The sequence below is a fragment of the Rhizobium sp. BK181 genome (assembly GCF_014193305.1).
Taxonomy (GTDB): domain Bacteria; phylum Pseudomonadota; class Alphaproteobacteria; order Rhizobiales; family Rhizobiaceae; genus Rhizobium.
Map to the genome: position 1 here is coordinate 227,661 of NZ_JACHZA010000004.1, position 114,986 is coordinate 342,646.

The following is a 114,986-nucleotide window of genomic DNA, read 5'->3' on the forward strand; positions in this document are numbered from 1 at the left end:
GGAAGGGGAGGTCGCGGATCGCTGCGCGGAAATCCTCATCGACACTGGCCTGATCGACAAGGCCAATGCCACGGCTGGAAGCCTGACGCTGCTGCAGCGCAAGCGGCTGGAACTCGCCCGCGCCATGGCAACCGATCCGAAACTCCTGCTGCTCGACGAGATCGCTGGCGGACTGACGGAGGGCGAATGCCGGGCGCTGGTCGCCACCATCCGTGGCCTGCATAACAAAGGCATTGCGGTGATCTGGATCGAGCATGTCCTGCATGCGCTGAACGCCGTGGTCGGACGCCTGCTCGTGTTGCATTTCGGCCGGGTGATCGGCATCGGAAAACCAGACGAGATCATGAATTCGAAGGAAGTGCGCGAAATCTACCTGGGGATCGAGGTCTGATGGCTCTGCTTGAAACCCACGCTTTGACGGCTTCCTACGGCGATTTCCAGGCGCTGTTCGGCGTCGAAATCGGCCTTGGTGAGGGCGAAACGCTGGCAATCATCGGCGCAAACGGGGCCGGCAAGACCACGCTCATGCGCTCGCTTTCCGGCGTCCTGAAGAACGAGCCGGACTCCATCCGTTATCGCGGAGAGGCGATCGGCGCCCTCGGAGCTCCCGACGTTATGGCACGCGGGATCGCCATGGTGCCCGAAGGCCGGCGTTTGTTTCCGTCCTTGACCGTTGAGGAGAACCTGCTGGTCGGGACCTACGGCCGCAAGACCTCAGGTCCCTGGACGCTCGACAGCATCTATGCACTGTTCCCGATCCTCAAGGAGCGACGGCGCAGCCCCGCAACCGCGCTTTCCGGCGGTCAGCAGCAGATGGTGGCGATCGGCAGGGCATTGATGTCCAATCCGGATGTACTGCTTTGCGATGAGATCAGCCTCGGATTGGCGCCGGTCGTGGTGCGCGACATCTACGCCGCCTTTCCACGGATCCGCGAAACCGGCGCGGCCATCATCATCGTCGAGCAGGATATCGCCCAGGCGCTCAAGGTGTCCAATCGGGTCTATTGCATGATGGAGGGCCGCATCACGCTCTCCGGCAAGCCATGCGACCTCGATCGCGAGGCTATTCACAAGGCTTACTTCGGAGCGGATGGTCATGAACTGGCTTGATACGATAACACAGGGCATCCTGCTCGGTGGGCTCTATGCGCTTTTTGCGGCGGGGCTCAGCCTCGTCTTCGGCATCATGCGGCTGGTCAATCTGGCGCATGGCGACCTGATTGTCTTCGCGGCCTTTCTGATCCTGCTGCTCGTTTCCCTGCTGGGGCTTCATCCTTTCGTTGCCGCGCTGGTTGCGGCTCCGCTCATGTTCGCTGCCGGTTGGGTGCTTCAGTATCACTTGCTGAACCGCACGCTCGGAAAGGATATTCTACCGCCACTGCTAGTGACCTTCGGTCTTTCCATCGTGATCCAGAACGGCTTGTTGGAAGGATTTACGGCTGACAGCCGGCGGATTTCGGCCGGCACGCTCGAGACTGCCTCCGTTTCACTAGGGCCGATCAATGTCGGTGTCATGCCGCTGCTCACCTTTGGCTCGGCGGTCCTCGCCATCGTTGCGCTGAACCAACTGATCTACCGGACCTCCGTCGGCCGGGCCTTTCGTGCCACATCCGACGACGTCACCACGGCGGGCCTGATGGGCATCCGGCCGCAACGGATTTTCGCCATGGCGACCGGTCTTGCCATGGTGGTGGTGACGATCGCCGCACTCTTCCTGGGAACGCGCGCCAATTTTGATCCAACGTCCGGACCGGCGCGCCTGATCTACGCCTTCGAGGCCGTGATCATCGGTGGCTTGGGTTCGCTCTGGGGGACGCTCGCCGGCGGTATCATCCTTGGTGTCGCGCAGACGATCGGTGCTGCCGTCAATCCGGAATGGCAGATTCTCGCCGGGCATCTCGCCTTTCTTCTCGTCCTCCTCTTCAAGCCGCGCGGCCTCTTCCCGCGCGCAGTGGATTGAGCGTCATGGAACAGTTGCTCGCACCAACCTTCAAAGTCGAGACCCGCACCGGCGCCTCGGTGGCATTCGCGGTTATCGCCACAGTGGTCGTGATCCTCGCCTTTCTTGCGCCACTGCTGGTGTCGCGGGGCGGGGTCCAGGATCTGTTCTTCATCCTTACGATGCTCGTGTTGGCACAATGCTGGAATCTGCTTGCCGGATATGCTGGTCTGATTTCGGTCGGCCAGCAGCTCTTCGTCGGATGCGGCGCTTACGCGATGTTTGCGCTGGTCAGCCTGCTCGGGCTCGACCCGGTGGCGGCGGTCATCGTCGCCGGGTTCTTCGCGGCAATCGTTGCGGCACCGACGGCCTTCTTCACCTTTCGCCTCTACGGTCCCTATTTTGCCATTGGCACATGGGTCATCGCCGAGGTGGGGCGTCTGCTCTTTGCGCAATGGAAGGCGCTTGGCGGCGGCACCGGCACCTCGCTCCCCCGTGATGCGACGCGCGACATGATCGGCATCGATTTGTTGAAATCCTTGTTCCGCATGAAGTCGGCGGAGGCCGGCGATGCGCTGACCTACTGGCTTGCGCTGGTGCTCGCGTTGCTGACGATCGGAGCCATCTACAGGCTGCTGCGCTCACGACATGGGCTGGGCCTTGCCGCAGTTCGCGACAATGAGCAAGCGGCTCGTGCAGTTGGCGTCGATGCCCGTCGGATGAAGACGATGGTTTACCTGACCGCGGCATTTCTAACCGGCTGCTGTGGAGCACTGATCTATGTCCAGAAGCAGCGCATCTCCCCGGACGCCGCCTTCTCGGTGATCGACTGGACCGCCTACGTGATCTTTATCGTCGTCATCGGCGGCATCGGCACAGTCGAAGGCCCGATCGTCGGCGTCATCGTCTTTTTCCTGCTGCAAAACCTGCTTGCCGGCTATGGCTCCTGGTATCTCGTGATCCTCGGCCTGGTTGCGATCGTCACGATGCTGCTCGCCCCGCGCGGGTTGTGGGGGCTGTTCTCCGATCGCACCGGCATCCAGCTGTTTCCGGTTCGCCGCATCCTCAAAGGCGGACCTCTCGAACACAAGAAGATAGGAGGGCCAAATGGCTGATATCACAACGGACGTACTCATCATCGGAACGGGCCCGGCAGGCTCGGCAACCGCGGCGCTGCTGTCGACCTACGGCGTCGAGAACATGGTGATCAATCGCTATCGCTGGCTTGCGACCACGCCGCGCGCCCACATCACCAATCAGCGTACGATGGAGGTCCTGCGCGACCTCGGTCGGGACGTCGAGGATGAAGCCTACATGTTTGCCGCAGAGCAGGACCTGATGGGCGAGAACGTCTTCTGCACCTCGCTGACCGGTGAGGAAATCGGCCGCATGAAGAGCTGGGGTAAGCATCCGCTGTCTCGTGCCGAGCATCAGCTCTCTTCGCCGAGCCTGATGAACGACCTGCCGCAAACCTTCATGGAGCCGCTGCTCTTCAAGACTGCCTGCTCGCGCGGCACGCAGGCGCGCATGTCGTGCGAATATATCAGCCATGAACAGGATGCCGATGGTGTCACGACCACCTGTCTTGATCGGCTGACCGGTAAGGAATTTACCGTCCGATCCAAGTTCCTGGTTGGCGCCGATGGCGGCAATTCGAAGGTGGCGGAACATGCGGGCCTTGCCTTCGAAGGCAAGATGGGCGTCGGCGGCTCGATGAACATATTGTTCGAGGCTGATCTGTCGCGCCATGTCGCGCATCGGCCCTCCGTGCTCTATTGGGTGCTGCAGCCGGGCGCTGATGTCGGCGGCATCGGCATGGGGCTCGTGCGCATGGTGCGGCCGTGGAACGAATGGCTGATTGTCTGGGGTTACGACATCAACCAGCCGGCGCCTGAGGTGACCGAGGATTTCGCCATCAAGGTCGTGCGCGAACTCGTCGGCGATCAGGAGCTTCAGCCAAAGATCAAGTCGGTGTCGACCTGGACCGTCAACAACATGTACGCGACGACGATGTCGAACGGACGCGTTTTCTGCATGGGCGACGCGACGCATCGCCACCCCCCGTCGAACGGGCTGGGCTCCAATACGTCAATTCAGGATGCCTTCAACCTCGCATGGAAGCTGTCGATGGTCCTGAAGGGACAGGCCGGGTCGGGACTGCTTGATAGCTACAATGCCGAACGTGCGCCTGTCGCCAAGCAGATCGTTACACGGGCGAACAAGTCGATCGAAGAATTCGGCCCGATCTTCAAGGCACTTGGCCTGTTGGACTCGGTCGATCCCGTCAAGATGCAAGAGAATATGGATGCGCGCTGCCAGGACACGCCAGACGCGGAAAAGCAGCGTAAGGCGATCCGCGATGCGATTGCCTACAAGGTCTATGAATTCGATGCGCATGGCGTCGAGATGAACCAGCGCTACAAGTCAGATGGGATTGCAACCGACGGCCAGCCCGAGCCAGCCTTCTCCAAGGATCCGGAGCTGCACTATCAGCCGACAACATGGCCGGGTGCCCGGTTGCCGCACGCCTGGCTGTTCAATCAAAGCGGCGACAAAGTTTCGACTCTCGATCTGACCGGCCATGGCACCTTCACCATTCTGACCGGCATTGGCGGCGACGGCTGGGCTGCGGCCGCTAAGGCGCTCGCGAAGGAGTTCAACATTCGGATCACCACGCACGTCATCGGACCGCGCCAGCAATGGCAGGACCTTGTTGGCGATTGGGCCAACGCGCGAGAGGTGCGGGATTCCGGCGCCATTCTGGTACGTCCCGACCACCATGTCGCCTGGCGCGCGGACGAGATGGTTTCCAATCCGGAAGCCGAATTGCGCCGCGTCCTGAAATCCATCCTTGATAAGTGAGAGCATCATGGAAGCGCATGAAAAGGGCTTCTTCACGGAAGAAGATTCGGTCGCGGTTGTGACCGGCCGCAACAAGAACGCCAAGGACGAACGCCTGAAACAGGTGATGGAGGTCATCACCCGAAAACTCCACGAAGCAGTGAAGGAGATCGAGCCGACTCAGGATGAGTGGATGCAAGCCATTCTCTTCCTCACGCGCACGGGGCAGATGTGCAACGAGTGGCGGCAGGAGTTTATCCTGCTTTCCGACACGCTCGGGGTGTCGATGCTGGTCGATGCGATCAACAATCGCAAGCCTTCCGGAGCTTCGGAGAGCACAGTGCTCGGCCCGTTCCACGTTGCCGATGCACCCGAGCTGCCGATGGGCGCGAACATTTGCCTCGACCAGAAGGGCGAGGACATGGTGATCGAGGGACGGATTCTCGACACCGACGGGCGGCCGATCGCCGACGCAGTGCTCGATATCTGGCAGGCCAACGACGAAGGCTTCTATGATGTCCAGCAAAAGGGTATTCAGCCGGACTTCAATCTGCGCGGCGTGTTCCGGACCGGGCCGGACGGGCACTATTGGTTCCGGGCGGTGAAGCCAAAATACTATCCGATCCCCTACGATGGTCCGGTGGGGCAGATGCTGAAGGCGCTAGGGCGCCACCCCAATCGACCCGCGCATCTGCATTACATCATCAAGGCAGACGGCTTCGAAACACTGATCACGCACATCTTCGATCCCGACGATCCCTACATCGACTCGGATGCGGTGTTTGGCGTTAAGGAAAGCCTGCTCGCCGAATTTCGCCGAACAACCGATGCCGAACGCTCGAAACAGTATCAGTTTGCCGGCGACTTCTGGGAGGTGAAGCACGACTTCGTGCTTGCTCGGGCGAAGCGATGAGGTGATCAGCCAGACGACAGTGCGGCGACGTTAACCAATCATCAACGCTGCCGCACGAGTCCGGTACCTTTTGTCTGTAAATGGCGTGTGGGTCGCCCGGACGCGATTGCGCTGCGCCACAGTCCGTCTATCTTGGCGCGGAGCGTTCCAGTGTAGCGCAACCGGGTAGGGATCATGAAAGCCGCGTTCCGTGTAACCTTGTTGACTTTCGCAGCCTTGCTACCGGTTGTGGCAGGTGCCGCGGACGGCTGGAATCCCGATGGCAGGGGTACGAGCACTTGGCACGTGGACCCATCAGAGGGCACCTGTAACGTCAGTCAAGCGACCAACAGGGCCCGACGCGCCGGCATCTACCGCACGGATCTCGTCTATCGCGACGAGAATGTTCTGACGCTGCGAGGGCTGACAGGGTGGGGTGATCGCCGCGAGATCACTTTCGCCAATGTGCGCGGGTGCCCTGAGGTCGGATTTCAAGATCTTCAGCAGAGTCAGCCGGCGCGTTGACCAAGAGGGCCTACCGGCGCGGGCGACCGGTTGAAGGAGGAGGCCGAACGAACCCGCCGCCGGTATCCGACAGCGGGTCTCGCTTTTCAAGACTTTGCAGCTCGCTGTTTTCGATACTGCGCGGTCGGCAGTCCACCCCAGCCCCAATTGTCGAGATCGACTTCCTCGATGACGACATAGGTCGATTCAAGAGGCTTGTTGAGGACGTCGAGCAATACCTGGCTGACGCCCTTGATGATCGCGGCCTTTTCCTCGGCGGTGACCGAAGTGCGGTCGGGCGTCGTTCCTTCGCGGGTCACTTGTACGGTAACAATGGGCATTGCAGTCTCCTTTCTGGAGGTTGAACTTGAGGGTGGCTATGCTGCGAGCAGGGCGCCGATCTCCTGCACCAATGTGTCGACATGGGCATATCCGTTGCCAATCCGGTGCAGTTTGCCTTGGTCAGAAAGAAACAAAGTCGGAAAACTCGATACTCCCATAGATCGCGCCCTGACGAAATCGGAAGCAGTAGCATCGATAGTGCTCTTGGCTTGCCACACCGTGAGGAACTCGTCCTGTGTGATGGGATAACCGGCAGCGCTTAGAGCCTCGGCACCGACTTGTGCGAGGACCGCACCATCGGTCGTATCGAGGGCATCGACGTAGAATGCGTGCTGGATGGCGCGGAAGACCGGCAACAGATCGGCTTCCGGCTTGAGAATACGCGCCGCCACGACCGCCCGGCAAACGGGCTCGGTGTCATAGACGAAGCCCTGACGGGCCATCAATCCGTCCCGATTGAACGGCAGGCCGCTCGCCTGTTCCACCCTTCCCCAGTGTTCCAAGCGAAAACGCTTGCCGGCATCATCAAGCACGTCGGTCGCACCGGCGCGCAAGCCTCCGACGACGATCTCAAGCGACATGTCGGGATGACGCTCCTGCAGGGCCGTCATTTCCTTTCCGAAGCCGTAGCACCAGGAGCACATTGGATCGGCGACCAACACCAGTTTCATTTTTCACCTATTGAGCTTTGTCTCGACGGCGACTGCGGCCGTCCGGGCTCGCAGTCGCGGGATAAAATTGGTCCGGCCGAGCCGGGGCGCCCGGCCTACCAGCGACCGGCGTTCTGGCCGCCATCGACGTGGAGGATCTCGCCAGTGACGAAGCTCGCACCCTCGAGATAAAGGACGGCATCGACGATATCGCGAATCTCGCCCATCCGGCCTACCGGATGCAGTGTGGAGAGTGCTGCGTGCGTTTCCTGCGGATGCATCGGCGTCTTGATGATGCCCGGCGAGACTGCGTTAACGCGAACGCCGCTCTTTGCGTATTCGATAGCCAGCGACTGGGTAACGGCGTTCAATCCTCCCTTCGTCAGAGAGGCGAGGGCGGCCGGGACCCCTGCGATCGGCTGGTTCACCAAGCTCGTCGTGATGCTGACGATATGACCGGAGCCCTGCTTCAGCATTTCGGTCGCCGCGCGCTGGGTGATGTGGAAGAAACCGGCGACGTTGACGCCCATGTTGTGGTTGTAGTCTTCTTCGGTGAATTCAGTGAACGGCTTGGCAAGAAAGACACCGGCATTGTTCACCAATGTATCGATGCGACCGAAACGCTCGCGTGCTTCGCGGACGACGCGTTCGGCGGTTTCCGGTTTGCTAATATCCCCGGGTACGGCGATGATGCCGGTGTCGGAGCTAGGCTCGATCGAGCGTGAGGTGGCGACGACGCGGTAGTTGCGGTCGCGGTAGGCTCGAACCAATGCTGCGCCGATGCCTTGTGATGCGCCGGTGATAATGGCGACCTTCTGTTCCGTGCTCATGATGGGATCCTTTCAAGTGCAGCGGCCTTTCAGTGCTGGCCGCCCTACGCCCTCGGCGTTGGTGCATTTGATTTAGATCCATCCGATCAGTGAGAGAATTGACGTTGATTGATCAACAATCAACCGTATTTCGGCACAATCAGGCGAGCATGCCAGCCGCTGTTGCCATGCGCGCGAACTCGGAACGCAGCCGCGGCGTTGCGAAGTCCACAAAGGCGCGGACCTTGGGCACGGACATGCGGCCTTGTGGTGCGAGCAGATGCACAGGCAAGGGCGGGTGTTCCGCGTCCGCGAGCACGATCTTCAGCTGACCGTCGCGCACGTAGGATGCGACATGGTAGGAATAGAGTCTCGTCAGGCCGCCGCCTGCAGCCGCCGATGCCGCGGCAGCGCGAACGCTGTTGAAGATACAGCGCGGCGTAAAATGCACGACCCTGGGGATGGTGGTCCCCTTCGCCGGTATGAAACTCCAGGAATCCAGCCCGAAGTTGCTGAACGCGATGATCTGATGTTTTGCCACGTCGCCCGGCTCGTCGATGCGCGGATGAGCTGCCAGATAGCGGGGGGAGGCGACCACGACGCGTCGCACATCGCCACCGAGACGGGTGGAGACGTGCGAAGAGTCCGACAGGTGGCCGATACGCACCGCGAGGTCGACACCCTCATCGACCAGGTTGACGAAGCGATCCAGCATGAGAAAGCGGACAGAGACGGTCGGGTGAAGGTTGAGGAAGTCGTCCAGTATAGGGCGCAGTACCTCTTCGCCGAGGATCGGTGGTGCCGAGATGGTCAGAGTTCCGCGCGGAGCCGCGCGCTCGCCGCCCGCCAGCATGTCGGCTTCTTCAAGATCGACCAGTACGCGCCGGCAGGCTGCTGCATAGCGTTGGCCCGCCTCGCTCAGCTTCAGCGTTCGAGTGGTCCGATGCAGCAACTCGACACCAACATGCGCCTCCAAAAAGCTTAGCGCCCGGCTGACCGCCGTTGGCGATCGCTTCAGATTGCGGGCGGCGCCGGCGAGGCTGCCCTCGTCAATTGCCGTCACAAACACCTTCATTGCGTCGATGCGATCCATTGTGCCGCCTCGCGGAATAGTGATTGCCCGGCGGCGAGTATTCACCCGAAATTGGACGGAAGTAAATATCGGGGAATGAAACCAGGAAAGCCTGAGCCAGTGCGCTATCTGTGGATGGGCCCGGCGGTGGTTCGAAGGATCGGGTTTCAGGGGGCAAAGCCTTGCAGCGCGCCATGCTCGCGTGCGGGCGAAGGGACATGTCAGCCGCATCTTATGGTTGCTCAACAAAGGGAAACTGACGATGAAGATCCTGATGGTTTTGACTTCGCATGATAAGCTCGGAAACACCGGCGGGCCGACCGGCTTCTGGCTGGAGGAATTTGCCGCCCCCTACTACGTGTTCAAGGATGCCGGCGCCGAGATAACCCTTGCATCCCCGAAAGGCGGGCAGCCTCCCATCGATCCGAAGAGTGACGAACCAGCCAATCAGACAGAGGCGATGGCGCGCTTCAAGGGCGATCCAGCGGCGCAAAAGGAGCTTGCCAACACGGTGCGGCTCAGCGGGGTCAAGGCAGATGGTTTCGATACCGTCTTCTATCCCGGCGGACACGGCCCGATGTGGGATCTCGCCAATGACCAGGACTCGATTGCCCTTATCGAAAGCTTCTACAGTGCAGGCAAGCCGATCGCCTTGGTCTGCCACGCACCTGGGGTTCTGAAAAAGGTAACCCACCAGGGGCAGCCGTTGGTCAAGGGCAAGCGTGTCACCGGTTTTGCAAACAGCGAGGAAGAGGCTGTCCATCTTACCGAAGTCGTGCCCTTTCTCGTGGAAGACGAATTGAAGCGTCTGGGCGGGCATTTCGAGAAGGCCGCCGATTGGGTCGATTTTACGATTGTCGACGGTCGGCTGATCACGGGGCAGAACCCGGCTTCATCAGGCTCGGCCGCGAAGAAACTGCTGAAGCTCCTGAACTCCTGAACCGCTGGCCGCTTGCATTCTGATACAAATCGGGCGGAAAGCGACACAACGGAGATACTTCGGGCTGGTCCCTTGCAGCCACCAACAACGACCAATGCGTAAGCATCGGTCAACTGCAGGGGATGACTATGCTGCTGTTCCTTATTGCCTACCTTGCAGGGGCGCTGACGATCGTCAGCCCCTGCATCCTTCCGGTCCTACCCTTCGTTCTGTCGCGGGCAGGCCAGCCCTTTGCGAGAAGCATCCTGCCGATGCTGGTCGGCATGATCGTGACTTTCGCGGGCGTGGCAACGCTTGCTGCCGTCGGCGGCAGCTGGGCGGTGCATGCCAACGAAATCGGTCGATATGCCGCCATCGCGCTGATCGCCGGCTTCGGCGTGACGCTGCTCTCGCCGCGCATCGCGGCAGTCGTGACGCGGCCAGCCGTCGCCCTTGGCAGCCGCCTGTCGCAGCAGGCGAGCGGCAAGGGTGGCGTCAGCACCTCCTTCCTTCTCGGCGTTGCAACCGGCCTTCTCTGGGCGCCCTGCGCCGGCCCGATCCTTGGACTGGTCCTGACCGGTGCCGCCCTCCAGGGGGCGAACGTTCAGACAACGCTCTTGCTGACCGCTTACGCGGCAGGTGCCGCGACCTCGCTGGCGATGGCTGTCCTTGCAGGGGAGAAGGTGTTTGCCGCGATGAAGCGATCGCTCGGCGTTGGCGAGCGTCTACGCCAGGGTCTTGGCATAGCCGTGCTGGCCGGCGTTACCGCCATTGCCCTTGGGCTTGATACCGGACTGCTGTCGCGTCTCTCCTATGCCAGCAGTGCCGGCATCGAACAGTCGCTGCTGGACAAGCTGCATGATTCGAGCGGTGTTGCAAAGCCGGGCGGCAATGCCATGCAACTTGCCGCGAACGATGCGCGTAAGGGATACCAGAGCGACTTGCCGGTCCTTGGCCGCCTGCAGTCCCTCGACGGTGCTGTGGAGTGGCTGAATTCCAAGCCGCTCAGCGCGGAAGAATTGCGCGGCAAGGTCGTTCTCGTCGACTTCTGGACCTACTCCTGCATCAACTGCATTCGGACAATCCCTTACGTTCGGGCCTGGGCGGAGAAGTATCGGGACCAGGGATTGGTCGTGATCGGGGTCCATTCGCCCGAGTTCGCCTTCGAGAAGCGGATCGGCAATGTCCGTCAGGCAATCGACAAGTTCCAGATCGGCTATCCTGTCGCGATCGACAACAACTTCAAAATCTGGAGGTCGTTCGCCAACAACTACTGGCCGGCCCACTACTTCATCGACGCGAAGGGCCAGATCAGGCACACCCAGTTCGGTGAAGGAGACTACGAACGGTCCGAACGGGTCGTCCAGGATCTGCTGGCGGAAGCAGCAGGCAGCAAGAAGGCCGATGCAGCCACCGTTGAACCTGACGCCAAGGGTGCCGAGGCTGCGCCCGACCTTGCCCGCCTGCAGTCCGGAGAATCCTACATCGGCTACCTCCGAGCTGCCAACTTCATCTCGCCGGAAGGCGTCAAGGCTGACGCTGCTCGCGATTACACCGTGGGAAAGCCGAGCCTCAACGAATGGGGGCTTACCGGAAAGTGGACCGTCGGCGGAGAGCAGGCCTCACTCGATCAGGCTGGCGGCGGCATCACATATCGGTTCAGTGCCCGGGATCTGCATTTGGTCCTCGGACCCGGGGCGGACGGCAAGAAGGTCCGCTTTCAGGTGAAGGTCGATGGGGCCGCACCGGGAGCCGATCATGGCTCGGATATCGATGCAGACGGCAATGGCACGGTTTCCGAAACGCGGCTCTACCAGCTGGTGCGCCAGTCGGGAGAGGTGCGGGAGCGGACGTTCGAGATCCGTTTCCTCGATCCCGGTGTCGAAGCCTTCGTATTCACCTTCGGATGAAAGGATAAAATCATGAAACATCGAGAAAAAACTCGTTCGTCGTTGCTTGGCTCCATCGGAAAGCTAGGCATTGTGACCCTTGCCGTGATCGGAGGCGGCGGTCTTGTGCTCAAGCTAAGTGGCGGAGCGGCAGCGGAAGAGGCCAGGCGCGTTCCTCCGGTCCTCCACGATGTCGCCGCGACCCCAGCTACACAATCGCTGGTCCTTGCCGGCGGGTGCTTCTGGGGTGTCCAAGGCGCTTTCCAACATGTCGCCGGGGTTGTCAGCGCGACGGCAGGCTACGCAGGCGGGAGTGCCGCGACAGCCACCTACGAGATGACCGAGACCGGGCAGACCGGTCACGCGGAAGCAGTGGAGATCGTCTTCAATCCGCAGCAGGTCAGCTACGGTCAGTTGCTGCAGATCTTCTTCTCCGTGGTTCACGATCCGACACAAGTCGACCAGCAAGGTCCCGACGCTGGAAAGCAGTACCGCTCGGCAATCTTTCCGCTGAACGACGAACAGGAGAAAGTCGCCTCCGACTACATCGCTCAGCTCCGCGGTGAAGGTGCTTTTGCTCGCCCGATCGCGACCTCGATTGAGGTCGGGAAGATGTTCTATCGTGCCGAGGCCTATCATCAGGACTATGTCTACAACAATCCCAACCAACCCTATGTGTACGTCTATGAGCAGCCAAAGATTGAGGCGCTGAAGCGGCTTTTCCCGGAAGAGTATCGGGAGCACCCAGTTCTCGTCGCAGAAAAGGCGGGCTGATTTTTCCACGGCAATGTCGCGAGCATGGTTCGCCCGCGACATTCCGACCTGGGCCGGCCGCCAACATGGCTGCACCTACACAACGATACAGTTCTTCGGGGATTCAAACACATGCGGGATACGCGCGGCCGTCACGCTCGAGTTTCCCGGAAGATTTGAATTTCCTGGCAGTTGGCCCGGATGGGTCAAGCACTTGAGGAGATAAGCAATGCGCCTTCTAGTCACTTCCTTCGCCGTGCTCGCGCTGGCAGCTGTTCCATGCGCCTGGGATAGCGCTCCCGGCGAACCACCCCCGATTGCCGCACTCTTCTCGCTGCTATCGCCTTCAGCCGATGCGGGCGCAATGCAGTTCGCGCATACTGCCGATGCTGCCTCGGCCAAGGCGGCTCCCCAAAGCTCTCACAAGTGAGGAGATCGGCAATGAAATTGTTCGAGGACAAGATCTCGTCGGCGGCGTCGCGCGTCAGGATCGCGCTGGCGGTGAAGGGGCTCGACGTTGAGCGCGAGACAATCGGCATCCTTGGTGCCGATGCCGTCAATCGGAAGCCCGAATATCTGCAGGTCAATCCGCAGGGACTCGTTCCCGCCCTGCTGACCGACGAGGGCGTGCTGCTGACACAGTCCCTGGCAATCATCGAATATCTGGACGAACGCTACCCAGAGCCACCGCTACTTCCGGGCAGGCTTGAGGATCGCGCCTTTGCGCGGGCCGTCGCCTTGGCAATCGCGGCGGACATCCATCCGCTTCTCCCGCCTCGGGTGACCGCGCGTTTGAGCGCTATCGGTGTCGGGTCGGCGGATGTCGCGGACTGGAGCCGCCACTGGATCGGCGTCGGCTTGACGGCGGTCGAAGAACTTCTTCGGCGGAGACCCACCGGCAAATACGCGGTTGGCGATATTCCAACGGTGGCCGATATCTGCCTGTTCCCGCAAGCCGTAAACGCCGAGAGAAATAGCCTTGCCCTCGATCAATGGCCGCGCATAGCGACTATTGTCGCCAGCCTTCGCGAGATTCCGGCTTTTGTCGACAACGGTCCCGTGCCGCGAACATGAGCATTCGCCGAATTTAAACGTCCCTCGCAAGTCGCTCACTGATAGATTCAACAGGAGGAGCCTAAATGCTTGATAAAGCAAAACAGTATCCAAAACTCGGATCGCAGACGATTTTCGTCAACGAGTTGACCAACGGCATTCTGGACCCAGCGGCGCCGATGCTCGGGCCGGTCGCCGATGGCGGCACGATCATTGCCAACACCGCTCCCGGGTGCTGGGGTCCGATGATCACGCCGGAAATTCGCGGAGGACATGAGGTGACGCGCCCGGTCGCGGTGGCAGGTGCGGAGGTAGGTGACGCGATTGCCATCCGCATCCGCTCGATTGTCGTAACCTCGTCGGCCACGGCATCCGGCAACGACGAGCCAATGGCGGGCCGGTTCAACGGCGATCCTTTCTGTGCGGCCGTGTGCCCCGGTTGCGGAGTGGAGTGGCCGCGCACGCGTGTCGAAGGCATCGGGCCGACGGCGATCCGTTGCGAAGCATGTGGGGCGGATGCGTCACCGTTTACCTTTACCAACGGCTATACGATCGCGTTCGACGACGAGCGACAGGTCGGTCTGACGGTGGGCAACGCCGAGGCGGAAGCCTTCGCGGAAGATGCCGATCGCCTGATGGCGCTACCGGACGCGTCCATCCAGCATCCTATCCTGACTTTCGCACCGGCTGATCTCGTTGGTATCGCCACGCGGTTGCGGCCTTTTCTCGGGCAGTTGGGGACCACGCCGTCGAAGGCCATGCCGGACTCGCACAATGCCGGCGATTTCGGCGCGTTCCTGGATCATGCGCCCCACATCTACGCGCTGACGGCAGAGGAGATCGCCGAGCACAAGACGGACGGCCACCTCGACGTGAACACGGTCCGCGAAGGAGCCGTTCTGGTCTGCCCGGTCAAGGTTCCCGGTGGTGGCATCTATCTGGGCGATATGCACGCGCTGCAGGGAGACGGCGAGATTGCTGGTCATACCTGTGACGTGGCTGGAACGGTCACCCTTGAAGTGCATGTCATCAAGGGGCTCGACATCGATGGGCCCATCCTCTTTCCGGTTCTCGATGACGTGCCGTTTCTGGCGCGCCCGCTCGACGAAGCCGAGCGGACAAGGGTCCAGGCGCTTGCCCGCAAGCACGGGGTGCGAAAGGTCGAGGACGATGCGCCTGTCTGTTTCATCGGCACCGGTCCGAACCTGAACGATGCCACCACGAATGGCCTTGAACGGGCCGCCGAACTCCTGGGGATCACCGTCCCCGAAGTGATGAACCGTGCCACATTGGCCGGCGCCATCGAAATCGGCCGTCACCCCGGCGTGGCCAGGGTGACGTTCCGGGCACCGCTCAACTTGCTGGATGCCAAGGGTATCGGCGCGTTCGCGCGGGGTGTTTACAACATTCCGTCCGCCAGTGCCTGAAGTCATCCGCTGACAAAATGCGCCGGCAATGCCGGTCGCAGCGATCTTTGAGGTCGGGTCATGTCGTTGGCCCGGCCAATCTTGTTTCAGCAAGCCTGGGTTGTCGCGAACTGCTCACGAAAGTGCGCGAATGTATACCAATGTATCGCTAGACCGATACCTACATTGGCTTTCAATTCCAGGTATAGGACACACATTTGATACACACAGGTAGTGATTTATGCAGATGTCTTTAGCACAGATCGGAGAGCAGTGATGGCAGAGGAAATCAATCAACAAAGACGGCGGTTCGTGGGCGTGGCAGCACTGACCGTTGCCGCCGCGCAATTTGGCGCAATCGGCACGAGCGTTGCTCAGGCCGCGGCGCCGGCGGCGGCTCGAATCCCCACCATCGCGCCAGGCACCAATACCTCATTTGGCTCGATCAAGCAGATCGACGCAGGTCTGCTCAATGTCGGCTACGCCGAGCTGGGCGCGAGCGACGCGCCTCCTGTCATTCTCCTGCATGGTTGGCCCTACGATATCCATACCTATGTCGATGTTGCACCGCTGATTGCCGCCGCAGGCTATCGCGTCATCGTGCCTTATCTGCGCGGCTACGGCGCAACACGGTTCCTCTCTGACAAGACGATGCGCAACGGCCAGCAGTCGGCGATTGCCGCCGATATCGTTGCGCTCATGGATGCGCTGAAGATCGAAAAGGCGCTGATTGCCGGTTGCGATTGGGGAGCCCGCACGGCCTGCATTATCGCCGCCCTCTGGCCCGAGCGCTGCAAGGCCCTGGTTTCCGTCAGCGGCTATCTCATCGGCAGCCAGGAAGCAAACAAGGCACCCTTGCCGCCGAAGGCGGAGCTTGCCTGGTGGTATCAGTTCTACTTCGCCACGGATCGTGGCCGCGCGGGCTATGAGAAGTACCGCAGCGAATTCGCCAAGTTGATCTGGCAGCTTGCATCGCCGAAATGGAACTTCGATGATGCAACCTTCAATCGCAGCGCCGCCGCCTTCGAAAACCCCGATCACGTCGACATTACCATTCACAACTACCGTTGGCGCATCAGCGCGGCTGAGGGTGAGAAGAAGTACGATGAGCTCGAAGCGCGGCTCGCGAAGTTCCCTGTCATCGGCGTACCGACTATTACACTGGAGGGCGATGCCAACGGTGCCCCCCATCCCGAGCCGGCTGCCTATGCCAAGAAGTTCTCCGGCAAGTACGAGCATCGGCTGATTACCGGCGGCATTGGTCACAATCTGCCACAGGAAGCGCCGCAGGCCTTTGCACAGGCCGTGGTCGACGTCGACCGGCTCTAACCGGTCACCTTGGGGTGGTCGCGGCAGCAAGCAGCGGCTCCCCACATCCCTCCATTCCAGACATTGCACTCGGCGTTGGCGTTCCAATGCACTTTCGCCAGGTCTGGTTTCGAGCGCCCATTGCCTCGCCAAGAAGCGGCCGGGCCGTTCGTATCACATTGTATCGGGATCAGGTTTCCGCGGCAGTTGGCTACATTTTAGCACCGAGACGAAACATTCCAGACACGTGCGGGACGCCATCTGCGTCTCGGCAGCGAGCCGTTCATTCTATCGAAAGGAAGAATATCATGAGCGACAATCAGAAGGTACTCTACACCGGCAAGACGCATACGACCGGCGGCCGCGATGGCGCATCGCGTAGCTCCGACGGCCGCCTCGATGTCAAGCTTTCCTCACCAGGTAGCGCGGGACAAGGAACGAACCCCGAGCAACTGTTCGCCGCCGGTTGGTCCGCCTGCTTCATCGGCGCAATGGGCTTTGCTGCGAAGAGCCTTGCCGTTGCGATTCCGACCGATCTCGCGGTCGACACCGAAGTTGATCTCTGCAGCAATACAGGCGGTTACGCACTTCAGGCACGCCTAAACGTCAGTCTGCCTGGCGTCGATCACGAAACTGCTCGCGCGATTGTCGATGCGGCGCATCAAACCTGCCCGTATTCCAAGGCCACGCGCGGCAATATCAACGTCACCATAAACCTCGTCTGACGAGATAAGAAAAACGGTGCCCCCGTCAGGCGGGACGTGATGTTGAGAAGCGGCAGCCGCAAAGGGCTGCCGCTTTTTTCTGGTATCGAGCAGAATGTCACCGATGTGCGAGGCGGTTCAACCGCCGTTCAGCCGATGGCGATTTCGGCGACGAGGCCGCCGCCGTCGCGGTTACGCAACGTCAGCGATCCGCCGATCGCTGTGACCAGTTGGACGGCAATGGCGAGGCCGAGGCCAGTCCCGCCAGTGTCGCGGTTGCGCGATTGCTCGAGACGGAAGAAGGGCTTGAGGACAGCTTCCAATTGATCTTCGGGGATGCCGGGACCGCGATCGAGTACTCTAACGACCACGTCGCTATCGGTACGGCGCAGTACCTCGATCTCGGCGCTGCCACCAAACTTAAGGGCGTTGTCGATGAGATTGGTCAGAACTCGTCTCAAGGCGTGCGGTCGGGTCATGATCGCGCCGCCGCTCATCTCTGTGATTGTCACGTCCTTGCCGGTATCCTGGTAATCGTAGACGAGGCTCTCGATGAACGAAGAAAGGTCAATGCGCGAGGCTTTTTCGACATTTCCATGGGCGCTGCGAGCATAGGCGACGCCTTCCTTGACGAGACGTTCGATCTCGCTGAGATCCTGCATCAACTTGTCCCTGTCGCCGAAATCCTCGGCCATCTCCGCCCTCAGCTTCATGCGCGTGATCGGCGTTTGCAGATCGTGCGATATTGCCGCGAGGATCTGCACGCGTTCCTCCAGATATTGGGCAATGCGCTCGCGCATTGCGTTGAAGGCGGTTGCGGCATAGGCGACTTCCCTCGGTCCCGTTTCGCTGAGGCGAGGGGCTTTCACATTCGGATCGAGCGTATCGGCTGCTTTTGCGAGGTTGACGAGAGGACGAATTGCCTGATGGACAGCAAACCAGCTGCAAAGCACCAGCAAAGCCAACTGCGCGGCCAACACATAGGGGAGCCAATCGGCCAATGGCATGACGCCATGCGGGTTGATGTCTATCGTCAACGGCGCGCCATCGCTCAGGGTCAGATGTGCCTGGAGCCTCAGGGTGTTGCCGGGAACTGTCTCCACCTCGATGGGAAATTTTGCACCGATCGCCGCCCGAACCATGGAAGCGATCTCGGTGGTGCGTGCGTCGAGCGCCGGATTGCCGGGCAGGCCTGCTCCCAGCACGAAACTATAACTGCCTCGATCAAGACGATCGAGCCAATCGGCTCGTTCGTCGGCCGGCAGCCGATCGAGTATGGCGATCGACGTTGCAACGTCGTTTTCGAGCGTGTTGAACATGACGGACTTGGCGGCCGCGTATCGTTCATAAAACAGCACCGTGAACGACATCGTATGCGCGATCGCTACCCCGGCAAGCAGGATAAGAAATAGCCGCGCCCCCAGGGTGCGCGGCCATAGGCGAAATCCATTCAGAAAGGCGTGTGTCGCCATCAGCGGGCCTCGGTGATCTCGATCGGCATGGAGAAGACATAGCCTTCGCTGCGGACAGTCTTGATATAGGTCGGTTCCCGGGCATCGTCGCCAAGACGCTGGCGGACGCGGCTGACGAGAAGATCGATCGAACGGTCAAAGAGCTCGGCGTCGCGGCCCTGTGTCAGGTTAAGCAACTGATCGCGGTTGAGCACGCGCTGGGGGTGGTCGATGAAGACGCGAAGCAGCCGGTATTCGGCACCGCTGAGGGCGATCACCGTCCCGTCTGAATCGATGAGGTGGCGTGCCGTCGTGTCGAGCTTCCATTGGCCGAAACTCAGCAGTTGGCCGGCTTCCGACACCTGCAGGTTCGGCGGCAGCATGCGCGTGCGCCGAAGGACAGCCTTGACGCGGGCCAACAACTCCCGCGCCGAGAACGGCTTGGCGAGGTAGTCGTCCGCACCCATCTCCAGACCGATGATGCGGTCCATCTCGTCTGTGCGTGCTGTCAGCATGACGATGGGAACAGCCTTGTGTCGTCCGGCACGCAACTCGCGGCTAAGCACGAGGCCGTCGTCGCCCGGCATCATGACATCGAGGATGATCAGATCGACGGCGTTTGCTTCGAGAAAGGAGCGCATGTGCCGCCCGTCAGCGACCGCGGTTACGCGCAGGCCATTCTTCTTCAGGTAGCTCGATACGAGCTCCCTTATTTCGCGATCGTCATCGACGATCAGGATGTGGTCGATGTGCTCCATCGCGCGATCTCCGTCATTTTTCTGCTAGTGACGCCGTTGATGTGTCCGCCGTGTGTTTGTCGCCTCATGGCTTGCATGGCGCTGTATCCAGCCAACCTTGAGATACATTTTGATACGATGTCCGCACTTTCATTTCGCCTGGTAAGTAATGGAAATCGCTCACGTCGCCATTGCTGATATGCTTGGCTGGCAGCTACTTGGCAAACAGGCTGTCGATCAGTTCGGTGGTCGAGCCTTGCCAAAGCTCGCCTTCTCCGGTTCCTGCCCACAGCGACAGGAAATCTGCCGAGCCCCTTGCTGCTGACGCGCCACGCAGGTCGCGCGTAAACTTGTTCTGGGCGGGAAACGGCATGACAGCGTCCATCTTCGGCGTCATCTCCTCCATGAAACGGTTCTCGATGCCTCGAGCGAATCGACCGGAGAAGACACGCGTCGTTCGGGTCTGTCGCTTTGGCGCACTGAGTGCCGACCTGTAAGGGGCCGACGTTCCCGCCTCGTGCGCTGCCAGAAAAGCCGTTCCCATCTGAACCGCCTGAGCGCCTGCGACGAGGGCGGCGCGAACGTCCGCAGCGGTCATGATGCCGCCTGCTGCAATCAACGGCACGTGCACCTTTCCCCTACATTGAGCGAGAAGGTCGTGAAGTCGGACTTCCGGATCGGCGGCGTCGGGCTCGAAGATGCCGCGATGGCCGCCGGCCTCGAAGCCTTGCAACGTGATCGCGTCAACATTGCTGTCTTCGAGGGCCCGCGCTTCCTCGTGTGAGGTCGCGGTCCCGATCAGCAGAATGCCGGCTTCTCGTGCGGCTTTCGTATGTTCGGCTGCCAATACGCCGAAGACGAAGCTGAATACAGCTGGCCGGATCTTTAGGACGGCTTCGAACTGGGCGTCGAAATCCTCCTCGAACGGTGCGGAGAACTGCGGGGATGCTAGCCCGAGTTCTGAGCGATAGCCGGCAGTGGCGGCAATCGCTCGCTTCACCGCAGCCGGATCGACCGTTGGAGCGGGGTGGGGAATGAAGAGGTTGATCGCGAAGGGCTTGTTTGTGCGCTGTCGGACCTTGTCGGCAAATTCGACGATCGTGGCGGGATTGGAGTAGGCGGCGCCGACGGAGCCCAGCGCGCCGGCAGCCGATGCTGCTACCACCAGTTCCGGCGTTGAGGGGCCGCCAGCCATTGGCGCGACAATAAGGGGATATTTCAATCCGAGCTGGCGAAGGGGTTCGCTGTCGACTTCTGTTGGCACGTCCGATCTCCTTGTCCAGCACTGGGGAATTCGTCGGTTTGGCACGTTTATGCTGTCCGGACAGGCCTGAGGAATGCCGCAGGCTGCCGGTCCGGCGACTATTTGCGCCTATTGTCTTGCTTTCACAAGGAGGTTGACTTCAGCCCGAGGGCGGAGGAGCGATCGCGGACGGCACGACGCTGGCGCTAGTGGCTCATCAGCAGGGGAACTGTAGCGTGGGAGAGCAGCCGATAGGTGACGCGGCCGAGAAGCAGCTCGAGCAGATAGCCGTGCTTGAAGGCTCCGGTCAGAATGCAGGTGGCATTCACCGATGCACCAAAGTCGAGGATGGTGTTGCCGACCGAGCGGCCTGTTGAGGAGGTCACGACGATCTCCGCATCGAGCCCCATCTGGCGGCAGATTTCCCTGGCAGTGGTTTCGTAGTGCCTATTCGGCTTGTCGTCGACGCAAAGCACCGTAATGCGGTCGGCAGCGGCAAGCCAGCGCCTGGCGGCGACGATCGTGCGCCGTGCGTGGTCGTGCGGCTTCCAGCCGATCAGCACGTGGTCAAGCAGACGTCCGCGATAACCATTGGCCGGCGGGATGAGCACGAGCTTGCCCTCATGGAAGAGGACGTTATGGAAAACATCACGGGCATCGAGATTGCCCCGATAGGGAGTGACGACAAGTGATGCGTTCCGGCAGACGCTGCCCACGCAGCGGCGGAGGTCGCCCTGGTAGTCGCCAAGCACCAGGCTTTGCCGGTGCGGCGCGCTCAGTTTCCATTCGTCGAACAGCTGTTTGACGCGCTCGAACCGCTCGTGCGGCGAGCCTTCGTCCAGGTCCCGCAGCATCTGCAATTCGATTTCCTCGGCTGAGACCAGCATCGCCAGCGGATCGGCGCCGATATGGACAGCGGCGATGCTGTCCTGCACCGCATCAGCCGCATCGTCGGCCAAATCGAGGCAGGACTGTGCCGAGGCCGGATCGGGCAATAGCACAACGATATCGGCATGTTCGGTGAGATCACGAACGTTGCGCGGCACGGCGGCTGGATCAGGCGGGTTGACGCCTTTTGACCAGTTGCCGTCGGTCGTTGTCGTGATCACTGTGGCCCTCCTTCATGGATCGGCCTGAAAAATCTACCCTGGAACAATACGCCAATCTGATCGGTGTTGAAATCGTCTTGGCGCCCAAAGGCGATCTATTTTAAGCGCCAAAGCCAGTGCCGGGACCGGTCGTGACGCCGATTCCGGCGGTCTTGCGCCTTGATTGCGACCTGCTAGAATCTGTTGCGGCAAGCTTTTGTGTTGGCTGCATTTTTTGTTCCCTCTGGCCATGTAGGGCGCGCGATGGAAACGCCAGTTATCCCAAAACTGAGCTACGGCGCGGAACCCGGATTGCGTTTCGCCCTGCTTTTGAACGGCTGTGGCGGTTGCACGCAGTTGGACATTGCCGAGGCGCGGCGATGGAAACCGGAAGACGGGATCATCTGGCTGCATCTCGAGCGCGATCATGCGGCGGCTGCCGATTGGGTCAAGAAGGAAAGCGGCCTCGATAGCTTCGTGACGGAAGCCCTGCTCGAAGAGGAGACGCGACCGCGTGTCGAGCCTGTCGATGACGGCCTGTTGATCATCCTTCGGGGCGTATGTGCGACCGCCCCCGACGAGGAGCCGGAGGAGCGGACCGACATTGATCTCGTGCCGCTTCACCTGTGGGTCGACGTCAACAAGGTCATCTCACTTCGAGACAGCGGACATTATATCACGGCACTTCGCGACATCCGCCTCGCTCTCGAGAAGGGCAAGGGTCCGCAGCGCACCGGAGACCTGTTGGCGCTGATCGGCGACAAGCTTGTGCGTGACCTGGAGCCGGTGCTCGACTCGATGGACGAGGAGGTGGATGAGCTCGACGACATGATCTTTCATGGTGAGGCTGGCGAGGTGCGCGAGCGTCTCAAGCTCTTGCGCCGGCGTTCCGTGCAGCTGCGCCGCTATCTGGCACCGCAGCGCGACGCACTAAACCGCATCGAACACGACGACGCGCCGTGGCTGCTCGAGCGTGACAAGCTGCGGATGCGTGAGGTGATCGACAAGCTGATGCGGTTCATCGAGTACCTCGATGCCATCCGGGACCGCACGGGGATCCTCCACGACGACCTCTCGACAGTGATCAGCGAGCGCATCGCGCGAAATTCCAATCGGCTGGCGGCGCTGGCCGCCCTGCTGCTGCCGCCGAGCGTCGTCGCCGGCCTGTTCGGGATGAATGTCGGAGGTATTCCGGGGGTCAATGACACCTGGGCATTCGTCATCATCGTGGCGTTTGTGACGATCACCTCCATTGCAACGCTTTGGGTGCTTCGACGGATCGGTTGGCTTTAGGCGGAGGTCGCGTCAGGTGCGAATGGCATTGCGGGTTGTGAGCATGCGCCTCCCGCAATGCCGCGCCGATCAATTCGATGCAAAGCAGTAGAACAGGCCGTCGCCTCCGGTCCCGTTGAAGGCTTTCACCGTGCAGCCGCCGCGTGTCGGATGCGACGAGTTCCACGATTTGGCTTCCGCCGAGTCGTTCAGTCCCGTCCGGTCGCTATGGCCCACGATCGCGACACCGTCTTCGCCGCCCATCGTCCAATTTCCGCAGGTCTCAGGCGCCGCAGTACCATCGGCCTTTGAACCGGTCAGCATGTCGTGGCGGTTCGGCGTGTCCCCACGGCCGTTGATGACCGCACCTTTCTCGCTAAGCGCGGTCTGTTTGGTCAGGTTGTTCTTGTCGCTGTGCAGGGAGGCCACGTCGTCGGCGATTTTTTCGCCTTTAGCGTTATACCATGGCCCGGAACCGATGCGATCTTTGGCGTTTTCAGCGTCGGTAGACAGATAGGCCTTCCAGGTCTTGCCGGTCGAACCGGCGGCTGTGGCAAGCGTGTTGCAATATGCGTCAGCGCCGGCGAGGCCGCCGAGATCGCCGCCCTTGCCCGGATTTACACTGGTCACGAAGAAACTCATGGCGTTGTCCTGAGCGTAGACTGCGCCGGCCGAAAGGGCCAAAAGGGCCGCGATATAGGCAAACCTGCGTTTCATGGCGTCTCTCCCTGGTTGAATTTCTACCGGGACGAAGGGTATTGCAGGTAAACCTCGGCGTAAAATCGAAATCGCGTGATAGGGCGATCCCCCTCGGTAGGGTCAAGGGGAGGGGCAGGCGCGGTGGGCTGGTTTTTGGTACTGTCAGCGCAGTCTATTCCGCGGCCTCTTCCGGGTGGCTGATCGAGCCACGAACGACACCATACTGGCTACCCCAGCGATCGGTCATCGTGCAGCGGATATCCCATAGCTCGGGAAAGAACCGGTGCCGAGCGCCGCCTTCCAGCATTTCGACGGGGCGGCCCTTCAGCGATTTGGAGCCGAGGCCGATCGAGCGGTGGATCAGGTAAAGGTGGTTTGCGCGGAATTTCTGGAACAGCTCGTCGAATTCAACCAGGGCCTCCGCGACGACATAGCTGTCCCCGTGGTCGTATTTGCCATCATAGATATCGTCGATCGTCAGATTCCGGCCGTCGAGATAGTCGGCCTGGAAAGCTCGCCAGAGATCGGGTGGCATTCGCAACAGGAGCTTGAAGCCAGGCGACTCCTGACCGCTGCCGTTGCCGAGCTGAAGCCGGACTTGCTGGTATTCCTTGGGCGACATCGTTTCGAGAAGGTCGAGTTGCGCCGTCATCATCCGCATCAGGCGGTGGACGCGGCCCATCAGCGTCACGACGCGATGCGTGTTTTCCTTCTCCAGATAATCGATGACGTCGACCAGTGTATAGGCAATCAGCTTCATCCAAAGTTCTTCAACCTGGTGGACAATCTGGAATTGCAGCTCATCCGCATTCGCCATCTCCGCCAGGGGCTTCTGACAGCTGAGCAGCTTGTCGCACTGCAGGTAGACGCCGTAGTCGCGCATGTCGGGCGCTTCGATGCGGGCGTAGTAATCTTCCTTGTTCATGAATGCTGCTCCGGAGTGTCGTTGGCCTACAACTATCCAGTCTAGGCGCTTTGACTTGAACATTGTTCCTTTCTGTTATCAAAATGCAGAATTGTGCAGAACGACTGCCAGCATGGAAGGCGATTCATGGAACAAATGACACTCGATACGCTTGATCGAAAGATCATCGGTGCGCTGGAGGCCGATGCCAGGATTTCCTTTGCAGCACTGGCGGATCATGTCGGTCTCAGCAAAACGCCCTGCTGGAAACGTGTGAAAGCGTTGGAAGATGCGGGCATCATTCGCGGATATGCGGCCCGGCTTGATCCCGCAAAGCTTGGGTTCGGCATCGAAGCCTTCATTCAGGTCTCGATCGATTTCGAAGTGTCGGAGGAGTTTGAGGCCGCGGTCCGCCGGCACCCGCTCATTTGGCGTTGCCACGCAACGACCGGTGAAGCCGACTATCTCCTGCATATCGTCGCGGTCGACATGGCGGCCCTGGACAGGATGCTTCGCGAAGAATTGAGCCGCCTGCCGGGAGTGAGGCGCACGATCACGTCAATGGCAATGCGCGAGATCAAAGGCGAAATCTCGTTCGCCGCTGCGCAAAGCCGCACACAATCGACGAAACGCTGATCGAGCTAGCCTTTCGTTTCAGTCAAGTCGCCGTGATTTCAATTTCTCGTTCTTGACAATGGATTTGCCCGGCAAATATCTGTGGTGACCGGCTTCAGACGCAAGGCCTCAGCACAGCATGATCGACACCCGCTTTTCGACTGCTCTACAGATTGTCATCAGTGTGGCCGTCAACGAAGAGGCAAACCTCCGGACCACAAGCCAATCACTTGCGCAGGGGCTTGATACAAGCGCGAGCTTCGTCCGCAAGCTGTTGCAGCCGCTCAATGAAAGCGGCATTCTCGCCACCGCCCAAGGCGGCAAGGGCGGTATCAACCTAGCGCGACCGCGCGACCAGATATTGCTCAGCGAGATCTATGCTGCCGTGACCGGCGACAAGAAAATCTGGGCAACCCGCCACGATATTCCGCACGAGGGGCTCGTAGGGGAGAATATCGGCGACCTCTCGGAGTTTCTTTGCGATCGGGCAGAACAGGCCGTCGTCGACATGCTGGGTTCGGTGACCATCGATGATAGCGTCGCGGAGCTGCGTCGCCTCGAGGCGAAGAAATCTGTCGACCACGAGCAGCCGGCGGATGCGAGCCTTGCCCTCGATCGTCACGCCGCCGAATAGCTTCACAGAGTGAAAGGGGCGGCCGGGCAGGGAACCCGAGCCACCCCTCCTAACTGATCGGAGGTCAATCTGATCAGAAACTTTCAAGCGCGGCGCCGCGCTGCCACTCCCTGTGACCTTAACCACAGAGAGAGGCGGAAACGCGGCGCCGCTTTTGATTAGAATGCGCGCTGGAGGCGGAAGAAGCCCGTCGTCACGTCGTCGATGTTGTCGCCGTCGAGGTAGTTGACGGTTGCCTTGGCGTAAAAGTTGTCGACGATCTGATAGTCAACCGTCAGACCGACCTTCCAAGCGTCGTTGTCCGAAAAGTCAGCGTCGGTAGCGGCGTTAACTACGCCGTAGCTGCCGTAATACTGAGCGGCCGGGGTGATCTTCAGCTTGTCGGTAGCCTTGATAGCGTATTCTGCGGCAATCGCCCACTCGGAAGCAGAGTAGTACGCGCCCGGATCGGACGCCCAGACGGCTGCGAGACCGAGGGTGCCCGGACCAACGGCGACGGTGCCCATGGCGCGGACAGCGCCGGCTTCGTTGTCGGTGTCGTAACCAGCGGTTACCTGGTAGGAGAAGATGCCTGCCTTGCCGCCGATGCCGATTGCTACGCCGACGTTGTTCGGAACTTCGCCGTTGTAGAACGGGCTGTCTTCCAGCTCGTCGACGCTGATGCCGGCGTAGAAATCCGTGGCTTCATACTGATAACGGATCGAGTTGTGCAGCGTAACCTTGCTGCCGATGTCGTCCGTTTCGCCCGAGAGACCATCGTCCCACCAGCTGTAGAACAGACCGGCGCGGAAGCCGGCGATGTCGATGTAAGCGGAGTCGAGCAAAGCCGCCTGCGAGGAGGCATTGTCGGCATTCGTCTGCAGGACGATAACACCGGTGAGCGGGCCGTATTCGGTGTCGCTCTTGGCAGTGAACTGGACCTGACCACGGGTGTAGGCGTCCCAGTCAGAGTCGTTGGCGACGTTGGCGCCGCTGCCCTTGGTCGCGCTGGCGTTCGGGCCGGCGTTAACCTGGAAACGGATGTAACCGCTGATCTTCAGGCAGGTTTCGGTGCCTGGGATGTAGAAGTAACCGCTGCCGTAAGCGTCGCACACGCGAACGTATTCAACCGGCTCCGGCTCTGCAGCAACGATGGCGTCAGCGGCCTGGGCGCTCGAGATGGCAGCCAAAGCCGCCGCCGAGCTCATAAGGATCATCTTAATGTTCATTCTCAGTCCAATCTTCTGTCGATTGGGCACAGGTCATCACTGCCGAAAACCGGCTCTACCTACCCCAAATTGTTTCGTACAAGCCCTCGCGGGAAACGCGGTACGTCCGCGGCGCCAAATTACATTTCCGATTAAATGTATCAATAATAGATACAGTCAAAATTGAGTTTTGCTGCAAGGCGGAAATTGGGTGTTGCGCAAACGCAACGATCGGCTCTCGCGCAAAAGCATATTTACTACCGCAGGCTATAACTAGTTGTTACTAAACACGTTTTTGTAATGGATCTTATCTGAGTAATAATGTTGCGTCGCAGCATTTCGCCACGGGATTGCGTCCATCCTTTCTTCAATCCGCCCCGAATCACGACCAAGCGTGCCTCGCTGGACTCCTCTCATCGAGAAGGGCTGCCGTGACGGAATCGCCGCCGTCGAGCCTCAACGCGCCGTGCGCGTCGATCAAGTGTTCCAGCAGATTTCTCAGCCCGTCACTGAAGTGGCGGCTCGCCTCGGCAGCTTCCTGGCTCGCAAGCGTCGTGGAACCTACGATTCGAATGCCGAAGATGTCGGTCGTCTCGTCGGCTCTGGTCAGCGCGCAATTCCCGCCACTTTCGGCGGCGAGATCCACAATGACCGTTCCAGGGCTCAACTTTGAGAGCATCTCTTCGTTAAGCAGCACGGGGGCAGAGCGACCGGGACACATTATGTTGGTGGTGATCAGTTGCATCTTCGACAAGGCACCGGAGAGGTCTTGACGAAGCCGCGCAAGTTCTTGCTCTGAAGAGGTGCCGAGAAATTTAGCGCCAAGCCGCTCGATCTTTGCCTGCGAATCCTTCGCGAGGCCAAAGCCATAAGTTAGGGCGCCGAGGCGACGTGCAGTCGCCAGTGCCTGCAGGCTTGCTGGGTCGCTGCCCAAGGCGGCCATTTTAACGGGCCGCACGAAGCTTCCGTCCGCCAACAGCATCGGATGCGAAATGCCGAACTGCCTCGCCGCCTCCAGGACAGCCGCGTGGCCCGTGATGGCGGCCTGCCTCGAAGATATATCGGCACCCTTCTGGCCCGACATCCCGGAAAGCCGGGCGATGTCGAGATGGAGCGGCTGTCGGGCTGGCGGGATGGCGACTTGTGTCGTTTTCGAGCCACGAAACGAGCCAAGAAATAGGAGAACCGCTGCCGCTGGGAAAACTCGCGCGGCGATTGGCTGCCGCACGCTCACGAATAGATCCGAAGAGGACGCCATCTCGGCAAAATCGGCGGGCTCTGCGCCGGCAGCAATGTAGCCGTCGTCTGAATGGCCGGCGCCGACGCCGCAGCCGGGCTCGAAACGAAATGATATGCGCTCGGAAAGGCGCCCAACGTCATCCGGCGTCAACGCAACGCGGCGCTCACCGGGATGGGTTTCCCGAAGCAGCCCGGCACGGACTCGGATAAGTTTAGACATTCATCGCTCTGAAAGAAGGGTAAACAGGGACTGTGGGCGCGCGAGCGATATAGTCTGTCTATTCCATAGTTTTATGACAGTTTCGTAATTTTATTTTGGGCAGTTTCGGTCATTTTTCCCCGCGCGCAACTGCTGATAAGTCTTTCATTTTATTGCATACTGTGTGCAGCTTGCATGAGTGACTTCGAATAAGGTTGCTCGCGGTGCGAGCGCAGGTTTTGCCCGGCGGCATTTGGCTGTAATGGTCAGTCATTGGGCGCGTGGATGCTGGAGGCATTGGTGAATTTCTATTCGGTTTATGATCAGGGTTTTGTCCGCGTGGCCGCCTGCACGCCGAACTGCGAAGTCGGCGATCCAGACTTCAACGCGCAGGCAACATTGGAACTGGCCCGTCAGGGACATGCTGCGGGCGTTGGCCTCATGGTGTTTCCCGAACTTGGAATCTCCAGCTACTCGATCGATGACCTGCTGGGGCAGGATGCCCTGCTCAAGGGCGTGGACGCGGCAATAGCCGAGATCGCCCGGTCAAGCCGCGATCTTACACCTGTTCTTCTCGTTGGCGCTCCGCTGCAGACTGGCGGTCGGCTCTACAACTGCGCCGTCGCCATTCACGCCGGTCGTATTCTTGGCGTCGTCCCGAAAATGCACCTGCCGAACTATCGCGAGTTCTACGAAAAACGCTGGTTTGCGTCCGGGCGGGGCGTCCGCGGCGACAGCATTCGCGTCGCCGGCGAGACTGTACCTTTCGGAACCGATCTGATCTTTGCAGCCGAGGATATGGATGATTTCGTTCTCCATATCGAGATCTGCGAAGATCTTTGGGCACCGGCGCCTCCGAGCGATTTTGGCGCACTAGCAGGTGCGACGATTCTCGCCAACCTTTCGGCCAGCAACATCACCGTTGGAAAGGCCGATACACGTAAGCTCCTGTGCTCGGCGCAGTCGGCGCGCAGCCTGTCTGCCTATGTCTACTCGGCAGCGGGCCCCGGCGAATCGACGACGGACCTCGCATGGGACGGTCAGGCCTGCATCTACGAACTCGGTACTATGCTTGCTGAAACCGATCGTTTCCCGATGTCATCGCAGATGTGCGTGGCGGATATCGATGTCGAGAGATTGCGGCTGGAGCGGCTGCGGACCGGCACGTTCAATGATGCGGCGACACTCAATCTGACCGCCGAGCGAGAGTTCCGGCGTGTGGCTTTCCAGTTCAAGAAGCCGAAGGGCGATATCGGCCTGAAGCGCGACGTTGCCCGCTTCCCGTTCGTACCGGCGGATGAAAGCCGTCTTGACCAGGATTGCTATGAAACCTTCAACATCCAGGTGCAGGGGCTGATGAAGCGGCTGCGTTCTACCGGCATCAAGCGGCTTTGCATCGGCATTTCGGGCGGTCTCGATTCCACGCATGCGTTGCTCGTGGCGGCCCGTGCCTTCGATCAGCTTGGCTGGCCGCGCTCGGACATTCTCTGCTTCACCATGCCGGGATTTGCCACGGGTGACGCCACCAAGTCGAACGCCTGGGCGCTGATGCGCAGCATGGGTGTCACGGCGGAGGAAGTGGACATAAAGCCGTTGGCCCTTCAATTGCTCAAGGACCTGAAGCATCCGTTTGCAGGCGGCAAGCCGGTCTACGATACGACATTCGAAAACGTTCAGGCTGGTCTGCGGACGGACTTTCTGTTCCGTGCCGCGAACCAGCGCAGTGCACTGGTGCTCGGAACCGGGGACCTGTCGGAAATAGGGCTCGGCTGGTCCACCTATGGCGTTGGCGACCAGATGAGCCATTACAACGTCAACGCATCGGTGCCGAAGACATTGATCCAGCATCTGATCCGCTGGGTTATTCGCTCCGAAGATTTCGACGCCGAAGCAAACGCGACATTGGAAAGCATCCTTGGCACGCTGATTTCGCCGGAGCTGGTCCCTGCCGATGAGAATGGCGTCATGCAGAGCACGGAGGACAAAATCGGACCCTACGATCTGCATGACTTTGCACTTTACTACACGACGCGTTTCGGCTTGCGTCCTTCGAAGATCGCCTTCCTTGCCTACAATGCCTGGCGCGATGCCGAGGCCGGAATCTGGCCGCCGCACTTTCCCGCCGACAAGCGCCGCAGTTTTGATCTGCCTGTCATCAAGCACTGGATGGAGGTTTTCCTTTTCCGGTTCTTCACGATCAGCCAGTTCAAGCGGTCGGCATCGCCAAACGGCCCGAAAGTGACGTCGGGCGGTTCGCTGTCGCCGCGTGGCGATTGGCGCGCGCCGTCCGACGGCAACGCACGGATATGGCTGAAGGAATTGAAGGCCAACGTTCCTGAGATAAAAGGGTAGGACGAACGCGCCTTGCAAAAGCCATTCGTCGCGGCAGATATGATCGAGAAGAACACTGAGGCCGCGGTGAAACGTGACAGATGAAACTTGTGCCCCTGATAATCTGCCTCGCTACGAGATTCGCCAGGAACCACGTGGCGGATGGACGATTGTCGACACATTGACCTCCTTGCCGGCGGCAACGGACGGCAGGGACTTCGTTGGCCTCAGCAAGAGGGATGCGGAGGACATCGCCCGTGAACTGAACCTCAGCGCAGCCGAGGGCCGTGATCCCCTGATCTGATCTGACCTCGCAGGGAACTTGCCGAACACCGGCCGCGTTTCGGTGCCAGAGGTGCGACGATGACCGCCAATGACAACAGGCCGGACGACCATTCCACCGAACGGCACACCGCCTACGAAGCGCAGGAAAGGGCTCTGTCGAGAGAAGGGCGCAGTCTTTCTGCCTGGGCGTTGCTAATCGCGGTTGTCTTCGTGGTCGCGGTGATCGTCGTGGCATTCAGCGTTTGGACGGGCGGCGGCACCAGCCCGGCGCCGAGAGCGCCGGCAGGAGCCAGCAGCCCCAGCGCTGCTCCACCGCCGACGCAAAACACGAACTGAGCTAACCCTTCAGGTCATCCATTTCCGGTGCTCCGCAAAACGCTCAACGAGCAGGTCGAGGAAGAGTCGGACCTTCGTTGGCAGGTGATTGCGGTTCGGATAGATGGCATTGATGCTGAATTCGACGGCACGATAGTCGGTCATCATTCGAACGAAACTTCCCGAGGCAATGTCATCGAACACCACGAAGCTCGGAGCCAGGAAAATGCCCTGGCCGGTTGCCGTGAGGTGCCGAAGCGTCTCGGCGCTGTTCGATACGATGTTGCCGCCGATCCTCATGCTCACCTGCGCGCCATCGGTGTCTTCAAAGCGCCACTCGTCTCCATAGGGGTAGTAGGTATACTGAAGGCAGTTGTGGTTGGCCAAATCAGCCGGCACCTGCGGCATCGGGTGGTTTTCAAGATAGCTTGGCGAGCAAACGAGGATGTGCCTCCACGGTGTCAGCTTCCTGACAATGAGGCTCGAATCCGGCGGCGGCACGGTGCGGATCGCTAGATCGCAACCTTCCTCGACCATATCGATCATCCGTTCCCCGACACTCAGGTCGAGGGCGACCGAAGGGTAAAGCTCAAGAAACTCGCTTACAACGGGCAGCAGAAAGCGGACGATCGCGGCGCTGGTATAGACCTTGAGCGTGCCGCGCGGTGTCGAACTCATCGCACCGGCGGTGCCGTCGGCTTCCTCGAGATCGGCGAGGATCTGGGCCGAGCGTTCATAGTAATATTTGCCGGTTTCCGTGAGGCTGACCTTGCGCGTCGTGCGATTCAGCAACCTGACACCCAGCCTGTCTTCCAGCGACTGAACGTGATTGCCGACCATAGTGACGGACATATTGAGACGACGAGCCGCCGCGGAAAAGCCGCCGCATTCCACCACGCGACCAAACACTGCAAGGCTTGTCAGCCGGTCCATTGCATCTCCCCGATTATCCGCTCTGAGTTGATGATCCTTCCCGATTTAAGCAGATTATCAGAACGCACGCGATAGCGCATATCCGTCTCATCGAATTGAACCTCGCCCAGCGAGGCAAAGTACTGGAGAAGGACAATGGTCGAATTACCTCGCAAGCAAGCGTTCGAAGTTACCGGCGACGCTGACGTCGCAAAGGTCGCCGAAGCGCCACTCGCCCCGAAGGCGGAAGTCCCCGGCTCACCAGCAGGCAAGAAAAGGCGCCAGGCATTCAAGCGGACGATCATTGCCACTGCGCTCCTGGCCGGCGTCGCCCTGATGGTTGACTACGGCCATCACTATTGGACCGTCGGTCGTTTCATCGAATCCACCGACGATGCCTATGTGAAAGCCGACTATACGACCGTTGCGCCGAAGATCTCAGGGTATGTCGCCGAAGTCCTCGTCAACGACAACGATACGGTGAAGGCTGGCCAGGTTCTCGCCAAGATAGATGATCGCGATCAGCAGGCTGCGCTGTCGCAAGCCAGGGCGGATGTAAAGGCAGCCACAGCAGCCATTACCAATCTCGATGCGCAAATCGAACTGCAGCAGTCGATCATTGGCCAGGCGAAGGCCACAATCGATGCATCGCAGGCAACGCTGGATTTCGCCCGTTCTGACGCGGCTCGCTCGCAGCGGTTGATCACCAATGGCGCCGGCACGCAATCGCGGGCGGAACAGAGCCGGGCGGTTCATGACCAGGCGCAAGCGGCGGTCGAACGGGACCAGGCGGCATTGGTCGCGGCGGAGAGGAAAGTCCCCGTGCTGGAGACACAGCGCGACCAAGCCGCTGCGCAGCGCGATCGCGCTGCTGCCGCCCAGCACCAGGCTGAGCTCAACCTGTCCTACACTCAGATCATCGCTCCCGTTGACGGCACCGTCGGCGCGCGCACCATTCGGGTCGGGCAGTTCGTGACGTCGGGCACACAGCTTATGGCGGTTGTGCCGCTGCATTCCGTCTATGTGGTTGCGAACTTCAAGGAAACCCAACTAACCCATGTCCGCGCCGGCCAGCCTGTCGAGGTCAAAGTCGACGGCTTTCCCGACGAGGAAATCAAGGGCCATGTTGACAGCATCTCGCCGGCGAGCGGATTGGAATTTTCTCTCCTGCCTCCGGACAATGCGACCGGCAACTTTACCAAGATCGTTCAGCGCATCCCGGTCAAGATCGTGATCGATGACGAGGGCATGAGCGGGTTGCTGCGTGCGGGAATGTCCGTGGAGCCGGAAATCGACACCAAAGCCGCTGTCAAATAAGTCGCCTGCGTCAGGGACTATCCACGCTGACTGGATGTCCTGCCTCGGTTTCCGAATTATCAGTCGAATCTCGTTCACGAGATTCTCTTCCGAAGAGCCGGAAGGAGAAGCGTCATGTCTACTATTCAGGTCGCCAGCAACAGCACACCCTCCGCTGCTGTTTCGAATCCCGCGCCCGCAATGAGCACATTGAGAATGTGGAGCGCAGTCGTCGGCTCGACGCTCGGTGCGTTCATGGCCGTTCTCAATATCCAGATCGTCAACGCTTCGCTCGCGGATATTCAGGGCGCGATCGGCGCGGGCAAGGACGATGGAGGCTGGATTTCGACGTCCTACCTCATCGCGGAGATCGTGGTTATCCCGCTCAGCGGCTGGCTTGCCCAGGTCTTTTCCCTTCGGAAGTATCTTCTGACCAATGCCATTCTGTTTCTGCTGTTCTCGGTCGCCTGCGCGCTTGCAACAAACCTGCAACAGATGATCGTGCTGCGTGCTATCCAAGGTTTTGCCGGCGGCGTTCTGATCCCGATGGCGTTTACGATTATCATCACGTTGCTGCCCAAGCCCAAGCAGCCGATCGGTCTGGCGCTCTTTGCGCTCTCGGCAACTTTCGCTCCCGCGATCGGGCCGACCATCGGTGGATACCTGACTGAGAATTACGGCTGGGAGTTCATCTTCTACGTCAACCTGGTTCCCGGCGCGTTGATGGTGGGATTGCTTTGGGCCTCGCTCGATCGCGCTCCGATGAAACTCGGCCTGCTCGCCAAGGGCGATTGGCCCGGTATCATCACGATGGCCATCGGCCTCGCCGCACTTCAAACCGTTCTCGAGGAAGGTAACAAGGAGGATTGGTTCGGATCGGACTTCATCGTCCGGCTCTCGGTCGTTGCTGCTGTCTCGTTGGCGCTCTTCCTCATCATCGAATTCAGAACTGCGAATCCGCTATTGAACCTCCGGCTGCTAGCGCGACGCAACTTCGGCTTCGGCATTGTGGCGAATGTCCTGCTCGGCATCGCGCTCTATGGCTCGGCTTTCGTCTTGCCGATCTATCTGTCGCGCATCCAAGGATACAATTCCGAGCAGATTGGCATGGTGTTGGCATGGACAGGTATCCCGCAGTTGCTGTTGATTCCCCTGGTGCCCCGCCTGATGAAGCGCTTTGACGTGCGGTTGCTGATTGCCGTCGGTTTTGCTCTGTTTGCAGCGTCGAACTTGATGAACGTCCACATGACCGGGGACTATGCGAGCGATCAGCTCCTCTGGCCGAATGTTATTCGCGCCATCGGACAGTCGCTTGTCTTCGTGCCGCTCTCGGCCATCGCAACGGCGGGTATCGAGCAGGAAAATGCGGGTTCCGCGTCCGCACTGTTCAACATGATGCGCAATCTCGGCGGCGCTGTCGGCATTGCAAGCCTGCAGACCTTCCTGACGAAGCGGGAGCAGTTTCATTCGAACATCCTGACGAACTCGGTCTCGGTCTTCGAGGAAGCCACGCGGGATCGTGTCGCGAAACTGACAGCCTACTTCATGAACCATGGTGTCAGCGATCAGGCGGTTGCCACACACAAAGCCGTCGTTGCGATCGCGCTGAAGCTGCGCAAGCAGGCCAACATCATGGCCTTCAGCGACACCTTCTTTCTGCTTGGCGTCGCCCTGATCGTCGCATTGCTTGCGACGCTCCTGTTGAAGAAGCCCGGCCACCTTTCGGGAGGCGGTGCTCACTAGCGTCGCCTGCCGTTTCCAAGGAGAAATGCCATGAACCGCATTGCCCAAATCGACGAAGCCGAAAATCGGATGGCAAAAGCCGACCGCATGGCGGGCAGTACCAACTCGCTGCTGTCGCTGATCGAGTGGATCTCCGGCGATGAATGCCATGCCCTTGATGAGCCCGGTTTGATATCGGGTCTCGGTCGCCGCCTGCAGGCGCTCGGCCTGCCGATTGATCGCCTGACGCTTCACCTGATGACGCTCCATCCGGAACTCATCGGCCGGACGCTTGCGTGGGCACCCGGCGAGCCGGTGGAGATTCACGATCGCAACCACGGCATGCGCCAGACCTTTGCCAACAGCCCGTTGCGTAAAGTCATGGATAGTCGCGAGCCGCTTGTCGTCGGACCGGGCGATAGTGTTCACGGACGCTGGCAGGGCATCGATATCTTTGCCGGCCGCGGGCTTGTGCAACTGATGATCGCGCCGCTCTGCAATGCCGACGGGCCGGTGAGCGCTGTCGCCTTCGGCACGCGGCGACCAGGCGGCTTCACGGCTGCCGAAATCCAGGTTATCGAGCGAATTCTGCCGGCTTTGCGTAACACCTGCGAATTGCGGGTGATGCGTCAGGTCGAACTTAGCCTGCTCGATACCTATATTGGCCCGCTGACGGCACAACGCATCCTCGCCGGGCAGATCCGGCAGGGCGAGATCGAGTCCATGGAGGCCGCGCTGCTGCTTTGCGACCTGCGCGGTTTCACCGAAATCTCGAACCTGCTCCCCAGCAATAGCGTGCTTGAATTGCTGAACGCCTATTTCGACAAGGTCATCCCGCCGATTACGCGGGAAGGTGGCGAAGTGCTGAAGTTCATGGGCGATGCCGTTCTCGCCTTCTTTCCCGGTTACGATGCGGCCCGCAGCTGCGCGTCGGCATTAAGCGCCGCCCGGGATATTCTGCAGGAGATCGATCGCTTCGAGTTTGGCGAAATTGCTCCGAAAGTCGGCATCGCGCTACACCATGGCGAGGTCAGCTACGGCAACATCGGCTCCGGCCGCCGTCTCGATTTCACGTTGATCGGCCCCGATGTCAATCTTGTCAGCCGCATCCAGACGGCATGCGGAGATCTCCGTGTTCCGCTTCTGATGTCGGACCGATTCCGGAAGGAAGCGTGCGCGGCCGCTGTCTCGGCCGGCTGGCACACGCTCAAGGGGTTCGCTGAGAAGGTCGAGCTCTTTTGCTTGCCCGAGCGGTGAATGTGAGGTTGCCGCAAAACGTCGGCGCACCGGCTCTTCTGGAGGCCGCCGGTGCCCAGCCTTCGTCAATGCTTCAATGACCGATTGAGATCAGAGGACGTTGTTACGCCGCAAGAATTGCGACTGGGCACTTATGCTGTGACCGAGCAAGGCGAACACGGATATAAACTATATAAATAATGGCTATTCGTTGTGTGTTCACGTTTTTGGCGTTATTTGCTGAATAATGGGGATGGAGTAGGGGGCGCAAGGCAATAAAAAATGCTGACGAAAAAGGGAAAGTATGGGTTGAAGGCGCTGGTCGACTTGGCACGGCTTGCCCCGGGGGAAACGGCCTTCATTAACGACGTTGCCTCGCGCAACAATATTCCGAAGAAATTTCTGGATACGATCCTACTCGAATTGCGAAATGTCGGCATTCTGCGATCGAAGAAGGGGCCTGGCGGCGGCTACTCGCTATCGCGGCCGGCATCTGAGATCCGCATCGGTCACGTTATCCGCACCCTCGACGGCCCTTTGGCGCCCATTCGCTGCGCCAGCCGTACGGCCTTTGAGGCGTGTGACGACTGTTCCGATCCCGAGAACTGTCAGGTGCGGCGTTCCATGACCGAGGTCCGGGATGCGATCGCTGACATTTTGGACAACATGACGCTCGAGCAATTCGTCGCTTCGGGCAATAAGCTCGATGATGCCGAAGAGGAAGTCCGCATCTCGGCCGCCAACTAAGGCGTCAGTTATCGCCGAAATAGTATGCCGCCGCGGTCCGGTAGAGATCGTCGGTGGCCGTGGCGTTCGCGCGAATCCGAGCGTTTCTCCAGTGCCGGTCGAGGTTCCGGCCGATGCTGGTCGCATCGTTACCTGACCACTCGAACAGTGCGTTTGCAACGTCCAGCGCCGTCCTGCTCGCCATGACCTTGGCGGCCGACGCTGAGAAGAAGGCAGCCTCGGTCGCTGCTGTCGACGGGCTTACCTGGGCGAAATCCAACTTGGTGCCGGCGCTTTCCACGAGCGCTGCCGCTGCCTGCACGGAGAGCGCAAGCTTTCCAACAGCGGCGGAACGCGGCGCGTCCCGAAGATTGGCAAGGGCGGCGCGGGCGATGCCGAGGTCCGTGCCCGCATGGAGCAGGGCCGCCAGGACCGGACCGGTCGTGTGGCGCGCTGCTTCCCAGTTGCCGGTCACGCCATGGGCGACTGCGGTTCCGGCGCCGTTCGTCCTTTGCCCGAAACCATCCCAATCGTCGACAATCTGCAGCCCCGGGGTTTCGCAAGGCAGGTAGAAGCGAAGCGACTGTCCTTGGGCATCGACGGCGTCGGCGGCAATCCAATCGGCAAAAAGGATGCCGGGGACCCGGGAGCTCCGGCCGCTCAATGGATAGTGGCGCCCTACGGGAGTCGCCGCGCTCGTTTCAGCGAAGGTCGCGCCCACGAAATGGTCGCCGGCAAGGGCGCGTGCGAAGAGGAGGGCTTTGCGCTCGTCGTCGGGCTCATTCCGTAGCCCCTCCAGCGCGGTGAAGTGTTGCTCCAGGCATTCGCCGATCGAAGAATCGCCCTCAGCGATAATGGCGACAATTTCGCCGAGAAGCGCGTTGGCAACGTCAAGGCCCTCATGCTCCGGTGGGATTGTCACAGCGGCCAGGCCGGACTGAAAAAGCGCATCGAGCTCAGCGCGAGGGAAGACCCGGTTGATATCCCGCTCGCTTGCCTGGAATGCGAAATCTGCGGCGAGGCGCCGTGCAGTGGCTATCGCCTCTTCCTCGCTTTCGATACGGTGCGCGGGTGGTCTTGTCAGGTCCTGAAACCGCGATACGGTACCCATCGCTCCTCCGATCAGTTGAGCCTCTAGGATTGATGGATCACGGGCGCGATGATAAGGCCCGTTTTTCTACGAATGCGCGAGCGATTGAATTTTTATTGTCGCTTGATCGCACACATGCGAAGCGTGACGACGCTTCGACGCCCGCAATGAGAGGTTCAATATGCCTTCGACGGTCCGTGAGCGGCTGAAACTGGATCCCGGCGATATTCCGATCTACGCCATCGGCGATATTCATGGCAGGCTTGACCTGTTGCAGAAGGCAGAGCAGGCAATCACCGATGATGCTGCCACTATTCCAGGCCGCAAGCTGATCATCACGCTTGGCGACTACATCGACCGGGGCCCGTCATCGGCGCAGGTCATCTCTCACCTGATGGCGCCTCCGCCCGAGAGCTTCGACCGCATCTGCCTGACCGGCAACCATGAGACGACGATGCTCGATTACCTCGATGGCCTGATTTCGTTCTCGGATTGGATGCGAATGGGTTCTGACGCGCTGCTGCGGTCCTATGGGCTTGACCCGGATCAACTGCCGCGGATTTTCCCGACCGCGGCGAAGCTCGATGGGTTCATCAGGCAATCGATACCGAAGCCGCACGTGGACTTTCTGCGATCCTTGCCGATCCTCGTTGATACGCCGAATGTGCTCTTCGTGCACGCGGGCATTGATCCCATGCTGTCGATCGACGCTCAAAGCGACGACGACCTCGTTTTCATCCGTCATCGTTTCTTCGAGAGCCGCCTGCCGCTGCCCAAGGTGATTGTCCACGGCCATACGCCGAACGATGAGCCCGAGGTCCTGCCGAAGAGACTGAACCTCGATACCGCAGCCTACCACAGCGGCAAACTGACTGTTGCCAGACTGTGGAAGGGGCGTGTGCATCTGTTCCAGACTTGATCAGGCGCCAGCGTCCGCTGGCTCCCGCTTCTTTGACTTTTCGTCGGTATAGTAGCTCACGTATTTATGACGGTAGCGTTCCGTGCCGCCGAAATTGGTGAACTTGCCGAGTTCGGTCATATCTGTCTTGTTGAGGATCACACCGAGAATCTTGGACTTGATTTGCGGCTCTGCATTGAGGAGGTCACGCACGACTGATGTCGGCGTCGAGCCCCACTCGGTCACAAACAGGAAGCCGTCCACCTGTGGTGCAAATGCCTTGGCATCGATGACCGGGCCAAGCGGCGCAAGGTCGACGACGATGTAGTCGAACATCTTGCGGGCATTCTCCATGAGATTGAACATGCCCTGCGAAGCAAGCAGTTCGCTGGTGTGCATTAGATGATCGTTCGGCAGAACCGGCAGGATTGCCAGCTTCGTTCTCGGATCGATCTTGACGGCGCTTGCCCACGGAACCTCACCAAGAACGGCTTCGACAAGTCCCTGTTGCGGAGGATTCTTCAGCATCCGGGTCAGTCCCGGGTTGCGAAGGTCCGCGTCGATGAGCAGCGTGCGCTTGCCGCTGGAGGCGAGGAGTGCCGCGAAATTGGCGGCCGTCGTCGACTTGCCTTCTCCCGGCATTGCCGAGACAACGCCGATGACGCGGTCGGATTTGCCCTGGAACATGACGTCGCTCGCAAGCTTCGCATTGCGCAGGGTTTCGGCGAAGATCGAGCGTGGTGCTTCGAGGACGACGCGCATGATGCGTTCGAACGTCGCGTCGGAATCGGCGGCTTCGGCAGGCTCCACGGAAGGACTGGTACGCTGCCGGAAGATTGTGCCGTCTCGCGTCGGTTTGCCGATGCGGGGTAGATAACCGAGGAACTTGAGGCCAAGGATAGTCCTGACATCGCCCTCGACGCGGAAGAAGCGCTCCCGGAACTCCTGGAAGGCGGTCAGCGCGCCGCCGGCCATCAGGCCAAGAACGATCGCGAGGCCGAGCGTCATCGTCTTCTTCGGGCTCGACGGCGATACCGGTACGCCAGCTTCGGAGATCACGCGAGCCTTGGCAATGGGGAAGGACTGCTGCTGTGAAGCCTCCTCGTACTTGCCGAGGTAGGATTCATAGAGGGTCTTCAGCGCAGCTGCGCGTTGCTCGAGATCGCTGAGTTGGACGATCGACCTGTCGGCTTCCGAATTCTTGCCGGTCAGGTGTTCGATGTTCTGGCGAAGCGAGGCCTCGCGCGAGCGGGTGACTTCGAACTCGTTGCGGTAGCTGGCGGTCAGTTGCTGCAGTTCCTGATAGATCTGCCGGGTCAGATCCTGTTTTTCGGCACGCAAAGCGACGGCCTGCGGATGATCTTCCCCGAAATTGGTCGTGACCTCCTGCTCACGCTTGTTTACGGCCGCGTAGCGCGTGCGCAGGTCCTTGATCACCGTATTATCCGCTTGGCCCGACGAGATCGCGGCGTTGTTGACGGCGCTCTCAGGACCAAGATCGATGATGGACTTGAACTGGTTGTACCGGGCCGACGCACTGGCGCTGTCGGCCTGGGCGACGATCAACTGCTTGTTCAAGTCGGCAAGCTGTTGCTCCGACATCAGTTCGCCATTGGCGGACGTCAGGCCGTTCTCAGCCTTGAACTTTGCGACATCGAGGGCCGCCTGCTGCGACCGCTCGCGAAGATCGGAAAGGCGCTGCTGCAGCCAGACGGAGGCGCTCTCCGTTGCGTCGAAATTGGCGTTCAACTGATCGTTCAGATAGGCGTTCGCATAGGCTTTGGTGATCCGCGCGGCAAGAAGCTTGTCGGTCGAACGGAAGGATACCGCCAGAACGGAACTGCGGTTGACGCGCGATACGGTCACGGCGTCCTGAAGCAATGCGGCCGCCTTCTGGCGGCGGGCATTGCGCTCATCGGCTTCGGTAGCCGGTGGGCCACCCGGAGCCAATGCGCTCACGACCAGCTTTATCCCCGACTTGATCAGCGCGGCGGGGGACTTCGGAGGATCGAGGAGCGTATCATTGTCCTGTAGCTTCTCGGCATCAACCACGCGAAGCGCAAGCTGGTTCGATTTCAGGATTTCGACGGCGCTGGCGATCTCCATGTCGACCTGCTGCGAGCTTGCGACCGGGGTCGCATCTTGTGCGTATTTCGCCATGTTGTCATCAAGCAGGATCTGGGTCATCGACGTGTACTGCGCCGTCGCAAAGAGCAGATAGATGACGGCGAGCGTCACTGTTGCGGCGACGCAAAGCGCGATCGATCCGGCACGGCGGATCAGAATGGCAATCAGGCGATCGATGTCGATGAATGAATCGGAATCGTCGGCCCCTTTGGGCAAGGTGCTGTGCAAGGTCAGGTTCCGTTGGTTCATGGCTCTATCCTTTGCGGGAGCGGGTCACGCCATCGATGGCTGTTAGGTCGGTCCGCGGGCTTATCAGATGGCGAAGCGGCGCGAGTGCGCGATTGATCCGAATGGCGATCGGCATCTTGAGATGCGTCACCGCCGACGGATTGCTCCAGGCCGTTTTGATCGCTCCGGAGATCGACCGGTCTTTGATGTTCTGTACGAGGATGAGGAATGCGCGGCCCCGGCGGAGGCTTTGTTCGCGAAACTCCTGTGCGGCCGCCGCCTCCGCATCCAGCGTGTGATCTCGAAGGAAGGTCTTATCACCCTCGATCATGGCATCGATGTGATGAAGGGCAAGAACGCGCGAAATCGATCCCTCACGGATCTGATAGTCGTAGCCGGGGACCGGCTCGATCACGCAGCGCCCCCCAAGCGCCATGGCCGAGGCGAGGAAGAGATAGTCCTCGCCAACCTTCAGGGCCTCGTTGAAGCGAAGTTCATGCTGTTCGATGAAAGCGCGCTGAAAGATCGGCTTGAGATAACCAAAGTTATGGGTTGTCTGAAACAGGGCATTCGACCGTATAAATACGGGAAGTATCAGTTCCGGTGTTTCGGCCAGCGATTGCTCGGTAAACATCGTCTCCGGCGGCGTCCCGTCGGCGCGAATGACGCGAAGATTGTCGACGGCAATCTGGGCACCGGCATTCTCGGCGCGCTCGATCATGCGCTGCAGTCGCCGCGGCTCGACCGTGTCGTCGGAGTCGAGCACAGCTAGCCATCGGCCGGTCGCCGCCGACAACGCGGCGTTGCGCGCTGCCGCTGGCCCGCCATTGCGCTCAAGCGCTAGAAGCTTCACGCCCCTGTTCGCATAGCTTTCGGCAATGGCTCTCGTCTCATCCGTCGAGCAGTCATCGGCGACGATCACCTCCACCGACACGCCCTGTTGTGCAAGGGCGCTGTCGATCGCCTTGGCGAGCGTTTCTTCCGCATTGTAGGCGGCGACGATGAAGCTGACGTCGGGCTGGGTTTGCGTCATGCAGCCTCCGCCGTTCCGTACTGACGGATTTCCCTGACACCCAGCAAACCACTCACCACGCCGGTATGCATGAGGCCGCGAAGGGCGTAGCGATAGCGTGGAATCGGAGAAAAGATGCAGGCAAGCGCCGCGCCGTAGCAGAAGGCCGCCTTGGCAGCGGCAAGGCCGATCTGCTTTAGACGCTGCAGGCCGGTGTTCTTTTCCTGGAGCAACCGCCCATGCGTCTGGCCGAAGCGAAAGCGGCGTTTGGCGAGCCAGGACAGGCCAGCCCGGCTTTCGGTCACCGGTTCATAGACATAAGCTTCGGGTGCAAAGGCAATCCCGCCGCCATCGGTATGCATATGGCTGAAGAATTCGGTGTCCTCACCGCCGGTGCGACCGAGGGCCAGATTGAAGCGGCGGCCGGCCACGTGAGGCGAGTTGAGGCGAAGGAGGACGTTGCAGGTATAGCCGGTGCGGATTTCACCGCCGACCCATACGGGCAGGGTCGAGTGGAAGTCACCCTCGCGCATCCAGTTCGGCGCCGTGGACGAGTAGACGCTGCGAACGGGGCCAAGCACGGCGTCGGCCTTGGTCGTCTTGGCAGCGGCAAGCAATTCTACCAGCCATTCCTCGCTGGCATCCTCATCATCATCGATGAAAGCCAGGAAGTCGCCGGTTGCGTTGTCCAGGCATGCGTTGCGGGCAATCGAGATGTTCGATGCCGGGCAGTGCACATAGGCAATTTCGTGCGGAATGGTGGGACGAAGCGCATCGACCCGTTCCTTGGCGCTCGGAACCTTGTCGTTGTCGGCAACGATGATCCGCAGCTTCGCGCCTTCCGGAACGGCAAGAATCGCAAGCGAAAGCAGCGCTTCGTCGAGCGAAGCGCGGCGGTAGGTGCAGACGCCGATATCGATCTGCATGGACTTCACATTGTTCATGAAGAGACCTTCCTGCCGCGGAAGCTCAGAAGCTCCATCCAGAAGCCGGCCGACCAGGCAAAGTGCATCACCATTGCCGAAACGGCGGCGAGGGGCCCGTATGGATTCTTGTGGCCGATGGCCATCCAGAAGCCGTAGCCAACGCAGGCAACGGCCCAGAGGCTAAACGGGATGACGGCCGCCCAGTTCAGAACGGCGAGAAACGCACCGATGAACACCGGTACGACGAGAAGCGGAAGCATCTGCCGAAGATTGGGCATGCTGCCGTGCTTCAGGATGTTCTTGGCGCGGCCGCGACCGTAGCCCAGATATTGCCGGAACAGCGTCGAGATGGTCGAGCGCGGATAGTAGGTCATCCGCGTCTTGTCCGTCATCCAGATGCCGAAGCCCGCCTGCTTCAAGCGGTAGTCGAGTTCTGCATCCTCGTTGTGGCTGAAGGTTTCATCGTAGCCGCCGACAGTGTCGAAGGCTGCGATGCGCATCAATGCGTGATGGCCGTGATTGGTCCAATGGCCCTTGGCGCCTTCGCGATGCTTGGAGCCGCCGTTCCCGAGCTTCGAGTTTTGGGCGAAGGCCGTCGCCTTCTGAAAGACGCCGAAGCCGACGGTTTCCATGGCGACCACGACAGAGTCCGCCTGGGTCAGCACGGCCTCCTGGACGAGGCGGCGGCAATAGTCGGCGGGGTAGTCGCCGTGTGCGTCGATGCGGATCAGGTAGTCATAGTCGCGGCCAAAGGTCTGGACCGCGAGATTGATCGCCGCACTCTGGATCCGCCGGGGATTGTGGAGCAGCACAATCCTCGGATCAGCGGCGCTGATGCGGGCGACGATGTCGCGCGTCGCATCCGTGCTACCGCCGTCGGCGACGACGATCCGGGCATCCATGTGATCGATTTCGAGGCTCAGCTTAGCGAGCAAAGCCTCGATATGCCTCTCTTCGTTCAGGCAGGGAATGATGATGAGACTGGAGACGCTGGCACCGACATCAGGCTTCATGGTTGTCCACCCTTCTGGAGTCACTCTTGTTGGAATAATTGCACCGGCACCGCCCCTCTCTGCGGTTGCCGGGACAAGGCGGGAAAGGCTTGAAACGAGGGCCGCACAATCGCTGCGGTCGGCAAGCCATATCTTGCGATCCTTGGCGGCAACGGCCTCGCTCAATGCGCCGTAACGCTCGCCGGACATGTTTTCGAACAGCTCCTCGAGCTGCGAAAAGTTCGCTTCGGAGAGTCTAAGGCCAATGTCGCGCGCTTGAAGGAAACGTGCCGTCTCGGTTCCTTCCAGAGCGATAGGGACCGCGCCATACAGGCAGCCCTCGTACAGCCGGTTCGGCAGGAGCCAGCTCGAATTGAGGCCCTCTTCGAAGAAATCGATAGCCCAGGAAAAGTGAACGTCGTCGTAGATCGCCCGCAAATCCTCGGGATTGCGATAGGGGCCCTCGAAGCGAAGATAGGGCTCATCGCGCACGAAAGCGTCGAAATCCTCGAATTCGGAGTAGGCGGGGCGGCCACGCAAAACGATCTCGACCCTGCCTTCCATCCGGCGTGAGAATTCGGCAAGGAGACCGAGCGACTTGCGGCACCGAAGGGCACCGAACCAGCCGATCTTCCAAGGCTGTCCGGGCTGCTTCAACGGGCGGGCGAAGGCGGGCTCTATCGCCGCTTCATCCAGAGCGATGACCTTGTTTTCAATCAGGAGAGTCTCGGCTTTGATGCCCGAGCGCGGATTGAAATAGTTCTCGATGAAGGCGGGAGAACTCGTCAGGATCAGTTTTGCATCCTGGCCGAAGTGTGCTTCGGCGCGGCGGATCATCTTGCCGACCACATCATCGCGCAGCAACAGGCGGTGGATGTCCAGACATTCATAGACGACAGGAACGCTGCCGCCGAACAGTGCGTTGGCCCTGTGGGCGACGGCGAGTGCCTCGAGATTGCGGCCGATGATGAGATCGGGTTTCTCGACGTTCTTCAGCAGCGCCTTCAGGCCGACCATCGCCTTTGTAACCGCGCTCATTCGCTGCGCAAACTTGGCGTCGGCCGTGCGTCCGAGTTCGATCGGGGTTACACCGTGCACTTCGGCAAGGCGGTTTTCCCCGCGGCGAAAACCGGCCAGCACCACTTCGGCACCGCCCTCGCGCAGCATCAGCACCCGCCGTCGGACGGCAGGGTCTGCCAGGTCGTGCACGAGGTAGAGCACTTTGAGCATCGACGTTCCTTTTCCTGTGTGGGCTCTGCCGGCGCTGGTCAGTTGAGCGTGCATGCGATGGATTCAGGGAATTGGCACTTGTCGCCAAGCGCGGTGAAAGCAACCCGATCGACGCTGAGAACGGCTGGCTTCGTGTAGTCGAAGCGCCCCATCCAGTTCGCAAGCGTGTCGGAACCCCAGAGGCTGAAGAAGATCTTCTGCGGGTTGGACGGTATCTTCGACGGATCGGTAACGTCCTGAACGAGCTTGCCGTTCAGGTAGTAGCGCAATCGGTCTTTTTCCCAGATGAAGGCATAGTCATTGAAGCCATCATCGGCTTTGCTGCCAACCGGAACGAGTTTCTCGTTGCCGCCCTTGGCCTGGACATACTGGTTTACCTGCACTTCGCCGGTGTTCTTGCCCAACACTTCGAAGTCGATCTCATCGTGCTTCTGCTTGTCGGCAGGGCCGATGTAAGTGAAGAACGCCGAATTCAGACCCGAGCCGGTGCCGGCCTTGATACGGGCTTCATAGGTGCCATAGCTGTAACGCTTGGTCGTCTGGATCTCCCCGCAGAGATAGCTGCGGTCCTTGGACTTTCCGTCCGCGAAGGAGAGTTGAAGGACGCCGTTCTCGACGTTCACGTTGTTCTTCGACCAGGTGCAGTTCTGGTGGGCGCCGTTGTTCCAGCCGTCGGAAACATACCAGAAGCCGCTGTTGATCTTGTCAAAGTCATCCACGAAGGATTTTCCAGATGCCTGTTGTGCCGAGGCCGGCAGGACTGAAACGCCTATTGCCGCAATGGCAATTAGGCTCAGGCAAAGTTTTCGCGCATGGGCGATTTTGGTCGTCATGTGTCACCTTTGCTGTGAAACGAGTTCGGGAGAGACGTCGCGCTGCGACGCCGAGTGCACGGACCGTTTGGTTCTGCCGCCCGTCAGGACGGCGTAGACGCGCGGAAAATTCTTCCGGCACAGCCCGTTTGAGAGAGCGAGCAATGGAAACAGCAGGACGAAGGACAGAACGAAGAACAACGGATAGAAGCTAAGGTCTGCTTTGCCCCACAGAATCCAGAGGAAAATGAGGAGCGGGTAGTGGGCGCAAAAGATCCAGAAGCTGAGGCTCCCGGTCTTTGCGAGTCGTTGGCCAATCTGCGTCTTGATCAGCGGAGCCGAGAGCAGCCAGAAGCCCAATGCACCACCGATTGCGAGCGCGTTGCGGAAGAATTGCACCCAATCAGGTAGCGAAGGTCCGGTGAAAAAGATGGCGGTTGCCAGAAGGGCCGAGGAAGCGAGCAGCAGAAGGACGCCAAGCGACGCGAAGCGATCAAGAGCCTTGAGGTCGAACTGCTGCAAGGCAAGGAAGATGCCGAGACTAAAGGTGAAAAGGATGGAGCGCTTTAGAACGATGTAGATCGACAGTTCCGGAATGAGCGCGATTACCAGCAAGGCAGTCAACGTCAATATAGGAGCCCGGCTGATCAGCCAGGCAAGGATTGGCGAAAGCAGGATGCAGACGAAGAGATCGCGAAGGAAATACAAGGGTACGTTGGCGGGGAAATTCTCGACCGCCAGTACTTGTGACATCAGATCACGGCCGGACGCGTGCAGCGGGTCGGGCAGATAGCCGTCACCCACCCCGACACTGGTGGCGAGGACCATTGCTGCGATGAATCCACAGTTCCAAAGCAGGAATGGCACAAACACCGTCTGCACCTTCGTGCGCACGGTTTTCTTGTAGCTAAAGTTCTCCTGTCCGCTGCGAAACAACAGATAGCCCGAGATCGCGCTCAGGCATGGAACGCCGACGCGAAACAGCGCCTCCGTCAGAAAAACCCGTATCCAGTCAAATGCGCCGTAGGCCCCCTCGTAGGGACTGCTGGCGGCGTCGAACGGTATATGGACGAACACAATGCCCGATATGAGCACGATGCGCATCAGATTTATCCGCGACGATACATTCGCATCAACATTCACGCTATCAGTCACCCCTTTTGGGCCGCACCTCCCCTTGCGACCGTTTTCAATCAGAGCAGACTCGAGCCCGCACCCCGAAGTTAGGGCGGATTCACGGAAGAAAATATGGCGGTGCAGCAAAAAGTGATCGGCGGTCCCACTTCGTAACAGTCGTCCTGTCCTGGCTCAGTATGAGAAAAAGCCTATGTGTCGGTCCGCCGAATGGTCCTCAACGCCAACGTCAGCAGTGCATTTCATAACATGATGATATTCATCAATTTCTAGGCTTTTCCGTCGCGAGTGGCATAAAAGTTTTTGTTGACTGGTGAACGATTGTTACAACGAGAGGCTGACGAACGGCTCCGATCATGGCGGAATTGCGGCTTGAGAGCGAGCCGCCGTTTCGTTTCGATACGGGTTGATGCGATCCTATCAATGGACAGCTTTGACAAACTTCGGCCGAAATGAACGTCATCATTTTGCAGTGCAGCACACTTGCTGCGCCTGTCATTCACCCCTAGATGCGCTGGGGCGAAAACATAACTTCGCGTATCTCAAGGGAGAGACTATGGCGACCTTCACGATCATCATCCCCTTCTATCAGCGCGAGGACGGCATTCTCAGCCGCGCCTTGGAGTCGGTCTTCTCGCAAAGCTACACGGATGTTGATGTCATCGTCGTCGACGACCAGTCACCACGTTCCCCAGATGCGGACCTCGCTCTTTTGTCGGAGGAGAACAGGGCGCGCGTGACAGTGATCGCCCAACCGAACGCCGGGCCTGGCGGCGCCAGAAACACTGGCCTCGATCATGTGCCGAAGGCGACGCGATACGTTGCCTTTCTCGACTCCGATGATGTCTGGACTCCCGATCACCTGGAGAACGCAGCCAAGGCGATGGAGGCCTTCGGGGGCGACTGCTACTGGGCGTCGATCGAAGGCGGCGAGGAGTTTGACTATCACTTCGGTATCGCCGCTCTCGAGAAAGAGGAGGGAGCGCGGCGCCTGCTGGACAAGCCGCTGATCCTGGACGTGCCGGATCTTGCCGGCGTCATGCTGAAGAACTGGGCCTTCCTGCATATGTCCTGCATGGTCATCGGTCGGCCGCTGTTCGAGAAGGTCCGTTTCGACGCCGCCTTGCGATTGGCCGCCGAGGACGTCCTGTTCTTCTGCGATTGCATCATTGCGGCGAAACAGGTGTTGCTCTGCGCGGAGCCGGGTGCGCTGCGCGGCGAGGGCATCAACATCTTCCACGGCGTCGACAACGCCTCACCGGAATTTCTCAAGCAGCAATTCATCACCTGGATGGCGCTTGACCAGCTGGAAAGCCGGTTCTCCCGCCGGCCGCAGGAGGTCGAAACCATCAAGAAACACAAGAATACGGCGCGAAGGCAGGCCATCTGGAGCCAGATCGGCCTGCTGCGCCGGCGCAAGACGCCAGATTTCAGATTGCTTGCACGATGGGCGGCACGCGATCCCCGTTTGTTGGGAAGTGCGCTGCAGCTGGCTGCTGCGAAGCTCTCGAAGTAGTCGATTCCCGGTTATTTTGCCGGGGCGCTCAAAAGATATCGTAGGCCATTGCCCGGCGCCGTGACGGAGACGCCGCCGGGGTTGCGCAGCCGTTCCGTCTTGTCGGCAAGGATGCCCGTCGCAATCGCGGGGAAGGCCCCTGGGTTCCCAGCAACGTAGGAGATCGCTGCTAGCGGCCCTGCCTGGCCCTTGATATCGAGAAACCGCCGCAGCTCATATTTGCCGCGTACATGCCGCTCATGCCGGCGCACGGCTTCCGCCGCCTGTGGGGGCAACTTCACCGACTTCAGGAGCGTGCGATCGGCCTCATACAAGCGGCGCAAATCCTCGGTGCGATGGCGTCCGCTGAGCGAGTCGCCGCGCACGACGGCGCCGTAGCCGCAGCTGTGGATTACCTTGTAGCGCGCGCCGAGCGCCAGGGCCCGGATGTAGAGATCGTAGTCTTCGCCGAGCCGCATCTCTTCGCGGTAGCGCAGCCCATGCTTGTCCAGAAAGGCGCGTCGCATGATCGGCTTGAGGAAGCCGATCTCGCCGCGGCGGACACCGCGCTTTGAAATGTTGCCGTCGACGAAGGTAGGCAGGTCGAGGAAGAGTGGATTTTCGGCGAATTGCTGGAGCCGCCCCGGCGCCAGGCTTGCCGTATCGGCATCGACGAAGGCGATGTTGTCGGCAACGAATTCCCAGTCGTCTTCTGCAAGCATGCGGCGAAAGCGACCTGCGAAAAAGAAATCGTCCGCATCCAAGATTGCGATCAGTGGTGCCGAAGAGATAGCGATGGCGTGGTTGCGGGCGGCCGACGGCCCTTTGTTTTGGTCGAATCTGACAACATTCAACCTGCCGCTGGCATCGTCGGCCCGCCTTGCGGTTCCCGCCGTGTCATCGCTGGAGCCGTCATCGACAACGACGACTTCGGCCACTTCAGGCTCTTGAAGGGCCGATCTAACGGCAGTTTCGATGGTGTCTGCTGCGTTCTTGGCAGCGATGATGACGCAAATGCTTGCGGTTTTTGCCACGCGTGACCTCCGTTGTTTCGCCCAACAACTAAGACGTCAAAATGTGGCGGACAACGGTCCGCTCTTCAAATGATGTTACGAACGGGATGCTCTTCATGCCGGGAAGGCATGGCAATGCTTCGAATCGAAGAGGCTTAGCGGTTGAAAGGTTCAGAACCCTTGAATGGCGAGACAGGCAGCTTTTCCGTCTCTTCGCGCCTCACTGAGGGGCGAATCGTGCGGCTCCTGCTCTCCTTCCAGACGAGGTATAAGACGCCGCCGAAATAACCGATTTGAAGCAGGACGGCAGAGATTGCCGTCTTGACTGCGGTCCCGGTGAGAGAACCGCTCAACCAATACGTCGCGACAGCAAATACGGCCAATGCGCCGAGCATGCTGAAGATAACGCGAGGTGCATACATCTGTTGCCTCCTCCATCGGAGCTTCGTTCAACGTACAATCATTGAAGACGAAAGCGCCACCAGGATCCTTCCTAGGATAATGTTTTACAGGACTTCCTGTTTCAACTGAAGGTCTGGAGACGTTTTTTTGCGTCTGCGAGAGGCGTAGTACAGCCACGATCTTAAGGGTTTCTTCCGGCTATTGGTAAAAATGCCACGCACTGCCGCCGCCGCATTGCTTTCTCGAAAGATGATTAAAAAACATTGCGTCCATCGGTAGTTGCGCACAATTTGGCAATACACGCTCCTATTAGTGCCACAATGTATGCGGTGCGGGGTGCGTTCGGAGTGCTTTCCGTTCAACTTTTATTACAAAGTTTTAATTTCAAACGGTTAGCTGGTGCAGTGCAAAATGCATGGTGCGATGCAATAGGGGGCTCCTTTTTGCAAATAGAAACCGGGCCTTTCTCAGAAGCCGACAGTGGAAACCAGCAATTGCCGGCACCCCGCCCTGACGTCCTAGACTTCAGTATCTTTGGCTCGGATAGCAATGCCAGAGACTTTTATTGGTACACGCAGAGATTAGTTCGAAATCGCCAAAGAATTGTATGATTGTTTCAGCAGAGTCTTAAAAACAAAAAAGTTGAATGGCGGCTCCAAAAACATGCCGTAACGCCACGGTCTTAAAATTGTGGCTTAAAAAAACAAAATCACCTCATACACTTCGAATTCGTCAGCGCTAGCTAAGCGGCCTGAGCCTACCCGACCAAACGGCAAACATAAGTGGAGTTACCTCTATGAAGTCTGCGACGAGATCGGACAGTTCGCCATTTTATGGCGTAGTTCATCAGAGCGTGTTTCCGCCGACTGGCGGGATCGCGAAACGGGCATTCGACATGTCCGCCGCCTGCCTCGGGCTCATCTTTCTGAGCCCGCTTTTTTTGATGGTGATGTTGCTTGTGAAGCTCTCGGACAAAGGACCGATCTTCTATGGACATCGCCGCATCGGCCATAACGGCCAGGAGTTCCGTTGCCTGAAGTTTCGGACAATGGTCACCAATGGTGACAAGGTTCTGCAGGAGCACCTGCGCAACAATCCGAAGGCCATGGAAGAGTGGCGTGCAACGCGCAAACTGCAGGATGACCCCCGGGTCACTGCCGTGGGTGCCGTTCTACGCAAGTTGAGCCTTGATGAGCTTCCCCAGCTCTTCAATATCATCCGCGGCGAAATGAGCGTCGTCGGTCCGCGTCCTGTCGTTCGAGACGAACTCGAAATGTACGAGAATTCGGCCGTCTACTATCTGCAATCTCGCCCTGGCCTGACGGGCCTGTGGCAGATCAGCGGACGCAATGACGTTTCTTACGCAACTCGCGTCGCCTTCGACACACACTACGTCGAAAACTGGTCGCTGGTTCGGGATGTCGTGATCATCGCACGCACAATTCCGGCGGTATGCGCTCAACGCGGCAGCTACTAAGCCGCATCTCAAAACCCAGACAGTACTGCGCGGCAACGCCTTGCGGCTTGTCGTGCCGAGACACGGGGAAGGTAATGGAAAAACGCTTTTTTGACGGCAAGGCCGGACGATTTCGCACGCTAAGATCCGGTGTTGTTGTCGCAGCCGGACTTGGTGCTTTTCTGGCGTCTTCATCGCTTGCTGCTGCCGACGACTACCGTCTTGGTATCATGGACAAGCTGAAGATTCGGGTGGCCGAGTGGCAGACCGCGGATGGCAGCATCCGCGACTGGTCGGTCGTCAGTGGGGACTACACGGTCGGGCCTTCAGGAAGCATTTCCTTGCCTTTCGTCGGAGACATGCCTGCTTCGGGCAAAACGACTGACGCAATCGCCCAGGAGATCGGCACGGCTCTGCAGAAGCAATTTGCTCTGAAGGACCGTCCATCTGCCTCGGTCGAGCTCTCGGAATTCCGGCCGGTTTATCTGTCCGGTGACGTCGAAAAGCCCGGCGAATACCCGTTTGCGCCGAATCTGACGATCGTCAAAGCCGTGAGCCTTGCCGGCGGTCTGCGCCGTGCAGACGCCGGGCAACGGTTCGCCCGTGACTTCATCAATGCCAAGGGTGACGCGGTCGTCTACATGGCAGACCGTGCACGCCTATTGGTGAAGCAGGCCCGGCTGCGCGCCGAGATCGCCAACCAGGATACGATTGAAATGCCGAAGGAGCTGCAGGAGAAGCCGGAGGCGAAGCCTCTGCTTGATAGCGAAACGGCTCTCATGAACACGCGCAAGAAGCGCCTGACGCTGCAGCTACAAGCGCTCGCCGATCTCAAGCAACTGCTGCAAAGCGAGGTCGAGAGCCTCGCCAAGAAGACGGAAACGCAAACCCGGCAGCTACAGTTGGCGATGGAAGATCGCGACAAGGTCGAGGATCTTGCGGAAAGGGGCCTAGCGCTCAGCAACCGTAAGATGGCCGCTGAGCAGCGGGCAGCTGATACCGAGGCGACGCTCCTCGATATCGATACCAATTCGCTGAAGGCCAAGCAGGACATCAGCAAGGCCAACCAAGACGAGATCACGCTTCGGAACGACTGGGATGCACAGCTATCCCAGGAGCTCCAGAATGCCGACGCTCAGCTCGACGAACTCAATCTCAAGCTCGAAACCAGCAACTCGCTGATGGCGGAGGCGTTGACGCAATCGACCGATGCCGCCCGTTTTGACACCAGCACCGGGGCTGCGAGCATCGCGTATTCAATTGTCCGCGAAGTTGACGGCAAGGCGAAGGAGATTCCGGTTCAGGAAAATACGGCGCTCCTGCCCGGCGACCTGATCAAGGTCACTGCCGGACTGGCGATGAGATAACGAGGCCGCAATGCGGATCGCAAAATCGGCGCTCATTCAGCCAGGCGGGAACGCGGCTTATGCCATTCCCGCCGTGGCACTGTCACTTTTTTGCTTCGCCTACTCGATCAAGTTCGGGCAGGTGGCGATCCTGCTTTACTATGCGCTCTGGCTGCCGCTGATCGCCGTCGACTACAAGAAGGTGCTCGGCAGTCACGGTCGTTACCTCTGGATCTACGCCTTCGCCGCGCTCGCCTTCCTGTCGGTGTTCTGGTCTGCCGTTCCAAGCATCTCTGTGCGAGCCAGCATTCAGTACCTGACGCAGGTCATCTGTGCGCTGATTGCGGTGCGGGTGCTCGACGTCAGGACCCTGACGGTCGGCATGATCGCCGGCGTCGGGATCGTCCTCATCTATTCGTTGTTGTTCGGCTACTACGAGTACGATCCGCTGGACGGAACCTTCAGTTTCGTGGGGGCCTTCGCCTCAAAGAACCAGCTCGGCTTCTACGCGTCGCTGGGGTTGATCGTCTCGTTCGCAGCCGTCTTCATCTTCGGCGAGAGACGCCTCTGGATGGCTGCGTCCGGCATCGTTGGACTTTTGTCCGCCTATTGCCTCATCGCTTGCCAATCGGCGACATCCGTGCTGACCACGGCTGTCGTGCTGGCCTTGATGATGGGATTGCATGTCGTCCTCGCACTGACGCCTGATCACCGAAAACTGCTGGTCGTCGGCGGCGGCGTCGCCGTTATCGTTCTCGCCGTTGCCGGCGTTTATCTCGGAGCGGTCGACGCCGTTCTTGGCATTTTCGGCAAGGATTCGACGCTGACCGGGCGCACCTATCTCTGGCAACAGGGGATCGAGGCGGCAAAACAGAATCCGATCTTCGGCATCGGCTACCAGGCCTATTGGGTCCAGGGCTTCTCCGAGCCGGAGCGTCTGTGGGAAGAGTTCTTCATCGGGTCGCGGAGCGGCTTCCATTTCCACAACACCTATATCGAAACGGCCGTCGAACTGGGCCTCGCGGGCGTCTTTACCCTCGCGGCGATGCTGCTGCGGATCCTCTGGGGGCATTTGCGGCGCGTCATCGAGGATTTCAGGAATGTTGAATCCTATCTGCTTTTCTCGATTGCTGTCCTGCTGACGATCCGCTCCTTCGTCGAGATTGATATTCTGACGCCATACAACGTCGGAACGTTTCTTTTCTACTTCACCGCTGGAAAGCTGGCGACTGCGCGTCGACTGCCGGCGGTGAGCTCTTGGCGACACCACAAGTTGCCTGAGCCCATCGCTCAATAACGCCATAACATTTCGACCGGCCTGACCGGCTCCCCGAGGAAACCGATGAAGACACTTTACGGCATCCAATATCTGCGCGCCTTTGCGGCACTTGCCGTCGTGGTCTTCCACGCTGCCGAAAAGACCGGTGAGCATTTTGCAATCGGTGCCGCTGGCGTTGATGTTTTCTTCGTGATCAGCGGCTTCATCATGTGGGTCATCAGTGATCGCCGCCCGATGACACCCCAAGGGTTCCTGCTCGATCGCATTAGGCGTATCGCGCCCTCCTACTGGCTGGTGACTGGCGTGATGATCGCCGGCGCTGTGGTCGGCCTGTTCCCGAACCTGAAGCTGACCGGCGCCCACATCCTTGCCTCGCTGTTCTTCATTCCGGCCCTGTCGCCAAGCACCGGCGACATCTGGCCGGTCCTCGTCCAGGGTTGGACGCTGAGTTTCGAGATGTTCTTTTACGTGTTGTTTGCTGGGGCGCTGTTCCTGCCACGTCGCTGGCGGCTGCTGTATCTGACGGCGATCTTCGGTGGCTTTTTCCTGATCGGCCTTCTTTTCGAGCCGGCGTCGCCGGTGCTCAAAACCTATACCCGGCCGATCATTCTGGAATTCCTCGGAGGCGTCTTCATTGCGGAATTGTGGATCAAGCGGTGGATCGCAGGAACTAGCCTGGGGCTTGCTTGTGTCGGTGCCTCGCTCTCCGGCTTTGCGACGATTTTCCTGATCGGTGCCGATTTCGACGAAACGATCTGCGGGCCGCTCGCCATGGCGCTGGTCTACGGCATGGTGTCGCTCGAGACAGATGGCAGCATTGGCCGTGTGCCGCTTCTCACGTATCTCGGCGATGCCTCCTATTCGATCTACCTCTGGCACACACTGGCGATCTCGGTGATCGTTAAGGCTGCCGGCATGATCGGGTTGTCGACCACCTCGACGATCGCGGTCGCCGCTGTTGGCGGAACTGTTCTCGGAGCGGCAGCCTACGAGCTTGTCGAGAAGCCGCTCCGGAAGATCCTATCGTCAGACCTGCTCAAACAGAACGTGGTCGAGCGGCGCCCTTCATGAAGAAGTCCCGGTGGCAGCCTCCTCGGAGGGTGGCGCGGCTTCGGTCTGCGCAACAGCAGGCTTTTTCCGGCGCCCGCGCAGCACGACGTAGAAAACGGGCGTCAGGAACAGGCCGAAAATCGTTACGCCAAGCATCCCTGAGAAAACGGCCGTCCCGAGTGACTGACGCATTTCGGCTCCGGGGCCGGTGGCGATCGCGAGCGGCAATACGCCGAAAATAAAGGCGAACGCCGTCATCAGGATCGGACGCAAGCGAAGATGGCTGGCCTCCACTGCGGCCTCCACCGGCGATTTGCCTTCCTCTTCCGCCTGCCGGGCGAACTCGACGATCAGAATCGCGTTCTTGGCGGCAAGACCGATGAGGACGATCAGACCTATCTGCGTCAGGACGTTATTGTCCATTCCTCTCAACCAAACACCGATCAGAGCAGCGAGCACGGCAAGTGGAACGATGAGGATGATGGCGAGAGGCAACACCCAGCTTTCATATTGCGCCGCCAGAGCCAGGAAGACGAAGACCACGGACAGAATAAATATGTAAATCGCCGTGTTTCCGGTGTGGGTTTCCTGGTAGGCCAGTTCCGTCCATTCGAACGTGGTTCCCGGTGGCAGAATCTTTGCCGCCAGCGCTTCCATCTTCTTGATGGCATCGCCGGTCGATGTGCCCGGCGTCGGATTTCCCTGCAGCGGCACCGAAACGTACATGTTGTAACGCTGGACAAGCGCCGGGCCGCTTGCATCCTTGATCTCCATCAGGGTTCCGAGGGGCACGAGCGCACCGGTCGCCGACCGGACCTTCAGGGCAAGGATGTCGTCTCGGTCCATGCGGTATTGTCGGTCGGCCTGAGCCCTGACCTGGTAAACGCGGCCGAACGCATTGAAATCGTTCACATAGGAAACGCCGAGATTGATCGACAGGGCGTTGAAGATATTGGGGATCGGCACGTTCAGGAAGCGCGCCTTATCACGGTCGATCTCGAGGAAGTATTGCGGGCTGGCGTCCGAGAAGGTTGTGAAGACGCCGGTCAGCCCCTCAGTTGTGGCGGCGGCGCCCATCATCTGCCGCGCGAGTCCAAGCGCGCGGGTCATGTCGGCGTTTTCAAGATCGGAAACCTGCATCTTGAAGCCGCCAGAGTTGCCGACGCCTCGTACCGAGGGCGGTGGGATGGCGATGATAAAGGCTTCCTGGATGCTCTGCAGCTTGCCGAAGAGTTCTCCGATAATCTTGTTTGCGGTCTCGCCGCCTTCCTCGCGTTCGGCGAAAGACTTGAACGGAACGAAGACCACACCCGCATTCGAGGCATTCGTGAAGGTCGCACCGCTGAAGCCGGCAAACTGGACGGCGTTGCCGACGCCGGGAACTTGCCGGGCGATGTCGCCGACCTGCTTGACGACGGCATCGGTACGCGCGAGCGAGGCGCCATCGGGAAGCTGTATGACGATGATTGCGTAACCCTGGTCCATGGTCGGGATGAAGCCCGAAGGGACTTTAGTGCCCATGTACCAGGTTGCTCCCAAGAGCCCTGCGAAGACGAGAAGCGAGCAGGTCAGCCCCACCCAGCTGCTGACGAGATGCCGGATGATCCATGAGTAGCCGGCACTCATTCGATCGAAGCCGTGGTTGAAGCCGTTGGCCAGGCTGCGCACGAAACGCGTTGCTATGCTGACACGCTTGGTTTCGTGGTCATGGCTTTTCAGCAGGATCCCGGCCAGCGCTGGTGAAAGCGTCAGGGAGTTCAACGCCGAGATTGCCGTGGTGACCGAGATCGTAACCGCGAATTGCCTGTAGAACTGGCCCGATATGCCCGGAATAAAGGCCGTCGGTACGAACACGGCGATAAGGACCAACGAAATCGCAACGACCGCGGTGCCGACTTCATCCATGGTGACATGAGCCGCTTCCTTCGGAGACATCCCGCGCGCCAGATTGCGTTCGACGTTCTCCACCACGACGATCGCATCGTCGACGACGATACCGATGGCAAGCACGAGACCGAACAGGGTCAGCATGTTGAGGGAGAAGCCGAATGCCAGCAGCACCGCGAAGGTGCCGATCAGCGATACCGGTATTGCAACGATCGGAATGATCGCCGTGCGCCAGGATTGCAGGAAGACCAGCACGACAATGGCCACCAGAATCGCCGCTTCGGCAATGGTTCGATAGACCTCCGCAATCGAATCCGAGATGAATTCGGTCGTGTCGTAGACGATCCGATATTCCAATCCCGGCGGGAAATTCTGCGAGATGTCCTTCATGATCGCCTGGACCTGATGCGCGGTATCCAGTGCATTGGTTCCGGGCCGGGCGAAGACACCGAGGGCAACGGCCGGATCGTTGTTCAGATAGCTATTGGTGACGTAGTCTTGCGCGCCGAGCTCGATACGAGCCACATCCTGCAGCGCGACCAGCCGGCCGCTGGCGGTTGATTTAACAATGACATAGCGAAATTGGCGGACATCGGAAAAACGTCCCTCGGTGCGCACCGTATATTCGAACGCATTCTTGCCGGTAACGGGAGGCGCGCCGATCTTGCCGCCAGACACCTGGACGTTCTGGTCGCGGAGCGCTGCGACAACGTCATCCGATGTCATCTGATAGGCGGAGAGTTTTTCCGGATCGAGCCAGATTCGCATCGAATATTGGCGCTCGCCAAAGATCTGTACGTCACCAACGCCATCTAGACGAACGAGAACGTCGCGGATGCGGTTGCGCGCGTAGTTCGAGACGTAAAGCTGGTCGTAGCGGTGCGACGGTGACAGTAGATGCACGACCATCATCAGATCGGGAGAACTCTTGTCTGTGGTGACACCGAGCCGCTGCACCTCTTCGGGAAGGCGGGGCAAGGCGATCGAGACGCGGTTCTGGACAAGAACCTGCACCTTGTCCAGGTCGGTGCCCAGCTTGAAGGTAATCGTCAGCGACATGGCGCCGTCGGCGCTGGAATAGGAGGACATATAAAGCATGTCCTCGACGCCGTTGATCTGCTGCTCGAGTGGCGTTGACACGGTGTCGGCGATAGTCTGCGGATCGGCGCCGGGATAGGACGTGCGTACGACGATAGTCGGTGGTGCGATCTCGGGGTATTGAGATACCGGCAATTGCGTATAAGCAATGCTGCCGACGACGAGGAAGACGATCGAGATGACGGCCGCAAAGATCGGCCGGTCCACAAAGAAATGGGCAAATCTCATTGGCCGCTCTCCGGGACCGGGGAATCGGGCGGCGTATCGCGCCGTTCTTGCGGTAGTTCTATCATCTTCGGCGTGATCGTTGCGCCGGGCCGGACGCGCATCAGGCCATTGACGACGATCGTCTCGGTGCCGTCGAGGCCTTCGCGAATGACCCGATAGCCGTAGATTCGCGGACCCGGCCGTACCGGCATAGTCGAAACCTTGCCGTCGGTGCCGACGACAAACACGACGCGCTCATTCTGGTCGGAGCCGATCGCTTCGTCGGGGACGAGGACGGCTTTATAGGTATTGGAGGCCGCGACTTGGATGCGCCCAAACAGGCCAGGCTGAAGCACGAGATCCGGGTTGGCGAAGCGGGCGCGAAGCCGGATCGTGCCGCTCTGGTTGTCGATCCTGTTCTCCGCAAAGTCGAGCTTTCCCGTGAAGGGCTTGGCGTTCGGGTCGCTGATCGTCACCGTCACGTCGACGCCTCCGCCGCCCTGCTGAAGCACCTGGCCCTTCCTGCGAGCAGTGTCAGCGAAATTCAGGAGCCGGCGCTCGTCGACATCGAAATAGAAGTCGATCGGGTCGAGTGAAACGATTGTCGTCAGTACCGATTGGTCGGCTTGAACCAGGTTGCCGATCGAGATCAGGCGGCGATCGATACGGCCGCTCAAGGGTGCCGTGATTTTGGTATAGTCCATATCGAGAGCAGCACGGTCGGCAGTCGCCTGGGCACCGCGGACGTTCGCCTGCGACGAAAGCCATTCCCGGCGACGGTCGTCCAAAGTAGAGACCGACTGGCTGCCGCTGGTCGCCAGCGACTCCGCGCGCTTGAACTGCGCTTCAGCATAGGTCTGTGTGGACTTGGCCACCTCCAGCGCAGCGTTTGCCTCATTAAGCGCAGTGATGAAAGGCCGCTGATCGATGACGAAAAGCAGGTCACCTGCTTTGACAATGGCGCCGTCCGTGAAATGCACTTCCTGAAGGTAGCCACCGACGCGAGAACGGACAGATACCTCATCCACCGGTTCGAAGCGGCCGATGAATTCATCGTTGTCGACGACATCGCGCACGACAGGCTTGGCAACGGTGACGGGTGGGGGAGGCGGGGCACCCTGGGCGACTGCGCTTGCTGCAGGCAAGAGGATCATGCTGCTCAGCAAAAGCATGTTTCTAATTGAGAAAGGCATAACAGTCTCCCAATTTGGGCCGCTGCCAGCGAGCCCACTATGTCGATAAGATAATGCGTGTCACGTCTTGCTGCGTCCGAGCGAAAAAGCGTCGCCCGTATCGATATTCTGCACCTGAGCGCCATTCTGGGCGCGCGGACGATCTGCGATTGCTAGAAAAGAATAATGCGGAGACCCGCTAAGTACCTGTAGGACGTATATAAACTGCCTCCGGCAGAAATTGCAAATGCCGACCGGTTGCAATTTCACGGGCTGCTGGAAGCCATGCGTGTAAGTCCGACCAGAATGCGTGTGCGGCATTTTGCTCGCAACACACGATTTCGTGGCCGACAGACTTGTGCAGCGCATACGCTTAATATATCTGAGCGTATTATAAGTGTGCTTACAATTGGCGCGAATATCAATGAACGGCAATCCCACTCTCGGCTTTCTGCTGCACGACGTTGCACGGCTGCTTCGCAAGCGGTTCGAGCAGCGCGCGCGTTGCCTTGGGCTGACGCGGTCGCAGTGGCAGACGCTCGCCTATCTCCGCAGCAATGAGGGAATCCACCAGGGCGGACTTGCCGAGATCCTGGAAATCGAACCGATCACGCTGGTCCGCATTCTCGACAAGTTGGCCGATCGTGGTCTCATCGAGCGCCGCCAGCATCCGACTGACCGCCGCATCTGGCTTCTCTATGTGCGCGAGGAAGCGCATCCGCTTCTGGCCGAGATGCGTGAACTGGGCGACCTGACACGCGGCGAAGCTTTTGATGGCATCCCTTCCGAGCAGCGCGATCAGCTGTTCGGTATCCTAACCGCAATGAAGACGAACCTAGCGCAGGCTTGCCGAACCCCGGTAGCCGAAGATGAGACAAAACATGGCTGAGAAGTCCTCCCTGCGCGTCGTAGCAGACGCAAATGCCAAGAACCCAGTTGAAGAAAACGAGGCTTCCCCCCGCGGGGAGACGGTAGCCGAGGCGCCTTCATCCAATTCAGCGCCCGCTACTGCAGTGGCTGCGCCCGGCGGCACACAGGTCCGCCGCCGGCGCAGTCTCACGCGGCCCGTTCTCTTCGCCCTGCTGCCGGTCGCGCTCGTCGTCGGTGGATACTACTATGTCAACGGCGGTCAGATCATGTCGACCGACAATGCCTATATCCAGGCCGACATGGTGGGGCTGACGACCGACGTTTCCGGTATCGTCGACCAGATCAACGTGCATGAGAACGAAGCGGTGAAGAAGGGCCAGGAGCTCTTCAGCCTGCAGCAGGATGCCTTCAAGATCGCGCTTGAAGGCGCTGAGGCGCAGCTTGGCGCCGTACGCAACCAGATCCTGAACATGCAGGCCAGCTACCAGCAGTCGCTTGCCGAGATCACCCAGGCGGAAGCCGACATTCCCTACTATCAGACCGAGTTCGATCGGCAGCAGAGCCTGCTGAACAGCTCTGCCGCGACGCGGACCGCCTATGATCAGGCCAAGCACAATCTCGACGCCGGACGCCAGAAGGTCGCCGTTGCGAAGGCCGAGGCAGCAGCAACGCTGGCGCAGCTCGGGGGCAATGCCAATCAGCCAGTGGACCAGAACCCGCTTTACCTCGAGGCCAAGGCGAAGGTCGATGACGCTCAGCGCCAACTCGACCACAGCGTCGTCAAGGCGCCGTTCGACGGCGTCGCAACGAACGTCAACTCGCTGCAGCCGGGCTCCTATCTGCAGGCGTCGACACAAGCCTTCTCGCTGGTTTCGGACAACAATCTCTGGATTGCGGCGAGCCCCAAAGAAACCGAGCTGACCTATGTGAAGCCCGGCCAGCCGGTGACGATCTATGTCGATACCTATCCGGGCGTCGAGTGGAAGGGCAAGGTCGAGAGCATCAGCCCGGCCTCCGGTTCCAGCTTCTCGCTGCTGCCGGCGCAGAACACGACGGGCAACTGGGTGAAGGTCGTGCAGCGCATTCCGATGCGCGTCAGCATCGATGACGCTGCCGGCAAGCCGCCGCTTCGCGTCGGCATGAGCACGGTCGTCGACGTCGATACGGGTCGCGCCCGCGGTCTTCCGGATTTCGTTTCCAAGCTTTTGGGCCGCTCAGGCGGCAAGGACCATGAGTAACGCTGCATCATCTCCGTCCACCCCGGTTGCCAACCGCGGCGCGATCACGGCCTGTGTCATCCTGGCCGTCATCATGCAGGCGCTGGATACGACCATCGCCAACGTCGCGCTGCCCTACATCCAGGGCAGCGTCTCGGCGAGCGCCGACCAGATCAACTGGGTGTTGACTTCCTACATCGTGGCGGCTGCGATCATGACGCCGCCGTCGGGCTTTCTCGCCGCCAAGTTCGGGCGCAAGCGGGTGTTGCTGGCGGCGATCGCCGGCTTCGTCTTCGCCTCCGTCCTGTGCGGCCTTGCGCAATCGCTGAACCAGATCGTCGCCTTCCGCCTGTTGCAGGGCCTGTTCGGCGCGTCTCTGGTGCCCCTCTCTCAGGGCATCCTCCTCGACATTTATAGTGTCGAGGAGCGCGGCTCGGCCATGGCCTTATTTGGCGTCTCGGTCATGGTCGGGCCGGTCCTGGGACCTGTCATCGGCGGCTGGCTGACTGACAACATCAGCTGGCGCTGGGTGTTCTATATCAACGTCCCTATTGGTGCGCTGGCATTCGCTGGCATCGTGATCTACGTCACGGAAACGAAGCTGGACGCGTTGGCGAAGCTCGACTGGTTCGGGTTCGGGATGATGAGTCTCGGCATCGCGTCGCTGCAGCTGTTTCTCGATCGCGGCGAACAGCTCAACTGGTTTGCATCGGGCGAGATCATGATCGAGGCAATCGTCTGCGCCGCCGCCTTTTACCTGCTGATCGTGCATACGCTGACGGCGGAGAAGTCCTTCGTGAATCCGCGGCTGTTCCTTGACCGGAACTTCTCGGTGAGCATGCTCTTCATCTTCGTGATCGGCATAACCTATCTCGCCTCCCTGGCGCTGATGACGCCATACCTGCAGACGCTGATGGGCTACCCCGTCATCACCGCGGGCATCGTTATGGGGCCGCGCGGGCTTGGCACAATGCTTTGCATGTTCATCGTCGGCAAGCTCATCGGCAAGGTCGATACGCGCCTGCTGCTGGTGCTGGGCCTCGGGCTGACGGCCTGGGCGATGTACGACATGACCGGCTGGACGCCCGATGTCTCACAGTGGACGATCGTGTCCGTCGGCTTCATTCAGGGCGCCGGGCTTGGCTTCCTGTTCGTGCCTCTGACGACGATCGCCTTCTCGACGCTGCCCGCGCACATGCGCGGCGACGGTACCGGCCTCTACAACCTGTCGCGTAACATCGGCTCGAGCGTCGGCATCTCGATCGTTTCGGCGCTGCTGGTGGAGAACGCACAGGTCAACCATGAGAACATCGCGGCTTATGTGACGCCGTTCAACCGTGCCTTCGAGGCAACGGCGGCGCAAGGGATGAACCCGCTGACCGCAGCCGGTCGCGCGGCGCTCAACGAAGTGATCACCCTGCAGTCGACGATCATCGCCTATATCGACGATTTCAAGCTGCTGATGCTGATGTCGCTTGCGGTCATTCCGCTTGCGCTGCTGCTGCGCAAGCCGAAGGTGGCGCCGGTCATGGACCACAGCGCCGTCATGGAATGATGCTCAGCGAAACGGTTTGCTGAGATAGCGAGACCCGGAGATGCCGAAGCGCCAAGGTGCTTCGGCATTTTTCGTTATGCCTATGCGTTTGCCGGCGACAATCTCGACGGGGGCGGAAGGGGAGATCGAGAAGGGCGGCCGATCGAGCAGCCTGTCGTTGAGGGACAGGTCGATGCCGAGCGCCTGGCAGAGCTTGCCAGGGCCGCTGCAGAGTTGGGTCAACGCATCGTTGTTGCGCCGGTCGATCATGGTCGGGATGCCGGCTTCCGGCTCGAGTGCGCGGATCAGCACGGCGGAGCCCGTCGTGCACACGAAATTTACGCACCAATGCATGCCGTAGATACGGTAGATGTAGACGTTGCCCGGTTTGCCGAACATCGCGCCGTTGCGCGGTGTAGGGCCGCGGAAGGCATGCGAGGCTGCATCGTCGGGGAAATAGGCTTCGGTTTCGGTTATGCGACCGCCGACATCACCGACACGGAGATGGCAGCCAAGCAAATCACGGGCAACAGCAATCGCATCGCGTTCGAAAAAGCGCGTGAGATCAGGGCCGGTGAGGGGAGCGGCGCCGATCGCACCGGCGGCATGTGTCATCTGGTTCAGGCTTTCGATCGCTCGGACACTCTAGTGGCCGACCTTCGGGTCGTGCGCGGAAATCGATGATCCGGTGACCGATACGGGATCGCTGGCGGGGAAGGTGTCCTCGAGGCCTTCTTCCAGTTCCTCTTCCAGAAGTGCGGCATCCTTGCCGCGTGCTCCGTCGACCTGCGAACTCTGTAGCGTTGCGGCAAGCAGCGCCCTTGCGCGAGTAATCGCGTTGTCGCTCGTCAGTCCGGGAGAGGCTGCAGCATAGAGCGTGACCGATATGTTGTTGCCGGACTGATCCGTAAAGATGACAACGAAGCCGCCGTCCTTCGGATGTACGGTGACGTCTGTGATGGCCATGGAAATCTCCGGGTTCTGAGAGTTGCTCCAAGTGAAACGCTTTTCGCTAGGATTGTCGAGCAAAGACCTTCACCAGCCAGTCGATGAAAACGCGAACGCGCGGAGAGAGCTGCCTGTTTCGCGGATAGAGCAGGGAGACGGGTGTCTCCGTCGGCGGAAAATCCGGCAGCACATGAACCAGCGCCCCATCGAACAGATCCTTCTCGGCATGATACCGCGGCACCTGAATGAGACCGAGGCCGAGCCGGGCTGCCGACATGAAGCTTTCGGCGGCGTTGACGGTGACCGGCGCCGGCAGGGTGACGTTGTGGATATTGCCGCCGACGAGGAATTCCAGGGGCAGGACACCACCCGTCGCGGTCGAGCGAAAGCCCACCATGCGATGACCGTCGAGCCTGTCGGGATGCTGGGGCACACCATGCTTTTCAAGATAGCCGGGAGACGCCAGCGTGATCTCTTCCAGCATGGCGACGCGTCGCGCCACCATGTCGCTGTCCTGGGGAACGCCGACGCGCAGCACGCAATCGATGCCTTCGCGGACGACGTCAACCAGTCGGTCACCCTCGCTCATGTAGAACTCGATATCGGGATAGGTCTCGAGGAAGGACGGAAGACTTGGCAGCACGAAATGGCGGGCAAGCGTGCCATGCACGTCGACGCGCAGCATGCCTTTCGGCTTGGCGCCGGCGAAGGCGCCCTCTGCGTCCTCGATGTCGGCGAGTATGGAAAGACAGCGCTGGTAGTAAGCTTCGCCATCAAGCGTGGGGCTGACATGGCGCGTCGTTCTCTGCAGCAATCGTACGCCGAGGCGGGCTTCCAGCTGCTTGACCGCATCCGTGACCGTGGAGCGCGGAAGGCCGGTGTCCTCGGCGGCGAGCGTGAAGCTCCGCCTCTCCACGACGCGGGAAAACACCCGCATGGCATCGAATCTGTCCATCTTGTTTGTTCGCCATGTCCGGATAGTGATGCCGAATAATGGCTGATTATCCGCTATTCGAAAAGTGGCATCTTCTCCTCATCCAAAACGCGGCGAGCCGCACCCAGTGAAGGAGAAAGGTAATGAGCAACAACGAGAACAAGGTCGCACTGGTCACAGGCGCATCGAGGGGCATCGGCGCCGCAATCGCCGAACGGCTGGCCAGGGACGGTTTCACCGTCGTCGTCAACTATGCCGGTAACGCAGCACTCGCCGAGGCGCTGGTGGAAAAGATCGAGCAGAGCGGCGGCAGGGCGTTGACGGCGCAGGCCGATGTCAGCGATCCCGCAGCCGTCCGCCGCATGTTCGACGCTGCGGAAGCAGCCTTCGGCGGTGTTGATGTGCTGGTCAACAATGCCGGTATCATGCAGCTCTCGTCGATTGCCGATGCCGACGATGCAAATTTCGATCGCCAGGTCAGCGTCAACCTGAAGGGCACCTTCAACACTCTGCGCGAAGCCGCAAAGCGTCTGCGCAACGGCGGCCGCATCATCAACTTTTCGACGAGCGTCGTCGGTCTGAAGCTTGAAAACTACGGCGTTTACGCCGCGACCAAGGCGGCTGTCGAAACGCTGACGGCGATCACGTCGAAGGAAATGCGTGGTCGCGAAATCACCGTGAACGCAGTGGCTCCGGGGCCGACAGCGACCGACCTTTTCCTCGATGGCAAGTCGGAGGAACTGATCGCCCGCATGGCCAAGATGAACCCGCTGGAGCGCTTGGGGACGCCCGAGGATATCGCCGCTTCTGTTTCGTTCCTGGCAGGCCCCGATGGTTCCTGGATCAACGGTCAGGTGCTGCGCGCCAACGGCGGCATCATCTGACTCCAGCCTTGCAGCGGCGGGGTCGGCCCGGCGCCGATCTCCCGCATCAGACGTCATCAGTCACTTCTCGAAGGAATAGGACAATGGAAAAGCAGGTCATCGTCATTACTGGAGCATCCAGCGGCTTCGGCGCTCTCACCGCCCGTACACTCGCCAAGGAAGGGCACATCGTCTATGCCGGCATCCGCGATACGGCGGGCCGCAACGCAAAGGCCGTCGCCGATATCGCAACGTTCTCGGGGGACAACAAGGTCGATCTCCGCCCAGTCGAGCTCGATGTCGTTTCGGATGCTTCCATCGCAGCCGGAATTGCCAAGGTGCTCGACGAGGCGGGTAGGCTGGATGTCATCATCCACAATGCCGGTCATATGTCCTTCGGACCGGCCGAAGCATTCACGCCGGAGCAATATGCCGAACTGTTCGACATCAACGTGCTATCGACGCAACGGGTGAACCGCGCCGTGCTTCCCCATATGCGCAAGCGGGGCAAGGGGCTTGTCGTCTGGGTGTCTTCTTCCAGCACGCGCGGCGGCACGCCGCCCTATCTCGCACCCTATTTCGCGGCCAAGGCGGCGATGGACTCGGTTGCCGTTTCCTACGCGTCCGAGCTTACCCGCTGGGGCATCGAGACCGCGATCATCGTGCCCGGCGCCTTTACCAAGGGCACCAACCACTTCGCGCATTCCGGCTCGCCGGCTGATGCGGCGCGCGCGGCCGAATACAACGACGGACCTTACAAGGGTGTGCCGGAGCAGGCGCTGCAGGGGCTTGCTGCGCTCGAACCTATTGATGCCGATGCGGGTTCGGTTGCGACGGCAATTGCAGAGGTTGTCGCGATGCCTTTCGGCAAGCGTCCTTTCCGTACCCATGTCGATCCGTCCGAAGATGGCGCCGAGGTGGTCAATGGTGTTGCTGATCGTGTTCGCGCCGAAATGTTCCGGCGGATCGGGCTGGAAGATCTCCTCAAGGCAGCTGTTCACTAGTCGTGATATTTGCCATTGTTCCGTTTTTGCGAACCTGCTGTGCAGGAATCAGCACTTAACAAACGGCAAAAAGCAGGCTTATATTTATGATGTAAGGGCGACTGGAAGACCTCCAACTCCGGGCGCCAACCTCAGATACCGGCCGAGCCATTTCCCTGGTGGCGCGACGAGGTCTGAAAGGAATTTGAAGACAGACAGTTGCGGCCCGTCGAAGGAACTCCCTTCCGGGCCGCAACTGCGTCACGCATCGTTCAACTTCGCATCCGAGAGCAGTTTCACCAGCCAGTCGACGAAGACGCGGACCTTGTTGCTGAGGTGCCGATTCGGCGGATAGACGATGTAGAGAGGAAGGGGTTCGCGGCTCCATTCCGGCAGGATCTCCACGAGGTCGCCCTTGGTCAAGGCGTCGCGGATCATGAAGCGCGGCAGTTGAGCAATGCCGAGCCCCCTCAATGCCGCTGTCACGAAGGTCCGGCTGTCGTTGACCGATAGCAGGTAGCGCGGATTGATCTCCAGATCCTCATTGTCCTTGCGGAATTCGAAGGGAAGCGTCCTGTTCGTCTGGGCGCGGAAGTAACTTACTGAATAGTGGTCGTTTTCCAGCTCCTCCGGACGGGCGGGAATGCCGAATTTCTCGATGTAAAGTGGCGCTGCGCAGGTCACCAATTCAACCTCTGATACGCGTCTCGCGATCAGCGACTGGTCGGCCGGCGTGCCGCCGCGAAGGGCGCAGTCGACGTTCTCCGCGAGGTAGTCGACGGTGCGGTCGCCGACGCCGAGATCGACACGAATATCAGGATATTTCTGGTAGAAATCGCAAAGTGCCGGCACGACGATCCAGTCGGCGAAGGCGCCTGCCATTTCGACGCGCAAGCGGCCGGTCGGCAGGCCCTGGGAGTTCGAAAGGCTGCCGTCCAACTCTTCGAGTTCGGAGACGATCTGCGCCGCTCGCTCATAGTAGAGTGCGCCATCGGTCGTCACCATGACGCGACGCGTGGTGCGGTTGAGAAGCTTGGTGTGCAGGTGCGCTTCAAGCCCCTGAATGAGATTGGTCACCGTCGCCTTGGGCATGGCGAGCGTGTCGGCGGCCCGTGTGAAATTGCCCGTCTCTACGACGCGGATGAAAGCGCGCATTGCCGAGAGCTGGTCCATCGGAAATCACCTAAGCAGGTTGCACTGCGGTATTGTTCGAAATTCGGAACAGTGTAATTGCTCTATCGCTTCTTATTCCGACAATGGAATAACAATATGTTTTCTTCAGAAATTGCAAGCCGTCTTGGCTCGCAATACGTTATGTGGGTCAGACGCGAGCCGAAACGATGACGGTGCAGGTGAAAGACATAGTGATGGAAAAGGTGGCCACTGGCCCCGTTTCCGCACGCGTCTATCAGGGCGCCGAGTTCGGCAAGGGGTCGCCGATCGTGCTGTTTTTTCACGGCGGTGCTTTTCTGCAGTCGGGCGTTAGGGACAGCGTTGTTGCCGAAAGCCTGGCGAAAGCGGGCGCGATCGTCGCCGTGCCCGACTACAACGCCCCACTTGGCAACGTCTTTCCGAAGCCGCTCGAAGTCGGCTACTCTGTTTTTTCCTATCTCGCCAACAAGCGGGCGTCCGGCATTGGCGATCGCAATTCGTTGCTGATCGTTGCTGGCGAAGAGGCGGGCGGCAATATTGCTGCCGGTGTCGCTTTCAAGGCGCGAGACCACTATGCGGATGCGCTCGATGGCCAAATTCTGATTTCGCCACTGCTTGATCCTTTCATGGGTACGTCGTCGATCCGCAAGGCGGACGGCATCGGTATGCGTCAGCGCTGGGCCGAGGGCTGGAGTCATTATCTCAGCGGCGGCGGTTGTCATCCCTATGCGGCGCCGTGTCTCTGTTCGCGGATTTCAGGGGTCGCGCCCGCGCTCGTTCTGACCGCAGAAGATGATCCACTTCGCGACGAAACGCTCGGTTACGCAGACCGCCTGAAACAGGCTGGCGTTCCAGTTCGCCGGAATGTCCTCCCCGCCGGGGCAGGCTGGCCGTTGCTTTATGGCGGGAAGTGCGAACAGGCACCGAATTGGGAACGGACGATCACGGACCAATTCGAAAGCTTCGTTCGGGATATTAGCAGCCAACCTATTGCATTGAAGACGAACTGATTGAATTCGGCCACTGAGAGAGGGCCGTAAGGAGAGTACCAATGACGTCCAGTAAAAAGCGCTGGGCCCTTGTGGGCGCCGGCTTGGGACTTGCTGCGTCCGTTTCGGCCGCAGCCATCTTTTTCGAACTGCCGATGAGCACGACTGCAACGGCGGCTTCCACACCCGCGCAGGCTCCCGCTGTGCCGGTCACGGTTGCCGTCGTCGCCAGCCGTGACGTCACGACATGGCAGGAGTTTTCGGGACGGCTTGAGGCCGTCGACCGCGTGCAGGTCCGTTCACGTGTGGCCGGCGCCGTCCAGTCCGTGCACTTCCGCGAAGGCGCGCTGGTCAAGGCCGGCGATCTGCTCTTCACTATCGATCCGGAGCCCTACCAGGCGGCGGTTTCGCAGGCTGAAGGACAGACTGCCTCTGCCGAGGCCAAGGTCAATCTTGCTCAGATCGAGCTGGAGCGTGGCCGCAGGCTTTCCGACAACAAGACGATTTCGCAAAGCGATTTCGACCAGCGGCAGAATGCCTTCACCGAGGCGCAGGCCGGTCTTCGCACCGCCCAGGCGGCGCTTCGCTCGGCACAGCTTGAGCTCGGCTACACCGAGGTCCGCGCCCCGGTTGCCGGCCGTGTCGGCAAGATCGAGGTGACTGTCGGTAACCTCGTTGCCGAAGGCAGCGCATCTCCCGCGTTGACGACGCTCGTGTCCGTCGATCCGATCTACGCCAGCTTCAACGCCAGCGAAGAGATGGTGACGAATGCGCTTGCCCAGCTTCCTGCTGGCGATGGCGCCGTTCCCGCTGTCGAGCAGATCCCCGTCGAGGTCGGTACGCTCGCCGATCAGGGCACGCCGATCAAGGGCAAGCTGCAGCTGATCGACAACCAGGTTGATGCGGCCAGCGGCACGATCGGCGTTCGCGCCGTCTTCGACAATCCCGGCGGCAAGCTGATCCCCGGCCAGTTCGTCCGCGTCCGCATGGGCGAGCCGAAGGCCGAGAACAAGATCCTGATCAGCGACCGCGCGATCGGGACCGACCAGGACAAGAAGTTCGTGTTCGTTGTAGATGCCGAAAACAAGGTCAGCTACCGGCCGGTCCAGCTCGGCCCATCTGCAGATGGCCAGCGTATCGTCGAAAGCGGCCTGACTGTTGGTGACAAGATCGTCGTCAATGGCCTGCAGCGTATCCGTCCGGGTGCAGTGGTTGCCCCGCAGGCGGAAGAGAAAGTCGCGACGGCTCAGTAAGCCAAACTATCCGGAGCGTTTCGGCGCTCCGTGCAATTCCGAAATGACCCGACCCACCGGCGGCCTCCCACCGCCGGAGAGGGCCGTTGCATCCAAAATTTCATCCCGGAGAGGGCTTTGAAATGAATTTCTCCAGATTTTTTGTCGACCGTCCGGTGTTCGCCGGAGTTCTATCTGTCCTCATCGTGGTCGCCGGCCTGCTTGGCCTGCGTTCACTGCCGATTTCCGAATATCCCGAGGTCGTTCCGCCATCAATCGTCGTGCGCGCCACCTATCCGGGCGCAAACCCCGAGGTCATCGCGCAGACGGTCGCCACTCCGCTCGAAGAGCAGATCAACGGCGTCGAGGGCATGCTCTACATGTCCAGCCAGGCGACCTCGGACGGCGTCATGACGCTGACCGTCACCTTCAAGCTAGGCACCGATCCCGACAAGGCGCAGCAGCTGGTTCAGAACCGCGTGTCGCAGGCCGAACCGCGTCTGCCGGAAGAGGTGAAGACCATCGGCATCACGACGGTCAAGAGCTCTCCCGACCTGATGATGGTCGTGAACCTGATCTCGCCTGACAACCGCTACGACATCACCTATCTGCGCAACTACGGCGTCCTCAACATCAAGGACCGGCTGGCGCGCATCGATGGCGTCGGCCAGGTACAAGTGTTCGGTTCGGGCGACTATTCGATGCGCGTCTGGATCGATCCGCAGAAGGCGGCCGAGCATGGCCTTGCTGCGAGCGACGTCACCAACGCGATCCGCGGGCAGAACGTACAGGCCGCAGCCGGCACCATCGGCGCTTCGCCGAGCCTGTCGGGTGTCGACCTGCAGCTGAACGTCAATGCGCAGGGTCGTCTGCAGACGCCTGAGCAGTTCGGCAACATCATCGTCAAAACAGGATCGAATGGCGAAATCACGCGCCTGCGCGATGTCGCCCGTATCGAACTCGGTGCTGCCGATTACTCGCTGCGCTCGATTCTCGACGGCAAGCCGGCGGTTGCCATTCCGGTCTTCCAGTCCCCAGGTTCGAACGCCATCACCATCTCGGACGAAGTCCAGAAGACGATGGAAGAGCTGAAGACCGCCATGCCTGATGGCGTCAGCTACGAGATCGTCTATGACACGACGAAATTCGTTCGCTCGTCGATCGAGAAGGTCGTCGATACGCTGCTCGAAGCCATCGCGCTCGTCGTCATCGTCGTCATCCTGTTCCTGCAGACATGGCGCGCCTCGATCATCCCGCTGATAGCCGTTCCGGTTTCGATCATCGGCACGTTCGCGGTGATGTATGTCTTCGGCTTCTCGATCAACGCGCTCAGTCTCTTCGGCCTCGTATTGGCGATCGGTATCGTGGTGGACGACGCGATCGTCGTTGTCGAAAACGTCGAACGAAACATCGAAAACGGGCTCAGCCCGCGGGCTGCCACCTACAAGGCCATGAAGGAAGTGTCTGGTCCGATCATCGCGATCGCGCTGGTGCTCGTCGCGGTTTTCGTGCCGCTCGCCTTCATCTCCGGTCTGTCCGGACAGTTCTATCGCCAGTTCGCGCTGACGATTGCGATCTCGACGGTCATTTCGGCCTTCAACTCGCTGACGCTGTCTCCGGCTCTGGCTTCGCTGCTGCTGCAGGACCATCACGCCAAGCGTGACTGGCTGACCCGCGCCATGGACGCCGTCTTCGGCTGGTTCTTCCGTGGCTTCAACAAGGCCTTTGGCGCCGGTTCGCGAGGCTATGGCAAGGGCGTCGGCGGTCTGCTGTCGCGCAAGAGCATCGTCATGCTGGTGTATGTCGTGCTGGCAGGCGCGACCTACGGGCTCTTCAATGCGGTGCCGGGCGGTTTCGTGCCGGCGCAGGACAAGCAGTATCTGATCGGCTTTGCCCAGCTGCCGGATGCCGCCAGCCTTGACCGTACCGAAGACGTCATCAAGCGGATGAGCGACATCGCCATGGCCGAGCCAGGCGTCGCGCATGCGATTGCCTTCCCGGGCCTGTCGATCAACGGCTTCACCAACTCCTCGAACGCCGGCATCGTCTTTGTGACGCTGAAGGATTTCGAGGAGCGCAAGTCGCCGGCGCTTTCGGGCGGCGCGATCGCCATGGCCCTGAACCAGAAGTTCGGGGCGATCCAGGATGCCTTCATCGCGATGTTCCCGCCGCCGCCGGTGAACGGTCTCGGCACGACGGGCGGCTTCAAGATGCAGCTCGAAGACCGCGCCGGTCTCGGCTACCAGGTGCTCGACGAGGCCAACAAGGCGATGATCGCCAAGGCCTACCAGACGCCTGAACTGACGGGCATCTTCTCTGCCTACCAGATCAATGTTCCGCAGCTCTATGCCGATCTCGACCGTGAGAAGGCAGAACAGCTTGGCGTCCCGGTAACCGACGTTTTCGAGACGCTGCAGATCTACCTCGGTTCGCTCTATGTCAACGACTTCAACGCCTTCGGCCGTACCTACAGCGTGCGTGTCCAGGCGGATGCCAAGTTCCGGGCGCAGCCCGAGGATATCGGCAAGCTGAAAGTTCGTTCGGCATCGGGCCAGATGATCCCGCTGTCTGCGCTCCTGAAGGTGAACGCGACAACCGGGCCGGAGCGGACCAACCGTTATAACGGTTTCCTCTCCGCCGATATCAACGGCGGTCCTGCTCCGGGCTTTTCTTCCGGCCAGGCTCAGGCAGCGATCGAGAAGATCGCCGAAGAGACCTTGCCGAAGGGCATCAGCTTCGAATGGACGGATCTGACCTATCAGCAGATCCTGGCTGGCAATTCCGGCGTGATCGTCTTCCCGCTGGCCCTGCTGCTGGTGTTCCTGGTGCTCGCTGCGCAGTACGAGAGCCTTGCGCTGCCGATCGCGATCATCATGATCGTGCCGATGGGCGTGCTGGCTGCGTTGACAGGCGTCTGGCTGACCGGTGGAGACAACAACATCTTCACGCAGATCGGTCTGGTGGTTCTTGTCGGCCTCTCGGCGAAGAACGCGATCCTGATCGTGGAATTCGCCCGCGAGCTGGAATTCGAGGGACGGACTCCGGTTCAGGCCGCCATCGAAGCAAGCCGCCTGCGTCTGCGCCCGATCCTGATGACATCAATGGCGTTCATCATGGGTGTCGTGCCGCTGGTCACCTCCACCGGTGCGGGTGCCGAGATGCGTGCCGCCATGGGTGTGGCGGTGTTCTCGGGCATGATCGGGGTCACCTTCTTCGGCATCTTCATGACGCCCGTCTTCTACGTGCTGGTCCGCAAGCTGTCGGGCAATCGCCCGCTGATCCAGCACAAGGAGCACGAGCACGATGCGGAGGAAGCCGAAATCATACGACTCGCTGCCGAATAGCCCTTCCGAGCGGCGAGACGTGGAAAGGCGGAGCAATGCTCCGCCTTTCCTGTTTTCATGGGAGAGCCATACGGCTATGTCTCAAAAGGGATGCAGGGCGAGGGGAGTCGCACACTGCAACGATTGATGGAGGCAGCCAGTGCATATCGCGATTATCGGCGCAGCTGGAATGATCGGGCGCAAATTGACGGCGCGGCTTGTCTCGGATGGACGGCTAGCAGGCCAGTCGATCAATCGGCTTTCTCTTGTTGATGTCGTCATACCCGCCGCGCCTGAAGGGTTCAACGGGCGTGTCGAGACCAGCGCGATCGACGTTTCTGCTCCAGGGCAAGCCACGCGAATTATCGCCTCGCGGCCCGATGTGGTGTTTCATCTCGCCGCAATCGTGTCAGGCGAGGCTGAGCTGGATTTCGAAAAAGGTTACGGCATCAATCTAGAAGGCACGCGTGCGCTTCTTGAGGCGATCCGGGAGGCACATCTTCAGGACGGTTATCGGCCCTGCGTCGTTTTCACCTCGTCCATCGCGGTCTTCGGAGCACCATTCCCCGAGGTGATCCCTGACGATTTCAATCTCACACCGTTGACGAGCTATGGCACGCAGAAGGCGATGGGCGAATTGCTCCTGGCAGATTATACGCGCCGGGGCTTCATCGACGGCATCGGCATCCGGTTGCCGACGATCTGCGTCCGTCCCGGCAAACCGAATAACGCTGCCTCCGGTTTCTTCTCCGGCATCGTGCGCGAACCATTGGCCGGGCAGGAGGCAATCCTGCCGGTGCCGGAAACTGTCCGTCATTGGCATGCGTCGCCGCGTTCGGCCGTCGGCTTTCTCATCCATGCCGCCAGTATCGATCTCGAGCCGCTTGGCGCCCGCCGCAGCCTGACGATGCCGGGTGTCAGCGCTACGGTGGGGGAGCAGATTGAAGCGTTGCGCAAGATCGCGGGAGAAAAGGCCGTCACTCTGATCCGCCGCGAACCCGATGAGCTAGTCGTGAAGATCGTGTCCGGTTGGCCGCAGGCATTCGCGGCCGAGCGCGCGAGAAAGTTGGGTTTCGTCGCCGATGCTTCTTTCGACGACATTATTCGCGTGCATATCGAGGATGAACTGGGAGGACGGCTATGACGACCAGCAAATCGCGCAGCATTGCATTCCTGGGGACAGGGCTGATGGGCGCACCGATGGCTCGCCGCCTGCTCCACGCCGGCTTTGCCGTCACGGTCTGGAATCGCAATCATGCCAAGGCGCAGGAACTTGCCGGGGACGGCGCGGTGGTTGCCGATACGCCAGCTGCTGCGGTCGAGGGAGCATCGGTGGTTTTCACGATGCTCACTGACGGAACGGCAGTAGAGGACGTGTTGTTCAAGCAAGGCGCCGCAGAGGCGCTCGATACCGGCGCGGTCGTCATCGATTCCAGTTCCATTGCCCCGGATACGGCGCGAGAGCATTCCTCGAAACTCGCCGAGCGTGGCATTGCACATCTCGATGCGCCGGTGTCGGGCGGTGTGGTCGGCGCGGCTGCCGGTACGCTTGCGATCATGGCAGGCGGCGACGCCAAGCTGATTGAAGAGCTGGCGGACGTCTTTGCGCCGCTTGGCCGCGTTACGCATGTTGGACCGAGCGGTTGCGGGCAGCTCGCGAAGCTTGGGAACCAGCAGATCGTTGCCATAACGATCGGCGCCGTTGCCGAGGCTATGCTGCTCGTCGAGGCCGGGGGCGGTTCGCGTGAGGCATTTCGCCGCGCGATCCGGGGCGGTTTTGCCGAAAGCCGAATCCTGGATGTTCACGGTCAGCGAATGGTTGATCGCGATTTCGGAACCGCAGGTCCCTCCAAACTGCAACTCAAGGATCTGAACAACATCATCGCGACTGCCGACGGTCTCGCTCTAGCCCTGCCGTTGACGCAAGCGGTGCGTGCCGAATTTGCGGAGTTCGTCGAACATGGCGGTGGCGAAACCGATCATAGCGGCTTGCTGTTGCAACTCGAACAAAAGAATCTTCGTTCCTCGAAACGCTGAATTGCCTAGTCCACTGGATCTCTGCCAAGATCGAGTGCTGTGTTTCGCCTACAGTTGTTGATGGATTTTTAGTGCATCCTAATTAATCTCTCGCCAAAAGGTTGGTTCTGCCCGCATAATGAGATTCCTCGCACGAGGACCGATACCCTACTGTTACTGAAAGCTGTATGAGGCTTGAACGGCGTTGGCATCGAGCAGTCCCACACGGTCCGAACGAGAGTTCCAGGACATCCTGCGGCGCCTTGAGCTTGCGCTCGATGCGTCCCAGATTGGTGTGTGGGAGCACAATCTCGCTCAGAATGAGATTTCCTGGGACGTCCAGATGCATCGACTGTACCAGACCGGACGAGGCAACGGTCCGGTCCCGACGGCTGTCTGGTCTGATGCAATTCACCCCGACGATCGCGAGCGCGCCGAACTGGAATTCGAGGAAGCGACTGCGCGGCGTGGGCTATACAATTCAGAGTTCCGGATCGTTTGGCCGAACGGTGAGATACGGCATATCCGGTCACGGGCCCATTTCTATGTCAACGAGGAAGGATCCCCCTTCTTCATTGGTGCCGAATGGGACGTTACGGCGGACGTCCTGCTCGCGAACGAGGCTGCCCGTCAGCGCGCCGTTGCCGAGGCGCGTGCCTTGGCCTTGGAGGAGAGCAGTGCGCGCATCGAACATGCAGCGGAACACGACTACTTGACGGGACTTCCTAACCGCCGTCTTTTCGACAAGCGTCTGGCGGAACTGGCGGAGGATGCCTCGGTCTCTACGCTTGCGGTCCTACATCTCGACCTCGATGAGTTCAAGCAGATCAACGACAGCCATGGCCATGTCGCGGGCGACACCGTGTTGCGGGCTGCCGCCTTGCGGATCGAGACTGCTGTTCCGAAGGCGGCCATGGCGGCGCGTATCGGCGGAGATGAATTCGTCATCCTGCTGGTCAATTTCGGTGGTCTGACAGATCTAAACCGGATGGCGCGCGAAGTGCAGCGACGCTTGAAGAAGAAGATTCGCTTCGGCCACGAAATGTTGCAATCCGGAGCTTCAATCGGCATTTCCTGGTCATCGGATCGCTCGGGCTCCAACCTTCTCGCAGAGTCGGACATCGCGCTCTATCAGGCAAAAACATCAGGGCGCGACCGCATCGAGTTCTTCTCGCAGCAGCTCAAAGACGATCTGATGGGCAAGCGGCGTCTTGCCGAAGAGTTGAAGCTCGCGCTGGAACAGGGCGACATCATTCCATTCTACCAACCGCAGCTCGATGCCCACACCCGGGAGATCGTCGGAATCGAGGCTTTGGCGCGTTGGCATCATAGCGAGCGCGGCACGCTCTCACCCGGTATATTCCTGAAAATCGCCGACGAGTTCGGCTTGTCCTCCGAGATCGATGCTTCGATCCTGCGACGCGTGCTCGCGGATCGGCTGAGCTGGGGGCAGCACGGAACTGCCCTACCGCGAATTTCGGTCAATATCTCCGGACAGCGGCTCTACGATCCGCAATTGATCGAAGATTTGGAGACGCTGGAGATACCGGAAGGGGCTTTGGTTTTCGAACTCGTCGAGACGATCTTTCTGGATGATTGCGACGATGAACTTCTGCAGGCTGTCGATCGCATCAAGCAAATGGGTATCGAAATCGAGATCGATGATTTCGGCTCGGGCCACGCGTCGCTGATCGGCCTCGTGCGGCTGCGACCGGCCCGGCTGAAGATCGATCGGCAGCTGGTCAGCGAGGTGGATACTTCGTCCGAGCAACGCCGCGTCGTCAAGTCGATCGTCGAGATCGGCAAGGCGCTCGGCGTCGACGTGATTGCGGAAGGCGTCGAGACTGAAAATCATGCGGTGACGCTCGCGAAGCTCGGCTGTCACACGTTGCAAGGCTTCGCGCTCGGCCATCCGCTGCCGGCGTCCGAGATCGATGGGATTTTTGCATCGAAAAAGGAGGCGCTGGCCGCCAACCTCCGCCGATAGCCGGACGGTAGGTCTACGGCTCGAGCTCGCCGCGTGCTTCCAGATACCAGTCGACGAATGCCTTGATGCCGATATCCAGCGTTGTCTCCGGCTTGTAGCCGGTCAGCGCCATCAACAGGTCGGGGCTGGCAAAGGTGCGCGGCACGTCACCCTTCTGCATCGGCAGCATCTTGCGCTTGGCCGGCTGGCCGAGTGCCCTTTCGACGGTCTCGACAAAGGTCATCAGGTTTTCGGGCTGACCGCCGCCGATGTTGACGACGCGGAACGGCGCCTGATGTGAGAGGGTCTCCACCCGTTCGTCGGCCACGCGATTGGCTTCCGAGGGAACGACGGAAGAGAGCCGGAGGATCGCCTCCACGAGGTCATCGATATAGGTGAAGTCGCGGCTCATCTTGCCTTCGCCGTAGATCTCGATCGGCTGGTCTTCCAGCATGCTCTTGACGAACTTGAAGAGGGCCATATCGGGACGTCCCCAAGGGCCGTAGACAGTGAAGAAGCGGAAGGCTGTCGTCGGGATCTTGTGGAGATGGGCGTAGCTGTGCGCCATCAGTTCCATCGATTTCTTCGTCGCCGCGTAGAAGGTCAGCGGTTCGTCCGCACGGTCTGTCTCACGAAATGGAACGGTCGGATTGGCGCCATAGATGGACGACGTCGATGCCAGCATGAGATGGCTGACACCGACATCCTTGGCAATCTCCAGGATGTTCCAGGAGCCTTCCAGATTTGATGTCAGGTAAGCGCGCGGGTTTTCCAGGCTGTAGCGCACACCGGCCTGTGCTGCGAGGTGGACCAGCACATCCGGCCTTACGTCCGTGATGGCGCCTTCCAGGGCATTGCGGTCTTCCAGCATCGCCGTCACCGGGCGGAAGGCAGGAAACTGTGCCAGCGCCGCATTACGCATGTGCTTCAGCTTGATGTTGTAGTAGTGCGTCATGCCATCGAAGCCGGTGACTTCGTGGCCCTCCTGCAGCAGGCGGCGGGCGAGATGAAAACCGATGAAGCCTGCGGTGCCGGTGATGAAATAACGCATCTACTTCTTCTCGTTCTTCTTTCCGACTGCAAAGTAGCTGAAGCCGTGCTTTGTCACTTCGACGACCGGGTAGATGTTGCGCAGGTCGACGACAACAGGGGTTCTCACCATAGACTTCAGCCGCTTGAAATCGAGCGCGCGGAACTCGTCCCATTCCGTCACGATGACAATGGCGTCGGCACCGTCGGCAATGTCGTATGGGTCCTTGCCGTAGGTGATCGGGCCGATGACTTCCTTCGCCATCTCCATGCCTTCCGGGTCGAAGGCGTGAACCTTGGCGCCACCGTCCAGCAGCGCCTGGATGATGGTGATCGACGGCGCGTCACGCATGTCGTCGGTATTCGGCTTGAAGGTCAGGCCGAGGATAGCGATCTTCTTGCCCCGAACATTACCGTCGCAGGCTGCGATGACCTTGCGGCCCATGGCGCGCTTGCGGTTGTCATTGATCGCGACTGTCGTCTCGATCAGGCGAACCGGGCTGTCATGATCCTGTGCGGTCTTGACCAGTGCCAGCGTATCCTTGGGGAAGCATGAACCGCCGTAACCGGGGCCGGCATGCAGAAACTTGTCGCCGATGCGCTTGTCCATCCCGATGCCCTTGGCGACCTTCTGCACATCGGCGCCGAGCTGTTCGCAGAGGTCTGCGATCTCGTTGATGAAGGTGATCTTCATCGCCAGGAAGGCGTTGGCGGCGTACTTGATGAGCTCAGAGGTGCGGCGTTCGCAGAAATAAAGCGGCGCTTCGTTGAGGTAGAGCGGGCGATAGACTTCACGCATGACTTCCACGGCGCGCGGCTCTTCAGTGCCGATGACGATGCGATCCGGGCGTTTGAAGTCCGTGATCGCCGCGCCTTCGCGCAGGAATTCGGGGTTGGAGACGACCGCAATATCCTTCTCCGGGAACTCGTCGCGGAAAATGCGCTCGATTTCATCACCGGTGCCGACAGGAACAGTGGACTTGGTGACGATAACGGTAAACCCGGAAACGGCTGCCGCGATCTCGCGGGTCGCGGCATAGACGTAGCTCAAGTCGGCGTGGCCATCGCCGCGGCGCGAAGGTGTTCCGACCGCGATGAAGACGACATCCGCCTCGGCAACTGGAGACGCCAGATCCTTGGAAAAGTCGAGGCGGCCGGCAGTGCGGTTATGCTCGATGATGGCGTCGAGACCGGGTTCAAAAATCGGAACTTGGCCAGCTTCCAGCGCGTCGATCTTCGCGGCCGATTTGTCGACGCAGGTGACATGATGGCCGAAATCGGCGAGGCAGGCACCGGAGACAAGGCCGACATAGCCCGAGCCAATCATCACAATACGCATGGATTCATTCCCTGAGACGGCGATCGCGGCCCGGCCGGTTGGCGGAGCCGCGATGGTGTTACAGGGGGAAGTTTATAAGTTCAAGACAACAGTGATCAGCTGCGGCCGAACTCGTCCACGATACGGATGATATCGTCTTCGCCGAGATAGGATCCGGTCTGCACTTCGATCAGCTCGAGCATGATCTTGCCCGGGTTGGCCAGGCGATGGATTTCGCCGAGCGGGATGTAGACGGATTCGTTCTCTCTCAGCATCTGCACGTTCTCGCCGATGGTCACCTCGGCCGTGCCCTTGACGACGATCCAATGCTCGGAGCGGTGGTGGTGCTTCTGTAGTGACAGTTTCTTGCCCGGCGTGACGAAGATGCGTTTCACCTGGAAGCGGTCGCCGTTCAGCACCGAGGTATAGCCGCCCCAAGGCCGGTAGGAGGTGGGATGGGTCTCGGTCAGCTGCGATGTCGTGGGGGCGGAGGCGAGCATCTTCACGAGGTTGCCGACGTCCTGGCTGTCCTGCAGTCGGCCGACATACACGGCGTCCTCGCTGGCGATGACAGCGATATCGTCCATGCCCTGGACGGCGAGGTGTACACCATGTGTCATGATGAGCGAGTTCTTGGTGTTGACGACCGTCGTATTGCCGGCTGCCACATTGCCATATTCATCGCGGCTACCGCTCTTCCAGACGGAATCCCAGCTGCCGAGGTCGGACCACTTGAACGGCGAGGGGACGACGGCGGCGTTGCTCGTCTTCTCCATGATCGCGTAGTCGATCGAGATGTTCGGGGCCGCGGAGAACGCTGCCTTGTCGAGACGGATGAAGTCGAGATCCCTGACGCTTTTTGCGAGCGAGTCGGCTGCTGCCTTCAATACCGGTGCAGCATAGGTGCGCATTTCGGCGAGCAGACGCGAAACCGAAAACATGAACATGCCGGAATTCCAATAGAAACCGCCAGCGGCGAGCATTTCTTCTGCATTGGCGAGTGGCGGCTTTTCGATGAATCGTGCCACCACCCGAGCACCCGAAGGAAGCTGCTCCCCACCCTCGATGTAGCCGTAGCCCGTTGCAGGCTCGGTCGGCTGTATGCCGAAAGTTGCCAGCTTTCCCTCGGCCGCCGTAGCGGCAGCAATGTTGACACAGCCAAAGTAGGTGTCGTCGGCAACGATTTCGTAGTCGGAGCCGAGCACGTGCATAATGGTGTCCTCGTCAAAACGGTCGCGTACCAGCGTCGCAGCGGCGGCTACGGCGGCGGCGGTATTGCGGGCAACCGGTTCGAGCAAGATGGCGGCGAGGTCGATGTCCAGCTCACGCGCTTGCTCGGCGACGAGAAAGCGGAATTCTTCGTTGGTAAGAATCACGGGCGCTTCGTAGAGCGCGGGATCGGACACGCGCCGCAGCGTTTCCTGAAAAAGTGTCTTGTCGCCAACGAAACGGATGAACTGCTTCGGTGCTGCAGCGCGTGACAATGGCCAAAGCCGAGTACCTTTGCCGCCTGCCATGATCACGGGAACGATCTTCTTCGTCATCTCTAATATCCTTGACTATCTCTTGCTTGGTCGATCAGTTCGTCTTGGCCCACCAGCGGATGCGTTGCAGTCCGGCACCGAGCAACGCGGCGGCGGCGGCTTCGCCTTCTGCCTCAACGTAGCAGCGCATTTCCGGAGCATTTCCGGAGGGACGGAAATGAATGATTCGTCGGTCCTTCAGCGTGACACGCAGCCCGTCGATATCGCTGACGCTGCCAACTTTGCCGATCGGCTCCAGAAACGCCGCGAGGTTGGAAGACCCGGAACGGAGATGCGCCATCAGACGGGCACTTGTCTCAACCGGAAAGTCTTCGAGACGGTCAGCCATGGCAAACGGCAGGCCGTAGGAAGCAACGATGACCGAAAGCGGCTGCCGTTTGGATGCTGCAAGAAACAGCGTCGCCAGGATGGGCACGAAGCAATCGCGCGTCGGAAGCGCGCGCAGCGTGTGGCCGTTGATGTCGAAGCCGTTCGCGGTCAGCACGCCTCCGTTTGCCTCGAAGCCCGCGACATGGTTCTGGCCCGATGCGATCGCCTCCTGCATGCCCGATATCACAAAGGGGGAGCCGACGCGGGTGCGAATGACGCTGAAGCTCCCGGCAGCCTCTATCCCGGAATTCGATGTAATAGGGGTAACCACCGAGGTCGCGCCGAGGAATTTTGTGGCGATCAATCCGAGAAGATCACCGCGCAGCGGCGTGCCCGTCTCATCTGTCACCAGCGGACGATCGCCATCCCCATCGGCGGAGACGATCGCATCGAGGTCATGTTGTCTGGCGGCATCCGTCAGTTTGGCAATCGTTTCTTCGGAAACGGCTTCGGTGTCGACAGGAATGAATGTCTCTGACCGGCCAAACGGGACAACTGTCGCGCCGTAATGCTTCAATAGATCCACAAGCAGGTCGCGGGCGACCGTGCTATGCTGGTAGATGCCGACCTTGAGGCCAGCAAGCGCGCCCGCGGGAAGAATATTGGCATTCCGTTCGCGGAAGGCCGTCAGGCATTCGGACGAAACCTCGTGCGGACGTGTGCCGCGGGGCGCAAACGCAAAGCCGGTACGATCGAGTTCTGTTGCCAAAGCGGTGATTGCCGCCTCGTCTGCTTTGTCGATTTCGCCGTCCGGCCGATAGAACTTGATGCCGTTACGATCAGCAGGTATGTGCGAACCGGTCACCATCAGACAGGCGGCCTTTTGCTGGAGACCATAAAGCGCAAGGGCTGGCGTCGGCGCCGTGCCGCAGTCCTGGACATCGAAGCCGAGGCTGACAAGAGCATCAGTGCAGTTGGCTGTGATTTCTGGACTCGAATCTCGGTAGTCCCGGCCGATCAGGATGGCGTCGCCCGCGCGCGCCAGTCCGCTGTCGAGCAGGTAGCGTCCGAACGCGGTGGCATAAAGTGCCGAAGTGCGCCCCTTGAGGTCGACAGACAGGCCGCGAAGTCCACTTGTTCCGAATTTCATCTTGAAAGGTTCCCGACGCGCTTGAATTCACCTGCGATTTGAACGCAATCTACCCCGCATTTGTAAATATTGCCGACGGCCAACAATAAAATGTCCGCCAATTCCCGCCTCGAGGCAAGTTGAAAGCGCGCAGAAGCGGATGAGGACTGTCAATGGATGAACAATCGATCGCGCTGGAGGAGAGCTGGAAGAACGCTCTCGCTGGCGAATTCTCCAGTCTCTACATGCAGCAGCTAAAGGCGTTCCTCGTCGCCCAGAAGCAGGGAGGAAAAAGGATCTTTCCGAAGGGGTCTGAGTACTTCCGCGCTCTCGACCTCACGCCACTGGCGGACGTCAAGGTCGTGATCCTCGGGCAGGACCCTTATCATGGCCTCGGGCAAGCGCATGGCCTTTGCTTCAGCGTCCGACCGGGCGTGCGAATTCCGCCCTCACTCGTCAATATTTACAAGGAAATGAAAAGCGACCTGGGAGTTCAGCCGGCGCGGCATGGATTTCTGGAACATTGGGCGCGGCAGGGCGTGCTGTTGCTGAACAGCGTGCTGACGGTCGAGGAGGCTCAGGCTGCATCGCACCAGGGCAAGGGGTGGGAGCGCTTCACCGACGCTGTCATTCGCAAGGTCAACGACGAATGCAACGCTGTGGTCTTCATGCTTTGGGGCTCCTATGCGCAAAGGAAGGCCGCCTTCGTGGATACGTCGCGTCATCTGGTGTTGAAGGCGCCGCATCCGTCGCCACTTTCCGCACACAGCGGCTTCTTTGGCTCTGGCCATTTTTCCAAGGCCAATGCCTTCTTGCAGGCGCGCGGCCGGGCGCCAATCGACTGGCAGTTGCCCACGAACCCAACTGATCTTTAGGCTCTTTCTGAACGATCTTTATTTGTCGTTCACTAAAAGGAGACAATGCGTTCTGGTCGTCGGGGCTATTCCGATCGACCCTTAGCGATCATCTATATCCCATCCGAAGCCCGCGAGGCGGGCAAGAAAGGGGTCTCAAATGCTCGATCAAATCAAGGGTCTGCACCACGTCACATCGATGGCGGAGGATGCCCGCACCAACAACCAGTTTTTCACCAATGCGCTCGGTCTGCGCCGCGTCAAGAAGACTGTGAACTTCGACGCGCCTGACGTCTATCACCTCTACTATGGCGATGAGACCGGCGCACCAGGTACGATCATGACCTACTTCCCGTTCCCGAAGATGCCGCAAGGACGTCCGGGAACCGGTGAGGTCGGGACCACTGTTTTCTCGGTCCCGCAGGGTTCGCTCGGTTTCTGGAGCGATCGTTTGAACAAATTGAATGTCACCGGCCTGAAGACCGAGGAAGCATTCGGTGAAAAGCGCCTGAACTTTGGCGGTCCCGATGGCGACGGCTTTGCGCTGGTTGAAGTCAAGGAAGACGATCGTCTGCCCTGGACGCACGGCGGCATCAGCGAGGACCACGCGATCCGCGGGTTTCACTCGGTCGCCATGCGACTGCGCGATGACGGCGCCACGTCCGAGTTGCTTAGATTCATGGGCTACGAAGTCCAGGAAGAGCGCGACGGCGTGAAGCGCCTGACCATTCCCGGCGGAAACGGTGCCCATCTCGTCGACCTGGAAACCATGCCAAACCTCTCGCGAGCTCTGCCAGGCGCAGGTTCGGTGCACCATGTCGCTTTCGCCGTGGAGAATCGCGAGAAGCAGCTCGAAGTGCGCAAAGCGCTGATGGATACGGGATATCAGGTTACGCCTGTCATCGACCGCGATTACTTCTGGGCGATCTACTTCCGCACCCCAGGTGGCATCTTGTTTGAGATTGCTACCAACGAACCCGGCTTCAACCGTGACGAGGACACGGCGCATCTCGGCGAAGCACTGAAACTGCCGCAGCAACATCAGCACATGCGCGCTCTTATCGAGCAGCACCTGCAGCCGTTGGAAGCCTAAGGGGACACACGATGACCGATAACAGCTATGTGCACCGGCTCCAGGCCGGTGCACCCGGAAAGCCCATTCTTGTCGTGCTGCACGGAACGGGCGGCGACGAAAACCAGTTTTTTGACTTTGGGCGACGCTTGTTGCCGGAAGCGACGATCGTATCGCCGCGCGGCGATGTTTCCGAGTTCGGCGCAGCACGCTTTTTCAAGCGTACCGGCGAGGGCGTCTACGATATGGCGGATCTTGCTCGAGCAACGGAAAAGATGGTGTCCTTTGTCGCAACGCTTGCGAAAGAACATGAGGCGACCGATGTCCTCGGGCTTGGCTTCTCGAACGGCGCAAATATCCTTGCCAACGTGCTGATCGAAAAGGGATTGTTCAATGCTTCGGTTCTGATGCACCCGCTGATCCCGTTTCAACCGAAGGCAAATCCAGCGCTCGGCGGACGAAAGGTACTGATCACTGCCGGCGAGCGCGATCCGATCAGTCCTGCGCCCGTGACGAGGGCCTTGGCGGAGTATTTTGAGGCGCAGAATGCTTCCATCGCGACAGAATGGCATGCCGGTGGGCACGATATCAGGCAGAACGAAATCGATGCCATTCAGAGGTTCTTCGAGCCGTATCGCTAAGCAACTCCTGTCGGATGGCCCTCGACCATCCGGCAGGCTTCATTCAAATGCAGGGGGTGATAATCCAATAGGATTATCTGTGGTTGTGAAGCGTCCCTGCTGTGGTAATTGTTTGCGCGATAAAACCTGAGCGAGTATTCGGCTGTATCGGTTGAGGGTTTGCATTCGCATGAACGATGTCGCAGACCTTCGAATGCTGATTGGACTAGCCCACCGGCAAGTCCGTACAATACTAGCGGTGGCTCTGCCGATCTTCCTGCTGAGTGTTGCTGTCCTCTTCTCTCTCACGCCGCGGTATACCGCTCAGTCGCTGGTTCTTGTCGATACGAGTTCAAAGAATCTTCTCGATCCCAATACTGCCGCCACAAGCGGCCTGACCGACAACTCCCGAGTAGAGGGCGAGGTTCGCATCGTTCGATCCGATGCAGTGCTCCTCGACGCCATAAGGGACGGCAATCTCCTCTCCGACCCGGAGTTTACATCCAATGGTTTCATGGAACCGCTACTGGCCGTCGTTGGCCTCAAGCGGACGGCGTCGTCGGGCGACAAGGCGATTGGGGCCGTTCTTGACTCTTTCAGGTACGCGGTCCGGGTTCGCCGCGAAGGTCTGACCTATCTTATCACCGTCGGTGTGACGTCGAAGGATGCCGAGAAGGCGGCGCGGCTCGCAAATCTTGTGACGGCTGTCTACATCAAGAAACAGGTCGAGGCAAAAGTCGCGAATACGGTCTCGGCCGGCAAGATTCTCGAGCATCAGGTCACGGCCGCTCGAGACGTCCTTGCGCAGAATGAGCGAAATCTCGATCTGTTCGTCACCTCCCATGGCAATCTCCAAGCCGCCGGATCGCTGCAGCAGTTGCGGCTCGCGGACGCGCAATTTGGCGAAACCGCTTCCGACGCGCGCGGCCCAAACTACGGGCGCGGTATATCCTCGGAAATTCTCACGCAATACTATGCGCTGCAGCAATCGGCGCAGGTCGCAAGGACCCAATATCAGAACCTTTTGACGCGACTGCAGGATTTCGAGGCGCAGGCGAGTCTCCAGGTCGCCGACAGTCGCATAGTATCCGCAGCGCTCGCCCCGATCGAGCCATCGTATCCGAGGAAAGGTCTTGTGCTCGCAGTGATGGCCATCCTGGCGCTGGGTCTGGGCATTGGAGGCGCCTTGCTCCGGGAATTCTTTATAGGCGGCTTTACAAGTGAGGATCAGGTAAGCGCAGTACTGAACATTCCGCTCGCCTCGGTAACGCCGGATCAGGCAGGCAGCGAGGTTGAAAAGCCGCACGGGCGAGGCCTTTCCGACACGATCATGTCAGCCCCGCTCTCGCTCTTCTCTGAATCACTGCGACGCATCCGCGTGTCGCTGGATCAGACGTTATTGCGAAATGCCGGGCTCCTCGAACCTGAGACCGAAACAGGCGTCGTCGTTATGGTCGCTTCGGCGCTCTCTGGAGAGGGAAGGTCAACGCTCGCGACCTCCCTGGCACGTACCTATGCTTTGGCCGGAAAGCGGACACTGCTCGTCGATTGCGACCTTCGCAAGCCCAGCATCCATCGGCACGTCGATCGCGAGCCGACATCGGCATTCGTCAATCTTTTGCGTGGCGAGCCTGATCCCGGTCTCGCGAACATGGTGGTGACAGATCACGCTACCAACCTCTCCGTGATCCTCGGCGCACGGCCCGCCGAATTTCCGACGGACGAGCTTCTGATGGGGCCGCGGGTCAGGAAGCTGCTGGAGCGAGCACGCCAGCACTTCGACTATATTGTCATCGACACGCCTCCGGTGGAGGCGGCGGTTGATGCGCTCTATCTCGCTCGGCTGAGTGACGCTGTGCTCTTCGTCGTGCAGTGGGCGACAACGCCACAAAAGGCTGCGCGAAAGGCCGTCGCGGCTCTAAAAGGCCATGCGAAAGATCCCGCGCCAATTATCGCGGTGCTGAACAGACAGGATCAACGCAAGTGGTTTGCGGTCGGAGGGCATTATGTTCTGGCAAGTGCCTGAGAACTGCGTGTGTGGAGTACGATTCAACCGAGCAGCAGGCTGCGCGGGGGTGGTTGGAATACAGCAGTGGCGGCGGCTTTCTGCTGGGGCGGTCAATTTGCGGCATCTTTTTCTTCATTTCATCTGAGAAAAGACATGAATTGCCGACGGCGTATACTTATTCATGATTACTCGGGTCACCCTTTTCAGGTCGAGCTGTCGCGCTGTCTTGCAGAACGCGGCCATCAGGTTTTCCACGTCCATTCAGAGAGCTTTCAAACCCCTAAGGGCGACCTGACGAAGCGTTCGGATGATCCCACGAGCTTGCAGATCGCAGGTGTTCGTCTAGACGGAGTCTTTCACAAGAACAGTTTCCTCAGGCGAAGGTCCCAAGAGATCGAAACCGGACGGTTGGTTGCAGTTCAAATCCAGCAATTTCGGCCGGAGGTCGTTATTTCCTCCAACGCCCCGCTGGATACCCAAGCCGTGATCTACAAAGCGACACGGGCGATCGGAGCAAAATTCGTCTTCTGGCTTCAGGATATCTATAGCGAAGCGATCGGCCGCATCCTGCCCCGTAAACTTCCGGTGCTCGGCAGCCTTGTCGCCAAGCGCTATCGTAAGCTCGAATACGACCTCTTGAGGGGAAGCGACCATATCGTCGCGATCACGGACGACTTTGTCCCGTTTCTTTGCAACAACGGCGTCTCAACTCACGATATTTCCGTTATTGAAAATTGGGCGCCGCTGAATGATCTGAGCGCGCAAGGGCGAGCGAAGCCGGGAAATGGAACGATACACGCCGTTTACGCGGGAACGTTGGGCTACAAGCACAATCCCGAGGTTCTTCTTTCTGCGGCGAAAGCGCTGCCCGTGACGATTGACGTCCTCTCCGAGGGCCGCGCGGCAGACGAGCTCGCGCATCGTGCCAAGACCGAAGGCATAACCAGTCTCGTGGTCCGACCGTGGGTTCGATTCTCGGATCTGCCGGGAGTGTTGGCTGATGCCGACATACTGATCGCCATGATCGAAGCCGATGCTGGCATCTTTTCGGTGCCGTCGAAGGTACTCACTTACCTCTGCTCCGGGAAGCCAGTGCTCGCCGCCATCCCTGCAGGAAATCTCGCGCGGAGAATCCTCGAGCGGGAGCAAGCCGGGCTCGTTTCGGAACCCGGCAATCACGCAGATTTCGTGACCAATTTTCGTCAGTTGGCTGAGCGTGCGGAGGTCCGGGCGAAGCTTGGCGCAAATGGTCGCGCGTATGCCGAGAGAAGTTTCGGGATTGATCGGATTGCGGATCGATTTGAGGGAATTCTTGAACGGCTGTTCTTGATGGAGTTGCAGGCAAAATAGCGCTGGGGGGCGTAAGGTGCTGGGGAAAACTGCTCTTGTCTGTGGTGCCGGAGGCTTCATCGGCAGCCACCTTGTCCGACGGTTGAAGCATGAGGGGTTCTGGGTTCGCGGCGTCGATCTCAAGTATCCGGAATATGAAGCGACGGTAGCCGACGAATTCATTGCGGGTGACCTTCGCCGGCAGGATGTTTGCGAGAGGGTCATCGACGGTCGCTTCGACGAGGTCTACCAGATGGCCGCTGACATGGGCGGGGCTGGGTATATCTTCACCGGCGAGCACGACGCCGACATCATCCACAATTCTGCAACCATCAACCTCAATGTCGCCGAAATCTGCCGCCGTCAGAATGTCGAGCGAATTTTCTACTCCTCTTCGGCCTGCATCTATCCTGCGTACAATCAGGAAGATCCGGACAATCCCAATTGCGCGGAGTCATCGGCCTATCCCGCCGCGCCAGACAGCGAGTACGGCTGGGAGAAACTCATCTCCGAGCGCCTCTTTCTCGCCTACAACCGCAACCATGGAATGAAGAACCGCGTTGCGCGATACCACAACATCTTCGGACCTTCCGGTACATGGCAAGGCGGCAAGGAAAAAGCGCCAGCCGCAATCTGCCGCAAGGTTGCGATCGCCTCGCATGGCGATGAAATCGAGATCTGGGGTGATGGCCTGCAGACCCGCTCTTTCCTCTACATAGACGAATGTCTGGAGGGAACGACACGCCTGATGCGCTCCGGTTTCGAGGGGCCGGTCAACATCGGGTCGGACGAGATGGTGACTATCAACCAGCTCGTTGACATGGTCTGTGCCATCGCCGGCAAGCGGCTTCAGAAGCGACATATTCCCGGTCCCCTTGGTGTCCGCGGGCGGAACTCCGATAATCGTTTGATCGAGGAGAAGCTGGGCTGGCGACCAGCGCAAAGCCTCGTTACCGGTTTGGAGGCAACTTATGCCTGGATCGAGAGCCAGTTGGTCCGAGTGGCCGCATGACAGCGATCGGTGCTCACCAGGCAAAGGTACGTGGTGAGCGAGGCCTGTCGTGGCGGGGAACCGGCAACGCAGCGCTGTTGATTGCGAGCTTCGGGATAGGGCAGGGATCGATCTTTCTTGCGCAGACCCTGCTGGTCGGTCGGGGGGAACTCGAGCTACTGGCGCGCTTCGGGACATGTTTTTCCTTTGCTGTTCTCGCGCTGATGATTGTCGATTTTGGATGCATGGCCTCGGTCGCCCGCAGAGTTGCCTTAGCAGATGTCAAGGGTGACGGTGCGGAGATCCGACACTGCTTCTGGTCCGGAAGCATCGTGCGGCTTTGCGTGGCCATTGCTGTCTCATTGATTGGTTTGTCGTACGCGCTGTGGTCGCGGGATGACTTCAGCTGCGCCTACCTCACAGCGGCCACTCCGGCCCTCATATTCTGGGCTTTCAACGCCGGCGGCATCCTTGATGGACTGAAGCTGAGTGGACTGAGCGGGGTGACCGGCATGGCGACGTACCTCTGCTCTGGGGCAGCGCTGCTGCCCGCGAGCGGTCTTTCGGCCAACCAGTCTGGTCTGATTCTCGGGGCGGCCTTGTCGATGGGATGCGGCATCGCCGTCACCATGCAGTTGTTGACCCTTTGCCATGTCGGCCGCCCTCCTGGGAGGATATCGGTGACATGGCGACGCTGCACGGACCTTGTCCGCGAAGGGTTGTCGGTCTTGCTTGCGCTACTGCCTGGGCAGCTGTCGTTTCGATTCCAGCTCATTATCTGCTCACTGCTTTTTGGCCAGGGACCGACGGCGATTTTTCTCTACGGTCGGCAGATTACGGCAGCGGGCTCGCAGGTCCTGGAATTTGTCCGCCGAGCGCAGTTTCCTCTGCTCGTACACAGGATTGCCACGAGCGTCAGCCCGGTTTGGACAGCATTCGGCGTTCAGCGCTTGGCCACATGGCTTTCCTTATTTGGTTCATCTGGCCTTTTGATAGCCGGTTTGCTGATCGCCGGATCTACACATGCCGCGATCGCAGCCGCCGCCCGTGTTGTCAGTCTTTTCTCGTTTGGGATACTGAGCGGTGCATTGGTGTTGACGCTATCCCAGGCGGCACAGGCACTGGGGCACTACCGCGCGGTCGCCTTGTCGGCCAATGGCGCCATGCTGATCTGTTTCGTCGCAACTGCCGCGCTCGGCTACTGGCTTGGCCTTGCTGGGCTTGCGGTTGCCGAGGTGGTCTCGCATGCCGCGGGCGCGTTGGGCCTTTGGTATCTGCTCTTTCGTCGTGGTCTACCGGCATGGCGAGGGAAGTGATGATCAGGCTCGGGACGGTGCTGGCACTCTACCTCCTCAACTTGCCTTTCGCCGACAGTCTTTTCGTGGTCGGCCTGAGCTTGCCGCTGTTCGCCATTGTGATCGTCGGTTTGGGGCGCCTGCGATCGCGCGATTTCCAGATTGGCGACATTTTCTGGTTCTGTCTGTTTATCTATTTTGTGATCTCGCCGTTGCAGCGAATTCATGGGGACCGGATCGGTGGCGCCACTGCGATAACGGCCTACGCCTACGATCCGGCCGAGTACGCTCTGGCGATGCTGGTCGTCGTTGTCTTTGCCTTCCCATTCCTCTTCGTGTCGATGCAATCCGATGAACAGCCAGTGGGGACCGATGTCCGACCTGCCATCCCTTTCATCCTCTTCCTCAACGTCGTTGCCTTCATCCTGTTCGCCATGTCCGAAGGTGGCTTCGAAAGGCTGCTTTCATCGCGCTTGGAGCAGGATGGCTCGCAGCCCTTCATCGCGAGCATGCTATTTCTGGCCGTTCAATCTGCGAGTGCTTGCCTGGTGGCAGCATACTGTCGCTTATCGCCGCGTAGGCTTACCGCGGTGTCGATGCTGCTGCTCGTTCTGGTTTTGCTGGCGGTCGCCAGAAACCCGTTCAATGCACCACGCTTCGTGCTGCTGGCGGTGTGGGGACCCGTGTTCCTGGCACTCGCTGGTGGCAAGCTATCGGCGGCGAAATTCTACCTTTGTGGCCTGGTGGCGCTGACGATCCTGTTTCCGATCCTCAATATAACGACACGCTCAGGATTGGAGGGATTGCAGGATCTGTCGCAGGTCTCGGTTGTCGGGAATTTCTTTGACATCCCTTCCGTCGACGTGTTCGACATGGCTGTCCACTCCGTCCGCTACATGTCGACGCATGATCTCATGTGGGGCGAAAAGCTGACCGCTGTCGTACTGTTCTTCGTTCCCCGCGCCGTCTGGCCGGGTAAACCGATCGTCGGCGGGCTTGATATCGGCAATGATCTCTTTGCCGCCGGCATGTACGGGACGCCAAACCTCTCCCTCTTTCTCGGCTGCGATTTCTACATGGATTTCGGGTTTGTGGGCGTCGTGCTTGGCGGCTTCGCATGCGCATTTCTGCTGGGAGCGATGATCCGGTTCAACCAGGACAGGTTCTTCGGGGTTCGCGTACTCCAATTCTTCATCGCAGCGTCCTTGCCCATTCTTCTGCGTGGGCCGGTGGGTGCGGTGCTTCCGCTTTTCCTCTGTCAGCTGTTTGTGGCGAAGCTGCTTTCGGTCTCGCTCCGGCGGTTCGTCCAGCCACCGGCACAGTTAGCCGCCGTTCGAGCTTGGAGGCGATGGTAATGGAACAGCATGCCCTGGGCATCCTCGACGCAAGGAAAAGCGGTTCGCGCACAGGCGGTCCAAGCTTTTCGCTGCAGCACAGGATGGTACGGGCCGCGTGGGCGGTCGCGTGGATGCTTCTCGCTGGCTGGACGCCCGCCCCCTTGCATCGATGGCGGGCGATGCTGCTCCGCATGTTCGGCGCGCAACTGGCGGCCAACGCCCGCGTTCATGGTTCGGCGAGGATCTGGTATCCACCGAACCTGGTGATGGAAGAGAACGCACTGATTGGCCCGCGCGTCATTTGCTATGCGATGGCGCCGATCCGCATCTGCCGGAATGCCGTGATCTCACAAGGCGCGCATCTTTGCGCCGGTAGTCATGTAGTGGACGATCCCTATTTCCAGCTGGAGGCACATCCGATCACGATCGGGGCCAATGCCTGGGTGGCGGCCGAGGCCTTTGTCGGCCCCGGCGTAATTTTAGAAGAGGGCTCCGTCCTCGGTGCGCGTGGCGTCGCCTTCAGCAACGTCCCGGCCTGGACGATCTTTGCCGGCAACCCGGCGCGTTTCCTGCGCAAGCGCGTGCTGTTTACCAGCCCTGGGCGATCGTAACGCCAGCCCAGGCGGCGGCGACGACCGCATAGCCTTGATCATTGAGATGGATTGCATCAGCCCGCAGCGATCGTGGCACCAGGCCGGCCGCCACGTCCTCCTGATCGCCAGAAGTCTGGTTGGCTGCGGACTGAAGGGCAGCTTGAAGATCGACAAAGTGGTTTTGGTAGACGGTCTTGAGAGCCGCATTCAGCTCCGATATCTGCTGCATCGCCTCGGGTGTGTCGCTTGCCGCAGGCAGGATCGAGCCAACGAGATATCGCCCGCGTGCTACCCGATTTGCCATTGCTGCGATATCGGACATAACCGTAGCTGGAGCGCTGGCGTTGTTGCGGCCGGCCCAGATCCACTGGACGTCTCCTCGTGTCGCGATGGCGTCGTCCAAAAGGAAGGTTGCGGAATAGGGCACGCCGGCGCTGTCGCCTGCGGACCTTCGCGTAAAGCTCCAATTGCCTGCGGCATCGGCGGAGATCGATCCTTTGATGCCGACCAGCGTGCCGGAAGCGCTGCCGCGGTGAGCGCCGGAATCGATGAAGATGTCCGCGGATTTGTAGGTGACGGGAATTTGCGGGCTGCTATCGCCCCACTCGATGGAGATGTTGTCAAGCGACCAGGTGACATAGCTGTCGCTGCTGACAAACGCGATCGCACCGCACGACTCGTTACCGAAAGTGCTGTTGCCACTGGTTAAGATCACCTCGTGGTGGCCACTGTAGCTGATAACCGAGGTTGCATTTCCTTCGGCGGTTTCCGCCGCCCAACTGCCACCGGGTGCATTGAGGCCGCCGATCTGGACAAGGCCGCCACCCTCGATGAAGTCGAGATCGAAGCCGACGCGAATGGTTTTGCCCTGTGGCACCGCCGCCAGGGCGATCTCGCAGCCGCGAAGGATTCCGGCGTCGTCGTTGCGGACCAGTAGTTTGCTGCTTTCCACCCGTAGCGGGGTTGTGTGGCCATCCTGGACGCGCGGGGTCCAGCCGTTCGCGCCGGTGCCGAAGCGGGATGTCGTAGAGAAGGTCGGATTGTAGAGGTTGATCGTTCCGTCGCCAGGTGTGAGTTGCAGGGAGGTTCGCAGCGGGCCGGCCTCGAACTGGCCCGGAAAGATGCGAAGCGTGATGTCGATAGTGCTGCCGACGGCAACATTCAGCAGGAAGGTCGAGCGAATAAAGGCGTGGGTTGCTTCACCGCTTTCCGATACGGAATTGCGCGCACCATCGAGTGGAAAACCTGGCGACGCGATTTCGTTGAGGTAGCCGCCGGCCTCGTCAGCTTGAATGAGCAGGAGATTGAAACCGTTCACGCCGCTGGCGGAGCCGCCAACCAGTTGAGCCTCGCCAGAGATAGTCCAGCGGCTGCCAGCTTCGACTTTCAGGTTCGCGGCGATGGAGCTGTATATCTGTCGACCGACATCCGTGAACGATCCGGTTGCCATTCCGTGAACGCGAACGTCGCCATAGGGAAGTCCGTTTTCATCAACCCCTGCCGCTACCAATTCGTGAGTGAGTCCGTTGATGACGCCTGCATCAAACGAGGTCATCCAGTCTCGGCTGCGGGGATAGAGGTTCTTGGTTTCAGTACCCTGGACGGCGAGCAGCAGGGGCGTGCCTCCCTGACGGGCAGCGATCTGGGTCGAGGTCTGGCCGCCGACCCCGCGATTAATGACAGTGCGAGGTGGGTTGAATAGCGAAGCTGCCAGTGCGGGATAGGAGTGGTCTGACGAAGATGCGCCCGCGCCTGCCGTCAGACTGTCGCCGAAGGCGACGATGGAGCGCAGCCTGGTCCCGTCGCGATGGGCGGGGCGGCCGGCACTGATATCGAGACCGAGAAACATTATTGAGACCTCCACAACAGTAAATGGGACTATGATCCTATTTCATGTTGGGCGGGCGGGGACGTTCGCGCACATGACCAGATTGCGTCGGCGGGCATTTGCCGCGCATTGCGGTGGTCGCCGGCCGTGCTGGAGTTCGGGAGGTGTGGTTTTGTCCGAGCCGGCGTTCTTCCCGCTGGGACCACTGGAAGAGATGCTATAAGATGGAGGGGGTATTGTCGTTCCATCAGTCGGGATGACCTGTCGCCGGTGCGCCGGGAGACCACGAGGCGCCCAAACGGAGTTGCGAAATTGAGTGTTGCTTTCGTTAAAGAAGAAAGTGCTGAAGCCGCATCTGAAACTTTGCTGCCGGATCGTCCAATTTCGCCGCATCCGAACCTTGTGACCGAAGCGGGATTGAAGGCTCTGGAATTGCAGCTCCAGCAGGCGCGCGACGCATACGATGCCGCAAGCACTATCGAGGACATCAATGAGCGACGGCGGCAGGCGGCGAATCCCTTGCGAGACCTACGCTACCTCGCGACCCGCGTTCGCACCGCTGAGGTTATTCCCGACCCGTCTTCGTTCGATCAAGTGGCCTTTGGAAGCACCGTGACGTTCAGCCGCGACGACGGGCGTGTGCAGACATATCGCGTTGTTGGAGAGGACGAGGCTGATCCCAAAGCGGGATCGATATCCTTCGTGTCCCCAGTGGCAAGGTCCCTAATCGGCAAGTCGATTGGAGATGTCGCCACTGTCGGTGGCCAGGAACTCGAGGTTATCGCGATCGCGTAGGGCGTCGCTTCCGCATCCTGCGGAACGTTTTTATCGAAGATGGGCATCCTGGCACGACACAAAATCCAGTTGCTCGTCTGATGGTCGTTACTGAGAACTTACCATGTCTTTATGTTCTCTTAAGTAATTCCCTTGAGATTGTATTCTCCCTGTTCCATGATGATTGCGATGCGAAGAATTTCGGGTCGTGCCTCATGACGATCGATGTAGATCGCCTCGGCCATGAACATGTTTCTTCGCTCCCGGCCGACTTTGCGCCGTTAGACTTTCATTCTTGTCTTTTGCCGCGGGTATAGGCTTGCGGTCGATGTGATTTAGGGACGTTGCATGAATTCGGAGTTTGCCGTTCGCCCGATGCGACCGGGTGAGTTGGAGCTAGTGCTCGAATGGGCGCGTCAGGAGGGCTGGAATCCTGGCCTCGAAGACTCGATCGCCTTTCACGATGCGGACCCCTCCGGATTTTTCGTTGGCGTGCTCGGGGAGGTACCGGTCGCCTCGATTTCCGTCGTCAAATATGGCGACGATTTTGCGTTCCTCGGACTCTATATCGTGCATCCGGATTTTCGCGGACGGGGCTATGGCAAAGCCATCTGGAATGTCGGCATGGCGTCCGCGGAGGGCCGCAGCATCGGCCTGGATGGCGTCGCCGCTCAGCAGGGTAACTACCGCAAGGCCGGCTTCGAAGAGGCCTATCGGACGGTTCGCTACGGTGGCGTGATATCAGGCCTGCCGGCCTCGACGCTTGTCGCGCAGGCTGTCTCCGACAAACTTGACGGATTGTTGCGCTATGACGCGACCATCTTTCCGGCCCCGCGGCCAGCATTTGTGGCGTCGTGGTGTGCGGCCCGCAGGGACAGGCACTCGGCCGTGGTGCGCAGGAGCGGCAAGATCCGCGGCTATGGCACGATCCGTCGTTGTTACGACGGCTACAAGCTCGGCCCGCTGTTTGCTGCCGACAAGGATAGCGCCGCAGCTTTGCTTTCATTGCTGGCACCGCAGGCAACAGGAGCGAGGGTCTTCATCGACATCCCCGCCAGCAACGGCGAGGCGATTGCGCTTGCAGAGGAGATGGGCTTGGCGCCCGTCTTCGAAACGGCTCGAATGTATCGCGGCGCCGCGCCGGTCGTTCCGCTGAAGAACGTCTTTGGTGTAACGACGCTGGAACTCGGCTAATCCATTGGTGATGCAGGGGCGGTGGAGACGGCTGTCTGGGGGCGGCCCTTTTCGGCAATGGCGATGCCGCCCAATGCAAGCGCCAACGCAACGATGTGAAAGGCCTGCAAATGCTCGCCAAGCAGGGCGACCGACAACAGCGTTCCGAAAACTGGCACGAGATTGATGAAGAGGCCGGCCCGGTTTGCGCCGATCGCCTCAACGCCTTTGATGTAGAGGATTTGCGCGAGGAGTGAGGCGAAGATCGCGGTATAAAAGGCGATCAGCCAGCCGCTGTTGTCGGGCAGTTGAATGGCGCCTTGACTGCCCTCCCAGATGAGTAGCGGCACGGCAGTGAGCGTCGCGCCGAGTGCGGGAACGGCCATCAGAGTGCGCCAATCGAGTGGCGGCTTCCAGCGAAGAAAAATCGTATAGATCGAATAGGCGGCGACGGCGATCAGCATGAGTCCGTCGCCGCGGTTGAGGCCGAGCTGTAGCAGCGTCCTCAGGTCGCCGTGCGCGGCGGTCAATGCGACCCCGACCAAGGTCATCGCGAAGCCGACGACTTGCGCCGTAGAAACGCCTGTGCGGAAGAAAACAAAGTTCAAGAGGAAGATCAGCATCGGAATGCCGGCCTGCTCAATCGCAACATTGATCACGGTCGTATACTGGACGGCGGAGTAGAGCATCGCGTTGAAAAGCGTGTAGCCGACGACGCCGTAGAAGAAGAGAAGCGGCAGGTTCTTGCGAACGATCGGCCAGTCGCGCTTCAATTGCGGGACCGAAACGGCGGCAATGAGCGCTGTTGCAAGGAACCAGCGCAGAAATGTCAACGTCATCGGGCTGACGTGCCCGAGCGCGAGCTTGCCCGCTACCGCGTTTCCGCCCCAGCACAATGCCGCGACGACGAGAGAAATATAAGCGGCAACCTGCACAGGCGATTCTTCCAGATGACGGCGATGCTTTCTCAACCCCAGGATATGATTGGCCAATAGCCCGATGATGGCTGATTTGTCACGTAAAAAGCCGATTCCGGCGGCATAACAGGGTCGCTTTCCCCGTGACAAAGCTTTATAGATGCGCGGGTTTGAGAAGGGTGCGGTTAAATCCGCCTTTAACAGGAAGACGTGAATGACGAACGTAGTCGTGGTCGGTTCGCAATGGGGTGACGAAGGCAAGGGCAAGATTGTCGATTGGCTTTCGGAACGTGCGGACATCGTTGTGCGCTATCAGGGCGGACACAATGCAGGCCATACGCTGGTAATCGATGGAACCAGCTACAAGCTTTCGCTCTTGCCGTCCGGCGTCGTGCGTCCCGGCAAGATGGCCGTGATCGGCAACGGTGTCGTCGTCGATCCGCACGCGCTGATTGCCGAAATCGAGAAGCTGGAAAAGCAGGGCGTCAAGATTTCCCCCGAGAACTTGCGCATCGCCGACAACGCGACGCTTATCCTCTCACTGCACCGCGAGCTCGACGCCTACCGTGAAGACGCTGCGTCCAACAGCGGTACGAAGATCGGCACCACGCGCCGTGGCATCGGCCCGGCCTATGAAGACAAGGTTGGCCGCCGTGCGATCCGTGTGATGGACCTCGCCGATCTCGACACGCTGCCGGGCAAGGTCGACCGCATCCTGACGCACCACAATGCACTGCGTCGCGGCCTTGGCGTTGCCGAGGTCAGCCATGATACGATCATGACGGAACTGACGTCGATCGCCGACCGCGTGCTTCCGTACCGCGATACGGTTTGGCTCTTCCTCGACAAGGAACGCCGCAAGGGCGCTCGTATCCTCTTTGAAGGTGCGCAGGGCAGCCTGCTCGACATCGACCATGGCACCTATCCGTTCGTCACGTCTTCGAACACCGTCGCCGGTCAGGCCGCGGCTGGTTCTGGCATGGGCCCGGGATCGCTCGGCTATATCCTCGGCATCACCAAGGCCTATACGACGCGCGTTGGCGAGGGACCGTTCCCGACCGAGCTGCATGACGAGATCGGCCAGTTCCTCGGTGAAAAAGGTCACGAATTCGGTACGGTGACGGGCCGCAAGCGTCGTTGCGGCTGGTTCGATGCAGCGCTGGTGCGCCAGTCGGTTGCAACCAACGGCATTACCGGCATTGCGCTGACGAAGCTTGATGTTCTCGACGGCCTGGACGAACTGAAGATCTGCGTCGGCTACAAGCTGGACGGCGAAGAGATCGATCATCTTCCTGCCAGCCAGGGCGCGCAAGCTCGCGTCGAGCCGATCTATGTGACGCTCGAAGGCTGGAAAGAATCGACGGTTGGCGCGCGCAGTTGGGCCGATCTGCCGGCCCAGGCAATCAAGTATGTTCGCCAGGTCGAAGAGTTGATCGGGGCGCCCGTCGCTCTCCTGTCTACAAGTCCTGAGCGAGACGACACGATACTTGTGACCGATCCTTTTGAGGACTAAGGTCGCGGGTCATTATTTGTGCGGTTCGCGTGGCGGGCCGCACTCTTAGAGAAAGTACGAATGGCGGATTTTATCGCAGTTATCCGGCGGGCGGTTGACGGCCTGTCTGAAAATACTCCCGAGATGCGGGTGAAAGTCTACGAGCGCGCTCGCGGTGCTGTGCAGCGGCAGCTCGAGAACATGAAGCCGCGTCCGCCGGAAGCGATGCTGCAACGGCAGCTTGAAAAGCTCGAGGCTGCAATCCGCGAAGTCGAAGCGGAACACGCCGAAGCCGTTCCGTCCGCGGACGATGTTGCCGCGGCGGCTGCGCCCGAAGTCGAGACTGCCCATGAGCCGGAGGCCACCGCTCCTGAACCGGTCGCCGCCGAACCCACTGTTGACGAGCCGGCAGACGAGACATCGGTTCACCAAGAGCATGTAGAAGCTGAAGCGCCTGCGCCTGCCTATCAGGAGCCGCTCGAAGAGCCTGCGCATTATCACGAAGAGCCTGCCGCTGCCGAGCCGGAATATGCTGCCCAGCACGACACGCATTGGCCGCATGAAGAGCCGTCGGCTCCCGCTGAAGAAGTCGAACCCGTCGAGCACCTGCGCTCCGCTCCTTCCGAAGAGGTCGCTCACGAGGAACGGCAGGGCTCTGACGAGCATGTGGGCATAGAAGAGCCTGTTGCCGAGCCCACCGAGCCTCCGTACGTGGAGCCGGCTTTGCAGCCAGCGGCGCGCGACTACGATCTGACCAACCGTCTGGTCGAACCAGTCTATGGCTTGGATCGCTCGCCGGAAGAATTCGTGGATCGCAGCCAGGAAGAGCCGCTCCATGCGGACGCCGCCGGGCATTTCGATCCGGTATGGGCTGAGCCCGTCGAGGAAACGCCGGCGCCGCCGGCCAAGGATGCCCCGACAGACTGGGCGCTCGAGGAATTGAGGCAGTTTTCCGAGGCAGCGCCCGTTGCTCCGGCAAACGAAGCCGCGCGCGCGTTCGAGGACGTCATCGCCGGCATCGACCATGCACCGGCTAGCGTGAAGATGCCTGCCGCCAACGAGGGTTTCTCCTGGGAGGCAGCAGCCTTCGACGATCTCCCACCGATCGAAAGCGGCAAGAAGGTTCCGATCAACGCGCATTTCGACGATGGCGATCTCTTCTCGGAGATCCATGGCACCGCGAAAGCTGCGCCGGAAACCAATCCTGCGTGGCAGGAGGCACGGCCGCTTCGTGGCTACGACAACCGTGGCGTTGTTGCCGAAGATGACGACGGCACTGCGCCGCCCGATCTCGACAGCGCCGTTGCCGCGAAGTTCCAGGGCAAGAATCTGCGCATGGAGCCGAAGCGCCGCCGGTTCGGCATCGGCTCCATCGTAACGATCCTCATTGCGCTGGGCGTTGTTGGCGGCGGTGGGTATGCCGCCTGGACCCATCAGGATGCGCTGTCGACGATGGTGAAGAACCTTGTCAGCGCCGCTCCGTCGCAGAGTGCGAAGAACGAGCAGGCGCCGGCCAAGCCGGATGCTTCGACGCCAGCCGCGGCGCCACAGACCAGCGACGCCAAGCCGGCAGACGCAAACAAGGAAGTCGCCTCGTTGAATGACGGCGCTGCCGTCAACAACAAGTTCAACCAGCGGCTTCGTGCCGACGGCACCGAGGTCGACAGCGGCCCAGCTGCTGTTCCCGGAACGCCGACGGCCGAAGGAAAGTCGGTAGCCGAGCAGAACGTTGCTGCGGCCGATCCGACGCCGCCTGCGACCTCGACGACGCCGCCCGCGACGAGCGCTACCCCTCCTGCAGCCACGTCAGCGGCGACGCCGCCGGCGGACGGTGCAGCACAAACCGCGCCGGTCGGGTCAAATGAGAAAATGTTCCTCTATGAAGAGCGTATCGGGCAGAGTTCGCCGACCGCTATCCAGGGGTCGGTGGTTTGGAGCCTCCAGCACGAGGCAGGCTCGGACGGCAGGCAGGAAGCATCCGTGCAGGCGACCGTGACCGTTCCGGAACGCAACCTGTCGGCGCAGCTCACCTTCAAACGCAATTCGGATCCGTCGCTGCCTGCAAGCCACATCGTCGAAGTCGTCTTCTCGTTGCCGCCAAACTTCGAAGGCGGCGCCATCGAGAGCGTTCAGCGCATTTCGATGAAGCGGACCGAGCAGGATCGCGGCGACGCGTTGATTGCCGTTCCCGCAAAGATCACGGACGATTTCCATATGATCGCGCTGAATGACTATCCGGATGCGCGCAAGGCGAACCTCGATCTCCTCGGAAGCCGCGACTGGATCGATATCCCGATCACCTATCGCAACGGCCGCCGTGCCCTTCTGACGATGCAGAAGGGCTCGACGGGCGCGGAGGCGTTCAACGCCGCGATCAAGGAATGGGCCGCATTTGGCGACGTATCGACCAGCCAATAATCACTGGTTGGAGTAAATAAAAAAGGGCGAGACCAAACGGTCCCGCCCTTTTTCATTTGAGGAAACTTGCGCTTAGGCTGTCGCTTCCACGACCCGAACGGCCTTGGCGCGCTCCAGAGCTTCCTTGCGCACGGCATCCTGGACTTTTTCGAAGGCGCGGACTTCGATCTGACGAACGCGCTCGCGGCTGATGTCGAACTCTGACGAGAGGTCCTCCAGCGTTACCGGATCTTCAGCGAGACGACGCGCCTCGAAGATACGGCGTTCGCGATCGTTCAGAACGCTCATCGCCTTCGCCAGCATACGGCGACGCGTGTCGAGTTCGTCCTGCTCGATCAGAACCGCCTCTTGGCTATCGTGGTCGTCGACGAGCCAATCCTGCCATTGCCCGGATTCGCCTTCCGAGGCCTTGATCGGTGCGTTCAGCGACGCGTCGCCCGACAGGCGACGGTTCATCGAAACGACCTCCTCCTCGGAGACGTTCAGCTTCGTGGCAATCTCAGCGACGTGTTCCGGCTTCAAGTCGCCGTCGTCAATGGCCTGAATGCGGCCCTTGAGACGACGCAAGTTGAAGAACAGTCGCTTCTGATTGGCGGTCGTGCCCATTTTCACCAGAGACCACGAACGCAGGATGTACTCCTGGATCGACGCCTTGATCCACCACATGGCATAGGTGGCAAGACGGAAGCCGCGTTCCGGATCGAACTTCTTGACAGCCTGCATCAGGCCGACGTTCCCTTCGGATACGACTTCGCCAATCGGCAGACCATAGCCGCGGTATCCCATCGCGATCTTCGCAACTAGGCGCAGGTGACTGGTGACGAGTTTGTGAGCGGCTTCGCGATCGCCATGTTCCGCATAGCGCTTCGCAAGCATATATTCCTGCTGCGGTTCCAACATCGGGAACTTGCGGATCTCGTCGAGATAGCGATTGAGACCGGCTTCGCCGGCGGTAATGGACGGCAAGTTATTTCGGGCCATAAAAGCACCCTCCTATCTGAATTCCGGTTCCCGATGGAACGCGCCCCTGCGTTAAAAAGGCGAACCGGGGACGTGCGGCTTTATCGGAGCCCGCACTAAGTCAATGTACAGATAAGTATGGCGGAACAGGGGTTCAAGGCCGCACACCGTTTCACGAAGGCGTTACTCCGCCTTGCCCCGCAGGGCGCTTGCCAACTCTTCCATGTCCTCAGGCAGAGGCACTTCAAAGTGCATCACCTCGTTGGTGCGGGGGTGCTCGAATTGCAGCATATAGGCATGGAGGGCCTGCCTGCCAAAGGCATTCACAGTCTTCCTGGCAGCATCCGGAAGGAGATTTGCCTTTGTCTTGAAACCTGCGCCGTAGACCGTGTCACCGAGCAGCGGGTGGCCGATATGTGCCATGTGCACGCGGATTTGATGCGTGCGGCCGGTTTCGAGATGACACTCGATGAGTGAGGCGAGCGAAGTCGCGTCGGGATTCTCATGAAAGCGCTCGAGCACCTCATAATGTGTGATCGCCTCGTCGGCATCCTGCGTCTCGGGCCGTTTGACGGCACGACGCGTACGGTCACCGACGGAGCGCCCGAGCGGGGCATTGATCGTCCCCGTCAGCGCGCGAGGACGCCCCCAGACGATTGCCTGATAGGCGCGCTCCAACGGCATGGTGCGCCCGTGGTCGGCAAACTGCAGCGACAGGTGGCGATGAGAGATGTCGTTCTTGGCGACGACCATTACACCTGTAGTGTCTTTGTCCAGGCGGTGAACGATTCCCGGACGACGGACGCCGCCGATACCGGAAAGACTGTCGCCACAATGGTAGATCAGCGCATTGACGAGCGTACCGGTCCAGTTCCCTGCCGCTGGATGGACGACGAGGCCCGCAGGCTTGGAGATGACGATGACATCGTCATCTTCGAACAGAATATCGAGCGGGATGTTTTCGCCCTGGGGCGTCGGGTCTTGCGGTTCCGGTAGGACTATCTCGAAGACATCGCCTGGACGCACTTTTTTCTGCGGATCGGCGACGACCTTGCCGCCCGCCGAGACCTGGCCTTCCTTGATCAGCACCTTCACGCGACTGCGCGAAAACTCTTCGCCGAGCTGCGCCGTCATCCAGGCATCGAGACGGCCTTCGGCACTCTCGTCGGCCGTGAGGACTTTTCTAATGCCGGATGCTTGTTTAAAGGGGTCGCTCAAGACGCTTCTTCTCCGAATGATTTATAGAACGGAACGCCACATATGACGAATATCCAGCCAGAAGGTGATCAGGACGAAAAGCCCCTTGATCCGGTGATGGAACGTGTCCGGCGCAAGATGATCCGCCTGCAGATTGTTTCAGGCATCATCATGTTCGTGAGCCTTATGGCGGTCTTCGGCGCCATTGTCTACAAGACGATGCGGACTCCCGCGAGCGAACCAACAGCCGTGACATCGGCCGGCGTACCGTCGGATGCGCCTATATCCGTGACGGCCGTGTTGCCGCCGGGCTTCATCATTCAGTCGTCGTCGTTCTCGGGAGGGCAGATCATGTTCTTTGGGGCCACGGCCGACGGGATCATGAAGTCGCTCGTGTTCGATATCAAGGCAGGACGCATTGTCGCCGATGTGACCATCAACGGCGGCTAGGGCGATGGCTTCTCGGCTCGTTGCGATCGAGAGCGCGGACGATCCTCGCATCGCTGAGTTCCGCGATATCCGCGAACGGGATCTGACCGGTCGGCAGAACCGCTTCATTGCGGAGGGTACGGTCGTGCTTCGCATGTTGGCGGAAGCCAGCCACAGCGGCAGCTTTACAACCGAAAAGGTGCTGTTGCTCAGGAGCCGCGTCGATGGCGTCGCTCCCATTCTGGAGCGGCTGCCGATCGAGGTGCCCGTCTATGTTGCCGAGGCCGAAGTTCTGGACCGGATCGTCGGATTTCATCTCCATCGCGGCGTATTGGCCCTCGGCAGGCGCGAGGTAGCGGAAGTCGATCTCGTCGACCGATTGTCTGAGCGTTCGCTGGTCCTTGTCGGTTGCGGCATTTCCAATCATGACAATGCCGGATCCATGTTCCGCAACGCGGCCGCCTTCAAGGCCGATGCCATCTTCCTCGATGAAACGTCCTGCGATCCGCTGTATCGCAAGGCATTGCGCGTCTCCGTCGGCTCCGTCCTCAGTGTGCCTTACCAGCGGAAGGGCACTGGACTTGATATACTGACGCGGCTTGCCGCGAACGGCTTCGCCATCTGGACACTCTCGCCGCGCGGCGAGACCGACATCCGGGCGATACCGCCAGCCGGCAGGATGGCGTTGGTCGTAGGCACGGAAGGCGAGGGATTGCCGCCTGTTGTCCTTGAGCGCTTCAACAGCGCGCGCATTCCGCAATCGGAGGGATTGGACAGCCTCAATGTGGCGACGGCCACTGGCATCGCTCTTTTCGCCATGGCGTCAGCGGTGAAGCGGATCTGACCTCAGCCTGGTTCCGACAGGATCGTCGCTGCGCGCTGCGCAAGGTTGATGCGCTCACCATCCTGATGGTCTGCGGCATCCGGCAGAAGGTCTCGGATCGGCGACGTGGGGCCTTCATTGATCGCTGTCAACGCGACCATTCTTGCCGCTATGTCGGCGATCTCTTCGCGTGCGGCTTCATCCTGATGCGTGTCCGACTTTGCTTTCAACTGTTCTGAAACGGCGGCGCTGCGCTTGCGCACTTCTTCGCTCAGGCGTGCCGCGATCGCTGCGGTATCGAGTTCGGTTGCCATCGTTTCCTCGGTTGCCCGCTCCTCTGAAACCGCATCTGCGGCTACGGGTTGAAGACCGGCATTGCGCAGTGCCCGGTTTGCCTTGCGCAGTTCGGCGTTCGCCGCCTTGATCTGTTCTTTCAGCTTCGCAATTTCCTGCTGACGGCGTCCGAGAAGCGTATCCTTGTCGGCCACCGACGCCGCATCGCGGTCTGCCTGATCTTCGAGCCTGATGACCGCGTGCTCGTGCTGGGCGAGGGTCTGCTCCGCATCCTTTGCGCGCTTCTGCAGCAAGCTCACGTCCTGGCGAAGCGTGTCGCGCTCGATGCGGACCGCATTCGCCTTGAAGCTCATGCTTTCGATTTCGGTCTCGCGCGCCGCCAAATCGATCTTTAGATTGTCGCTCTGTTCCGCAAGTCTGTTGAGGCGCGTGCGAAGCGCTTCGAGTTCGCCTTCCTTGGCCGCACTTGCCTGCTCCGCGATGTGGAGGCTCGTCTTCAGCTGGCTGATGTAGTTTTCGTCCTTGCGCAGATGCGAGCGCTGTTCCGCTGCCTCGACACTCATGTCGCTGATCTGCGCCTGCAATCCGCCGATTTCAGCCGCAAATCGTCCGGCGTCGAGCGCCAGTGAATCGTGTTTCAACTGCAGCGCCAGCGACTTCTCGCGCTCGCGCACCAGCTGTTGCGTCGTCTTGGCGTTTTCCGCGGCATAGAAGGCTCGTACCATATCCTTCTGCGCCCGCACCTCCTGCGGGCTGAGCGGCATGGTCGCGCGCATCCGATTTTCGGTATACCAGACGATGCGGCGGTGGACAGCGGGCGACACCAGGAAAACGAGGAACGCTGCCGTCAGGAAGCCCAGTCCGAACAAGAGAGCATATTCGATCACGGAGTTGCCACGGCTTCCAAAAGTTGATTTGCGTCAGGACCAATGATTAAGCGGACCTGACGCGTAGAGCAAGTGGCGGAAAGGTAACGGCGAGCGAGAGTTCGACAGTGCCCGCTAAAAATCAGAAGGGGTTCCAGGTCGGATTCGGCGTGACCTTGAGGTATCCGACATTCAGTCCAAGGCGAGCGCCGACACCGGTGCGGATCGGCACCACCAGGACGTTTTCATTTTTGAGAAGCGTCATGCCGAAGCCGGCAATGACGAACGCTTGGCCGCTGACGCCACCGAAACGGGCGTAGATGGCGTCAGTCGAGGGCAGGTCATAGACCAGCATCATGACGCGTGTGCCCTGGCCACCATAGTCGATGCCGAGCGACGGGCCTTGCCAGTAGAGCGGATGCTCGCCGGCATTCTTGGTGTTCAGCTGACCTTCGCCATAGGTAAGCCCGGCGATGAAGGCACCGGAGCCTTCCTGGCCGAGGATGTAGCCGTTCGGAAGGCCGTATTTCTGAAAGGCCGTTTCCACCACCTTTGCGAGCCCGCCGCTGGTTGAGCCGAAAAACGAGTGTCCGGCGTCAACGATCTCCTGCATCGTGTACTGGCCATTGTTGGCCTGCTGCGCCGCCGCCTGCATGGGGATCAGCACGAGGGGCGAGAATATCAGCGCAACGAGAAGCCGGCAGAGGACCGGGAGTCTTCCGAGGAAATGGGCGCGCATGGGTGTCATCCGTTCATCATGGTCGGTACGATGAGCCGTTTCCGGCGTTTGATTCATTTTGCGCGTATGGTCTTAACAATCGGTTTACCAAATATGGTGTCATTATGGCGCCGAGTACGGCCGCAAACTTCGCGCAATTTTAATGACGCAACATAGACGGCGGAATGACCCTGCCGCCCCTGGAGACGATGATGTCGAAGAATCCAAACCTCACCCTGACCGGTCCCGACCTGGCCGCGCTTCTGTGCAGCCGCGTCTGCCATGATGTCATTTCGCCGGTCGGCGCAATCAACAATGGTCTGGAGCTTCTGGACGAGGGCGGCGCCGACGCCGATGCGATGGATCTTATCAGGACAAGCGCGCTCAACGCGTCTGTGCGTCTGAAGTTCGCCCGGCTTGCCTTCGGCGCCTCAGGCTCGGTCGGCGCCTCGATCGATACCGGTGAAGCCGAACGCGCGGCGAAGGATTTTGCGGCTGCCGAGAAGAAGACCGAGGTTACTTGGAGCGGCCCGCGTGCGATCATCGCCAAAAACCGCGTCAAGCTGCTGCTCAATCTGTTTCTCGTGGCCTATTCGTCCATTCCGCGTGGCGGCACCATTGAAGTCACACTGGAAAACCCGGAGCTGGACGCAAAATTCAAGATTGTCGCAAAGGGCAAGTTGATGCGCCTGCCGCCGAAGTTCGTGGAAATTTCGACCGGGGAAGTCGAGGAGGCAATCGATGCCCATACGATTCAGCCGTACTATACGGTGCTGCTTGCCGATGAATGCGGCATGACGCTGGGCCATGGTGCGACCAGCGAAGAACTGACCTTCACCGCTGACGTTATCGCGGCTTGATACAAGCCTCGGCGGCGATTCAGCACGCGAGGTAATAAATCCTTAGCCTAATGTTTTTATCCTTGGCTAGTAATTCGCCAGCCGGGACAGAAGCTGGGGCAAGGAGCAGCCATGCAGAGGTTTATGATCGCCGACTCGTCGGACGTTGTTCGCAAGGTCGGGAAACGTATCCTGTCTGAGCTGGATTTCCTGGTCAGCGAAGCCTCGAATGTCTATGAAGCTCTTTCCAATTGCCAGGTCGAACTTCCGGACTACCTGATTGTCGATTCCGGAATGGACGGCGCGCTTGAACTGATCTCCACCATCCGCGGTATGGAAGGCGGCAGGGAGGTCAAGATCTACTACTGCGTGGTCGAAGCCGATCTCAAGAAGCTGATGATGGGGAAACGGGCAGGGGCGACGGATTTTCTGCTCAAGCCGTTCGACCGCAAGATTTTGACTGCCGTTTTCGGCAATCGCGCTATCGCCGCATAATTGCGAACCTACTTTCACCAATCAAGGCCGCCCTGGGCGGCTTTTTTATGCCGGAAACGAAAAAAATCCCGCCACAAGGACGGGACTTTTTCTATTTGGCAAAGGGGATGAAAACTCAGGCGGTCTCGGCGTACTCAGCGCCATCCGGCTCGCGCAGAACATAGCCGCGACCCCAGACGGTTTCGATGTAGTTCGCGCCGCCAGCGGCGTTGGCCAGCTTCTTGCGCAACTTGCAAATGAAGACGTCGATGATCTTCAGTTCCGGTTCGTCCATGCCGCCGTAGAGGTGGTTCAGGAACATTTCCTTGGTAAGGGTGGTGCCCTTGCGGAGCGAGAGCAGCTCCAGCATCTGGTATTCCTTGCCGGTCAGGTGAACGCGCTGGCCACCGACTTCGACGGTCTTGGCGTCGAGGTTGACGATCAGTTCACCGGTCATGATGACCGACTGGGCATGGCCCTTCGAGCGGCGCACGATCGCATGGATGCGGGCGACCAGCTCGTCCTTGTGGAACGGCTTGGTCATGTAGTCATCGGCGCCGAAGCCGAGGCCGCGAACCTTGTCTTCGATACCGGCCATGCCTGACAGAATCAGGATCGGTGTCTTGACCTTGGACAGACGGAGAGTGCGGAGCACTTCATATCCGGACATGTCGGGAAGGTTCAAATCGAGAAGGATGATGTCGTAATCATACAACTTCCCGAGATCCACGCCTTCTTCACCGAGATCGGTGGTGTAGACGTTAAAACTTTCTGATTTGAGCATCAATTCGATGCTCTGCGCTGTCGCGCTGTCATCTTCGATGAGTAGTACCCGCATTCTTATCCCCTTTACCGCCGCCGAAAGGTGGTCTGGCCCCCTACACGATACCGAATATGTCACTGCGTGATTTGGAAGCTGCCACGAAATGGTTAACAAATTCTGATTCACTCTGGCAAGAGGTAATCAATTTATTAAATATTTTGTCCATTTCGCTGTTTTCCAACGAGAATCCGCAAAGCCAACTTCTTAATTTTTACATTAAGAACGGCCGGTAAGCGATTCATTCGACTCACCAATGAAGCGGTATCGGAAATCGCGTAGTTGTGTTTACCGACCCTTAAATCATCGGCACTATCATTAACGATGCCCGTAAACGAAAGGTTACCAGCGGTAGGTTTTTGTTAATACCGACGGAAATTTTTTGGGCAGGCCGTTTCAAAGCGGCTCGCAGGGGCGGTTTTGAGTGGAGCAGGGGTCTCGCATCACTGGAGTAATGCGTATGAAGTCGCGTGAGAGCCTAACTCGCCTGAAGGAGTTTCAGGTGAACGAAAAACGTCGCCAACTGCAGCAATTGCAGATGATGATGTCCGAATTTGAACGGATGACGAAGGATTTGGAGAGCCAGATCCTCGTTGAAGAAAAGAAATCCGGCATTTCCGATCCGAATCACTTCGCCTATCCGACTTTCGCAAAGGCAGCGCGCCAGCGGGCGGACAATCTTCAGGTTTCGATCAAGGAGCTGAAGATGCAGGAAGAGTCGCTGGAACAGGCGCTCGAAGAGATGCAGGCGGAGTACGCACGTGCAGCCGCGCTGGAAGAGCGCGACAGCGCGGTCCGGGCAAGAGCCTAAGGCAGGGTTCGGGCGCCGCTAGGCGCCTCGACATCGCCTCGAAAAAGCCATGCATGATGGGCTGCCGCGTCCGTCATACATGGCTTTTGGCGTTGCGATATCAGCTGTTGATGACGTCTGCCCATTCCGCGTGGCGTTGGGATTGGGCTTTGAAGAACGGGCAGAGCGGGAAGATCTTCCATCCGCCCTTGCGCGCTTCCTCGACGGCGTGCAGAGCCAGTGCCTGGCCAACGCTCTTGCCGCGCAGTGCATCGGGTACACCGGTGTGGTCGATGATGACGAGCTTAGGCGACGTGCGGGAGTAGGTCATCTCGGCCTGATGGCCCTCTAGCTCTGCAACGTAGCGACCGCCGGAAGTCGTTACTTCGTTCTTGATGTTCATTGCCATTCCTCATCAACAGTGTGCTCTTCGGGAAAGTGGCATGTCATCTTACGTACGCCAAGACGGCAGACGAGAACGCAGTGTTCGATGAGGTGGGGGAGAGGGCTGCCGGTATGGGCCGGCAGCGGTTCCAGCGTCACCGATCGAGTTTCCAGCTGAGTGGTCCATGAAGCGGGAATTCGCGGTGAAGCTTGTCGGTGATGGCGAGACGAAGCAAGTTCGCTGCGTCGCGAATTCGGGCCGTCTGTATATCCCCCTCAGGACATGCAAGCGGCCCGACTTGTAAAATTCGTTGCCCAAAAGGGCTGGTCAGTGGCGATATTGCTGGATGCGGGTCGTGCGCAAACCGGCAAGACCATGGCTGTTGATCGAAGACTGCCAGGAGAGGAACTCTTCAACAGTTAGCGTGTAACGCTCGCAGGCTTCTTCCAAGCTCAGCAGGCCACCGCGAACCGCCGCTACAACCTCAGCTTTGCGGCGGATCACCCAGCGCCGTGTATTCGGCGGCGGCAGATCAGCAATCGTCAGCGGGCTGCCATCGGGGCCGATGACATATTTTACTCGGGGACGTATCATTTCGGTCATTGGACTCTCTACACAACTCAAGACCACGGCAGTCACTCTAGCTTGTCACATTTAAGAATTGCCTAAGCGCATCGTAACACTTTGATAAGAAATTTAGGCGTTCGCCTCCCAAGAAGCGATTTGCACTTTCGCTGCCTTCCGCAACGTTAATTTGTAACTGGCGCATAGGAGCCATGCGTAATGGTTGATGGGCAATTGATATTCGCCAATTTATAAGCGGCGCAACATATGTGAGCGCAAGATCCCGTCTCCGTTCGTCTTGTGGCGCCCGGAATGACTAAAGCTGTTTGCTTCGTGTCCTTTTGATACGACGCCCTTTGCTTTTCGCTCGGTGCCGCGCGGCCTTTTATGGGTCGACAAACGCAGCAGGTGGGGTCGGAGCGAGCCGGGGATAAGACAATGAAGAAACAAGAGCGCGCCAGTCGCGATGGCGCGGAGCATGCTGTTTTTTCGCGGATCGCGTCTGGGCAGAACATGTCTGTACAACGATTCACCGATGGCATGGCCGAGATGGCGAGTGAGGCGCACTTCAACCACTACTTGCTGGCGGAGTTTCCACGCGGCGACCGCAGTGGCTTCCTCAGCAACCATCTGGCAAGCAACTGGCCGCAAGAGCTACTTGATATCTACGAAGAGGTTGATTTCTTCTACTGCTGCAAGCTTCTTGCAGCTTTGAAGACGACGACGATGCCGGTCTTCCATGACATTGCGGCCTTCGAGAGTGCGGCGACCAACCAGGGCGGCCAGCTCCAGACGGCCGTCTTCAAAAGATATGGCCTGAAAAATACATTTGCCTTTGCGCTGCATGATGTGCACCTGCGCCACTATGTGTTCGCATTTTCGGGTGAGCGCGAGTCACCTGCTCGCGATGAGGCGATGAGGCTGGTCTTCCGCGCGATGGAACTCTTGCAGCAACTCGGCCATCAGAACCCTGTAGAGCAGCCCGCGGAAAGCCTCAGCAGTCGCGAAATCGAATGCTTGCGTTGGTCGGCCGCTGGAAAGAGCAGCGAAGAGATCGCGATTATCCTTGATCTCTCCGCGCATACGGTGGTTGGTTACTTGAAGAGCGCGATGCGGAAGCTCAATTCCGTCAATCGCATGCAGGCCATCGCCCGCGCGTTTCGCTACAGGTTGCTCTAGACGGTTGTCGCTTTGATCTAAAGCATCACGACCGAAAGCTCGGTTTTCGCAGATCCTAACTCATACTGCGCGCTGCCGTGGTGCAGCAGCGCCAGCGAGTCTCCCTCATTCAGCGATGCTAAAGTGCAGGCAGTATGACGTGCCGCGCCGGTCGAAGCAGGACCGACAGCGGCCGCAAGCGCCACCGTGCCATTTGCCTCGAGGACGGCCTCATGTCCGGACGAAGACAGCGTGCTTGCTGTGAGCAGCAGGAGATATAGGCCGGTCTCGGGGATGAGCAGGCGGTTGCCAATGCCGGGTGAAATGACCGGGCCAAGAGAGAAGCCGCCTTGCAGCAGATGGAATTCGTTGAAGCCAGTTCGGCTGCCGGATGCCGGCGTGGATGCTCCCGCCGCCAAGGAGACACGAGCGGCGGGTTTGGCTGGCGTTCTTACAATCCCTCGCGGCGAAATTGTCAGAGCCGTCAGCCAATCGCTGCCGTTGCCGCTGATCTTGATCGAGAAATCGTCGTTGCCGGCGAGGCCTAGTTCCGCCCGGCCGGACCATGCTGTCTGGAAGAGCAGCGTTCCTGTCTCGCCGGCGGCAAACTTGTTGATCTTCAATTGGTGCCCGTGGCCCGAGTGACTGAAGAGGCTTGCGTCGGACGCCACCGAGAGGCGGTTGAAGGCATCCGGCGAGGTATTGATGCCGACCATCGGTAGAGAATTATCGTTATCCAGCGCTATCGCATGCCACCCGTCGGTGCTCAATGCGCGGAGTTGGCCCTGCGCCATGAAGAAGGCGCGCCAGCCCGTCCTCGGCTCGATATAGATCCAGGCGGCGTCCTGGCGGAGTGCCAGCATTCCGTCCCGGCCGGACCAAGCACCGCCGGCGCCTTCAGAGACCAGATAGCATTGTCCTTCAGAGACGTCGGGTGGAGGAAGGGAGGATTCTCCGGTGACGCTCAGCTGGACAATGGCATCGAGACGCTGCAGCGCTTCGTTGTGGGTAACGTGCTTTTGTGCCTGGGATGGCAGGATATAGGGCAGGGCGAGATTGTTGGTCTGGTCAGACACGGTTTTGCGGCTCCCGGATTGGCCGGAACTTCGCCCGGCGCGGCTTCATTTCGCCGAAAATCCTAGGTGCCGCTAATGGGGCGTGGACGGTGGAAGCCGTGCTTCGCTGATTTTCCGTGTCTTTTCGAAAAGGTTATACCCGCGCGAGCGCGGATCGCGCGCCGCCCCAGGAGATGAAATTCGGGTTGGCGAAGTCGCTGTCATGCGGCTGTGACGTCTTGCCATAGGTGAGCGGCAGTCCGTCCAGCGTTACGGTCGAGCCGCCTGCGGCGCGCAGCACGGCGTCGCCGGCGGCCGTATCCCACTCCATCGTGCGCGTGAAGCGCGGATAGACGTCGGCCAGCCCTTCAGCCAGCATGCAGAACTTTAGCGATGAACCGATGTTGGTACAGCGGGAGATCGCATTCGCGCTCAGAAAGACATCCGTCTCAGGGCTGTTGTGCGATCGGCTCGCCAAAGCCGTCCGGTCGGCCGGTTGCGGCCGCACACGGATGGCGGTTCGCCGGATCACTTGAAAATGCTCGTTGACAAGAAGCTTCTCGGCCTTGTCGTTCTCTGCAGAAAACGCGATGCCGAGGGCAGGGGCATAGACGATCCCGGCGAGGGGCCGCCCGTCTCTGATGTAGGCGATGTTCACCGTGAACTCGCGACGCTTGTCGATGAATTCCCGAGTGCCGTCGAGCGGATCCACAAGGAAGAAAGACGCGCCGATCGCGGGAACGTTGCCGGCGGCCACCGACTCTTCCGCAATGATCGGGGTATCGGGGAAGGCTGCTTCAAGCTGTGCAATGATGATGCGCTCGGCGCGCTCGTCGGCGATGGTGACCGGGCTGTTGTCTGCTTTCCTGGCGGACGGGCACCCCTCCAGATAGACCTGCATAATTGCCTTGCCCGCTTCGAGAGCGGCGCGCTCAAATGTTTCGAGCATTGCTCGCCTTCCGGATCTTCCGCACTGCGCTCACCTCGAGCGCCTTTTCTTATATAGGGAATTCCCTCGACGATGTGAATCGTATCAGGGCAACGGGTTGCCGTCGAATGCGTGCAATCATGTATCGAATGCGCGCAGCACTCCCGGAAAAGAATCTCTGCGGTCGTCTTCATATGCTGCATCGCCTGGCGCCGAGCGAAAAATTTCGGTTGCTTGCGCCGTTAAAAGTCAAAAAGCGCTTTCTTAGGCTTAGCATGCTAAAAAAAGCGAATTCCTGACCGCAAAAAAGTCATTTTCACCAAAACGGCAAAGAACTTTGGGGCTTTGCGATTTTGCACTTCCCTTTTGGTTTGAAAGCGGTATGAAATCCTTAATCAAGGGCTCATTTAAGGTCCTAATAACAAGAGATGCTGGCTGAATTGGCTTGCATCCAGGGGAAATGACATATGGAATATTTTGTCCAGCAGCTCGTTAATGGGCTGACTCTTGGATCCATCTATGGCCTTGTGGCTATTGGCTATACGATGGTTTACGGCATTATCGGCATGATCAACTTCGCCCACGGCGATATCTTCATGCTCG

Annotated in this window: 105 protein-coding genes and 1 pseudogene (2 of these 106 cut by a window edge); 62 read left to right on the top strand and 44 right to left on the bottom strand. The window is 59.8% G+C overall.

Going from position 1 to position 114,986, the window contains the following annotated elements; all coding sequences use genetic code 11:
• The 7 genes from FHT77_RS13515 to FHT77_RS13545 form a co-directional block, all read left to right on the top strand.
• Positions 1-391, top strand: the 3' portion of a protein-coding gene (locus FHT77_RS13515; RefSeq protein ID WP_183755510.1) for an ABC transporter ATP-binding protein. It extends 329 nt beyond the left edge of the window; only the last 391 of its 720 coding nucleotides appear in the window; the start codon falls outside the window, past its left edge; its stop codon occupies positions 389-391.
• Entirely contained in the window at positions 391-1,110 is a 720-nt protein-coding gene (locus FHT77_RS13520) for an ABC transporter ATP-binding protein (RefSeq protein WP_183755511.1), read from the top strand. The genes FHT77_RS13515 and FHT77_RS13520 overlap by 1 nt, the downstream gene beginning before the upstream one ends.
• A complete protein-coding gene (locus tag FHT77_RS13525) occupies positions 1,097-1,960 on the top strand; it encodes a branched-chain amino acid ABC transporter permease (protein WP_183755512.1) in 864 nt (287 codons plus the stop codon). The genes FHT77_RS13520 and FHT77_RS13525 overlap by 14 nt, the downstream gene beginning before the upstream one ends.
• A 5-nt stretch (positions 1,961-1,965) precedes the next feature.
• On the top strand, positions 1,966-3,054 hold the full coding sequence (locus FHT77_RS13530) for a branched-chain amino acid ABC transporter permease (RefSeq protein WP_183755513.1): 1,089 nt from the start codon (positions 1,966-1,968) through the stop codon (positions 3,052-3,054).
• Positions 3,047-4,801 carry an FAD-dependent monooxygenase gene (locus FHT77_RS13535; protein ID WP_183755514.1) on the top strand — a complete coding sequence of 585 codons (1,755 nt, stop codon included), beginning with the start codon at positions 3,047-3,049 and terminating at the stop codon, positions 4,799-4,801. The genes FHT77_RS13530 and FHT77_RS13535 overlap by 8 nt, the downstream gene beginning before the upstream one ends.
• Positions 4,802-4,808: 7 nt before the next feature.
• Positions 4,809-5,693, top strand: a complete 885-nt coding sequence (locus FHT77_RS13540) for an intradiol ring-cleavage dioxygenase (RefSeq protein ID WP_183755515.1) — start codon at positions 4,809-4,811, stop codon at positions 5,691-5,693.
• 174 nt (positions 5,694-5,867) lie between these two features.
• Positions 5,868-6,197 (top strand): hypothetical protein, encoded by a 330-nt coding sequence (locus tag FHT77_RS13545; protein ID WP_183755516.1) that lies wholly within the window; start codon positions 5,868-5,870, stop codon positions 6,195-6,197.
• A gap of 86 nt (positions 6,198-6,283) precedes the next feature.
• Here the strand turns inward: FHT77_RS13545 and FHT77_RS13550 are convergent, their stop codons facing one another.
• The 4 genes from FHT77_RS13550 to FHT77_RS13565 form a co-directional block, all read right to left on the bottom strand.
• The gene (locus FHT77_RS13550) at positions 6,284-6,517 is read right to left on the bottom strand and encodes a tautomerase family protein (RefSeq protein ID WP_183755517.1); all 234 of its coding nucleotides are present in this window, start codon (positions 6,515-6,517) and stop codon (positions 6,284-6,286) included.
• Between the two features lie 36 nt (positions 6,518-6,553).
• Entirely contained in the window at positions 6,554-7,189 is a 636-nt protein-coding gene (locus FHT77_RS13555) for a DsbA family protein (protein WP_183755518.1), read from the bottom strand.
• Between the two features lie 95 nt (positions 7,190-7,284).
• Positions 7,285-7,998, bottom strand: coding sequence for an SDR family NAD(P)-dependent oxidoreductase (locus FHT77_RS13560; RefSeq protein WP_016555027.1), 714 nt, complete (start codon positions 7,996-7,998; stop codon positions 7,285-7,287).
• 139 nt (positions 7,999-8,137) lie between these two features.
• Complete coding sequence (locus tag FHT77_RS13565) at positions 8,138-9,070, bottom strand: LysR family transcriptional regulator (protein ID WP_183755519.1); 933 nt, start codon at positions 9,068-9,070, stop codon at positions 8,138-8,140.
• Between the two features lie 241 nt (positions 9,071-9,311).
• Here FHT77_RS13565 and FHT77_RS13570 point away from each other — a divergent pair, with 241 nt between their 5' ends.
• The 8 genes from FHT77_RS13570 (at position 9,312) to FHT77_RS13605 (ending at position 17,102) form a co-directional block, all read left to right on the top strand.
• A complete protein-coding gene (locus FHT77_RS13570) occupies positions 9,312-9,989 on the top strand; it encodes a type 1 glutamine amidotransferase domain-containing protein (RefSeq protein WP_183755520.1) in 678 nt (225 codons plus the stop codon).
• A 128-nt stretch (positions 9,990-10,117) separates the two neighbouring features.
• The gene (locus FHT77_RS13575; protein WP_183755521.1) at positions 10,118-11,878 is read left to right on the top strand and encodes a cytochrome c biogenesis protein DipZ; all 1,761 of its coding nucleotides are present in this window, start codon (positions 10,118-10,120) and stop codon (positions 11,876-11,878) included.
• A 12-nt stretch (positions 11,879-11,890) separates the two neighbouring features.
• Positions 11,891-12,631 (top strand): peptide-methionine (S)-S-oxide reductase MsrA, encoded by a 741-nt coding sequence (msrA, locus tag FHT77_RS13580; RefSeq protein WP_183755522.1) that lies wholly within the window; start codon positions 11,891-11,893, stop codon positions 12,629-12,631.
• Positions 12,632-12,839: 208 nt separating this feature from the next.
• Positions 12,840-13,040: a hypothetical protein gene (locus FHT77_RS13585; protein WP_183755523.1), complete on the top strand. Its 201-nt coding sequence runs from the start codon at positions 12,840-12,842 to the stop codon at positions 13,038-13,040.
• 11 nt (positions 13,041-13,051) lie between these two features.
• Complete coding sequence (gene maiA, locus FHT77_RS13590; RefSeq protein WP_183755524.1) at positions 13,052-13,684, top strand: maleylacetoacetate isomerase; 633 nt, start codon at positions 13,052-13,054, stop codon at positions 13,682-13,684.
• A 65-nt stretch (positions 13,685-13,749) separates the two neighbouring features.
• On the top strand, positions 13,750-15,090 hold the full coding sequence (locus tag FHT77_RS13595; protein WP_183755525.1) for an acetamidase/formamidase family protein: 1,341 nt from the start codon (positions 13,750-13,752) through the stop codon (positions 15,088-15,090).
• A gap of 255 nt (positions 15,091-15,345) precedes the next feature.
• Positions 15,346-16,398 (top strand): alpha/beta fold hydrolase, encoded by a 1,053-nt coding sequence (locus FHT77_RS13600; protein WP_183755526.1) that lies wholly within the window; start codon positions 15,346-15,348, stop codon positions 16,396-16,398.
• A gap of 287 nt (positions 16,399-16,685) precedes the next feature.
• Positions 16,686-17,102 (top strand): organic hydroperoxide resistance protein, encoded by a 417-nt coding sequence (locus FHT77_RS13605; RefSeq protein WP_183755527.1) that lies wholly within the window; start codon positions 16,686-16,688, stop codon positions 17,100-17,102.
• Positions 17,103-17,230: 128 nt separating this feature from the next.
• Here FHT77_RS13605 and FHT77_RS13610 read toward each other — a convergent pair whose 3' ends face one another.
• The 4 genes from FHT77_RS13610 to FHT77_RS13625 all read right to left on the bottom strand — a co-directional run bounded on the left by FHT77_RS13610 (position 17,231) and on the right by FHT77_RS13625 (position 21,621).
• On the bottom strand, positions 17,231-18,553 hold the full coding sequence (locus FHT77_RS13610) for an ATP-binding protein (protein ID WP_183755528.1): 1,323 nt from the start codon (positions 18,551-18,553) through the stop codon (positions 17,231-17,233).
• Positions 18,553-19,290: a response regulator gene (locus FHT77_RS13615; RefSeq protein ID WP_183755529.1), complete on the bottom strand. Its 738-nt coding sequence runs from the start codon at positions 19,288-19,290 to the stop codon at positions 18,553-18,555. The genes FHT77_RS13610 and FHT77_RS13615 overlap by 1 nt, the downstream gene beginning before the upstream one ends.
• 193 nt (positions 19,291-19,483) lie before the next feature.
• The gene (locus FHT77_RS13620; RefSeq protein ID WP_183755530.1) at positions 19,484-20,533 is read right to left on the bottom strand and encodes an NAD(P)H-dependent flavin oxidoreductase; all 1,050 of its coding nucleotides are present in this window, start codon (positions 20,531-20,533) and stop codon (positions 19,484-19,486) included.
• A 185-nt stretch (positions 20,534-20,718) separates the two neighbouring features.
• Positions 20,719-21,621: a universal stress protein gene (locus FHT77_RS13625; RefSeq protein WP_183755531.1), complete on the bottom strand. Its 903-nt coding sequence runs from the start codon at positions 21,619-21,621 to the stop codon at positions 20,719-20,721.
• Between the two features lie 243 nt (positions 21,622-21,864).
• Here FHT77_RS13625 and FHT77_RS13630 point away from each other — a divergent pair, with 243 nt between their 5' ends.
• The gene (locus tag FHT77_RS13630) at positions 21,865-22,893 is read left to right on the top strand and encodes a CorA family divalent cation transporter (RefSeq protein ID WP_183755532.1); all 1,029 of its coding nucleotides are present in this window, start codon (positions 21,865-21,867) and stop codon (positions 22,891-22,893) included.
• A gap of 69 nt (positions 22,894-22,962) precedes the next feature.
• Here FHT77_RS13630 and FHT77_RS13635 read toward each other — a convergent pair whose 3' ends face one another.
• Positions 22,963-23,589, bottom strand: coding sequence for a hypothetical protein (locus tag FHT77_RS13635; protein ID WP_183755533.1), 627 nt, complete (start codon positions 23,587-23,589; stop codon positions 22,963-22,965).
• A gap of 154 nt (positions 23,590-23,743) precedes the next feature.
• A complete protein-coding gene (locus tag FHT77_RS13640) occupies positions 23,744-24,496 on the bottom strand; it encodes a tryptophan 2,3-dioxygenase family protein (protein ID WP_183755534.1) in 753 nt (250 codons plus the stop codon).
• A gap of 126 nt (positions 24,497-24,622) precedes the next feature.
• On the opposite strand from FHT77_RS13640, the gene FHT77_RS13645 reads away from it, so the two are divergent.
• Together FHT77_RS13645 and FHT77_RS13650 are read left to right on the top strand one after the other, a co-directional pair.
• Positions 24,623-25,111 carry an Lrp/AsnC family transcriptional regulator gene (locus FHT77_RS13645; protein ID WP_246719826.1) on the top strand — a complete coding sequence of 163 codons (489 nt, stop codon included), beginning with the start codon at positions 24,623-24,625 and terminating at the stop codon, positions 25,109-25,111.
• Positions 25,112-25,229: 118 nt separating this feature from the next.
• Positions 25,230-25,724: an Rrf2 family transcriptional regulator gene (locus tag FHT77_RS13650; protein ID WP_183755535.1), complete on the top strand. Its 495-nt coding sequence runs from the start codon at positions 25,230-25,232 to the stop codon at positions 25,722-25,724.
• Positions 25,725-25,882: 158 nt separating this feature from the next.
• On the opposite strand, the gene FHT77_RS13655 is transcribed toward FHT77_RS13650, so the two are convergent.
• Positions 25,883-26,932 carry a porin gene (locus tag FHT77_RS13655; protein WP_183755536.1) on the bottom strand — a complete coding sequence of 350 codons (1,050 nt, stop codon included), beginning with the start codon at positions 26,930-26,932 and terminating at the stop codon, positions 25,883-25,885.
• A 361-nt stretch (positions 26,933-27,293) separates the two neighbouring features.
• Complete coding sequence (locus FHT77_RS13660) at positions 27,294-28,370, bottom strand: NAD/NADP transhydrogenase subunit alpha (protein ID WP_183755537.1); 1,077 nt, start codon at positions 28,368-28,370, stop codon at positions 27,294-27,296.
• Between the two features lie 279 nt (positions 28,371-28,649).
• On the opposite strand from FHT77_RS13660, the gene FHT77_RS13665 reads away from it, so the two are divergent.
• From FHT77_RS13665 to FHT77_RS13675, 3 genes are all read left to right on the top strand, one after another.
• A complete protein-coding gene (locus FHT77_RS13665; protein ID WP_183755538.1) occupies positions 28,650-30,701 on the top strand; it encodes an NAD(+) synthase in 2,052 nt (683 codons plus the stop codon).
• Positions 30,702-30,774: 73 nt separating this feature from the next.
• Positions 30,775-30,984 carry a hypothetical protein gene (locus tag FHT77_RS13670; protein WP_183755539.1) on the top strand — a complete coding sequence of 70 codons (210 nt, stop codon included), beginning with the start codon at positions 30,775-30,777 and terminating at the stop codon, positions 30,982-30,984.
• A gap of 59 nt (positions 30,985-31,043) precedes the next feature.
• Positions 31,044-31,301, top strand: a complete 258-nt coding sequence (locus FHT77_RS13675; RefSeq protein WP_183755540.1) for a hypothetical protein — start codon at positions 31,044-31,046, stop codon at positions 31,299-31,301.
• Between the two features lie 9 nt (positions 31,302-31,310).
• On the opposite strand, the gene FHT77_RS13680 is transcribed toward FHT77_RS13675, so the two are convergent.
• Positions 31,311-32,213, bottom strand: a complete 903-nt coding sequence (locus FHT77_RS13680) for a LysR family transcriptional regulator (RefSeq protein ID WP_183755541.1) — start codon at positions 32,211-32,213, stop codon at positions 31,311-31,313.
• Between the two features lie 135 nt (positions 32,214-32,348).
• Here FHT77_RS13680 and FHT77_RS13685 point away from each other — a divergent pair, with 135 nt between their 5' ends.
• The 4 genes from FHT77_RS13685 (at position 32,349) to FHT77_RS13700 (ending at position 37,193) form a co-directional block, all read left to right on the top strand.
• Positions 32,349-33,509, top strand: coding sequence for an HlyD family secretion protein (locus tag FHT77_RS13685; protein WP_183755542.1), 1,161 nt, complete (start codon positions 32,349-32,351; stop codon positions 33,507-33,509).
• Positions 33,510-33,623: 114 nt separating this feature from the next.
• A complete protein-coding gene (locus tag FHT77_RS13690; protein WP_183755543.1) occupies positions 33,624-35,231 on the top strand; it encodes an MDR family MFS transporter in 1,608 nt (535 codons plus the stop codon).
• Positions 35,232-35,300: 69 nt separating this feature from the next.
• Positions 35,301-36,467 (top strand): adenylate/guanylate cyclase domain-containing protein, encoded by a 1,167-nt coding sequence (locus FHT77_RS13695; RefSeq protein ID WP_246712599.1) that lies wholly within the window; start codon positions 35,301-35,303, stop codon positions 36,465-36,467.
• 261 nt (positions 36,468-36,728) lie between these two features.
• Complete coding sequence (locus tag FHT77_RS13700) at positions 36,729-37,193, top strand: Rrf2 family transcriptional regulator (protein ID WP_183755545.1); 465 nt, start codon at positions 36,729-36,731, stop codon at positions 37,191-37,193.
• A gap of 4 nt (positions 37,194-37,197) precedes the next feature.
• Here the strand turns inward: FHT77_RS13700 and FHT77_RS13705 are convergent, their stop codons facing one another.
• Entirely contained in the window at positions 37,198-38,283 is a 1,086-nt protein-coding gene (locus FHT77_RS13705; RefSeq protein WP_183755546.1) for a monooxygenase, read from the bottom strand.
• A 160-nt stretch (positions 38,284-38,443) separates the two neighbouring features.
• Between FHT77_RS13705 and FHT77_RS13710 the strand changes: the two genes are divergently transcribed.
• Positions 38,444-39,181, top strand: coding sequence for a metallophosphoesterase (locus FHT77_RS13710; protein ID WP_183755547.1), 738 nt, complete (start codon positions 38,444-38,446; stop codon positions 39,179-39,181).
• On the opposite strand, the gene FHT77_RS13715 is transcribed toward FHT77_RS13710, so the two are convergent.
• From FHT77_RS13715 to FHT77_RS13745, 7 genes and pseudogenes are all read right to left on the bottom strand, one after another.
• Positions 39,182-41,536, bottom strand: a complete 2,355-nt coding sequence (locus tag FHT77_RS13715; protein ID WP_183755548.1) for a polysaccharide biosynthesis tyrosine autokinase — start codon at positions 41,534-41,536, stop codon at positions 39,182-39,184.
• A 4-nt stretch (positions 41,537-41,540) separates the two neighbouring features.
• Positions 41,541-42,548, bottom strand: a complete 1,008-nt coding sequence (locus FHT77_RS13720) for a glycosyltransferase family 2 protein (protein WP_183755549.1) — start codon at positions 42,546-42,548, stop codon at positions 41,541-41,543.
• Entirely contained in the window at positions 42,545-43,471 is a 927-nt protein-coding gene (locus FHT77_RS13725; RefSeq protein WP_183755550.1) for a glycosyltransferase family 2 protein, read from the bottom strand. The genes FHT77_RS13720 and FHT77_RS13725 overlap by 4 nt, the downstream gene beginning before the upstream one ends.
• Positions 43,468-44,466: a glycosyltransferase family 2 protein gene (locus tag FHT77_RS13730; protein WP_183755663.1), complete on the bottom strand. Its 999-nt coding sequence runs from the start codon at positions 44,464-44,466 to the stop codon at positions 43,468-43,470. Before FHT77_RS13730 ends, FHT77_RS13725 begins: the two co-directional genes overlap by 4 nt.
• Before the next feature lie 60 nt (positions 44,467-44,526).
• Positions 44,527-45,675: pseudogene (locus FHT77_RS32045) on the bottom strand (glycosyl transferase); the annotation flags it as partial.
• Positions 45,676-45,713: 38 nt separating this feature from the next.
• Complete coding sequence (locus tag FHT77_RS13740) at positions 45,714-46,508, bottom strand: glycoside hydrolase family 16 protein (protein WP_183755551.1); 795 nt, start codon at positions 46,506-46,508, stop codon at positions 45,714-45,716.
• Positions 46,509-46,511: 3 nt separating this feature from the next.
• Positions 46,512-47,630, bottom strand: a complete 1,119-nt coding sequence (locus FHT77_RS13745; RefSeq protein WP_183755552.1) for an acyltransferase family protein — start codon at positions 47,628-47,630, stop codon at positions 46,512-46,514.
• A 547-nt stretch (positions 47,631-48,177) separates the two neighbouring features.
• Here FHT77_RS13745 and FHT77_RS13750 point away from each other — a divergent pair.
• Positions 48,178-49,137: a glycosyltransferase family 2 protein gene (locus FHT77_RS13750; RefSeq protein WP_183755553.1), complete on the top strand. Its 960-nt coding sequence runs from the start codon at positions 48,178-48,180 to the stop codon at positions 49,135-49,137.
• An 11-nt stretch (positions 49,138-49,148) separates the two neighbouring features.
• On the opposite strand, the gene FHT77_RS13755 is transcribed toward FHT77_RS13750, so the two are convergent.
• Together FHT77_RS13755 and FHT77_RS13760 are read right to left on the bottom strand one after the other, a co-directional pair.
• Positions 49,149-50,150 carry a glycosyltransferase family 2 protein gene (locus FHT77_RS13755; RefSeq protein WP_183755554.1) on the bottom strand — a complete coding sequence of 334 codons (1,002 nt, stop codon included), beginning with the start codon at positions 50,148-50,150 and terminating at the stop codon, positions 49,149-49,151.
• 134 nt (positions 50,151-50,284) lie between these two features.
• Complete coding sequence (locus FHT77_RS13760; protein ID WP_183755555.1) at positions 50,285-50,551, bottom strand: exopolysaccharide production repressor protein; 267 nt, start codon at positions 50,549-50,551, stop codon at positions 50,285-50,287.
• A gap of 776 nt (positions 50,552-51,327) precedes the next feature.
• Between FHT77_RS13760 and FHT77_RS13765 the strand changes: the two genes are divergently transcribed.
• From FHT77_RS13765 to FHT77_RS13780, 4 genes are all read left to right on the top strand, one after another.
• Entirely contained in the window at positions 51,328-52,008 is a 681-nt protein-coding gene (locus FHT77_RS13765; protein ID WP_114713575.1) for a sugar transferase, read from the top strand.
• A 74-nt stretch (positions 52,009-52,082) separates the two neighbouring features.
• A complete protein-coding gene (locus FHT77_RS13770; protein WP_183755556.1) occupies positions 52,083-53,354 on the top strand; it encodes a polysaccharide biosynthesis/export family protein in 1,272 nt (423 codons plus the stop codon).
• Positions 53,355-53,364: 10 nt separating this feature from the next.
• Positions 53,365-54,630, top strand: coding sequence for an O-antigen ligase (locus tag FHT77_RS13775; protein WP_183755557.1), 1,266 nt, complete (start codon positions 53,365-53,367; stop codon positions 54,628-54,630).
• 45 nt (positions 54,631-54,675) lie between these two features.
• A complete protein-coding gene (locus tag FHT77_RS13780) occupies positions 54,676-55,683 on the top strand; it encodes an acyltransferase (protein ID WP_183755558.1) in 1,008 nt (335 codons plus the stop codon).
• Here FHT77_RS13780 and FHT77_RS13785 read toward each other — a convergent pair.
• Both FHT77_RS13785 and FHT77_RS13790 read right to left on the bottom strand, forming a co-directional pair.
• The gene (locus tag FHT77_RS13785; protein WP_183755559.1) at positions 55,678-58,875 is read right to left on the bottom strand and encodes an efflux RND transporter permease subunit; all 3,198 of its coding nucleotides are present in this window, start codon (positions 58,873-58,875) and stop codon (positions 55,678-55,680) included. The two genes, FHT77_RS13780 and FHT77_RS13785, sit on opposite strands and share 6 nt — an antisense overlap.
• On the bottom strand, positions 58,872-60,047 hold the full coding sequence (locus FHT77_RS13790; RefSeq protein WP_183755560.1) for an efflux RND transporter periplasmic adaptor subunit: 1,176 nt from the start codon (positions 60,045-60,047) through the stop codon (positions 58,872-58,874). Before FHT77_RS13790 ends, FHT77_RS13785 begins: the two co-directional genes overlap by 4 nt.
• Before the next feature lie 403 nt (positions 60,048-60,450).
• Between FHT77_RS13790 and FHT77_RS13795 the strand changes: the two genes are divergently transcribed.
• Genes FHT77_RS13795 through FHT77_RS13805 form a run of 3 tightly spaced genes read left to right on the top strand, consistent with a single transcriptional unit; the run spans position 60,451 to position 63,668 of the window.
• Positions 60,451-60,915 carry a MarR family winged helix-turn-helix transcriptional regulator gene (locus FHT77_RS13795; RefSeq protein ID WP_183755561.1) on the top strand — a complete coding sequence of 155 codons (465 nt, stop codon included), beginning with the start codon at positions 60,451-60,453 and terminating at the stop codon, positions 60,913-60,915.
• A complete protein-coding gene (locus FHT77_RS13800; RefSeq protein WP_183755562.1) occupies positions 60,908-62,134 on the top strand; it encodes an HlyD family secretion protein in 1,227 nt (408 codons plus the stop codon). Before FHT77_RS13795 ends, FHT77_RS13800 begins: the two co-directional genes overlap by 8 nt.
• Entirely contained in the window at positions 62,127-63,668 is a 1,542-nt protein-coding gene (locus tag FHT77_RS13805) for a DHA2 family efflux MFS transporter permease subunit (protein WP_183755563.1), read from the top strand. The genes FHT77_RS13800 and FHT77_RS13805 overlap by 8 nt, the downstream gene beginning before the upstream one ends.
• A gap of 3 nt (positions 63,669-63,671) precedes the next feature.
• Here FHT77_RS13805 and FHT77_RS13810 read toward each other — a convergent pair whose 3' ends face one another.
• Genes FHT77_RS13810 through FHT77_RS13820 form a run of 3 tightly spaced genes read right to left on the bottom strand, consistent with a single transcriptional unit; the run spans position 63,672 to position 65,550 of the window.
• Positions 63,672-64,262, bottom strand: coding sequence for a DNA-3-methyladenine glycosylase (locus FHT77_RS13810; protein WP_183755564.1), 591 nt, complete (start codon positions 64,260-64,262; stop codon positions 63,672-63,674).
• A gap of 30 nt (positions 64,263-64,292) precedes the next feature.
• Entirely contained in the window at positions 64,293-64,613 is a 321-nt protein-coding gene (locus FHT77_RS13815; protein WP_040674664.1) for a hypothetical protein, read from the bottom strand.
• Positions 64,614-64,659: 46 nt separating this feature from the next.
• Positions 64,660-65,550: a LysR family transcriptional regulator gene (locus FHT77_RS13820; protein ID WP_183755565.1), complete on the bottom strand. Its 891-nt coding sequence runs from the start codon at positions 65,548-65,550 to the stop codon at positions 64,660-64,662.
• Positions 65,551-65,672: 122 nt separating this feature from the next.
• On the opposite strand from FHT77_RS13820, the gene FHT77_RS13825 reads away from it, so the two are divergent.
• Entirely contained in the window at positions 65,673-66,413 is a 741-nt protein-coding gene (locus tag FHT77_RS13825; protein ID WP_183755566.1) for an SDR family oxidoreductase, read from the top strand.
• Between the two features lie 83 nt (positions 66,414-66,496).
• Positions 66,497-67,396, top strand: a complete 900-nt coding sequence (locus FHT77_RS13830) for an SDR family oxidoreductase (RefSeq protein WP_183755567.1) — start codon at positions 66,497-66,499, stop codon at positions 67,394-67,396.
• Between the two features lie 240 nt (positions 67,397-67,636).
• On the opposite strand, the gene FHT77_RS13835 is transcribed toward FHT77_RS13830, so the two are convergent.
• Positions 67,637-68,548, bottom strand: a complete 912-nt coding sequence (locus FHT77_RS13835; protein WP_183755568.1) for a LysR family transcriptional regulator — start codon at positions 68,546-68,548, stop codon at positions 67,637-67,639.
• Between the two features lie 167 nt (positions 68,549-68,715).
• Between FHT77_RS13835 and FHT77_RS13840 the strand changes: the two genes are divergently transcribed.
• From FHT77_RS13840 to FHT77_RS13865, 6 genes are all read left to right on the top strand, one after another.
• Positions 68,716-69,537 carry an alpha/beta hydrolase fold domain-containing protein gene (locus tag FHT77_RS13840; protein WP_183755569.1) on the top strand — a complete coding sequence of 274 codons (822 nt, stop codon included), beginning with the start codon at positions 68,716-68,718 and terminating at the stop codon, positions 69,535-69,537.
• Between the two features lie 41 nt (positions 69,538-69,578).
• The gene (locus FHT77_RS13845) at positions 69,579-70,769 is read left to right on the top strand and encodes an efflux RND transporter periplasmic adaptor subunit (RefSeq protein WP_016554974.1); all 1,191 of its coding nucleotides are present in this window, start codon (positions 69,579-69,581) and stop codon (positions 70,767-70,769) included.
• 122 nt (positions 70,770-70,891) lie between these two features.
• Positions 70,892-74,092, top strand: a complete 3,201-nt coding sequence (locus FHT77_RS13850; RefSeq protein ID WP_183755570.1) for an efflux RND transporter permease subunit — start codon at positions 70,892-70,894, stop codon at positions 74,090-74,092.
• 139 nt (positions 74,093-74,231) lie between these two features.
• Positions 74,232-75,215, top strand: a complete 984-nt coding sequence (denD, locus tag FHT77_RS13855) for a D-erythronate dehydrogenase (RefSeq protein ID WP_183755571.1) — start codon at positions 74,232-74,234, stop codon at positions 75,213-75,215.
• Positions 75,212-76,108, top strand: coding sequence for an NAD(P)-dependent oxidoreductase (locus FHT77_RS13860; protein WP_183755572.1), 897 nt, complete (start codon positions 75,212-75,214; stop codon positions 76,106-76,108). Before denD ends, FHT77_RS13860 begins: the two co-directional genes overlap by 4 nt.
• A gap of 184 nt (positions 76,109-76,292) precedes the next feature.
• On the top strand, positions 76,293-78,074 hold the full coding sequence (locus FHT77_RS13865; RefSeq protein ID WP_183755573.1) for a bifunctional diguanylate cyclase/phosphodiesterase: 1,782 nt from the start codon (positions 76,293-76,295) through the stop codon (positions 78,072-78,074).
• A gap of 13 nt (positions 78,075-78,087) precedes the next feature.
• Here the strand turns inward: FHT77_RS13865 and FHT77_RS13870 are convergent, their stop codons facing one another.
• From FHT77_RS13870 to FHT77_RS13885, 4 genes are all read right to left on the bottom strand, one after another.
• Positions 78,088-79,104 carry an NAD-dependent epimerase gene (locus FHT77_RS13870; RefSeq protein WP_183755574.1) on the bottom strand — a complete coding sequence of 339 codons (1,017 nt, stop codon included), beginning with the start codon at positions 79,102-79,104 and terminating at the stop codon, positions 78,088-78,090.
• Positions 79,105-80,421 (bottom strand): UDP-glucose dehydrogenase family protein, encoded by a 1,317-nt coding sequence (locus FHT77_RS13875; RefSeq protein ID WP_183755575.1) that lies wholly within the window; start codon positions 80,419-80,421, stop codon positions 79,105-79,107.
• 95 nt (positions 80,422-80,516) lie between these two features.
• Positions 80,517-81,944, bottom strand: coding sequence for a mannose-1-phosphate guanylyltransferase/mannose-6-phosphate isomerase (locus FHT77_RS13880; protein WP_183755576.1), 1,428 nt, complete (start codon positions 81,942-81,944; stop codon positions 80,517-80,519).
• A gap of 34 nt (positions 81,945-81,978) precedes the next feature.
• On the bottom strand, positions 81,979-83,403 hold the full coding sequence (locus FHT77_RS13885; protein ID WP_183755577.1) for a phosphomannomutase: 1,425 nt from the start codon (positions 83,401-83,403) through the stop codon (positions 81,979-81,981).
• Between the two features lie 152 nt (positions 83,404-83,555).
• Between FHT77_RS13885 and ung the strand changes: the two genes are divergently transcribed.
• From ung to FHT77_RS13930, 9 genes are all read left to right on the top strand, one after another.
• Complete coding sequence (gene ung / locus FHT77_RS13890; protein ID WP_183755578.1) at positions 83,556-84,257, top strand: uracil-DNA glycosylase; 702 nt, start codon at positions 83,556-83,558, stop codon at positions 84,255-84,257.
• Positions 84,258-84,396: 139 nt separating this feature from the next.
• The gene (locus tag FHT77_RS13895; protein WP_183755579.1) at positions 84,397-85,329 is read left to right on the top strand and encodes a VOC family protein; all 933 of its coding nucleotides are present in this window, start codon (positions 84,397-84,399) and stop codon (positions 85,327-85,329) included.
• 11 nt (positions 85,330-85,340) lie between these two features.
• Positions 85,341-85,949, top strand: coding sequence for an alpha/beta hydrolase (locus tag FHT77_RS13900; RefSeq protein WP_183755580.1), 609 nt, complete (start codon positions 85,341-85,343; stop codon positions 85,947-85,949).
• Positions 85,950-86,118: 169 nt separating this feature from the next.
• Positions 86,119-87,954: a GNVR domain-containing protein gene (locus FHT77_RS13905; protein WP_246719827.1), complete on the top strand. Its 1,836-nt coding sequence runs from the start codon at positions 86,119-86,121 to the stop codon at positions 87,952-87,954.
• A 66-nt stretch (positions 87,955-88,020) separates the two neighbouring features.
• Complete coding sequence (locus FHT77_RS13910; protein ID WP_312859748.1) at positions 88,021-89,286, top strand: glycosyltransferase family 4 protein; 1,266 nt, start codon at positions 88,021-88,023, stop codon at positions 89,284-89,286.
• Between the two features lie 16 nt (positions 89,287-89,302).
• Positions 89,303-90,277, top strand: coding sequence for an NAD-dependent epimerase/dehydratase family protein (locus tag FHT77_RS13915; RefSeq protein WP_183755581.1), 975 nt, complete (start codon positions 89,303-89,305; stop codon positions 90,275-90,277).
• Positions 90,274-91,572, top strand: coding sequence for an oligosaccharide flippase family protein (locus FHT77_RS13920; RefSeq protein ID WP_183755582.1), 1,299 nt, complete (start codon positions 90,274-90,276; stop codon positions 91,570-91,572). The genes FHT77_RS13915 and FHT77_RS13920 overlap by 4 nt, the downstream gene beginning before the upstream one ends.
• Positions 91,572-92,906 carry a hypothetical protein gene (locus FHT77_RS13925; RefSeq protein ID WP_183755666.1) on the top strand — a complete coding sequence of 445 codons (1,335 nt, stop codon included), beginning with the start codon at positions 91,572-91,574 and terminating at the stop codon, positions 92,904-92,906. The genes FHT77_RS13920 and FHT77_RS13925 overlap by 1 nt, the downstream gene beginning before the upstream one ends.
• On the top strand, positions 92,906-93,499 hold the full coding sequence (locus FHT77_RS13930; protein ID WP_183755583.1) for a DapH/DapD/GlmU-related protein: 594 nt from the start codon (positions 92,906-92,908) through the stop codon (positions 93,497-93,499). Before FHT77_RS13925 ends, FHT77_RS13930 begins: the two co-directional genes overlap by 1 nt.
• On the opposite strand, the gene FHT77_RS13935 is transcribed toward FHT77_RS13930, so the two are convergent.
• Positions 93,477-95,330 carry an SGNH/GDSL hydrolase family protein gene (locus FHT77_RS13935; RefSeq protein WP_183755584.1) on the bottom strand — a complete coding sequence of 618 codons (1,854 nt, stop codon included), beginning with the start codon at positions 95,328-95,330 and terminating at the stop codon, positions 93,477-93,479. The genes FHT77_RS13930 and FHT77_RS13935 overlap by 23 nt on opposite strands.
• Before the next feature lie 291 nt (positions 95,331-95,621).
• Between FHT77_RS13935 and greA the strand changes: the two genes are divergently transcribed.
• Both greA and FHT77_RS13945 read left to right on the top strand, forming a co-directional pair.
• Positions 95,622-96,104 carry a transcription elongation factor GreA gene (greA, locus tag FHT77_RS13940; protein WP_183755585.1) on the top strand — a complete coding sequence of 161 codons (483 nt, stop codon included), beginning with the start codon at positions 95,622-95,624 and terminating at the stop codon, positions 96,102-96,104.
• A gap of 327 nt (positions 96,105-96,431) precedes the next feature.
• The gene (locus FHT77_RS13945) at positions 96,432-97,277 is read left to right on the top strand and encodes a GNAT family N-acetyltransferase (protein WP_183755586.1); all 846 of its coding nucleotides are present in this window, start codon (positions 96,432-96,434) and stop codon (positions 97,275-97,277) included.
• Here FHT77_RS13945 and FHT77_RS13950 read toward each other — a convergent pair.
• Positions 97,274-98,191 carry a DMT family transporter gene (locus FHT77_RS13950; protein ID WP_183755587.1) on the bottom strand — a complete coding sequence of 306 codons (918 nt, stop codon included), beginning with the start codon at positions 98,189-98,191 and terminating at the stop codon, positions 97,274-97,276. The genes FHT77_RS13945 and FHT77_RS13950 overlap by 4 nt on opposite strands.
• A gap of 196 nt (positions 98,192-98,387) precedes the next feature.
• Between FHT77_RS13950 and FHT77_RS13955 the strand changes: the two genes are divergently transcribed.
• Together FHT77_RS13955 and FHT77_RS13960 are read left to right on the top strand one after the other, a co-directional pair.
• On the top strand, positions 98,388-99,686 hold the full coding sequence (locus FHT77_RS13955) for an adenylosuccinate synthase (protein WP_183755588.1): 1,299 nt from the start codon (positions 98,388-98,390) through the stop codon (positions 99,684-99,686).
• A gap of 60 nt (positions 99,687-99,746) precedes the next feature.
• Positions 99,747-102,083, top strand: a complete 2,337-nt coding sequence (locus FHT77_RS13960) for a hypothetical protein (RefSeq protein ID WP_183755589.1) — start codon at positions 99,747-99,749, stop codon at positions 102,081-102,083.
• 72 nt (positions 102,084-102,155) lie between these two features.
• On the opposite strand, the gene rpoH is transcribed toward FHT77_RS13960, so the two are convergent.
• Together rpoH and FHT77_RS13970 are read right to left on the bottom strand one after the other, a co-directional pair.
• Positions 102,156-103,064, bottom strand: a complete 909-nt coding sequence (rpoH, locus tag FHT77_RS13965; RefSeq protein WP_016554940.1) for an RNA polymerase sigma factor RpoH — start codon at positions 103,062-103,064, stop codon at positions 102,156-102,158.
• Positions 103,065-103,226: 162 nt separating this feature from the next.
• Positions 103,227-104,261: an RluA family pseudouridine synthase gene (locus tag FHT77_RS13970; RefSeq protein ID WP_183755590.1), complete on the bottom strand. Its 1,035-nt coding sequence runs from the start codon at positions 104,259-104,261 to the stop codon at positions 103,227-103,229.
• A 42-nt stretch (positions 104,262-104,303) separates the two neighbouring features.
• On the opposite strand from FHT77_RS13970, the gene FHT77_RS13975 reads away from it, so the two are divergent.
• Entirely contained in the window at positions 104,304-104,690 is a 387-nt protein-coding gene (locus FHT77_RS13975) for a hypothetical protein (RefSeq protein ID WP_183755591.1), read from the top strand.
• A 4-nt stretch (positions 104,691-104,694) separates the two neighbouring features.
• Positions 104,695-105,513 (top strand): RNA methyltransferase, encoded by an 819-nt coding sequence (locus FHT77_RS13980; protein WP_183755592.1) that lies wholly within the window; start codon positions 104,695-104,697, stop codon positions 105,511-105,513.
• Positions 105,514-105,515: 2 nt separating this feature from the next.
• On the opposite strand, the gene FHT77_RS13985 is transcribed toward FHT77_RS13980, so the two are convergent.
• On the bottom strand, positions 105,516-106,673 hold the full coding sequence (locus FHT77_RS13985) for a hypothetical protein (protein WP_183755593.1): 1,158 nt from the start codon (positions 106,671-106,673) through the stop codon (positions 105,516-105,518).
• 121 nt (positions 106,674-106,794) lie between these two features.
• Positions 106,795-107,391: a DUF1134 domain-containing protein gene (locus tag FHT77_RS13990; RefSeq protein WP_183755594.1), complete on the bottom strand. Its 597-nt coding sequence runs from the start codon at positions 107,389-107,391 to the stop codon at positions 106,795-106,797.
• Positions 107,392-107,582: 191 nt separating this feature from the next.
• On the opposite strand from FHT77_RS13990, the gene chpT reads away from it, so the two are divergent.
• Complete coding sequence (chpT, locus tag FHT77_RS13995) at positions 107,583-108,230, top strand: histidine phosphotransferase ChpT (protein WP_183755595.1); 648 nt, start codon at positions 107,583-107,585, stop codon at positions 108,228-108,230.
• Between the two features lie 111 nt (positions 108,231-108,341).
• Entirely contained in the window at positions 108,342-108,704 is a 363-nt protein-coding gene (locus FHT77_RS14000) for a PleD family two-component system response regulator (protein WP_183755596.1), read from the top strand.
• A gap of 115 nt (positions 108,705-108,819) precedes the next feature.
• Here FHT77_RS14000 and ctrA read toward each other — a convergent pair whose 3' ends face one another.
• The gene (gene ctrA / locus FHT77_RS14005) at positions 108,820-109,521 is read right to left on the bottom strand and encodes a response regulator transcription factor CtrA (protein ID WP_003542362.1); all 702 of its coding nucleotides are present in this window, start codon (positions 109,519-109,521) and stop codon (positions 108,820-108,822) included.
• Between the two features lie 442 nt (positions 109,522-109,963).
• On the opposite strand from ctrA, the gene FHT77_RS14010 reads away from it, so the two are divergent.
• On the top strand, positions 109,964-110,314 hold the full coding sequence (locus FHT77_RS14010) for a hypothetical protein (protein ID WP_016554933.1): 351 nt from the start codon (positions 109,964-109,966) through the stop codon (positions 110,312-110,314).
• Positions 110,315-110,414: 100 nt separating this feature from the next.
• Here the strand turns inward: FHT77_RS14010 and FHT77_RS14015 are convergent, their stop codons facing one another.
• On the bottom strand, positions 110,415-110,696 hold the full coding sequence (locus FHT77_RS14015; RefSeq protein WP_183755597.1) for a GNAT family N-acetyltransferase: 282 nt from the start codon (positions 110,694-110,696) through the stop codon (positions 110,415-110,417).
• A 309-nt stretch (positions 110,697-111,005) separates the two neighbouring features.
• Positions 111,006-111,281 carry a DUF1153 domain-containing protein gene (locus FHT77_RS14020; protein WP_007533628.1) on the bottom strand — a complete coding sequence of 92 codons (276 nt, stop codon included), beginning with the start codon at positions 111,279-111,281 and terminating at the stop codon, positions 111,006-111,008.
• Positions 111,282-111,680: 399 nt separating this feature from the next.
• Here FHT77_RS14020 and FHT77_RS14025 point away from each other — a divergent pair, with 399 nt between their 5' ends.
• A complete protein-coding gene (locus FHT77_RS14025) occupies positions 111,681-112,421 on the top strand; it encodes a helix-turn-helix transcriptional regulator (RefSeq protein ID WP_183755598.1) in 741 nt (246 codons plus the stop codon).
• Positions 112,422-112,438: 17 nt separating this feature from the next.
• Here FHT77_RS14025 and FHT77_RS14030 read toward each other — a convergent pair whose 3' ends face one another.
• A complete protein-coding gene (locus FHT77_RS14030) occupies positions 112,439-113,476 on the bottom strand; it encodes a DUF2793 domain-containing protein (protein ID WP_183755599.1) in 1,038 nt (345 codons plus the stop codon).
• Positions 113,477-113,609: 133 nt separating this feature from the next.
• Entirely contained in the window at positions 113,610-114,404 is a 795-nt protein-coding gene (gene cysQ / locus FHT77_RS14035) for a 3'(2'),5'-bisphosphate nucleotidase CysQ (RefSeq protein WP_183755600.1), read from the bottom strand.
• 446 nt (positions 114,405-114,850) lie between these two features.
• Between cysQ and FHT77_RS14040 the strand changes: the two genes are divergently transcribed.
• Positions 114,851-114,986 carry the 5' end (the start) of a branched-chain amino acid ABC transporter permease gene (locus tag FHT77_RS14040; RefSeq protein WP_016554928.1) on the top strand. It continues 767 nt past the right edge of the window, so the window shows 136 of its 903 coding nt (coding positions 1-136); the start codon lies at positions 114,851-114,853; the stop codon falls past the right edge of the window.

Coding starts and splice junctions, on each gene's coding strand:
- FHT77_RS13520 (WP_183755511.1), top strand. CDS start 391: ATGGCTCTGCTTGAAACCCACGCTTTGACGGCTTCCTACGGCGATTTC.
- FHT77_RS13525 (WP_183755512.1), top strand. CDS start 1,097: ATGAACTGGCTTGATACGATAACACAGGGCATCCTGCTCGGTGGGCTC.
- FHT77_RS13530 (WP_183755513.1), top strand. CDS start 1,966: ATGGAACAGTTGCTCGCACCAACCTTCAAAGTCGAGACCCGCACCGGC.
- FHT77_RS13535 (WP_183755514.1), top strand. CDS start 3,047: ATGGCTGATATCACAACGGACGTACTCATCATCGGAACGGGCCCGGCA.
- FHT77_RS13540 (WP_183755515.1), top strand. CDS start 4,809: ATGGAAGCGCATGAAAAGGGCTTCTTCACGGAAGAAGATTCGGTCGCG.
- FHT77_RS13545 (WP_183755516.1), top strand. CDS start 5,868: ATGAAAGCCGCGTTCCGTGTAACCTTGTTGACTTTCGCAGCCTTGCTA.
- FHT77_RS13550 (WP_183755517.1), bottom strand. CDS start 6,517: ATGCCCATTGTTACCGTACAAGTGACCCGCGAAGGAACGACGCCCGAC.
- FHT77_RS13555 (WP_183755518.1), bottom strand. CDS start 7,189: ATGAAACTGGTGTTGGTCGCCGATCCAATGTGCTCCTGGTGCTACGGC.
- FHT77_RS13560 (WP_016555027.1), bottom strand. CDS start 7,998: ATGAGCACGGAACAGAAGGTCGCCATTATCACCGGCGCATCACAAGGC.
- FHT77_RS13565 (WP_183755519.1), bottom strand. CDS start 9,070: ATGGATCGCATCGACGCAATGAAGGTGTTTGTGACGGCAATTGACGAG.
- FHT77_RS13570 (WP_183755520.1), top strand. CDS start 9,312: ATGAAGATCCTGATGGTTTTGACTTCGCATGATAAGCTCGGAAACACC.
- FHT77_RS13575 (WP_183755521.1), top strand. CDS start 10,118: ATGCTGCTGTTCCTTATTGCCTACCTTGCAGGGGCGCTGACGATCGTC.
- msrA (WP_183755522.1), top strand. CDS start 11,891: ATGAAACATCGAGAAAAAACTCGTTCGTCGTTGCTTGGCTCCATCGGA.
- FHT77_RS13585 (WP_183755523.1), top strand. CDS start 12,840: ATGCGCCTTCTAGTCACTTCCTTCGCCGTGCTCGCGCTGGCAGCTGTT.
- maiA (WP_183755524.1), top strand. CDS start 13,052: ATGAAATTGTTCGAGGACAAGATCTCGTCGGCGGCGTCGCGCGTCAGG.
- FHT77_RS13595 (WP_183755525.1), top strand. CDS start 13,750: ATGCTTGATAAAGCAAAACAGTATCCAAAACTCGGATCGCAGACGATT.
- FHT77_RS13600 (WP_183755526.1), top strand. CDS start 15,346: ATGGCAGAGGAAATCAATCAACAAAGACGGCGGTTCGTGGGCGTGGCA.
- FHT77_RS13605 (WP_183755527.1), top strand. CDS start 16,686: ATGAGCGACAATCAGAAGGTACTCTACACCGGCAAGACGCATACGACC.
- FHT77_RS13610 (WP_183755528.1), bottom strand. CDS start 18,553: ATGGCGACACACGCCTTTCTGAATGGATTTCGCCTATGGCCGCGCACC.
- FHT77_RS13615 (WP_183755529.1), bottom strand. CDS start 19,290: ATGGAGCACATCGACCACATCCTGATCGTCGATGACGATCGCGAAATA.
- FHT77_RS13630 (WP_183755532.1), top strand. CDS start 21,865: ATGGAAACGCCAGTTATCCCAAAACTGAGCTACGGCGCGGAACCCGGA.
- FHT77_RS13635 (WP_183755533.1), bottom strand. CDS start 23,589: ATGAAACGCAGGTTTGCCTATATCGCGGCCCTTTTGGCCCTTTCGGCC.
- FHT77_RS13640 (WP_183755534.1), bottom strand. CDS start 24,496: ATGAACAAGGAAGATTACTACGCCCGCATCGAAGCGCCCGACATGCGC.
- FHT77_RS13645 (WP_246719826.1), top strand. CDS start 24,623: ATGGAACAAATGACACTCGATACGCTTGATCGAAAGATCATCGGTGCG.
- FHT77_RS13650 (WP_183755535.1), top strand. CDS start 25,230: ATGATCGACACCCGCTTTTCGACTGCTCTACAGATTGTCATCAGTGTG.
- FHT77_RS13655 (WP_183755536.1), bottom strand. CDS start 26,932: ATGAACATTAAGATGATCCTTATGAGCTCGGCGGCGGCTTTGGCTGCC.
- FHT77_RS13660 (WP_183755537.1), bottom strand. CDS start 28,370: ATGTCTAAACTTATCCGAGTCCGTGCCGGGCTGCTTCGGGAAACCCAT.
- FHT77_RS13675 (WP_183755540.1), top strand. CDS start 31,044: ATGACCGCCAATGACAACAGGCCGGACGACCATTCCACCGAACGGCAC.
- FHT77_RS13680 (WP_183755541.1), bottom strand. CDS start 32,213: ATGGACCGGCTGACAAGCCTTGCAGTGTTTGGTCGCGTGGTGGAATGC.
- FHT77_RS13685 (WP_183755542.1), top strand. CDS start 32,349: ATGGTCGAATTACCTCGCAAGCAAGCGTTCGAAGTTACCGGCGACGCT.
- FHT77_RS13690 (WP_183755543.1), top strand. CDS start 33,624: ATGTCTACTATTCAGGTCGCCAGCAACAGCACACCCTCCGCTGCTGTT.
- FHT77_RS13695 (WP_246712599.1), top strand. CDS start 35,301: ATGGCAAAAGCCGACCGCATGGCGGGCAGTACCAACTCGCTGCTGTCG.
- FHT77_RS13700 (WP_183755545.1), top strand. CDS start 36,729: ATGCTGACGAAAAAGGGAAAGTATGGGTTGAAGGCGCTGGTCGACTTG.
- FHT77_RS13705 (WP_183755546.1), bottom strand. CDS start 38,283: ATGGGTACCGTATCGCGGTTTCAGGACCTGACAAGACCACCCGCGCAC.
- FHT77_RS13710 (WP_183755547.1), top strand. CDS start 38,444: ATGCCTTCGACGGTCCGTGAGCGGCTGAAACTGGATCCCGGCGATATT.
- FHT77_RS13715 (WP_183755548.1), bottom strand. CDS start 41,536: ATGAACCAACGGAACCTGACCTTGCACAGCACCTTGCCCAAAGGGGCC.
- FHT77_RS13720 (WP_183755549.1), bottom strand. CDS start 42,548: ATGACGCAAACCCAGCCCGACGTCAGCTTCATCGTCGCCGCCTACAAT.
- FHT77_RS13725 (WP_183755550.1), bottom strand. CDS start 43,471: ATGAACAATGTGAAGTCCATGCAGATCGATATCGGCGTCTGCACCTAC.
- FHT77_RS13730 (WP_183755663.1), bottom strand. CDS start 44,466: ATGAAGCCTGATGTCGGTGCCAGCGTCTCCAGTCTCATCATCATTCCC.
- FHT77_RS13740 (WP_183755551.1), bottom strand. CDS start 46,508: ATGACGACCAAAATCGCCCATGCGCGAAAACTTTGCCTGAGCCTAATT.
- FHT77_RS13750 (WP_183755553.1), top strand. CDS start 48,178: ATGGCGACCTTCACGATCATCATCCCCTTCTATCAGCGCGAGGACGGC.
- FHT77_RS13760 (WP_183755555.1), bottom strand. CDS start 50,551: ATGTATGCACCTCGCGTTATCTTCAGCATGCTCGGCGCATTGGCCGTA.
- FHT77_RS13765 (WP_114713575.1), top strand. CDS start 51,328: ATGAAGTCTGCGACGAGATCGGACAGTTCGCCATTTTATGGCGTAGTT.
- FHT77_RS13770 (WP_183755556.1), top strand. CDS start 52,083: ATGGAAAAACGCTTTTTTGACGGCAAGGCCGGACGATTTCGCACGCTA.
- FHT77_RS13775 (WP_183755557.1), top strand. CDS start 53,365: ATGCGGATCGCAAAATCGGCGCTCATTCAGCCAGGCGGGAACGCGGCT.
- FHT77_RS13780 (WP_183755558.1), top strand. CDS start 54,676: ATGAAGACACTTTACGGCATCCAATATCTGCGCGCCTTTGCGGCACTT.
- FHT77_RS13785 (WP_183755559.1), bottom strand. CDS start 58,875: ATGAGATTTGCCCATTTCTTTGTGGACCGGCCGATCTTTGCGGCCGTC.
- FHT77_RS13790 (WP_183755560.1), bottom strand. CDS start 60,047: ATGCCTTTCTCAATTAGAAACATGCTTTTGCTGAGCAGCATGATCCTC.
- FHT77_RS13795 (WP_183755561.1), top strand. CDS start 60,451: ATGAACGGCAATCCCACTCTCGGCTTTCTGCTGCACGACGTTGCACGG.
- FHT77_RS13800 (WP_183755562.1), top strand. CDS start 60,908: ATGGCTGAGAAGTCCTCCCTGCGCGTCGTAGCAGACGCAAATGCCAAG.
- FHT77_RS13805 (WP_183755563.1), top strand. CDS start 62,127: ATGAGTAACGCTGCATCATCTCCGTCCACCCCGGTTGCCAACCGCGGC.
- FHT77_RS13810 (WP_183755564.1), bottom strand. CDS start 64,262: ATGACACATGCCGCCGGTGCGATCGGCGCCGCTCCCCTCACCGGCCCT.
- FHT77_RS13815 (WP_040674664.1), bottom strand. CDS start 64,613: ATGGCCATCACAGACGTCACCGTACATCCGAAGGACGGCGGCTTCGTT.
- FHT77_RS13820 (WP_183755565.1), bottom strand. CDS start 65,550: ATGGACAGATTCGATGCCATGCGGGTGTTTTCCCGCGTCGTGGAGAGG.
- FHT77_RS13825 (WP_183755566.1), top strand. CDS start 65,673: ATGAGCAACAACGAGAACAAGGTCGCACTGGTCACAGGCGCATCGAGG.
- FHT77_RS13830 (WP_183755567.1), top strand. CDS start 66,497: ATGGAAAAGCAGGTCATCGTCATTACTGGAGCATCCAGCGGCTTCGGC.
- FHT77_RS13835 (WP_183755568.1), bottom strand. CDS start 68,548: ATGGACCAGCTCTCGGCAATGCGCGCTTTCATCCGCGTCGTAGAGACG.
- FHT77_RS13840 (WP_183755569.1), top strand. CDS start 68,716: ATGACGGTGCAGGTGAAAGACATAGTGATGGAAAAGGTGGCCACTGGC.
- FHT77_RS13845 (WP_016554974.1), top strand. CDS start 69,579: ATGACGTCCAGTAAAAAGCGCTGGGCCCTTGTGGGCGCCGGCTTGGGA.
- FHT77_RS13850 (WP_183755570.1), top strand. CDS start 70,892: ATGAATTTCTCCAGATTTTTTGTCGACCGTCCGGTGTTCGCCGGAGTT.
- FHT77_RS13860 (WP_183755572.1), top strand. CDS start 75,212: ATGACGACCAGCAAATCGCGCAGCATTGCATTCCTGGGGACAGGGCTG.
- FHT77_RS13870 (WP_183755574.1), bottom strand. CDS start 79,104: ATGCGTTATTTCATCACCGGCACCGCAGGCTTCATCGGTTTTCATCTC.
- FHT77_RS13875 (WP_183755575.1), bottom strand. CDS start 80,421: ATGCGTATTGTGATGATTGGCTCGGGCTATGTCGGCCTTGTCTCCGGT.
- FHT77_RS13880 (WP_183755576.1), bottom strand. CDS start 81,944: ATGACGAAGAAGATCGTTCCCGTGATCATGGCAGGCGGCAAAGGTACT.
- FHT77_RS13885 (WP_183755577.1), bottom strand. CDS start 83,403: ATGAAATTCGGAACAAGTGGACTTCGCGGCCTGTCTGTCGACCTCAAG.
- ung (WP_183755578.1), top strand. CDS start 83,556: ATGGATGAACAATCGATCGCGCTGGAGGAGAGCTGGAAGAACGCTCTC.
- FHT77_RS13895 (WP_183755579.1), top strand. CDS start 84,397: ATGCTCGATCAAATCAAGGGTCTGCACCACGTCACATCGATGGCGGAG.
- FHT77_RS13900 (WP_183755580.1), top strand. CDS start 85,341: ATGACCGATAACAGCTATGTGCACCGGCTCCAGGCCGGTGCACCCGGA.
- FHT77_RS13905 (WP_246719827.1), top strand. CDS start 86,119: ATGAACGATGTCGCAGACCTTCGAATGCTGATTGGACTAGCCCACCGG.
- FHT77_RS13920 (WP_183755582.1), top strand. CDS start 90,274: ATGACAGCGATCGGTGCTCACCAGGCAAAGGTACGTGGTGAGCGAGGC.
- FHT77_RS13925 (WP_183755666.1), top strand. CDS start 91,572: ATGATCAGGCTCGGGACGGTGCTGGCACTCTACCTCCTCAACTTGCCT.
- FHT77_RS13930 (WP_183755583.1), top strand. CDS start 92,906: ATGGAACAGCATGCCCTGGGCATCCTCGACGCAAGGAAAAGCGGTTCG.
- FHT77_RS13935 (WP_183755584.1), bottom strand. CDS start 95,330: ATGTTTCTCGGTCTCGATATCAGTGCCGGCCGCCCCGCCCATCGCGAC.
- FHT77_RS13945 (WP_183755586.1), top strand. CDS start 96,432: ATGAATTCGGAGTTTGCCGTTCGCCCGATGCGACCGGGTGAGTTGGAG.
- FHT77_RS13955 (WP_183755588.1), top strand. CDS start 98,388: ATGACGAACGTAGTCGTGGTCGGTTCGCAATGGGGTGACGAAGGCAAG.
- FHT77_RS13960 (WP_183755589.1), top strand. CDS start 99,747: ATGGCGGATTTTATCGCAGTTATCCGGCGGGCGGTTGACGGCCTGTCT.
- rpoH (WP_016554940.1), bottom strand. CDS start 103,064: ATGGCCCGAAATAACTTGCCGTCCATTACCGCCGGCGAAGCCGGTCTC.
- FHT77_RS13975 (WP_183755591.1), top strand. CDS start 104,304: ATGACGAATATCCAGCCAGAAGGTGATCAGGACGAAAAGCCCCTTGAT.
- FHT77_RS13980 (WP_183755592.1), top strand. CDS start 104,695: ATGGCTTCTCGGCTCGTTGCGATCGAGAGCGCGGACGATCCTCGCATC.
- FHT77_RS13990 (WP_183755594.1), bottom strand. CDS start 107,391: ATGCGCGCCCATTTCCTCGGAAGACTCCCGGTCCTCTGCCGGCTTCTC.
- chpT (WP_183755595.1), top strand. CDS start 107,583: ATGTCGAAGAATCCAAACCTCACCCTGACCGGTCCCGACCTGGCCGCG.
- FHT77_RS14000 (WP_183755596.1), top strand. CDS start 108,342: ATGCAGAGGTTTATGATCGCCGACTCGTCGGACGTTGTTCGCAAGGTC.
- ctrA (WP_003542362.1), bottom strand. CDS start 109,521: ATGCGGGTACTACTCATCGAAGATGACAGCGCGACAGCGCAGAGCATC.
- FHT77_RS14010 (WP_016554933.1), top strand. CDS start 109,964: ATGAAGTCGCGTGAGAGCCTAACTCGCCTGAAGGAGTTTCAGGTGAAC.
- FHT77_RS14015 (WP_183755597.1), bottom strand. CDS start 110,696: ATGAACATCAAGAACGAAGTAACGACTTCCGGCGGTCGCTACGTTGCA.
- FHT77_RS14020 (WP_007533628.1), bottom strand. CDS start 111,281: ATGACCGAAATGATACGTCCCCGAGTAAAATATGTCATCGGCCCCGAT.
- FHT77_RS14025 (WP_183755598.1), top strand. CDS start 111,681: ATGAAGAAACAAGAGCGCGCCAGTCGCGATGGCGCGGAGCATGCTGTT.
- cysQ (WP_183755600.1), bottom strand. CDS start 114,404: ATGCTCGAAACATTTGAGCGCGCCGCTCTCGAAGCGGGCAAGGCAATT.